Annotated in this window: 107 protein-coding genes, 1 tRNA gene and 2 CRISPR repeat arrays (2 of these 110 cut by a window edge); of the genes, 61 read left to right on the forward strand and 47 right to left on the reverse strand. The window is 57.7% G+C overall.

Translation table 11 applies throughout. The annotated features are described in order from the left end of the window. Positions 1-880, forward strand: the 3' portion of a protein-coding gene (locus P8A25_RS06895) for an efflux RND transporter periplasmic adaptor subunit (protein WP_022397971.1). The gene continues 254 nt to the left of window position 1, outside the view; only the last 880 of its 1134 coding nucleotides appear in the window; its start codon lies beyond the left edge, outside the window; the stop codon is at positions 878-880. 7 nt (positions 881-887) lie between these two features. Beyond that, entirely contained in the window at positions 888-3995 is a 3108-nt protein-coding gene (locus P8A25_RS06900; RefSeq protein WP_215442554.1) for an efflux RND transporter permease subunit, read from the forward strand. Between the two features lie 107 nt (positions 3996-4102). On the opposite strand, the gene P8A25_RS06905 is transcribed toward P8A25_RS06900, so the two are convergent. Both P8A25_RS06905 and P8A25_RS06910 read right to left on the reverse strand, forming a co-directional pair. After that, on the reverse strand, positions 4103-4573 hold the full coding sequence (locus tag P8A25_RS06905) for a dihydrofolate reductase (RefSeq protein ID WP_022397973.1): 471 nt from the start codon (positions 4571-4573) through the stop codon (positions 4103-4105). A 21-nt stretch (positions 4574-4594) separates the two neighbouring features. After that, a complete protein-coding gene (locus P8A25_RS06910; protein WP_215442553.1) occupies positions 4595-5410 on the reverse strand; it encodes a thymidylate synthase in 816 nt (271 codons plus the stop codon). A 143-nt stretch (positions 5411-5553) separates the two neighbouring features. Here P8A25_RS06910 and cls point away from each other — a divergent pair, with 143 nt between their 5' ends. Both cls and P8A25_RS06920 read left to right on the forward strand, forming a co-directional pair. Next, the gene (cls, locus tag P8A25_RS06915; RefSeq protein ID WP_215442551.1) at positions 5554-7008 is read left to right on the forward strand and encodes a cardiolipin synthase; all 1455 of its coding nucleotides are present in this window, start codon (positions 5554-5556) and stop codon (positions 7006-7008) included. 106 nt (positions 7009-7114) lie between these two features. Further along, positions 7115-8638, forward strand: coding sequence for a pyruvate carboxylase subunit B (locus P8A25_RS06920; RefSeq protein WP_215442549.1), 1524 nt, complete (start codon positions 7115-7117; stop codon positions 8636-8638). Positions 8639-8751: 113 nt separating this feature from the next. Here P8A25_RS06920 and P8A25_RS06925 read toward each other — a convergent pair whose 3' ends face one another. After that, on the reverse strand, positions 8752-9480 hold the full coding sequence (locus P8A25_RS06925; protein WP_215442547.1) for a hypothetical protein: 729 nt from the start codon (positions 9478-9480) through the stop codon (positions 8752-8754). 238 nt (positions 9481-9718) lie between these two features. Here P8A25_RS06925 and P8A25_RS06930 point away from each other — a divergent pair, with 238 nt between their 5' ends. Continuing rightward, on the forward strand, positions 9719-9925 hold the full coding sequence (locus tag P8A25_RS06930) for a hypothetical protein (protein ID WP_215442540.1): 207 nt from the start codon (positions 9719-9721) through the stop codon (positions 9923-9925). A 63-nt stretch (positions 9926-9988) separates the two neighbouring features. Here the strand turns inward: P8A25_RS06930 and P8A25_RS06935 are convergent, their stop codons facing one another. The 3 genes from P8A25_RS06935 to P8A25_RS06945 all read right to left on the reverse strand — a co-directional run bounded on the left by P8A25_RS06935 (position 9989) and on the right by P8A25_RS06945 (position 13123). Then, positions 9989-11365, reverse strand: a complete 1377-nt coding sequence (locus P8A25_RS06935; RefSeq protein ID WP_215458365.1) for an MATE family efflux transporter — start codon at positions 11363-11365, stop codon at positions 9989-9991. A gap of 141 nt (positions 11366-11506) precedes the next feature. Beyond that, positions 11507-12583, reverse strand: a complete 1077-nt coding sequence (locus P8A25_RS06940; protein ID WP_102715723.1) for a P-loop NTPase — start codon at positions 12581-12583, stop codon at positions 11507-11509. Between the two features lie 249 nt (positions 12584-12832). After that, positions 12833-13123: an RNA-binding protein gene (locus P8A25_RS06945; protein ID WP_102722352.1), complete on the reverse strand. Its 291-nt coding sequence runs from the start codon at positions 13121-13123 to the stop codon at positions 12833-12835. 232 nt (positions 13124-13355) lie between these two features. Between P8A25_RS06945 and P8A25_RS06950 the strand changes: the two genes are divergently transcribed. Further along, positions 13356-19775, forward strand: coding sequence for an RHS repeat-associated core domain-containing protein (locus P8A25_RS06950; protein WP_404838612.1), 6420 nt, complete (start codon positions 13356-13358; stop codon positions 19773-19775). 931 nt (positions 19776-20706) lie between these two features. On the opposite strand, the gene cimA is transcribed toward P8A25_RS06950, so the two are convergent. Next, on the reverse strand, positions 20707-22341 hold the full coding sequence (gene cimA, locus P8A25_RS06955) for a citramalate synthase (protein WP_215442970.1): 1635 nt from the start codon (positions 22339-22341) through the stop codon (positions 20707-20709). A 121-nt stretch (positions 22342-22462) separates the two neighbouring features. Here cimA and P8A25_RS06960 point away from each other — a divergent pair, with 121 nt between their 5' ends. The 6 genes from P8A25_RS06960 (at position 22463) to P8A25_RS06985 (ending at position 35425) form a co-directional block, all read left to right on the forward strand. After that, positions 22463-24607, forward strand: a complete 2145-nt coding sequence (locus P8A25_RS06960; protein ID WP_215442972.1) for a M3 family metallopeptidase — start codon at positions 22463-22465, stop codon at positions 24605-24607. Between the two features lie 224 nt (positions 24608-24831). Next, positions 24832-26091: an efflux RND transporter periplasmic adaptor subunit gene (locus P8A25_RS06965; protein ID WP_215442974.1), complete on the forward strand. Its 1260-nt coding sequence runs from the start codon at positions 24832-24834 to the stop codon at positions 26089-26091. 67 nt (positions 26092-26158) lie between these two features. After that, entirely contained in the window at positions 26159-29374 is a 3216-nt protein-coding gene (locus P8A25_RS06970) for an efflux RND transporter permease subunit (RefSeq protein ID WP_022397992.1), read from the forward strand. 42 nt (positions 29375-29416) lie between these two features. Next, positions 29417-30856 (forward strand): efflux transporter outer membrane subunit, encoded by a 1440-nt coding sequence (locus tag P8A25_RS06975; RefSeq protein WP_102730333.1) that lies wholly within the window; start codon positions 29417-29419, stop codon positions 30854-30856. Between the two features lie 701 nt (positions 30857-31557). After that, positions 31558-32328, forward strand: coding sequence for a PEP-CTERM sorting domain-containing protein (locus P8A25_RS06980; RefSeq protein WP_215442976.1), 771 nt, complete (start codon positions 31558-31560; stop codon positions 32326-32328). Positions 32329-32419: 91 nt separating this feature from the next. Further along, a complete protein-coding gene (locus tag P8A25_RS06985; protein WP_251827965.1) occupies positions 32420-35425 on the forward strand; it encodes a GDSL-type esterase/lipase family protein in 3006 nt (1001 codons plus the stop codon). 137 nt (positions 35426-35562) lie between these two features. Here the strand turns inward: P8A25_RS06985 and P8A25_RS06990 are convergent, their stop codons facing one another. Both P8A25_RS06990 and P8A25_RS06995 read right to left on the reverse strand, forming a co-directional pair. Beyond that, the gene (locus tag P8A25_RS06990) at positions 35563-36183 is read right to left on the reverse strand and encodes a hypothetical protein (RefSeq protein ID WP_022397996.1); all 621 of its coding nucleotides are present in this window, start codon (positions 36181-36183) and stop codon (positions 35563-35565) included. 98 nt (positions 36184-36281) lie between these two features. Next, positions 36282-36821, reverse strand: coding sequence for a YcxB family protein (locus P8A25_RS06995; RefSeq protein ID WP_022397997.1), 540 nt, complete (start codon positions 36819-36821; stop codon positions 36282-36284). 217 nt (positions 36822-37038) lie between these two features. On the opposite strand from P8A25_RS06995, the gene P8A25_RS07000 reads away from it, so the two are divergent. From P8A25_RS07000 to P8A25_RS07010, 3 genes are all read left to right on the forward strand, one after another. Further along, positions 37039-37482: a PTS sugar transporter subunit IIA gene (locus tag P8A25_RS07000; RefSeq protein WP_180971054.1), complete on the forward strand. Its 444-nt coding sequence runs from the start codon at positions 37039-37041 to the stop codon at positions 37480-37482. Then, positions 37479-39269, forward strand: a complete 1791-nt coding sequence (locus P8A25_RS07005; protein ID WP_022397999.1) for a chloride channel protein — start codon at positions 37479-37481, stop codon at positions 39267-39269. Before P8A25_RS07000 ends, P8A25_RS07005 begins: the two co-directional genes overlap by 4 nt. Positions 39270-39757: 488 nt before the next feature. Continuing rightward, positions 39758-40768: a transposase gene (locus P8A25_RS07010; RefSeq protein ID WP_102722250.1), complete on the forward strand. Its 1011-nt coding sequence runs from the start codon at positions 39758-39760 to the stop codon at positions 40766-40768. A 131-nt stretch (positions 40769-40899) separates the two neighbouring features. Here P8A25_RS07010 and P8A25_RS07015 read toward each other — a convergent pair whose 3' ends face one another. Continuing rightward, on the reverse strand, positions 40900-41625 hold the full coding sequence (locus P8A25_RS07015; RefSeq protein WP_102722249.1) for a PEP-CTERM sorting domain-containing protein: 726 nt from the start codon (positions 41623-41625) through the stop codon (positions 40900-40902). A 459-nt stretch (positions 41626-42084) separates the two neighbouring features. On the opposite strand from P8A25_RS07015, the gene gdhA reads away from it, so the two are divergent. Then, positions 42085-43440, forward strand: a complete 1356-nt coding sequence (gdhA, locus tag P8A25_RS07020; protein ID WP_404838613.1) for an NADP-specific glutamate dehydrogenase — start codon at positions 42085-42087, stop codon at positions 43438-43440. 385 nt (positions 43441-43825) lie between these two features. On the opposite strand, the gene lpxB is transcribed toward gdhA, so the two are convergent. Further along, positions 43826-44932, reverse strand: coding sequence for a lipid-A-disaccharide synthase (gene lpxB, locus P8A25_RS07025; protein ID WP_215442981.1), 1107 nt, complete (start codon positions 44930-44932; stop codon positions 43826-43828). Positions 44933-45054: 122 nt separating this feature from the next. Between lpxB and P8A25_RS07030 the strand changes: the two genes are divergently transcribed. Together P8A25_RS07030 and P8A25_RS07035 are read left to right on the forward strand one after the other, a co-directional pair. Then, a complete protein-coding gene (locus P8A25_RS07030; RefSeq protein ID WP_240454312.1) occupies positions 45055-45729 on the forward strand; it encodes a DedA family protein in 675 nt (224 codons plus the stop codon). Positions 45730-45746: 17 nt separating this feature from the next. After that, positions 45747-46223, forward strand: coding sequence for a C-GCAxxG-C-C family protein (locus P8A25_RS07035; RefSeq protein WP_102722245.1), 477 nt, complete (start codon positions 45747-45749; stop codon positions 46221-46223). Positions 46224-46279: 56 nt separating this feature from the next. Here the strand turns inward: P8A25_RS07035 and P8A25_RS07040 are convergent, their stop codons facing one another. The 3 genes from P8A25_RS07040 to P8A25_RS07050 all read right to left on the reverse strand — a co-directional run bounded on the left by P8A25_RS07040 (position 46280) and on the right by P8A25_RS07050 (position 47960). Beyond that, the gene (locus tag P8A25_RS07040; RefSeq protein ID WP_102722244.1) at positions 46280-46624 is read right to left on the reverse strand and encodes a ferritin family protein; all 345 of its coding nucleotides are present in this window, start codon (positions 46622-46624) and stop codon (positions 46280-46282) included. Positions 46625-46920: 296 nt separating this feature from the next. Continuing rightward, positions 46921-47265, reverse strand: a complete 345-nt coding sequence (locus P8A25_RS07045; protein WP_022398007.1) for a ferritin family protein — start codon at positions 47263-47265, stop codon at positions 46921-46923. 191 nt (positions 47266-47456) lie between these two features. Beyond that, the gene (locus P8A25_RS07050) at positions 47457-47960 is read right to left on the reverse strand and encodes a thioredoxin family protein (protein ID WP_022398008.1); all 504 of its coding nucleotides are present in this window, start codon (positions 47958-47960) and stop codon (positions 47457-47459) included. A 172-nt stretch (positions 47961-48132) separates the two neighbouring features. On the opposite strand from P8A25_RS07050, the gene P8A25_RS07055 reads away from it, so the two are divergent. Then, a tRNA-Val gene (locus P8A25_RS07055) sits at positions 48133-48207 on the forward strand. 415 nt (positions 48208-48622) lie between these two features. On the opposite strand, the gene P8A25_RS07060 is transcribed toward P8A25_RS07055, so the two are convergent. The 4 genes from P8A25_RS07060 to P8A25_RS07075 are packed head-to-tail and all read right to left on the reverse strand — an operon-like array spanning position 48623 to position 51624. Then, positions 48623-49504, reverse strand: coding sequence for a hypothetical protein (locus tag P8A25_RS07060; RefSeq protein WP_102727525.1), 882 nt, complete (start codon positions 49502-49504; stop codon positions 48623-48625). After that, positions 49497-49778, reverse strand: a complete 282-nt coding sequence (locus tag P8A25_RS07065) for a hypothetical protein (protein WP_102722242.1) — start codon at positions 49776-49778, stop codon at positions 49497-49499. Before P8A25_RS07065 ends, P8A25_RS07060 begins: the two co-directional genes overlap by 8 nt. After that, positions 49775-51409, reverse strand: coding sequence for a portal protein (locus P8A25_RS07070; RefSeq protein WP_102730341.1), 1635 nt, complete (start codon positions 51407-51409; stop codon positions 49775-49777). The genes P8A25_RS07065 and P8A25_RS07070 overlap by 4 nt, the downstream gene beginning before the upstream one ends. Before the next feature lie 8 nt (positions 51410-51417). Further along, positions 51418-51624, reverse strand: a complete 207-nt coding sequence (locus tag P8A25_RS07075) for a hypothetical protein (RefSeq protein WP_146018214.1) — start codon at positions 51622-51624, stop codon at positions 51418-51420. A 289-nt stretch (positions 51625-51913) separates the two neighbouring features. Between P8A25_RS07075 and P8A25_RS07080 the strand changes: the two genes are divergently transcribed. From P8A25_RS07080 to P8A25_RS07090, 3 genes are read left to right on the forward strand one after another with little or no spacing between them, the layout of a single operon-like run. Next, the gene (locus tag P8A25_RS07080; RefSeq protein WP_022398013.1) at positions 51914-52534 is read left to right on the forward strand and encodes a hypothetical protein; all 621 of its coding nucleotides are present in this window, start codon (positions 51914-51916) and stop codon (positions 52532-52534) included. A gap of 50 nt (positions 52535-52584) precedes the next feature. Then, entirely contained in the window at positions 52585-52878 is a 294-nt protein-coding gene (locus P8A25_RS07085) for a BlaI/MecI/CopY family transcriptional regulator (RefSeq protein WP_022398014.1), read from the forward strand. Next, entirely contained in the window at positions 52875-53138 is a 264-nt protein-coding gene (locus P8A25_RS07090) for a hypothetical protein (RefSeq protein WP_022398015.1), read from the forward strand. Before P8A25_RS07085 ends, P8A25_RS07090 begins: the two co-directional genes overlap by 4 nt. 102 nt (positions 53139-53240) lie before the next feature. Further along, positions 53241-53673: direct repeats of the CRISPR family, unit length 33 nt; unit sequence GTTTCAATCCACGCACTCCTTGCGGAGTGCGAC. A gap of 202 nt (positions 53674-53875) precedes the next feature. Here the strand turns inward: P8A25_RS07090 and cas2 are convergent. Genes cas2 through cas4 form a run of 3 tightly spaced genes read right to left on the reverse strand, consistent with a single transcriptional unit; the run spans position 53876 to position 55865 of the window. Then, positions 53876-54166 carry a CRISPR-associated endonuclease Cas2 gene (gene cas2, locus P8A25_RS07095; protein WP_215442982.1) on the reverse strand — a complete coding sequence of 97 codons (291 nt, stop codon included), beginning with the start codon at positions 54164-54166 and terminating at the stop codon, positions 53876-53878. Between the two features lie 14 nt (positions 54167-54180). Next, entirely contained in the window at positions 54181-55200 is a 1020-nt protein-coding gene (cas1c, locus tag P8A25_RS07100; protein ID WP_102722926.1) for a type I-C CRISPR-associated endonuclease Cas1c, read from the reverse strand. Then, positions 55197-55865 (reverse strand): CRISPR-associated protein Cas4, encoded by a 669-nt coding sequence (gene cas4 / locus P8A25_RS07105; protein ID WP_251841021.1) that lies wholly within the window; start codon positions 55863-55865, stop codon positions 55197-55199. The genes cas1c and cas4 overlap by 4 nt, the downstream gene beginning before the upstream one ends. 126 nt (positions 55866-55991) lie before the next feature. On the opposite strand from cas4, the gene cas3 reads away from it, so the two are divergent. Genes cas3 through cas7c form a run of 4 tightly spaced genes read left to right on the forward strand, consistent with a single transcriptional unit; the run spans position 55992 to position 61908 of the window. Continuing rightward, a complete protein-coding gene (cas3, locus tag P8A25_RS07110) occupies positions 55992-58454 on the forward strand; it encodes a CRISPR-associated helicase Cas3' (RefSeq protein ID WP_215442986.1) in 2463 nt (820 codons plus the stop codon). An 11-nt stretch (positions 58455-58465) separates the two neighbouring features. Further along, positions 58466-59161 (forward strand): type I-C CRISPR-associated protein Cas5c, encoded by a 696-nt coding sequence (gene cas5c, locus P8A25_RS07115; protein ID WP_215442988.1) that lies wholly within the window; start codon positions 58466-58468, stop codon positions 59159-59161. Between the two features lie 15 nt (positions 59162-59176). Continuing rightward, on the forward strand, positions 59177-61081 hold the full coding sequence (gene cas8c / locus P8A25_RS07120; protein ID WP_404838614.1) for a type I-C CRISPR-associated protein Cas8c/Csd1: 1905 nt from the start codon (positions 59177-59179) through the stop codon (positions 61079-61081). A gap of 5 nt (positions 61082-61086) precedes the next feature. Then, entirely contained in the window at positions 61087-61908 is an 822-nt protein-coding gene (cas7c, locus tag P8A25_RS07125; RefSeq protein WP_102731044.1) for a type I-C CRISPR-associated protein Cas7/Csd2, read from the forward strand. A gap of 107 nt (positions 61909-62015) precedes the next feature. Here cas7c and P8A25_RS07130 read toward each other — a convergent pair whose 3' ends face one another. From P8A25_RS07130 to P8A25_RS07205, 16 genes are all read right to left on the reverse strand, one after another. Next, positions 62016-62483, reverse strand: coding sequence for a GNAT family N-acetyltransferase (locus P8A25_RS07130; RefSeq protein WP_404838615.1), 468 nt, complete (start codon positions 62481-62483; stop codon positions 62016-62018). Positions 62484-63312: 829 nt separating this feature from the next. Further along, a complete protein-coding gene (locus tag P8A25_RS07135) occupies positions 63313-63543 on the reverse strand; it encodes a hypothetical protein (RefSeq protein WP_102749307.1) in 231 nt (76 codons plus the stop codon). Between the two features lie 283 nt (positions 63544-63826). Further along, positions 63827-64060, reverse strand: coding sequence for a hypothetical protein (locus tag P8A25_RS07140; RefSeq protein WP_146024277.1), 234 nt, complete (start codon positions 64058-64060; stop codon positions 63827-63829). Next, on the reverse strand, positions 64057-64695 hold the full coding sequence (locus tag P8A25_RS07145; RefSeq protein ID WP_102749309.1) for a hypothetical protein: 639 nt from the start codon (positions 64693-64695) through the stop codon (positions 64057-64059). Before P8A25_RS07145 ends, P8A25_RS07140 begins: the two co-directional genes overlap by 4 nt. Then, positions 64692-64865 (reverse strand): hypothetical protein, encoded by a 174-nt coding sequence (locus P8A25_RS07150; protein ID WP_180976187.1) that lies wholly within the window; start codon positions 64863-64865, stop codon positions 64692-64694. Before P8A25_RS07150 ends, P8A25_RS07145 begins: the two co-directional genes overlap by 4 nt. Then, positions 64862-65389 (reverse strand): host-nuclease inhibitor Gam family protein, encoded by a 528-nt coding sequence (locus P8A25_RS07155; RefSeq protein ID WP_102749310.1) that lies wholly within the window; start codon positions 65387-65389, stop codon positions 64862-64864. The genes P8A25_RS07150 and P8A25_RS07155 overlap by 4 nt, the downstream gene beginning before the upstream one ends. A gap of 2 nt (positions 65390-65391) precedes the next feature. Next, positions 65392-65652 (reverse strand): hypothetical protein, encoded by a 261-nt coding sequence (locus P8A25_RS07160; RefSeq protein WP_102749311.1) that lies wholly within the window; start codon positions 65650-65652, stop codon positions 65392-65394. Positions 65653-65886: 234 nt separating this feature from the next. After that, positions 65887-66198 carry a hypothetical protein gene (locus P8A25_RS07165; protein ID WP_102749313.1) on the reverse strand — a complete coding sequence of 104 codons (312 nt, stop codon included), beginning with the start codon at positions 66196-66198 and terminating at the stop codon, positions 65887-65889. After that, positions 66195-66479: a hypothetical protein gene (locus P8A25_RS07170; protein WP_102749314.1), complete on the reverse strand. Its 285-nt coding sequence runs from the start codon at positions 66477-66479 to the stop codon at positions 66195-66197. The genes P8A25_RS07165 and P8A25_RS07170 overlap by 4 nt, the downstream gene beginning before the upstream one ends. A 13-nt stretch (positions 66480-66492) precedes the next feature. After that, positions 66493-66849 (reverse strand): hypothetical protein, encoded by a 357-nt coding sequence (locus P8A25_RS07175; protein ID WP_102749315.1) that lies wholly within the window; start codon positions 66847-66849, stop codon positions 66493-66495. A gap of 12 nt (positions 66850-66861) precedes the next feature. Then, the gene (locus tag P8A25_RS07180) at positions 66862-67131 is read right to left on the reverse strand and encodes a hypothetical protein (RefSeq protein ID WP_102749316.1); all 270 of its coding nucleotides are present in this window, start codon (positions 67129-67131) and stop codon (positions 66862-66864) included. A 19-nt stretch (positions 67132-67150) separates the two neighbouring features. Continuing rightward, positions 67151-68191 (reverse strand): ATP-binding protein, encoded by a 1041-nt coding sequence (locus tag P8A25_RS07185; RefSeq protein WP_102749317.1) that lies wholly within the window; start codon positions 68189-68191, stop codon positions 67151-67153. 24 nt (positions 68192-68215) lie between these two features. After that, complete coding sequence (locus P8A25_RS07190; RefSeq protein WP_102749318.1) at positions 68216-70243, reverse strand: hypothetical protein; 2028 nt, start codon at positions 70241-70243, stop codon at positions 68216-68218. A gap of 4 nt (positions 70244-70247) precedes the next feature. After that, positions 70248-71036: a hypothetical protein gene (locus P8A25_RS07195; RefSeq protein WP_102749319.1), complete on the reverse strand. Its 789-nt coding sequence runs from the start codon at positions 71034-71036 to the stop codon at positions 70248-70250. Continuing rightward, complete coding sequence (locus tag P8A25_RS07200) at positions 71033-71305, reverse strand: hypothetical protein (RefSeq protein ID WP_146024278.1); 273 nt, start codon at positions 71303-71305, stop codon at positions 71033-71035. Before P8A25_RS07200 ends, P8A25_RS07195 begins: the two co-directional genes overlap by 4 nt. Positions 71306-71476: 171 nt before the next feature. Beyond that, positions 71477-71677: a helix-turn-helix domain-containing protein gene (locus tag P8A25_RS07205; protein WP_146024279.1), complete on the reverse strand. Its 201-nt coding sequence runs from the start codon at positions 71675-71677 to the stop codon at positions 71477-71479. Between the two features lie 94 nt (positions 71678-71771). Here P8A25_RS07205 and P8A25_RS07210 point away from each other — a divergent pair, with 94 nt between their 5' ends. The 29 genes from P8A25_RS07210 (at position 71772) to P8A25_RS07350 (ending at position 97492) form a co-directional block, all read left to right on the forward strand. Continuing rightward, entirely contained in the window at positions 71772-72092 is a 321-nt protein-coding gene (locus P8A25_RS07210; RefSeq protein WP_102749322.1) for a helix-turn-helix domain-containing protein, read from the forward strand. 58 nt (positions 72093-72150) lie between these two features. Then, positions 72151-72441, forward strand: coding sequence for a hypothetical protein (locus P8A25_RS07215; protein ID WP_146024280.1), 291 nt, complete (start codon positions 72151-72153; stop codon positions 72439-72441). Positions 72442-72561: 120 nt separating this feature from the next. After that, positions 72562-73284, forward strand: coding sequence for a site-specific DNA-methyltransferase (locus P8A25_RS07220; protein WP_102749324.1), 723 nt, complete (start codon positions 72562-72564; stop codon positions 73282-73284). A 119-nt stretch (positions 73285-73403) separates the two neighbouring features. After that, entirely contained in the window at positions 73404-73736 is a 333-nt protein-coding gene (locus P8A25_RS07225) for a hypothetical protein (RefSeq protein ID WP_102749325.1), read from the forward strand. A 96-nt stretch (positions 73737-73832) separates the two neighbouring features. Beyond that, positions 73833-74087 (forward strand): excisionase family DNA-binding protein, encoded by a 255-nt coding sequence (locus P8A25_RS07230; protein WP_102749326.1) that lies wholly within the window; start codon positions 73833-73835, stop codon positions 74085-74087. 73 nt (positions 74088-74160) lie between these two features. Further along, positions 74161-74826: a hypothetical protein gene (locus tag P8A25_RS07235; protein WP_146024281.1), complete on the forward strand. Its 666-nt coding sequence runs from the start codon at positions 74161-74163 to the stop codon at positions 74824-74826. A 39-nt stretch (positions 74827-74865) separates the two neighbouring features. Then, on the forward strand, positions 74866-75468 hold the full coding sequence (locus P8A25_RS07240) for a M15 family metallopeptidase (RefSeq protein ID WP_146024282.1): 603 nt from the start codon (positions 74866-74868) through the stop codon (positions 75466-75468). Between the two features lie 2 nt (positions 75469-75470). Beyond that, on the forward strand, positions 75471-75794 hold the full coding sequence (locus P8A25_RS07245; RefSeq protein WP_102749328.1) for a hypothetical protein: 324 nt from the start codon (positions 75471-75473) through the stop codon (positions 75792-75794). Between the two features lie 104 nt (positions 75795-75898). Further along, on the forward strand, positions 75899-76048 hold the full coding sequence (locus tag P8A25_RS07250) for a hypothetical protein (protein WP_180976188.1): 150 nt from the start codon (positions 75899-75901) through the stop codon (positions 76046-76048). A 39-nt stretch (positions 76049-76087) separates the two neighbouring features. Continuing rightward, positions 76088-76585 (forward strand): hypothetical protein, encoded by a 498-nt coding sequence (locus P8A25_RS07255; RefSeq protein WP_146024284.1) that lies wholly within the window; start codon positions 76088-76090, stop codon positions 76583-76585. A gap of 225 nt (positions 76586-76810) precedes the next feature. After that, positions 76811-78112 (forward strand): terminase large subunit domain-containing protein, encoded by a 1302-nt coding sequence (locus P8A25_RS07260; protein WP_243759975.1) that lies wholly within the window; start codon positions 76811-76813, stop codon positions 78110-78112. A gap of 1 nt (position 78113) precedes the next feature. Next, positions 78114-79868, forward strand: a complete 1755-nt coding sequence (locus P8A25_RS07265; RefSeq protein WP_404838616.1) for a hypothetical protein — start codon at positions 78114-78116, stop codon at positions 79866-79868. After that, a complete protein-coding gene (locus P8A25_RS07270; RefSeq protein ID WP_102749333.1) occupies positions 79865-81106 on the forward strand; it encodes a hypothetical protein in 1242 nt (413 codons plus the stop codon). Before P8A25_RS07265 ends, P8A25_RS07270 begins: the two co-directional genes overlap by 4 nt. Before the next feature lie 37 nt (positions 81107-81143). Further along, entirely contained in the window at positions 81144-81569 is a 426-nt protein-coding gene (locus tag P8A25_RS07275) for a hypothetical protein (protein WP_146024285.1), read from the forward strand. Positions 81570-81606: 37 nt separating this feature from the next. Next, entirely contained in the window at positions 81607-82575 is a 969-nt protein-coding gene (locus tag P8A25_RS07280) for a hypothetical protein (protein WP_102749335.1), read from the forward strand. 88 nt (positions 82576-82663) lie between these two features. Further along, a complete protein-coding gene (locus tag P8A25_RS07285; RefSeq protein ID WP_102749336.1) occupies positions 82664-83197 on the forward strand; it encodes a hypothetical protein in 534 nt (177 codons plus the stop codon). A gap of 26 nt (positions 83198-83223) precedes the next feature. Continuing rightward, positions 83224-83691 carry a phage protein Gp36 family protein gene (locus P8A25_RS07290; RefSeq protein ID WP_102749337.1) on the forward strand — a complete coding sequence of 156 codons (468 nt, stop codon included), beginning with the start codon at positions 83224-83226 and terminating at the stop codon, positions 83689-83691. A 368-nt stretch (positions 83692-84059) separates the two neighbouring features. Next, a complete protein-coding gene (locus P8A25_RS07295) occupies positions 84060-85130 on the forward strand; it encodes a hypothetical protein (protein WP_180976189.1) in 1071 nt (356 codons plus the stop codon). Between the two features lie 258 nt (positions 85131-85388). Beyond that, complete coding sequence (locus P8A25_RS07300) at positions 85389-86027, forward strand: hypothetical protein (protein ID WP_102749339.1); 639 nt, start codon at positions 85389-85391, stop codon at positions 86025-86027. Between the two features lie 12 nt (positions 86028-86039). Continuing rightward, a complete protein-coding gene (locus P8A25_RS07305) occupies positions 86040-86504 on the forward strand; it encodes a hypothetical protein (RefSeq protein ID WP_102749340.1) in 465 nt (154 codons plus the stop codon). A 33-nt stretch (positions 86505-86537) separates the two neighbouring features. After that, positions 86538-86750, forward strand: a complete 213-nt coding sequence (locus tag P8A25_RS07310; protein ID WP_102749341.1) for a hypothetical protein — start codon at positions 86538-86540, stop codon at positions 86748-86750. A gap of 33 nt (positions 86751-86783) precedes the next feature. Continuing rightward, positions 86784-87365, forward strand: a complete 582-nt coding sequence (locus P8A25_RS07315) for a hypothetical protein (RefSeq protein WP_102749342.1) — start codon at positions 86784-86786, stop codon at positions 87363-87365. A gap of 74 nt (positions 87366-87439) precedes the next feature. Beyond that, entirely contained in the window at positions 87440-90046 is a 2607-nt protein-coding gene (locus P8A25_RS07320) for a BACON domain-containing protein (protein ID WP_102749343.1), read from the forward strand. A 61-nt stretch (positions 90047-90107) separates the two neighbouring features. Next, positions 90108-90464 (forward strand): hypothetical protein, encoded by a 357-nt coding sequence (locus P8A25_RS07325; RefSeq protein WP_102749344.1) that lies wholly within the window; start codon positions 90108-90110, stop codon positions 90462-90464. A 27-nt stretch (positions 90465-90491) separates the two neighbouring features. Next, positions 90492-91001 carry a hypothetical protein gene (locus P8A25_RS07330; RefSeq protein WP_102749345.1) on the forward strand — a complete coding sequence of 170 codons (510 nt, stop codon included), beginning with the start codon at positions 90492-90494 and terminating at the stop codon, positions 90999-91001. 46 nt (positions 91002-91047) lie between these two features. Then, positions 91048-93591: a hypothetical protein gene (locus tag P8A25_RS07335; RefSeq protein ID WP_180976191.1), complete on the forward strand. Its 2544-nt coding sequence runs from the start codon at positions 91048-91050 to the stop codon at positions 93589-93591. Between the two features lie 27 nt (positions 93592-93618). Next, complete coding sequence (locus P8A25_RS07340) at positions 93619-95793, forward strand: hypothetical protein (protein ID WP_102749346.1); 2175 nt, start codon at positions 93619-93621, stop codon at positions 95791-95793. Between the two features lie 22 nt (positions 95794-95815). Continuing rightward, positions 95816-96652, forward strand: a complete 837-nt coding sequence (locus P8A25_RS07345) for a hypothetical protein (RefSeq protein WP_102749347.1) — start codon at positions 95816-95818, stop codon at positions 96650-96652. A gap of 149 nt (positions 96653-96801) precedes the next feature. Next, positions 96802-97092: direct repeats of the CRISPR family, unit length 31 nt; unit sequence GTTTCAATTCACGCACCTGTGAAGGTGCGAC. A gap of 28 nt (positions 97093-97120) precedes the next feature. Continuing rightward, positions 97121-97492 (forward strand): hypothetical protein, encoded by a 372-nt coding sequence (locus tag P8A25_RS07350; protein ID WP_146018213.1) that lies wholly within the window; start codon positions 97121-97123, stop codon positions 97490-97492. Here P8A25_RS07350 and P8A25_RS07355 read toward each other — a convergent pair. From P8A25_RS07355 to P8A25_RS07375, 5 genes are all read right to left on the reverse strand, one after another. After that, the gene (locus tag P8A25_RS07355; protein WP_215442994.1) at positions 97473-99050 is read right to left on the reverse strand and encodes a glycine--tRNA ligase; all 1578 of its coding nucleotides are present in this window, start codon (positions 99048-99050) and stop codon (positions 97473-97475) included. The genes P8A25_RS07350 and P8A25_RS07355 overlap by 20 nt on opposite strands. Positions 99051-99134: 84 nt before the next feature. Further along, entirely contained in the window at positions 99135-99797 is a 663-nt protein-coding gene (locus P8A25_RS07360) for a YdcF family protein (protein WP_404838617.1), read from the reverse strand. A gap of 43 nt (positions 99798-99840) precedes the next feature. Next, the gene (locus tag P8A25_RS07365) at positions 99841-100620 is read right to left on the reverse strand and encodes a type II CAAX prenyl endopeptidase Rce1 family protein (RefSeq protein ID WP_215442999.1); all 780 of its coding nucleotides are present in this window, start codon (positions 100618-100620) and stop codon (positions 99841-99843) included. 13 nt (positions 100621-100633) lie between these two features. After that, the gene (locus P8A25_RS07370) at positions 100634-101803 is read right to left on the reverse strand and encodes an aminotransferase class I/II-fold pyridoxal phosphate-dependent enzyme (protein WP_215443006.1); all 1170 of its coding nucleotides are present in this window, start codon (positions 101801-101803) and stop codon (positions 100634-100636) included. 27 nt (positions 101804-101830) lie between these two features. Beyond that, entirely contained in the window at positions 101831-102316 is a 486-nt protein-coding gene (locus tag P8A25_RS07375) for an Lrp/AsnC family transcriptional regulator (RefSeq protein ID WP_215443008.1), read from the reverse strand. Between the two features lie 303 nt (positions 102317-102619). On the opposite strand from P8A25_RS07375, the gene P8A25_RS07380 reads away from it, so the two are divergent. Beyond that, positions 102620-106135: a DEAD/DEAH box helicase gene (locus tag P8A25_RS07380; protein ID WP_022398057.1), complete on the forward strand. Its 3516-nt coding sequence runs from the start codon at positions 102620-102622 to the stop codon at positions 106133-106135. Between the two features lie 147 nt (positions 106136-106282). On the opposite strand, the gene P8A25_RS07385 is transcribed toward P8A25_RS07380, so the two are convergent. After that, complete coding sequence (locus P8A25_RS07385) at positions 106283-106660, reverse strand: ApaG domain (protein ID WP_102721718.1); 378 nt, start codon at positions 106658-106660, stop codon at positions 106283-106285. 18 nt (positions 106661-106678) lie between these two features. Next, positions 106679-107578: a hypothetical protein gene (locus P8A25_RS07390; RefSeq protein WP_102736636.1), complete on the reverse strand. Its 900-nt coding sequence runs from the start codon at positions 107576-107578 to the stop codon at positions 106679-106681. Between the two features lie 135 nt (positions 107579-107713). On the opposite strand from P8A25_RS07390, the gene P8A25_RS07395 reads away from it, so the two are divergent. From P8A25_RS07395 to P8A25_RS07415, 5 genes are all read left to right on the forward strand, one after another. Continuing rightward, positions 107714-109231, forward strand: coding sequence for a cellulose synthase family protein (locus P8A25_RS07395; protein ID WP_022398060.1), 1518 nt, complete (start codon positions 107714-107716; stop codon positions 109229-109231). Between the two features lie 10 nt (positions 109232-109241). Then, positions 109242-110099, forward strand: coding sequence for a L,D-transpeptidase (locus P8A25_RS07400; RefSeq protein ID WP_215443017.1), 858 nt, complete (start codon positions 109242-109244; stop codon positions 110097-110099). A gap of 112 nt (positions 110100-110211) precedes the next feature. After that, positions 110212-110769: a YqgE/AlgH family protein gene (locus tag P8A25_RS07405; protein WP_180971053.1), complete on the forward strand. Its 558-nt coding sequence runs from the start codon at positions 110212-110214 to the stop codon at positions 110767-110769. A 10-nt stretch (positions 110770-110779) separates the two neighbouring features. Further along, entirely contained in the window at positions 110780-111475 is a 696-nt protein-coding gene (locus P8A25_RS07410) for a YggS family pyridoxal phosphate-dependent enzyme (RefSeq protein WP_102731050.1), read from the forward strand. Between the two features lie 86 nt (positions 111476-111561). Further along, positions 111562-113229, forward strand: a complete 1668-nt coding sequence (locus tag P8A25_RS07415; protein WP_102727510.1) for a GTPase family protein — start codon at positions 111562-111564, stop codon at positions 113227-113229. 73 nt (positions 113230-113302) lie between these two features. Here the strand turns inward: P8A25_RS07415 and P8A25_RS07420 are convergent, their stop codons facing one another. The 3 genes in view from P8A25_RS07420 to P8A25_RS07430 are tightly spaced (at most 10 nt apart) and all read right to left on the reverse strand, a layout consistent with a single transcriptional unit that may run on beyond the window. After that, positions 113303-113863 carry a 5-formyltetrahydrofolate cyclo-ligase gene (locus P8A25_RS07420; RefSeq protein ID WP_215443019.1) on the reverse strand — a complete coding sequence of 187 codons (561 nt, stop codon included), beginning with the start codon at positions 113861-113863 and terminating at the stop codon, positions 113303-113305. Continuing rightward, complete coding sequence (locus P8A25_RS07425; protein ID WP_215443021.1) at positions 113860-114738, reverse strand: ABC transporter ATP-binding protein; 879 nt, start codon at positions 114736-114738, stop codon at positions 113860-113862. The genes P8A25_RS07420 and P8A25_RS07425 overlap by 4 nt, the downstream gene beginning before the upstream one ends. 10 nt (positions 114739-114748) lie before the next feature. Then, positions 114749-115343: the final stretch of a dipeptidase gene (locus P8A25_RS07430; protein WP_404838618.1), read on the reverse strand. The gene runs 746 nt beyond the window's last position; only the last 595 of its 1341 coding nucleotides appear in the window; its start codon lies off the right edge, out of view; its stop codon occupies positions 114749-114751.

Consider the following 115343-nt stretch of genomic DNA (forward strand, 5'->3'; position numbering starts at 1 on the left):
GGAAGGCAAGGTGGTGAAGAAGGGAGACCTCCTTTTCGAGATAGAAGACACGCGCTACAAGGCGGCCGTGGAGGAAGCGGTAGCCAAGAAGGCCCAGCTGGAAGCCAAGCTGCTTTACGCGAAGAACAGCTTTGAACGCTATAACAGGCTGCTGGCCTCCAAGTCCGTCTCCATGGATACGGTGGAAAACGCCAAGAGCACCATGCACGCCCTGGAAGCGGAGATCCAGTCCGCAGACGCCGCCATCACGGTAGCGAAGGACGACCTCAATTACACCAAACTGACGGCCCCCATCACGGGACGCACGGGACGCGTCACTTTCTCCACGGGCAATTACATCACGCCCACCTCCGGTTCCCTGGTGACCATCACGGGCATTGACGAGGTGTACGTGAAGTTCCCCATCAGCGAACGCGATTTCCTTTCCCTGTTCGGCACCCAGGAGAAGATGAAGAAGGATGCCCTCGTGTCCGTCAACCTCGCCAACGGCAAGGCATACGACCAGCCGGGCAAAATTTTCATGACGGACAATACCGTCCAGCCGACTACGGACACCCTGAACGTCTGGGCCAGGTTCCCCAATCCGGAAGACGTGCTGACGCCCGGCGGCGTGGTCACGGTGAATCTTTCCAAGAAGAACGTGGACCGCTTCCCGGCTGCCAACATTTCCTCCGTGATGCACGACGCCTACAAGAGCTACGTTTACGTGGTGAATGACCAGGGCGTGGTGGAACGCCGCGACGTCACGCTGGGCAACACGGTCAATAATGAACAGTGCTTCAGCTCCGGCGTGAAGGAAGGGGAAGTCATCATCATCGACGGCATGCACAAGGTGCGTCCCGGCGCCAAGGTGAATCCGGTGTATTCCGCTCAAAACTGATCATCCCATGATTGCGGACCTGTTTATCAAACGCCCCAAATTCGCCATCGTCATCGCCATCCTGATGATTCTGGCGGGCGGCATCTGCCTGAAGCAGCTGCCCATTGCGGAGTATCCGGAAATCGCCCCCACCAGCATCAATGTGCAGGCCACTTACACGGGCGCGAGCGCCCAGGTGGTGATGGAGACGCTGGCCTCTCCCATTGAGGAGGAATTGAACGGGCTGGAAAACCTGCTTTATTTCTCCTCCAAGTCTGACAACACCGGCGGTTATTCCCTGTCCCTGACGTTCAAGAGCGGCACGGATTCGGACATCAACATGGTGAACGTCCAGAACGCCCTGAAGCGGGTGGAGTACAAGCTGCCCAAGGAAGTGACGGACCAGGGCATCAAGATACGTAAGCGCTCCTCGGACATCCTGGGATTCTTCGCCTTCCGGTCCACCAGCATGAGTTCCCTGGAGCTGAACAACTTCGTCAAGTCCAGGGTGAAGGATGAGATCGCCCGCGTGCCGGGCATCTCCGCCGTCAACCTGATGCCGGAAAAGAATTACAGCATGCGCATCTGGCTGGACGCCCTGCGCATGTCCGCCCTGAACATCACGCCGGATGACGTCTCCAACGCCATCAAGGCGCAGAACGTGCAGGCCGCCGCCGGTTCCATCGGCTCGGAAGGGGAAAACAATTTCATCCAGTACAAGGTGAACGTCACCGGGCGGCTTCAAACCGTGGAGGAGTTCAGCAAGATTATCGTCCGCACCGGACAGGACGGCCACGTCACCCGTCTGGACGACATCGCCCGCATTGAGCTGGGCGCGGAAACCTACACGGGCAGCAGCCGCAACAACGGGGAGGATTCCGTGAACATGGCCGTGTACCGCCTGGACGACGCCAATGCCCTGGAAGCCATGAACGGCGTGAAGGATACGCTGGTCAAATTGCAGGAACGCTTTCCGGACGGCGTAAGCTACGTCGTCAGTTACGACCCCACGCAATATATTTCCGCCACCATGGCGGAAATCGTGGAAACGCTGATTATCGCCCTGATTCTGGTGGTGGGCATCACGTACGTGTTCCTTCAGGACTGGCGCGCCACCCTCATTCCGGCGCTCGCCATTCCCGTTTCCCTGATTGGCACCTTCGCCATCCTGCTGCCGCTGGGCTTTTCCATCAACGTGCTGACCATGTTCGGCCTGATTCTGGTGATCGGCTCCCTGGTGGACGACGGCATCATCGTGGTGGAGAATACCATGCGCATTCTGGAAACGGAAGACCTGACCCCGGAAGAAGCCACCAAGAAGAGCATGCACCAGATTACGGGGGCCATCATCGCCACCACGCTGGTGACGGTGGCCATTTACGTGCCCATCGCCTTTTTCGGCGGCATGGTGGGGAACATTTACATGCAGTTCTCCGTGACCATGTGCGTGGCCCTCTGCCTTTCCGCCATCAATTCCTTGACGCTCAGCCCCGCCCTGTGCGTGCTGCTGCTGAAGAAGAAGAAAAGGAAGCAGAGCAGGTTCAGCCCCTTCCGCCCCTTCAACGCCACGCTGGAATGGGCGCGCAAGAGCTATATCAAGTGCGCCGGCATCATGGTGCGCCGCGCCTGGCTCACGCTGATTCTGCTGGCCGCCGTGCTGCTCGGCAACTGGAAGCTGTTTGAAACCGTTCCCAAGTCCTTCCTTCCCCCGGAAGACAAGGGCACCGTCTTCTGCGACATCCAGCTGGCTCCGGGCGCTACGCTGGGCCGTACGGAACAGGCCATGCGCAGCGCGGAGCAGAAGCTCATGAGCATTCCCGGCGTGCGCCAGGTTTCCTCCACCTCCGGGTTCAGCTTCATGGGCGGCAACGGGGAAAACCTGGGCATGTGCATCGCCCAGCTTGACTCCTGGGACAAGCGCAAGACTCCGGAGCTTTCCCTGGATTCCATCATGCAGAAGGCTTCCATCCTGTGCGACGAGATTCCGGCGGCCAAGGCCACCGTGTTCAGCCCACCCGCCATCATGGGCCTGGGCCTGACGGGCGGCGTCTCCTTCATGCTCCAGGCCAGTGGCGAGGAAACTCCCAAGGACCTGGAACGCGTGACGAACGAACTGCTGGACAAGATCAACAAGCTGCCGGGGGCCATGTACGCCCGCAGCGCGTATGAGGCGAACACGCCCCAGCTTTTCCTGAACATCGACCGTGAAAAGGCGCAGAGCATGCACGTGCCCGTAAACCGCATTTTCACGACGCTCCAGAGCAAGCTGGCCTCCATGTACATCAATGATTTCAACCTGATCGGCTACACGTTCAAGGTGAAGATGCAGTCCGCGGCGGAAGACCGCACCAGCATCAACGACATCATGAACACCTACATCCAGAACGACCAGGGCCAGATGGTGCCGCTCAGCTCCGTAGCCACCCTGTCCTACATGGTCGGACCGCGGCAGATATCCCGCTTCAACCAGCTCATGTCCGCGGAAGTGACCGCCCAGGCCAGGCCAGGCGTCAGCAGCGGAGAGCTGATGAACCAGATTGAGGCCCTGCCGCTGCCGGAAAATTATTCCATCACATGGACGGACATGAGCTACCAGGAACGGCAGAATGACGGCAAAATCGTCCTGCTGATGGGCATGGCCCTGCTCTTCGGCTACCTGTTCCTGGTGGCGCAGTATGAGAGCTGGACGGTGCCCATTTCCGTCATCGTCTCCGTCTCCGTGGCCCTGCTGGGCGCCCTGCTGGGCCTGATCATCTGCAACACTCCCCTGAGCATTTACGCCCAGCTCGGGCTGGTGATGCTGGTGGGCCTGGCCGGGAAGAACGCCATTCTGATGGTGGAGTTCTCCAAGATGGAGCGGGAACGCGGCGTGCCTATCCAGGAGGCGGCTCTGGAAGGAGCCCGGCAGCGTTTCCGCGCCGTGATGATGACGGCCATTTCCTTCATCATCGGGGTGTTCCCCATGGTGATCGCCTCCGGCGCGGGCGCGGCAAGCCGCAAGGCCATCGGCATCTCCACCTTCTACGGCATGATTCTTGCCACCGTGGTGGGCATCCTGTTCATTCCGGCGCTGTACGCCATGTTCCAGCGCTACCGTGAATGGGTGAAGGCCCTGTTCACCGGAAAGGCGCAATAACGGGAGAAAAAATCCCTATTTGGAAGACGGGGCGGCTTTGCCGCTCCGTCTTTTTTGCGCTTCATCCCATATCCGGGGAGAATGCGGAAAAGAAGCCGTCCCTTCCCCTACTCGTACAAGTACAGGTCAAAGCCTTCAAACCGTTCCTTCAGGGATGCATGGCCAAGCTTGTCCTCAAACGGCGGGAGGAAAGTATCCGCCGGATATTCCCCCTTTACTTTGGAGACCCACATGCGGGACATGAACGGCATCATGAGTGAAAAAATTTCCGCCCCGCCGATGACCATGACTTCCGGGTTCATCAGCTCCAGCCGTTCCAGTTCCTCCACGGAATGGATCACCTGAACCCCTTCCGCCGTCCAGGCCGGATCACGGGTCAGCACGATGTTCTGCCTGCCGGGGAGCGGCCTGCCGATGCTCTCATATGTCTTACGGCCCATCAGCACGGGATGTCCCGTCGTGATGCGCTTGAAAGTCTTGAGGTCGTCCGGCAGGCGCCAGGGCAAGGCTCCCCGGTAGCCGATGCCGCGGCCGGAGGCCATGGCGACTACTCCTGTATAAGTAACGGGCTGTGACATGATGGATCAAGGGGTGGAATTCTAAACGGAAACGGGCGCCTTGATGTGCGGCAGGGGATCGTACCCCACGAGTTCAAAGTCTTCATACCGGAACCCGTCAATGGTTTTCACCTCCGGGTTGAGCTTCATGACCGGCAGAGGGCGCGGCGTGCGGGAGAGCTGTTCCCTCGCCTGGTCCAGATGGTTCCGGTACAGGTGCAGGTCTCCGAAGGTATGGATGAATTCCCGCGCCTCATACCCGCATACCTGCGCCACCATGAGCAAAAGCAATGCGTAGGAGGCTATGTTGAAGGGAACTCCCAGGAACAGGTCCGCGCTGCGCTGGTAAAGCTGGAGGGAAAGCCCGTGCTTCCCTTCCCCCGGCTGGGCGGGAATCACGCAGAACTGGAACAGGGAATGACACGGAGGAAGCGCCATGTCATCCACCAGGGCCACGTTCCACGCGCTGACGATGTGCCGGCGGGACCACGGATTGTTTTTAAGGCCGTCAATCAGTCTGGCAATCTGGTCAATGGGCTTCCCGTCGTTCCCCGGCCAGCAGCGCCACTGCGCGCCGTACACGGGCCCCAGCTCCCCGTTCTCGTCAGCCCATTCATCCCAGATACTGACTCCATTGTCTTTCAGGAACTTGACATTAGTTTCCCCTTTCAGGAACCAGAGCAGTTCGTAAATGATGGAGCGCAGATGGAGCTTTTTGGTGGTCAGGCACGGAAAACCGTCGCGCAGGTCATACCTGCTCTGCCGCCCGAACACGCCGATGGTGCCCGTTCCGGTACGGTCTTCCCTCCCCACCCCGTTGGTCAGGACATCCTCCAAAAGTGCCAAATACTGTTTCATTCCCTTAATTTACGCTTTTCTAATCCCTGGACCCGTGATAATACGAGCATGCGCCACTTTAGTACCATCTCCAGCCTCAAAAGCCAGCCTTTTCACCGCTTCCCGCCGTTTTCCCCCTCAGCATCTTTTCCGGTTTCCGTTCCATGATCATCCCTGAAGAGCCATATTTGGGATTTGCCGCCCTCTGCCACATAGCAGGCGCATTCTGCCTGATTCCGGCCCTTCTCCACACGCGCACGCCGCAGGGAACCATCGCGTGGCTCATCTCCCTGCTGGCCTTTCCGTACATTGCGGTGCCTTTTTACCTGATTCTGGGGCGGCGCAGGTTCAGCGGATATGTGGAAACGCGCCGCCGCCAGACGGATCCGGAATCCTCCTGGGGGGAACTGACGGATAAAATCACGAACTGCATGGCCCCGTATGCCGTCCAGTCCTCCGATACGGTGGGAAAGATCATGCACACGCTTTCCAACATCGTGCGCCTGCCCGTCTGCCGCGGCAATTCCTGCCGCCTGCTCATTGACGCGGACCACGCCTTCCCGCGCATTTACGACGCCATCAAGAACGCGGAGCATTACATCCTGATTGAGTTCTTCATCATCAAGAATGATTCCGTGGGCCAGAACCTGAAAGACCTGCTGATTGAACGGGCCAGGGCCGGCATCCGCATCTACATGCTTTATGATGAAATCGGCTCCCACAAGCTCCCCCCCGGCTACATCTCCGCCCTGCGGAAGGAGGGCGTGAACATTGAGCCTTTCAACGGAAAACGCCACTTCCTGAGCAACATCCTGCGGCTGAACTTCCGCAACCACCGCAAACTGGTGGTGGTGGACGGGGCCACCGCCTTCATCGGCGGCATGAACATCGGGCGGGAGTACCTGGGCAAGGGAGCCTTGGGCTACTGGCGGGACACGTTTGTGCAGTTGGAAGGCCCCTCCGTCCAGCAGACGCAGATCAGCTTCCTGGAAGACTGGAACTGGGCCATGCTGAAATCCGGCCCCTCCTCCCTGCCCTGCCTGTGCTGGGAAATTACGCCCCAGCGGGAGGATGAAACCGTGCTGATGCTTCCTTCCGGCCCGGCGGACGTCATCCCCGCCTGGAAAACCGCGATCATTGCCCTGGCGAACAGAGCCCGGGAAAGGCTCTGGATAGCCACCCCCTACTTCGTCCCGGACGAAGGGGTCATGGCCGCCCTCCAGGCCGCGGCCCTGCGTAATGTGGACGTGCGCATCCTGCGCCCGGAACGGGCGGACCACATTCTGGTGAAGCTGTCCTCCTTCACCTTCCTCCGTGACCTGGACACGTACGGCATCCAGGTCTGGGCCTATCAGAAAGGGTTCCTGCACCAGAAGGTGATCCTGATGGATGACGACATCGCCACCGTGGGCACCGCCAACCTGGACAACCGCTCCCTGGCCCTGAATTTTGAAATCACCGCCGTCATCCACTCCCCCGCCGTCTGCGCAGAGGTGAAGGAGATGCTGGAGAAGGATTTTTCCTCCTCCAAAAAGGAATCCCTGGAGGATTACAACAACAAATCCCTGGGGTTCAAGATGCTCTGCAACCTGGCCCGGCTGATGGCTCCCGTGCAGTAGTTCTTGCGGTGAATCCGCTGTTGTACGCTTGACCTGAAAGGGAGGCTGTGAGAAAATCATCCTCAAGAAGCCACCTCTTCAATTTTTAACAATAGTTAACTAAATAATGAATCCTGTTACATTCAATTGTACCGTTCTGCGCGACGGGCACCAGTCCCTGGCAGCTACCCGCATGAAGACGGAAGACATGCTGCCCATCGCCCCCATTCTGGACTCCATGGGCTTCAGCGCCCTGGAAACCTGGGGCGGCGCCACCATCGACGCCGGACTGCGCTTTTTGAAGGAGTGGCCCTTTGACCGCCTGGACGCCCTGAAGAAGGCCGCCCCCAAGACGCCGCACATGATGCTCCTGCGCGGCCAGAACATCGTGGGCTACACCAACTACGCGGACGACGTGGTGGAAGCCTTCGTTGCCATGAGCGCCAAGCACGGCATGAACATCTTCCGCATTTTCGACTGCGTGAACGATCCGCGCAACATGGAAACCTCCATCCGCGCCGCCAAGAAGGCCGGAGCCCAGGCCCACGGCACCATCTGCTACACCACCTCCCCCGTGCACACCACGCAGAGCTTCGTGGACATGGGCCGGGAACTGGCGGACATGGGGGCGGACGCCATCGTCATCAAGGACATGGCCGGCCTCATCCCCCCCTATGTGACCCATGAACTGGTCAGCGCCCTGAAAAAGGACCTGAACATCCCCGTCTGGATCCACACGCATGACACCGCGGGCCTCGGCGCCTCCACCTACCTCAGCGCCATTGACGCCGGGGTGGACGCGTGCGACGTCTCCATCTCCCCCTTCGCCAACGGCACGGGCCAGCCGGACTGCCTGCGCATGCTCGCCCTGCTGAACGGCAATCCCCGCAAGCCGGATTACGATACGGACAAACTCATTGAGGTCTCCGAAATGCTCAAGCCCGTTTACGACAGCCTGGGCAAGTTCACCTCCCACCGCAACGAAGTGGTGGACTCCGACACGCTCCGCTACCAGGTGCCCGGCGGCATGCTCTCCAACTTCCGCACCCAGCTCAAGGAACAGGGCATGGAAGACAAGTTTGAAGAAGTGTTCGCGGAAATCCCCGTGGTCCGCAAGGCCCTGGGCTGGATTCCGCTGGTGACCCCCACTTCCCAGATTGTGGGCGTGCAGTCCATGCTGAACGTGAAGTTCGGCCGCTGGAAGAACATCACTCCCCAGGCGGCGGACATCGCCCTGGGCTACTACGGCCGCACCCCGGCCCCGGTGGACCCGAAAGTGCAGAAGCTCTGCGCGGAAAAAATGGGCAAGGAACCGATCACCTGCCGTCCGGCGGACCTGATCAAGCCCGGCATGGAAGACCTGCGCAAGAAGCTCGCGGAAAAGGGACTCCCCACGGACGACGAACACTGCGTGATTTACGCCATGTTCCCGCAGCAGGTGGAGGACTTCTACAAGAAGCCGGAACCGAAGGAAGAAGCCCCCATGCAGGTGAACACCGCTCCTGCCGCAGCTCCCGCAGCCGCTGCGCCGTCCATGACCGTCATTGACAACGGCATCACCGCCCAGGTGAGCGGCCCCTCCGGTTCCCGTGACCTGACCATCGTCATCAACGGCCAGTCCCACTCCGTGAAGGTGGAACGCGTCGGCTAAAAATCTCCGGCATACCGGATAAAACCACTTGCGGGCGGTCCCCTCCATGAAAGGGACCGCCCGCTTTGCCATTTACGGATTCCTGAAAAACGACTTATATCGCACGGTTCCGGTCATTTGGCAAAGACGAGCATCTTTCCGGCCAGCTTCTGGCTGAGACGCGTTGCCGGAATCAGCTTGACGGAGCCCGGCTTGATCGGGAATTGAAGAAGATGCCCACGTTTGCAGGAAGTGTCTGCAGCCGTGCTGCACTGGACATAAGTCACTCCATCAATGGGAATGGAAAAGGTATAGGAATCGGCAGGGATTTTACCCCAGTACTGTTCTTCCACATCCTTGATGGCGTTGTTGCTATTCTTCAGAGCAGACAGGGAAAATTTTCTCACCTTGTCCCCCCAATGAAGGACGGTCGCTTCGTCGGGGTTAGTTTGATCCGGAATAGCTTGTACAACACACCAATGGGCGTGAATTCCCGAATTCTCAGTGTTGCCCCCGGCATCTACGCAGAAAGGAACCATGCAGAGACCGCCAGAGGCGAGCGCTTTCTGGATTGCTTCCACGGAACAAACTTCAGCACGGCATTTTTCTGCCTTAATCAAGGTATCGTTAATGAACTTCGCCATCTCGGCGGAAGAATCAAACAACTCGCCTATAGTGCTTCTCTTTTCACGCTTAAACACTTCTCTCAAGGAATCCGATTCCTTGTGATCCTTGGTAGCCGGCCATGATAACCCGTAAAGGTAATCAAGGACAAAGGACAGGGCATAGAGACCGCAGGTGGGCCCCCTCTGTTCTTTGAATTCAATCTTGCGGCCTCCCGGATTGGTAACTGTAATAGACATAATTCAATAATGATGACGTGGGGATTCATTTCCCGCACACCGCCATTACACTCCCGGAACGCCGCGGGCGCACCTTCCGCCATGCATCCGGGCATCTTTACTTTCCAGGACGCCGTATCAACCCGCGGAAAGGAAATGCTCCGGAAGATCACCTTTTCCCGGGAACCACCATGTTGATGTTGGGAATGTTGCGGCCCCGTGGATGGAACGCCCGCGCAGGAGGAACAGCCTTTATGCCGTGACGAACCGGAGACTGATCACCATCATCAAGCCCAACACGCTGTTCATCACGCAGACAGTCCGGACGTACCCTATCCGTAAATTGAAATACGTGCACCAGAAGCTGCACAGGGACGGCACAAGCCATCTCATTCCGGGATACGGCAGGCGCAGGCAATTCATTATTGAGAACGTACCGCACCCGGAGAGGTTGCGGACCTGCTGAAAAACAGAATCAGGAAGGGAATTTTCCCCCCCTCCTGATTGAACACTGTCTTCCTTTCCCGGGCTATTCGCCTTCCTGCCTCATCAGGGCGAACTCCCGTCTGGTGGTGCGCCTTACACGCCAGAGCAGGAGCACCGCCGCCACGGACAAGCCGATGATGAATCCCGTCCAGATGCCGCGCGCTCCCATGGCCGGGACAATCCAGTCCGTACGGGCCAGGATGTAGCACACCGGGAACCCGACGATCCAGTAGGAAAAGAAGGTGATGACGGTGATGGAAGCCGTGTCCCGGAAGCCTCTCAGCACCCCGACGGAGAGCACCTGCAGGCAGTCCGGAAGCTGGTAGGCCGCCGCCAGAATCAGCAGGACGGAAGCCGTGCTGACAATCATCTCCGAATCATTGTACAAGTGCACGATCTGCTCCCGGAACAGGGTGATGCCGCCAAAGGTGCACAGGCAGATCGTGAGCACCAGCACATAGGAGGACAGGACGGCGGATTTGGTGCCCGCCAGGTCCTTCCTGCCGTGGTGGTACGCCACGCGGATGGAGGCCGCCAGCCCTACGGAGAGCGGAAGCATGAAGACCAGGCCACCCACGTTCCCGGCAATCTGGTGGCTGGCCACCTGCGTTTCTCCCAGCGGGGCCAGCACCAGCGCGGCCGCGCAGAAGAGCATCACCTCGCACAACTGGGAAACGCCGATCGGCACGCCTAGCCGCATGAGGTGAGTGATGACGGAAGGCGTGGGGCGCCGCCAGGAAACGATGTGCCTGCGGTACGGCCTGTGCTTGGGATTGAGGTAGACCAGCAGGAACATCAGCAGGAATTCAATGTAGAAGATGACCGCCGTGGCCGCGCCGCACCCCGCTCCGCCCATGCGGGGAAAACCGTACAGGCCGAAGACGAAGATGTAGTTCAGCGGGATGTTGAGCAGCAGGCCGCACAGCCCCACGTACATGGCGGGCCGGGTCATGTTGGACCCCTCATTCAGGCTCTTGAGGGCCACGAATCCCAGGTTGGCGGGCAGGCCCCACATGATGGCGAACATGTAGGCGGAAGCCATCTGGCACATGGCGACGTCATCGGAAATCCAGCCGAACACGTTTCTCAGCACATAAATGACCGGCATGGAAACCAGGCTGAGCATCAGCGCCAGCCACAAGCCGTGGTTGGTCATGTAACCCACGCGGCTTTCATGGCTTTTCCCCCGCATATTGGCAATCACGGGGCCGATGATCATCAGCACACCGCAGGCAAACAGCGCTACAGGCAGGTATACGGAAGACCCCAGCGCCACGGCAGCCATGTCCGTCACTCCGGCGCGTCCGGCCACAATAGCGTCCACCGCTCCCATGCCCACAATGGAGAGGTTGACCACCAGCACCGGGAGGGCCAGCGGTATCAGTTTTTTCATTTCCTTCAAATTCCACGTCTTATTCATTTCTTTCTTTCCTTCCATGCATTCCTCCTTCAGGGAGCCGGAACATGCCGGCAAACAAGCCGGACCGGAGCGGCAGGCTCCAACCCGGCTTCAAGGTTAAGGGTATCAACCGGACCGGGGCCTCCTGCCCCGTCCGGACGTTCAGCGGTCAAGCACCACACGGGCGCATTGTTCGGCCACCTGGCGGAACGCGGCGGAAACCGGGTTCTGCTCAGGGTCTTCCAGGGCCACGGGGCGGCCTTCGTCCCCGCCGGAGCGGGTGGCGATGTCTAACGGAATCTTGCCGAGGAGGGGTACGCCCAGCTTGGCCGCTTCCCGTTCGCCGCCGCCTTCGCCAAAGATGTGGTAAATCTTGCCGTCGGACGGGCACTGGAAATAACTCATATTTTCAATCACGCCCAGAATGGGGGTCTTCACCCGTTCAAAGAGGCCGATGGCCTTGCGGGCGTCAATCAGCGCGACCTCCTGCGGTGTGGTGACCACCACCACACCGTCCAGTTCAGCCGTCTGCACAATGGTCAGCTGGATGTCCCCCGTGCCGGGAGGCAGGTCCAGAATCAGGAAATCCACGTCCCCCCACGCCACGTTGCGCAGGAACTGCTGCACGTAGCGGGTAGCCAGGGGGCCGCGCACGGCCACGGGGTCAGCCTCATTGATCAGCAGCCCCATGGAAAGCAGCTTTACGCCATGGGCCGTGACAGGCAGAAATTCGTCATTCTCATTGGCTCCGGGCCGTTCCTTGGTGCCGAACATCAGGGACATGGAGGGTCCGTAAATGTCCAGGTCCACCAGGCCCACGGAATAGCCCAGCTTGCTCAGGGCCACCGCCAGGTTGGCGGAAACGGTGGATTTGCCCACCCCGCCCTTGCCGGAGGCAACGGCGATCACGTGCCTGGCGCCGGGGACGGAGGATTTCCAGGTGGAGGGGTCGTCATTGACTCCCTTCCTGGCTTCCGGAGCCTTGTGTTCAATATTGACGTCACAATGCTTTACGCCGGGAAGATGCTTCATCACGCCATGGACGCCTTCAAAAATGTAACGGGGAATATCCGCATTCTTGCTCTCAATCACCAAATCAATCGTGACGTTGTTTTCAGCGTCAATGTCGATCTTCTTCACCAGCCCGAAGGATACGATGTCACGGCTGAAACCCGGGAATTTAACCGTGGTCAGCGCGGCCCGTATCAGCTCCGGAGTCAATTCCTGTTGTGTCGTCATGTGTCTGAAATACTAGTGGTTGCCATAAACATTCCGCCCCCGCGCCTCCGGAACGCAGCATGCGCCGGAATACAGAGATAGGGGACGGCAAAACCGGGAAGCAAAAATACTCCCTTTTTTATTTTTGACAACGCCTAATTCAGACAAAGCAACTTTTTGCCTGCCGGATATCCACCCATCCGGATACCCGGAAAAAGCGGGACAACCACAGCCCCGCCAGCGTTAAAAAGAAGAAAAAGAGAGGGGGACTTATTCCCCCTGCTGCTTCAGCGTTTCCCGGATATCCTGGAGAGCGGCGATGAAATCATCCAGAATTTCCGCGGGAACCATGATCCGGTCCCGGTTGGAACTCACCTTTTCCGTAATACGCACCACTTTGCCGCGCGCATTCTGTTTGAGATCAAGAAAGAACGTCTTGCGTTCCGCAATGATTTTTTCTGTACAAATAATATCGTCCTCCACGGCTGTAATCTTCCTCCGGTTGAATGAGGCTTTCAGGATAGAGTTTCCCTCCCGGTGGGTCAATGTTTTATTTGCCATGGAATCCCCGGGTTCTCTCTTTCAACAAATTTTTATATCCCTCTTTCATTCGCCATGTTTCCTCATTTATACCTCTTTTCAGATATCCAAATTTCGATCGAAAGTGATTGAAAAGGAGTCAAATTTTCCCTCATAAACTTTAATATTTAGAGGTAACGTTCCCGACGTGTTTACGTTGTTAGTTTTTGATTCATGGTAGTCGCAACCATTGAACAAACATCATTTCATTACCATGAACAACACTTTCAACATCGGCGCCATGGACACCGTCTACCCCTTCATTCCCATGTACCCCAACGGCCAGCCCCAGGGCGATTTCCTGGTCAACGGCCTCTCCGCTCCCGTCCTTATCCCCAAACGAATTGCTTCCAACAACACCCGCCACGAATGGTTCGGATACCTCAAGGTCATGGCTCCCTCCACCTGTTTTCTCCACCTCCACGCCCACTCTTCCATCTCCCTTTCCATTCCCGCCAAGGATCTGGAACTCTCCACGGAGCCGGGTTCTTCCACCCCTCTCCGCCGCCAGATCCAATTCGACCAGGGATACTACTGGTGCCACATTGTTCACCAGCACCAGCCAGCCCCGGACTCCCAGCAGGAGTTCTGCATTGCCCTGATATGCGACAAGGAAGGAGAGCCCGACCTGGATTATTACCTGCTGGCGGAAAACACGCCTGCCGGCAAGGAAGGAGAAACCGTCCTGACTCTGGTCAACCTGTACCAGGAGGTGGAAGAAGGAGATTCGTCGAGCAGTTCGGCAGGGGGAGGAGATTCGTTTGAGTTTGACCCCAAGTCCAGCAGCAGTTCGAGCTCTTCCTCCTCGAGCAGTTCGTCTTCCAGCTCCTGGCAGAGTTCTTCGGCTCCCGAGCCTCCGGATTCTTCCAGCAGCACTCCATCGTCTTCCAGTTCGTCGTCTTCCAGCAGTTCGAGTTCTTCCTCGTCCAGTTCCTCGAGCAGCTGGTCGTCTTCCAGCTTCCACAGCAGTTCCTTGGTGCCCGAGACTCCAACTTCCTCCAGCAGCGCTCCGTCTTCCAGCTCTTCCTCGAGCAGTTCCAGCAGTTCTTCTTCCAGTTCGTCGTCCTCCAGCAGTTCGAGTTCTTCTTCGTCGAGTTCTTCAAGCAGCTTCTCCTCGTCAATCAGTTCTTCCTGCTCCTCGTCAAGTTCATCGAGTTCTTCGAGCTCCAGTTCCTCTTCCAGCAGCAGTTCCAGTTCTCTTTCCTCCTCTTCCAGTGCCCCGGAAGAGGAGGGATGTCCATGCCCCTGTTCCTGTGAATGTGACGAAGAAACTGATCAAACCAGTTGCGACAAGAATGGAGGAGCAAATTCCGCCGGTAGCCATCCCTTCGGCGGCAATCCTGATGAAGCCGACGATTGCCAGGGCATCCTCGAGGTGGACGGGGAAGGTTCGGGAGGCGGCAACACCAACTTTTTTGCCTCCTTCAGCTTCCGCTCCCTATCTAAGGGTTCTATTGGGCTTCGCTACAAGCATCCCCTGGAGTGGACCTGTGACTGGAATTCTCAAACACGCCAGTTAAGCGTCAGGCGTCCCACTGGGAGTTCCATCTCCTTCCAGGCGGTTGAAGGCAGTGCAGAGGCTCCCGTTTCCGGAAATTCCCGCAAGCTTAATTACAGAGTCCGGCTGCTTAACGAAGACAAATCCCCCTGTACCGAGGGGGAACCTACCTATCTGGACATGGTCCAGAGCAACGGACGCATCCTGCGTTTCTCGACCGTCACCGGAAAGGTCGTCTCTTTAATCTCTTCTTGCGGCGTAGAAACCACGGCGGAGGACTATGCTCAAAAACTCCAGGTCAACCGCCATCCAGCCACCGGAGCCGTGCAAAGCATCTGGTCCCAGTACGAGGGTCTTCTTCAAGCCGTGCCGGAAGACGGCAGACTTATCCTTCAATGGTATACTCCAGATCAGGTACAGAAGATATCCGGTAGCTTTATTGAAACTGGAACTCCTTATAAAACGGTCAGGTATCAGACGAGTGTGGAAAATGGAGTCAACGTGATGCACATCGCCGAGCAGAGGGAAGGCATGCCTATCTTCCATACGGAGCGGAGAGTAGAGGGCAGCCATGTAACCATCATTCAAGGCGAGGGTGACGAGCAACTCATACATACGATAGAAAGAAACTTACTGCCTGACGGGAAGTGGGAAATGATTGAGAATAAACGCAGGATCAATGAGAAAACTCCTTCTTCCTGTACCCGGACGGTCAAGAAGAATACCGAGGGAGGCTGGCTGACCTTGAGCCGGACGGAAGGCTACAATACCCCCAGCCAACAAACAACGCTTTACACCTACAACGACCAGTTCCGGGTGTCTCTGGAACTCAAGCCCGACGGCGGTTATACGCGCTATGAGTATGACGAGCAAGGGCGGGTGACTCTGGAAGCTACTCCTTGGGCGGGAGGAGGTGAAAAGGGAATTCGCACGACATATGCCGACCTGCGCTTTAACGACTTCAGACCCGCCACGGAAACCGAAGTGGTCATTGCCGAAAACGGGGAAGAAACAGAGCTTCTTAAGCGCACCTACACGTATGAAGATACACCGCAAGTCAACCGCACTACGGTGAGAGAAATCGCTTTGGGCTCCGACCAGGTCCATACGCGCGTGGAGGAGACTTATGGGGAAGAAGCCGAATACCCCTATGCCCGGGGGAGAAAGAAACTTCTTCAGGGTATCGCTGGCGTGCAGACCGTCTACAGTTATGAAGCCACTACGGACTACTGGGCCATCCACAAATTAACAACTACCATTCAGGCCAATGGAAGCATCATTCCGGGACAAAGTACTAGAAATGTGCAATACATCGCTGAAAACGGTACGGCCACCAGAAACGAGCAGTATGTTCATACCGGGAAAGAATGGTCTCTGGTCTCATCGGAAGACTACGAATATGATGCAGAACTCAACTTGATCAAGGCCACCAAAGGCAACGGCAGAAGCAGCACGACGGAATGGATGTGCTGCGGGCCGTTGAGGGAAACCGACGAAGACGGCATCACAACCAGCTACGGCTACAACTCAGCCAAGCAGCTGGTGGAAACCATCCGCTCAGCTACTGAGACCACTCCAGAAACAATTACTTCCTACAGCTATGATGCGGCGGGAAGGACGATTGCCACGCGCCGCGACGTGGGGCCCATGACTACAGTGGAAAGGACAGAGTATGACGATCTTGGAACGGTCGTTTCTTCTACAGACATACTGGGACGTGTGACACGGACCCATTATAGTGAGGATCGGCTCACTACTACTGTGATTACTCCTTCCGGAGCCACTTTGATTACTAGAAAGTACTACGATGGCACTATTCTCTGGCAAGGAGGAACCGGCCAGCGCGAAACGGAGACCCGACTGGAACTAACCGGGGAAGGTATCCTGACCACCACCCTATCCAAAGGGGTAATTCTCTCCCGCTCTTTAAGTAATGGTTTCAACCAACCTATACGGAAAGAACAACCAAATAGTCTTGGGAAATTCATCGCTACTAAGAATACTTATAATGACAAAAGACAGCTTACACGTATCCAAATAGATAATATGGCGCCCACCGTCATTACTTACAGTGAGCTTGGAATCCCTTTGAAGCAGGCCACTCTTCTAGACGAGCTTTATCCAGATGATCCTACTAAAAATCAAATCTCGAAAAGTATCACATACTATCGAGCTGGCGAAGACGGTATTTATCAAATAGAGACATCTACTAATCACAATGAACAAGGACTACCCCTTATTCAACACATAGAAAATATGGTTTCGCAGCTAAGTCCCATTTTGGAAGAGAAAACGATCGCGACGGATATCTACGGACAACGGAGCATCCACTGGACGGAATACACTGCTGCTACCCAACGCACACAATTTAGCAGCATACCCACTTCCAGTGTAGTAGCCGAAACTCGCATCATTGACGGATTCACTGTTAGTCAAACCAGCCACGCAGGCATCCATTCTTCACAGAACCGATCCTACACTTCCGCGGGCATGATTCTAAAACAGACTGACTCCAGAGGCAATATCACGACGATTGAAACCGACCTTGCCGGACGTCCCGTCAAGAGTACGGACGCAGCCGGCAATCTGACGGCCACCAGATACCAGCCTTGCTGCGATGCTGTGGCCCGCATCACCGATGCCCGGGGAGGTACTGCCTGCTATTCCTACGACGTACGCGGCAGAAAAACTGCCGCGTACGGCACTGCCATCCAGCCGGCCTGTTTCACTTACGACGAAGCCGATCATATGGTAACGTTGACTACCTTCCGAGCAGACAAAGGCGACATTACCACCGATCCTTCCGGCCGTACCGACGGGGATACCACCACCTGGCTCTATGACGAAGCTACGGGGTTGGAATTGAACAAGACCTATGCCGACGGGTCCTGTATCTCCAAAACCTACGACGGCCTCAACCGTCTAGAGACGCTGACCAAGGCGAGAGGGGTCGTTACCACCTACGCCTATGCTCCTCTCACCGGGGAACTCGTCTCCGTCTATCATAATGATGCTACTGCTGGATGGGAGTTTACTTATAACCACCTGGGACAAATAACCTCCATCCGGGATGCCTCTGGATTAAAGGAACTTTCTTATAACAATTACGGCCGCATGACCCAAGAGACTTCCTTTGGGACAGTAGAGAGCTGCCTCCAGGAAGAATACGATGCCATGGGACGTTCGGAAGGCTATCGTCTGATGCTCGGAACCCAAACCATCCAGTACTCCCATCTTGACTATGACTCCAAAGGTGCCATCATCGGGATGAATCTGGAAGGCCTGGAGTCTCCTTTCACGTGGCAGTATGATCCAACCAGCGGCTTTCTTAACCATCTTACTTACCCCAACGGCATGGTCCGCCAAAACACCTATCATCCCGAACTAAATCTCGTGACCACCATCGGTTACAAGAAGGGAGCGGATGGTGAATTAGCGGCCTTCCATGAGTACAACTATGATGGTCTGATGCGCCCTACCCAACGACAGGACTCTTGGGATAAAGACTTACTGGCAACAATCCGAGATTTTACCTACAATGACCGCAGCGAGCTGGTCAAAGACCGTACCAGCAGAGGAGGAAGCTTTATATACTCCTACGACAACATCGGCAACCGTAAAACTGCCCGTGAACTGCAAAAAGAAATCTCCTACAGAGTCAATCCTCTTAATCAATACACAAACATCATTAACTCCCCTCTCAACTCTTCCTCCTCCACTCCGGAACAACAATTTTTTGACCCCGTCTATGATGCCGACGGCAATCAGATCACGATCAAAACTTCAACGGGAATCTGGAATGTTTCTTACGACGCCCATGATCGTCCTGTCCGGTTTACCAGTAAAGATGGACGTACCATTATTGCCTGCGGTTATGACTATATGGGACGTCGTTTCAACAAAAAAGTGACTATCAACGGAAGTACCGTCAGCCACCTTTATTACCTATACCGTGACTACCTGCAAATAGCCCACCTGGATTTAATGCACTCCCAGCCCATGTTGGAAAAGAGCTATCTGTGGGATCCCACCGAACCAACAGCCACGCGCATATTGATGACACAATGGAAGAATGCAGCAAAACAAGACGAGCATCTCTACTTCATGCATGATGTGCTCAAGAATGTCACTTCTATCTTTGGAGATGATGCAGAGAGAAGAGGCCGCTATGAGTACGCACCCTTTGGAGACACTCTGACAGCTCATGGGAAAATAGCTCAAAATAATAAATTCCGTTTCTCCTGTGAGTATATGGACGAAGAAATGGGTCTAATTTATTATAATTACCGCCATCTCAACCCACTCGATGGAAGATGGATTAGCCGTGATCCACTTACAGAAGAAGCAGGTGCAAATTTGTTTGTTTTTGTTAAAAATAATGGAATTAAAAACCAAGATTATCTTGGTCGTGATTTACAGTGGTGGATAGATGGGACCAAACACAATGCCAATTTAGTATGGCAGGGAACTAAGCGTACAGCAACACTGACTTTTGAAAAAATTAAAAAAATAGACAGAGAATACAAGGTTGTCAATAGAGCAACAGGGGTATTACAAGTAGTTGGAGGAGGATTTGAAGCAACTGCAGGAGCAATTGGCATTTTTACCCCCGAACCTGTAACAACAGCTGGAGGAGTAGTTCTGTTTGTCCATGGGAGTGATGTGGCAAGTACAGGTATTCGTGTGATTATTACCGGCGAATTTGATTCGACAATGACTTATAAAGCCATAGTTCAAGGCGCTGAATCTGTAGGAGTTCCAACGGAAGCGGCAAATAGCATTGCTGCTGGCGCAGAAGTAGCTTTAGGAGCTAAGGCTTTTACTACGCCAGCGACAAAATGTTGCCCAAAAGTATTAGTTGAATCTACTGAGATTGAAGTGACAACAGTCTCACGATGGGGATCGGATCTAACCCCAAATTCATGGGTAATGGAAGGCACTCCAACCGTATGGAATTATATGTGGTCCGGAAAATGGCAGCCAGGTTTGAAAAATCTATTTGCACCTGTATGGAACGTAAGAAGCTATGTGGTTCCTAAAAGTTCTCTTTCGTGTCCTACTGGTAAAGGACTTGATGGATTCTTCAAACGGCTTCTTCCTGCTAAACAAAGAATTTACACCCCTCCAAAAAAATAATGTTAACTATGATTTACAATATAATATATCAATCATTATTTTGGTTTCTAATTCTCATAGGGACTTTAGTTATCATTTATAATTGGATTATTTTTATCAAAAGATATATCTTAAGAAAGACTAATGCATCATGGATTCCTCTGGTAGGAGGTGTGAGCATCTGCATAGCATTTTCCCTGCCGACTTATAAAAGTCTTAATGACATCGCAGGAATTCCTTTACTTTTGGACTATGGATGCTCATGGGGATTTATTCATACATTGATTTTTTATATTTACCTGGCTGTAAAGGGCGTATTTAAAATGTTGATGAAAAAACTACGTTAAAATAGTTTTATGGCGAATAAGAATATATCTAAGCAGATAAAGAACCTTAAAATGAACGACAGGTTAGTAAACCTTATATATGTTTATCTAGTTTCAAGAGCTGTTCAATATGACAGTATTCTTTTGCAAGTATGGAGCATCCACTCCAGAAGGTTTGGTTAGCTTAGAGGGATGTTGTTTGAGGATGTCTTATGAATGGGGGGCAGGTCTTTCCAACTCTTAATGGCATTCATAGAACTGGATGAATGAATCCTCAATTCCCTGCATCCTCGACTGATGTTGGTGAAGTATTCGGCCGGTTGGGTGCCTCAACGCGCCAGTGCAGGAGGCTGTTCATCGCTTTCATTTGATTCTTTCTATAATATTTATTGGATAAGAAGATGTAACTATATGTCTAGAAATAACATATTATCTTCCACAACGGAAACAGTAGAAAACAATGTAATTACTTCTTTCTAATAACCTTTTCACTCTTTTCCATGGGAGAAATTCTTACCTCGTTTATGGAAAAGAGACAGCCTCCTTAATACGGAAAATCTTTCAAAGAATTTATCCAAGCACCAATATCAAAACGGCTTTCAGCTCCCTGGAGAACGCTCCATCCATCAGCATTCCGCGCGCCATCTGGCCTGCTCCGTCTTGTAGAGCTTATACGTGACGGCGTCCGCCAGGGCTTCCAGGCTGGCCTCAATGATGTTGTAGGAGACGCCCACCGTGGTCCAGGTGGCAACGCCGTCCGAGGATTCAATGAGCACGCGCACATTGGAGCCGGTGCCGTTTTCCTCCGCCGCGTCCGGAATGTTCGTCCGGGTGGGGGAGAGCACGCGCACCTTGTAGTCAATCAGGTGCATTTGTTCCAGTTCCGGGTACCAGCGCGTCAGGGCGCGGCGCAGGGCGCGGTCCAGCGCATGCACGGGGCCGAAGCCGCCGGCGGCGGTGTGCTCCACGTTGCCGTGGACGTCCAGCTTGAGGGAGGCTTCCACCATCATGTCCGGATCCATTTCATGGCGGGAGGTAAGCACCACGGTGCGCAGTATGTTGAAGTACGGCTTCAGCGCGCTGTCCGGCATGTGCCTCAGGAAGAGCAGTTCCGCGCTGGCCGGGGCGGCCACGTAGTCATACCCCAGCGCAGCGTTTTTTTTCACGGCGGCGGAGAGCACGTCCAGAAGCGGGTCCCCTTTTTCCAGTTCAAAGCCCAGGGTACGGGACAGGGAAAGGATGTTGCTTTTGCCCCCCTGCTCCGTCATCAGCACGCGCTGGACGTTCCCCACCAGGGAGGGGTCAATGTGCTCGTACAGGGCGGAGTCCTTCATGATGGCGCTCACATGCACGCCCCCCTTGTGGGCGAAGGCGGCGTTCCCCACAAAGGGCTGCCGCCGGAAGGGGGCCAAGTTGGACACTTCCGAAACGAAGGCGGCGGTGGATTTGAGGCGTGTCAGGGAGGCGTCACTGAGGCAGGAAAAGCCCTCCATCTTCAACTGAAGGTTGGGAATGACGGAGCACAAGTTGGCGTTTCCGCAGCGTTCCCCAATGCCGTTCACGGTGCCCTGCACCTGGACGGCCCCGCTGTTCACGGCGGCCAGGCTGTTGGCGACGGCCAGCTCGCAGTCATTGTGGGCGTGGATGCCCAAGGCGGCATGCGGAAGGCGTTCCCTGACCGTCCGGATGATGGAACTGATTTCCTCCGGCATGGTGCCTCCGTTGGTATCGCACAGGACCAGGCAGTCCGCGCCGTGCTCGTGGGCGGCGCGGAGCACGGCCAGGGCGTATTCCGGGTCCCGCTTGAAGCCGTCAAAAAAGTGTTCCGCGTCAAAAAAAGCTTCTTCCAGATTCTTTTTAAGGAAGGAGATGGAGTTGCCGATGATTTCCAGATTGCGTTCCCGGGAGATGCCCAGCGCCACTTCCACATGGCGGGGGCAGGATTTCCCGAAGATGGCGGCCACCCGCGCGCCGCTGGAAACCAGGGCGTTCAGCGTGGGGTCCGTCTCCGGCGTGCTGGAAGGATGGTGCGTGCTGCCGAAGGCGGCCAGCTTCGCATTCCTGAGCTCCACGTCCTTCATGGCCTTGAAAAATTCCGTCTCCACCGGGTTGGCGCCGGGCCAGCCGCCCTCAATGTAGTCCATGCCCAGATAATCCAGCTGCCGGGCGATGCGGACCTTGTCCGTCGCACTCAAGTTGACGTCTTCACTCTGCGCTCCATCGCGCAGCGTGGTATCATAGAGGAAAATTTTGGTGGACATCGCCTTTGTTCATACATGCAAACGCGGTTCCGTTCAAGACCGGGGCCCGGTTTTTCCCCGGATGCAGACACGAAAAGCACAAGGCTTGAAGGGGGAGAGGGCTTCCGGTAGGATAGCCGCCATGCGGTTACCCAGGCAGTTTTTCCATCTCCTTCTCCTTTTTCTTTCCGCGGCCCTTCCCTCTCCGGCGGATTCTTCCACCCACCCTTTTCTGGACAAGAGCCGCCCCATTTGCTGGAACCGCCTGACCCCGGACAGGCTGGAACCGGACATCCGGGAAGCGATGCGCCTCACCCGGTCCGCCGTGGAAGAGATCAGCCGTCTCCAACCGGAGGAAATGACGTATGAAAACACGTTCGGCGCCCTGGAACGCAGCAATGACCTCCTCATGGAAAGCATGCGCAAGGCCTATGTCCTCAAAAGCCTGTGCGACAGCGCGGAACTGCGCAAGGCCATGGATTCGGTTGCTCCCCGCGTGTCCGCCTTCCTTTCCTCCGTCACGAAGGACCAGGCCCTGTGGAACGTCCTTAAAACCGCTGAGGAACGCCTGCGGCAGACCAATCCGGGCCCGGAACAGAAACGGTACATGGAGCTGACCATGCAGAGCTTCCGGGACAACGGGGCGGACCTGCCGCCGGACAAGCGCGCGCGGCTTGAGGCAATTGACAAGGAATTGACTCTCGCCTCACAGCGTTTCAACAATCTGTACATGGACGCGCGGAAGTCCTGGACCTGGACGGTGCGGGACGCTGCCTTTCTGGAAGGGATAGACAATAACGCTCTTCAACAGGCGCGGGAGGAGTTCCAGTCACGCAGCCCAGGCCATTCCGGCCCGGGCTGGACGTTTACGCTGGATTCCGCGGCTTCCGCCCGGGTGATGGAGAAGGCACACCGCGAAGAATGCCGGAAGGATTTATGGGAACATCTCCAGACCGTCGCCACGGGAGCATGCGATACGGAACCCGTCATCCGGGAGATTCTTTCCCTGCGCCGTGAAAAGGCGCATTTGTGCGGGTATGGAACGTATCCGGATTACGCCCTGCGGGAGAGCATGGCGGGAAACGGGGAAAACGCCATGAAGTTCGTGAATGAGCTGCTGGACAAGGTAAAAGCCCCCTTTTTCCGTGAAATGGAAGCGCTGCGCCGACTCAAGGCCCGTCTCACGAGACAGGAAAACGCCCGTCTGAATCCCTGGGACGTGGCGTATTACACCAGCCTCCAGGCAAAGGAACAGTTCCGGCTGGACCAGGAGGAACTGCGCCGTTACTTCCCCCTTCCCCGCGTGCTGGACGGCCTGTTTTCCCTGGCGGAGCAGTTATACGGCATCCGCGTGGCGGAGGTTCCGGCAGGGGAAGGCGCAGGAGCCGTGGGGACCTGGCATCCGGACGTGCGCTTTTTCACCATTGAGGACGTCAGGGGCAACCGCCTGGGATCCTTTTACCTGGACCTCTTTTCCCGCAAAAGCAAAAGGGCCGGAGCATGGATGAACGCGCTGGACACGGGGAGCCCGGCCACGCGGGAAAACCCGGGCAAGCCCCGCCTGGGCATGGTCTGCCTGAACCTTCATCCCTCCGCAGAAGGAGCTGCGGTGCTTCTTTCACATCAGGAGACCAGGATTCTGTTCCATGAATTCGGCCATTTGCTGCACCTGATGTTTACCCGGGTTTCCATCCCCTCCCTGGCGGGGACCAGCGTGCCGCGGGATTTTGTGGAGGTTCCCTCCCAGTTCATGGAGAACTGGTGCTGGCATCCGGACGTGCTGAAAAGCTTCGCGCGCCATGAAAAAACGGGGCTCCCCATTCCGGAGGAAATGCTGCGCTCCCTGGACGCTTCCCGCGGCAATACGCCCGCCCTCGCCCTGGCCGGGCAGCTCCTGTACGCAAAAATGGACCTGGCCGTGCACACGGACCCGGAACGCTTCGCCGCCGGCCCCCTGGACGAGGTGGACGCCGCCGTAGCCGGAGACATGGATTATTTCAAGGATTTCAAACGAACCGGCAAGCTGCGCACGGCGCGCCATTTGTTTTCCTCCCCGGCGGGTTATGCCTCCTTTTACTTCGCCTACCGCTGGGCGGAAGTTCTGGACAAGGACATTTTCGAAGCTTTTGAGCGGGCCGGAGGACCGGACAGGGAAACCGCCCGGAAATTCCGTAAGGCCATTCTGGAAAAGGGATATACGGTCCCGCCCATGCAGCAGTTCATGGATTTCATGGGCAGAAAACCACGCATGGACGCCATGCTCCGCAAGAGGCGGCTGGCCTCCTGAACGAAGGCGCGGATAGGATCGCCGTTCCGCCTCCGCAGAGGAGCATGGAGGAGTCAACATATTATACATTTGTTTAATTAAATTATCCCTTCAATATGCAAAGGTTACGGATATTTCACAAGAATCAGAACACATCTTTGCGTTGACTTTATGAGAAAAAGAAGCAAAATTTGCTCGCTCTGCCGCATCTTCCGGCACCAGCTTGCAACCAACCGCATCCATTTATGTACAACAAGCCTTTGACGATTGCCGCCACAACTCTGCTCCTGTGCTCTCCGGTGATGATTTTAACTTCCTGTGAAGGGAAAAAGGATTCAGCAGGCCAGATGCCGGCGCTCGTTCCCGAAGTGCAGGTGACCAAGCTGGTAACCAGGGACGTTCCCATCAGGCAGGAGTGGGTGGGCACCCTGCGCGGTACGGAAGATGCTGAAATCCGCTCCCAGGTGACGGGATACCTTCTTTCCAAGGATTACAAGGACGGCGCCTACGTGAAGAAAGGCCAGGTGCTTTTCCAGATTGATCCCCGCCCGTTCCAGGCAACGCTGGACCAGGCCCAGGGGCGCCTGGAACAGTATGAAGCCACGCTGAAGAAGTACAAGCTGGACGTGGAACGCTACACGCCGCTGGTAAAGACCGGCTCCGTCAGCCGCAAGCAGCTGGATGACGCCCTGCAGCAGGTCCAGGAAACGGAGGCCGCCATCGCCACGGCAAAGGCCCAGGTGGACGAAGCGAAAATCAATCTTAAATTCACCACCATCACGGCCCCCATTTCCGGTCTGGCGGGCCTGGCAACTCCTTCCATCGGCAACCTGCTGACGCCCTCCAGCCCCAATCCGCTGACCACCATTTCCGCCATTGACCCCATCCGCGTGGACTTCTCCGTGAGTGAACAGGACTTCCTGAACTCCATGGACAGCAACCTGACCAAGGAGAAGCACCTCAAGTTTGACGTCATTCTGGCCAACGGCACGGAATTCCCCATGCAGGGCGAGCCCGTAGCCATTGACAGAAACGTGGACGCCCAGACCGGCACGATCAACATCGTGGGCCATATTCCCAATCCGAACCTGACGCTCCGTCCCGGCATGTTCGTCCGCGTCCGCGCTACGGTGAAGACTTTGGAAAACGCCACGCTGGTTCCCCCGCGCGCCATCCTCTCCGCCCAGAGCGCCAAATTCATCATTTACCTGGATGACAAGAACGTTCCCCACATGCAGGTGGTGAACCTCGGTCCCGTGGTGGACGGCATGCAGGTGATCAACATCGTTCCCATGCCGCACTCCTCCTTCACGAAGGACAGCCCCATCGTGGTGGAAGGAATCATGCAGGCGGCCAAGCTCCAGGGACAGGCCCCCGTGAAGCCCCTGCCCTACAAGCCTGTCGTTTCCCAGCCCGTCATGCCTTCCGTAGGAGCGCAGTCCTTTGAAAAGGCCAAGACGCCCGAAGGCATGAAGCACGACGAAGCCCAGCCCGCCGCCAAATAATCCCCCCTCTCCTGGGAAGCCCCTCTCCCCTCCCCGCCTTTCCCGCGCACTCTCATGATTTAATACCATGTCCAGCTTCTTCATCAAACACCCGACCATCGCCATCGTCATCTCGATCGTGATGATCCTGCTCGGCGGACTGTCCCTGATGGGGCTCCCCATTGAGCAGTACCCGAACATCGTCCCGCCCACCATCAAGATGCAGGCGACCTATCCGGGCGCCAATGCGGAGACGGTGGCCAACTCCGTGGCCTCCCCCATTGAGCAATCCATTTCCGGCGTCGTGGGTATGGACTACATGACTTCCACCAACGCCAACAACGGCATCTGCTCCCTGAGCATCGTCTTTGAAGTGGGCACGGACCCCAACATGGACCAGACGCTGGCCTACATGCGCTACGGGCAGGCCACCGCCCAGATCCCTGCGGAAGTCTCCCAGATGGGCATCACCATCACCCAGTCCACGGGCAGCCCGCTGGCCGTGATCAACCTGTATTCCCCGGACGACAGCCTGAACGCCATCTTCCTGAGCAACTATGCGTACGTGAGCCTGGTGGACCCCGTGAAGCGCGTTCCCGGCGTGGGCGACGTGCAGGTGTTCGGCGCAGGACGCTACGCCATGCGCATCTGGCTGGACACCACCAAGATGGCCGCCCAGAACATCTCCGTGGGAGAAGTCCAGTCCGCCATCCGGGCGCAGAATACCGTGATTCCCGGCGGCCAGATCGGCGCGGAACCGGCCCCTCCCGGAACGGAATTCACGTACAGCATCCAGACCAAGGGCCGCCTCCAGACTGCGGAGGAATTCGGCAACATCATCATCCGTGCGGACGGGAACAAGCTCCTTTACCTGAAAGATATCGCCAAGGTGGAACTGGGTTCCCAGACCTACAACGTATCCAGTAAATACAACGGCAGGGATTCAGGCGCCATCGCCGTGTACGCGGCCCCCGGCTCCAACGCCATCAATACGGTGGACGCCCTGGTGAAGCTTTTTGAAGACCGCGCCCGCAGCTTCCCCGCCGGGATGGAGTACAACGTGACGCTGGACACCACGCTGGCCGTGCGCGCCTCCATTGAGGAAATCGAGCACACGCTGGTGGAAGCCCTCCTGCTGGTGGTGCTGGTGGTGTTCGTCTTCCTCCAGGGCTGGCGCGCCACGCTGATTCCGGCCATTGCCGTGCCGGTCTCCATCATCGCCACCTTCGCGCTGTTCCCGCTCCTGGGCTTCACCCTGAATACCATCTGTTTGATGGGCATGGTGCTGGCCATCGGCCTGGTGGTGGATGACGCCATCGTGGTGGTGGAAGCCGTTGAATCCCACATGGAACGCGGGCTGACTCCGCGCCAGGCGGCCTTCGCCGCCATGGAGGAAGTGTCCGGCCCCGTCATCGCCATCGCCCTGGTGCTGGCGGCGGTGTTCCTTCCCTCCCTGCTGCTGCCGGGCATTACGGGCACGCTGTTCCAGCAGTTTGCCGTGACCATCGCCATTTCCATGCTGATTTCCGCGTTCAACGCGCTAACGCTGTCCCCGGCCCTCTCCGCCATCCTGCTCAAGCCCAAGGACCCGAACAAGGGCGGCCCGCTGAAATTCTTCTACCGCATTTTCAACCGCGGTTATGACGCTACGGCCAGCGGCTACACCAAGGTGTGCCACTTCCTGACCCGCAAGCTCATCATCTCCATTCCCCTGCTGGCCCTGATCGCGTACGCCATCCTGCCCGTAGCCAAGCAGATTCCCAACGGCTTCCTGCCGGACGAAGACCAGGGTTACCTGTTCTCCGCCCTGATCATGCCGGAAGCCCGCTCCCTCCAGCTGACAACGGCCGCCGCGGACAAGGTTTCAGACCTCATCCGCCAGAACCCGAACGTGAAGGACGTGATCGCCATTTCCGGCTTCAGCCTGCTGACCGGGGTGCAGAGCACGAACAACGCCTTCTTCTTCGTCATGCTGAAGCCCTGGGAGGAACGCCCCAATCCGGACCAGAGCGCCAAGGCGGTCACCGCCCAGCTCAACGCCCTGCTGAGCACCAAGGTTCCGGAAGGCATCCCCATGTGCTTCCAGCCCCCGGCCATTGCAGGGGTGGGCTCCGCCAACGGCGTCACCTTCATGCTGGAAGACCGCGACGGCAAGGGCACGGAATACCTGGCGGAACAAACGGACATCTTTGTCAAGGAAGCAAGCAAGCTCCCGATATTCGACCCGCAGAAGAACGGCGGCGTGCGCAGCGTGATGTCCTTTGCCGTGGAGCAGAAGGACGTGCGGCTGGATGAAGAAAAGTGCGCCACGCTGGGCGTCAGCATCAGTGAGGCCAACAGCCTGCTCCAGGCCTACATGGGCTCCCTGTTCATCAACTACATCACCCTGTACGGCCAGCAATGGCAGGTGTACATCCAGGCGCAGGGCAGCGACCGCACCGGAACGGACATGCTCAAGAACTTCTATGTGAAGAACGACTCGGGCAGCTCCGTCCCCCTCTCCACCCTCGTGAAGATCACGGACATCAAGGGTCCGGAATTCCTGCTGCGCCAGAACCTGTACAACTCCTCCAAGCTAATGGTCACCCCGGCCCAGGGCTACTCCAACTCCCAGGCCATGGAAGCGCTGGAACAGACCTTTGAGGCCAGCATGCCCACGGACATGGGCTACAGCTACGCAGACATGAGCTATCAGGAACAAAAGATCCAGAACGGCATCGGCATCGTGCAGATCTTCCTGCTCTCCTCCGTCTTCGTCTTCCTGATCCTGGCGGCCCTGTATGAACGGTGGTCCCTGCCGCTCAGCATCTTCATGACGGTGCCCATCGCGGCCCTGGGCGCTTTCCTGGGCCTGTACTGGTTCGGGTATGAACTGAACCTGTACGCGCAGATCGGCCTGGTGATGCTCATCGGCCTGGCGGCCAAGAACGCCATCCTGATCGTGGAATTCGCCGTCATTGAAATGGAACGCGGCAAGACGCTGATGGAAGCCACGCTCTCCGCGGCCAGAATCCGTCTGCGCCCCATCCTGATGACCTCCTTCGCCTTCATCCTGGGCTGCGTTCCGCTGGCCCTGGCCTCCGGTTCCGGCGCCTACTCCCGCAACATCATCGGTATTGTGGTGATTGCCGGGATGACGATGGCGACGGTAGTGGGCGTCTTCCTGATCCCGTGCTCCTTCTACTTCATCATGAAGCTTTTCCGCGTCCGCATCGCCCGGAAGACGGTGGAAACGGAGGATCCGGATGAAATCATCGCCCGGAAGCACCTCTTCCATGAAGCCCATGAATCACTGAAAGGGTAAAAACCGCCCTTGAAACCATTTAAAAACAGACAAAACGCCATTATGCGACCGAACCAATACATCACACGCGCCATCCTGCTGGGCACGGCCATCACGGCTTCCTCCTGCATGATGGGTCCCGACTTCAAGCCGGTGGACATGCCCATGCCCACGGCGTTCAGAGGAGCCTCCGCGGCCACGGAGTCCATTGCGGACCTGCCCTGGTGGAAAGTTTTCAAGAACAAGGATCTCCAGGACCTCCTGACGGATACCTACCAAAACAACCGTGACCTGAAGGCCACCATGGCGCGCGTGGAAAAGGCCCGCCAGTACATCACCATCACGGAAGCCCCGCTCTTCCCGTGGGCGGATTATTCCGGCTCCCTCAGCAAGGGCTCCAACTACACCAGCGGCAACGTGGTCCAAACCTCCGCCGTTGGCAATACCTTGACGCCCGGATCCATTGACGCCGGCATCTCCTGGGAGCTGGACATCTGGGGCAAGACGCGCCGGATGACGGAAGCGGCCCGCGCAGACTACCTCGCTTCCGAAGAAGGCCAGCGCGCGCTCATGCTCTCCCTGCTCCGCCAGGTGGCTGACTCCTACCTCCAGCTCCTCCAGCTGGACGAACAGCTTGCCATTGTGCAGAAATCCGTGGAATCCTATTCCGAAAGCCTCCGCCTGTTCGACGAACAGCTTGAAGGCCAGGTGGGCGACAGGCTCCAGGTAGCCTCCGCCAAGGCCGCCCTGGCTTCCTCCCAGGCACAGATTCCCGCCATCCAGGTGCAGATCGCCAATCTGGAAAACGCGGTCTCCGTCCTGGCCGGACGCGCTCCCGGCCGCATCCGCCGTTCCGGCAGCACCCGTGACATCGCCTACAACGTGAAGGTTCCCGCCGGCATTCCGGCCTACATCCTTTCCAGAAGGCCCGACGTCCGCCAGAGCGAATACCAGTTGCGCGCGGCCAACGCGGAAGTGGGCGTAGCCATTGCCAACTATTTCCCGACCATCTCCCTGACGGCGGCCGGCGGCCTGGCCTCCGCGGACCTGCGTCACGTGCAGGGCCGCCGCGGCGGCTGGGGCTTTGGAACCAACCTGACCGGCCCCCTCTTCCAGGCGGGCAAGCTGACGGCTTCCGAAAAGGCTGCCAAGGCCGAATTCCTGGCAGCCAGCAACGACTATGAACAGACGGTGCTGAACGCCCTGGCGGAAGTCTCCAGCACGCTCATCCAGCGGGCCAAGCTGCGCAATATCACCTCCATCCAGTCAGAGGCCGTGGAAGCCTACCAAACAGCGGTGAAGCTCTCCTTTGAGCGTTACCGCACGGGCCTTTCCAACTACATTGAAGTGCTGTACGCCCAGCAGAACCTGTACCCTGCGCAGATTCAGCTTTCCCAGTACTACTATCAGCACGCCAGCACGCTGGTTTCCCTGTACACGGCCCTGGGCGGCGGCTGGAACATGAGTCACAAGGCTATCATGGATGGCCCGTCCAAGCGATAAAAAACGCTCCTCCCTTAAAATCGGGAGTTTCCTTGACTGTTTTTTTCATTCCCCGGCAAGTACAAGCTTGCCGGGGAATTTGCTCTCCGGCGGAGCGGAAAACAGGCGCGCCGCCTTCCCAGTTCCTGGCGGGCCGGGCATCCGCGGTCTTCCCGCTTCCGGCAGAAGGGATTGATGAGTCCGGAGCGGGACGGTCAATGGATTATCCACTGTTTGCGCCGCTTCACGGATTGCCGGTCATCGCATCTCCTGCCCTCCTCCTTTTTCCCTTTCCCCGGCTCGGTTTCCGCGGGGGACGGAAACAGTTTTGGAATTGATTTGGAACCAATTCATTTACAATCAAGATGGCGTAAAAGAATTGCATCGTGTTTTTCAGGAATTAATTATCCACGATTTTTCTATTCCATAATTACGGGCAACTCCATACTGCTCCTGCTCTTACAACTGATTTCAAGCGCCTGGGCGGATTCCTAATCCGTCAACAATTAAAAATATTAACGGTAAATGTATTGTTTATCATAAAATATTGATATTCATCATAATTTAAAAGATCTGGTCTTTTCAGGACAATTCCTTTTCCCATGATTCTCTAGCCTTTATCCATGCTTGCATTGGATGGGTCCACAAGCGGATTAGGAATCCGATAAAAAACGGACGTTCTCTTGCGCGGGAACATTTCTCCAATCCGTACAGCAATCAATATGAAGACCACATACCTGACCCTCCTGGCCGCCGTTCTGGGAGGCAGTCTATCCTTCGCCGCTTCCATAAATGGAATGGATTCCTCTTATTCAAAGGGTTACACCATTTATAACGGAAGCAACGGAGACACCCTGAATGTTTCCTCTCCCTCCGTGCCCGTGCATACCGGCTCCGGAGCCACTCCATGGACCATGGCCCTGACCATTTCCGACCTGGGCACCACCTCGGGGACGGATGTAGGCCTGCTGTTTACCTATAATACCACCTCCAATTACAAGAACCTGGAGGGGATGGGCTACCGGCTGACGGAGTCGGGAGACCTCACTCTGTGCGCAGGCGGCTTTAACTACAACGGAGGCACGGCAGGCACCTCCCCCTGGAAAACGCAAACGCTTTCCGGCTATTCCGCAGGACAGGCCCTCACCCTGTTTTACACATACAATGACGGGAATGTCACTATTTCCGCCATGCTGGGGGACGATACGTCCACCCTGACCACTCTGGCCTCCCTGAACGGCTCCGGGGTCAAATTCGGCAGCGTCACCATGAACCAGCTCAATTTTTCCGCCAAGGACGGTTCCGGAAACACCTGGACTCCTCCGGACGGCGTCACCGGGGAATATACCCTGAACAATTTTGACCTGTACCTGGGAGCACTGACAGAAGACCAGATGAAGGAATACGCCTTGAGCGCCGTTCCGGAGCCGGCCGCGGCCTCCCTCGGCCTGCTGGGCCTGGGCATCCTGCTGGTACGCCGCCGGAGAGCCTAGCCTTTTCCAGCCACGGCCATCCCTGTCCATTCAGGGATGGCCGTTTTATTCACTTTTTTCAAACATCCGTTTCATTCCCCTGCTCCCCTTGATGAAAACCAGGCTCCCTCTCTCCCTCCTGGCCGCCCTGCTGGCGGCTTTCCCCTCCGCCATCGCCGCCCCTGCGGGCACGGACCTGGGCAACGTCATGTACGTAGGCGATTCCATCACCCACGGCATGAACAGCGGCACTTACCGCTGGGCCCTCCATAAAATATTTGCGGACAACGGCATTTCCTACCATGCGGAAGGCGTGAAAACCGGCAACTATTCCGGAGGCGTCACCGCGGGAACCTCCTACGGCGGCCAGGTTTTCAACAACGAACATTCCTCCCAGGCAAGCGCAAGGGCCTGGGAAATATCCGGCAGGAAAACCGGAAGCAGGTTTGACGGCTCCAACATCTCCAACTGGCTGGGGCTTTCCGATGCCAAAGCAAACGGAGCAGCCTACCAGGGCCCGACCTTCACGGGAACGGACACACCGAATACCTTTTTCGTGATGATCGGCACCAACGACCTTCTCTCCGACGGCGACAATTCCACCCTGGACAGCCGTCTTGATTCAGTCACCCGGGATCTTCTGGCGGACATGGACGCCATCGTAGACACCATGCACGCCGCCAACGGCAGCGCGAACGTCATCGTTCTAACCATTCCCTGCTGGAGCCAGCATTCCAACGGCAATTCGGACGCCACCCACCAGGCGGTGGAAACCTATAACGCCTCCCTGAATTCCTGGGGGCAGTCCAGGCAGGGCGTCACGGTCATCGACGTCAACAGAGGGATCATTGACGTGGCTTCCTCCAAGCCGTTTTACGGGGTGCGGTCCATGTTCAACAATCCCGCGGCGGACGGACTCCACCCCAACGCCCAGGGAGACCTGCTCATGGCTGGCAACATCGCCAAAGCCATGGGCTATGCGGGCCGCTCTGCCGGACAACTGCGCCGGGACGCCGGGGAAATGGCCGTCAACTTCCACCAGGGCGCAGGAGAGCCCGCATGGACCGGAGTGCAGAACCTGGCGGATGCGGGCTTTTCCGTATCCAACATTGGCGTGAACGCGGAAGGAATCAGCCTGGGACAGGCGGGGACAAGTTCCATTTCCCGGACATGGACGGAGGGAACGGCCCTGAAAAACGGCTTTACCTTTGATTTCAACCTGGTCCTGGGAGACGGGGCGGCAAACGGCTGGAATCTCTCGGACCAGTTCAGCGTCAGCCTGGGGAACGGCTCTTTTTACGGCACGCTCAACATTAACGAGGCCTATATCAAATGGGGGGATACCATCCTGTATTCCCTGGACATGTCCGCCAATACGGAAAACCTGCGCATGGCGTACGTCACGGGCAATGAGCAGGAAGGGCTGAAAGGCGGCTATTACGTCTGGCTGGGGGACATGCTGATCGGGGAAGCGCTTTCCGTCACCTCCGGTTCCGGCAGCAACGGCGTCATCATCCAGTATGACGGCAACGGAAACGCCATCCTGAAAGACCTGTCCATGGATGGCACAGGATCGTATGCCCCACCCACTTCCGGGCTGGTCAATGAAGAGAACGCCTTTATTTCCGCCGGAGCGGACTCCGGGGGCTCGTCAGGCACTCCGGAGGGCAACATCGCGTGGCCGGAAACTGGCTTCACGCATTCCGCCGCCAACCAGAATTGCTCCGGCGTCTTCGATGCCCGCGCCCAGGCGGACGCCTCCTCCGGGAGGCTGGGAAACTCCGTGAACGTCACCATCACTTCCGGAAACGCCACACATGTGTATGCCAGCACCGGCAATTATACGGGGGACGTCTGGCTGACCATCGCCAAGGAAGGGCAGGCCTCCGCCTGGTACGGGGCCCATGGAAATTCCGGAACACTGAACGGGAATGCCGCCCTGCGCTTTACGGACGCCGCCACGGGCGGAAGCACCGTCTTCGGCGCCGTGAACGCCTCCGGCGTGACCGGAAACGTTTATCTGGAATTCTCCGCGGAAAACGCCTCCTTCGGCACCTTCACCAGCAATAACGCCTCCTCCGTGGTCGGATCCTATGCTGCGGATATCAAGGGGAACGTGGACATCGTGATTAACTCCGGCTCCTTTTCCAGCCAAATCATGGGAGGCATTTACGCGAATGCCAAGAACGGCACAACCACCATCGGGGGAGCCACGCACGTTTACGTCAACGGAGGCTCCATTAACGGAGACGTGATGGGGGGAGGCCTGACAGGCTCCATTTCCGGCGGTTCCAACGCCACCGTCACGGGCGGAGTCATCGCCGGCTCCGTTTACGGCGCAGGCAAGGGAGGCTCCATCCGGGAGGGAAGCGCGGTACGCGTTACAGGGGGCACCATCAAGGGAGATGTGTATGCGGGAGGCTCCGGCGGCACCGTTCAGGGAAATACGTCCGTCACCGTGGCCGGAAACTCCGCCACGCTTCACAACGGGAAGTCCTGGAGCAGTATCTCCGGGGGCGGTTTCGGCGGCGCCGTCAACGGCAGCTCCATCGTGCGCATCCAGGATCTTTCCTCCGGGACGGCGGCCTACGGTTTTGACAAGTATGCCGGAACCATCAGCGGCGGCACGAATGTGAGCGGCGGCAGAAGCCTGGTGCTGGACCATGTGACCGTGGAGCATTTCCAGGCTTCCCTGAGCGACTTCACCCATGTTTCCGCCGTCAACCAGACCCGCACCACGCTGAACTCCCTGGGAGGAGCGCTCACCGTAACCATTGAAGCCGGAAGCGGACTCGTCCTGAACGGAGTTTCAGACATGACCACGCTCATTCTTGGGGAACACGCCTCCCTGACTCTTCAGGGACTTACCGCGGACAAAGTCATCGTGGACATTACGGGCACCAGCAACTACACGCTTTCACTGACGGAGATTCCCGCCAATCTGGACAACATCAAATTCCTGAACGGCGGCATTCTGTATGATGCGGCCATGTCCACGGACCCCCAGGCCAATTCCGCCATGGTCTTCGCCCAGGCGCCGGAGCCGGGGAGCGCTTCCCTGGGTCTGGCCGGACTGGCCACCCTGCTGTGGCGCAGGCGCAGAAAAATCTTCCATTAACGGCCCTTTGTTTTCTTCAGGCCCTGATGGACGAAAGAAGCCCCCGCAGGCGTATGCCGCGGGGGCTTCCCATGGAAGGAAACGAAAGAGGAGGCGTATTGCTACGCCCGCCGGGCGCTTCATGGAAGCGCAAGGCTTCAGGCTCCCCTGTTTTTAAACAGCTCCAGCGCAAGCTGGGACCAGGTTTCCAGCTTCTCAAACATCTCCCCGGACAGTTCCTCCGGGGCCACGAAACGGAGATTGGCCAGCGCGGCTTCATTCGCGCGCACCCGGTCCGTATCCAGCTCAAACAGATGGACGATGCCCAGATGCACGGCTCCCACGTCATTGGAATCGTCATTGATCACGCCTAGCACCCGCTGGGTGCAGCTCCCGTCAATAACCAGTTCCTCGCGGATTTCACGCTCCACCCCGGCCAGATAGGTGGAAACATCGTCATGGCCGGACTGGCGGTCCACCGGATTGATATGGCCTCCGATGCCGATGGAGCCCTTGTCATGCAGCCGGGCCTCACCGCCGGAGCCGCCGCGCGTGTAATGCAAGATGCGGCCCTGGTGGCAGAAAATGGCATAGGCGATGATCTGCTTGTGGGAGGGGTCGTTTTCCGCCGCCTCCCGGTCCATGAAGGAGGAGACCCCCGGCTTCATGAACGCATTCAGATAATGATCCCCGCCTTCCCGGTGTCCCTGGAAATAACCCGCTTCTTCAAACGTGGCGCGGGGAACCACCAGAACCTGTTCTCCATTGTAACGTGACATGGAGACACCCTACCCGTTTTGACCCCGCGCTCAACAAAAAAGGCGCGGAAACGGCAAATTTGAGCCCCTTCCGGAACGGCCGAGAACGGCTTTCCGCCTCAGGAAATATCCCGGACTTCCACGCCATGGTTCCGGAACCGGCGCATGATGCTTTCCAATTGATCCGTGCTCATGAGCTTGAGCGGCAGCCACAGCACCAGCTTCTTGCCGAAGAGGAACAGCAGGGCGTGGCGCGTCTTGCACAGGGTAGTGAAGCGGTCGTAGGGGATATTCATGGGCTCGACGTCCTTGCTGGAGAAAGTCATGTAATCCTCATGGAAGACGTAATCCTTTTCCTGATGGTACATGGGCACCTTCTTGTTCGCGGCCAGGGCGGCCTTCGCCAGAAAGGGAACGTAGAACCAGGACAGGATGATCGCCATCAGCGCCCCGGCCAGGGACAGCCACGCGAATATGGGCAGCGGGCGCAGGGAGAAGGAGTACAGCGTCATCAGCACAAAAAAGGCGGTGATGGCCAGATCCAGCGGTTTCTTCCACTTGGGGCGCACCGTATTGTACCACATCACCAGCACCTGGGTCGCCAGGCGGTCGGAAGGCACGGGCTTGACGAGTTTGATGACCTCTGAATCCTGCATCATGGCGGCAGGGTAGCTTCATTCCCGCGGAAGAGAAAGCCTAAAAACAGGCCGTTCCGCCGCGTTTGTGTCAAAAAAGCCGCGCCGGAAAGGCGCGGAGGTCCTTTTTGTCCGCCCCAATTCACAGGGAAAGCCTCCTTCCCCGTACGCAGGCCAGAATTTCCTTGATAATCATGGTTCCCTTCATAGAATTAAAAGCCAAAAGCCTTTAGCAGACCCGGTGGCAGACAATCTTCAAATTCACGTACGCACGTTCCAGCCCGCAACCACTCAGGAACAGGCTCTGGAAACCTTGACGGATTCCATGGCGGAAGTCCTTGACGAACGTCAGCTAAGGCACATCAAGAATGCGGTCCTTCTGCGCGAGGAAACGCAAACCACCTATCTGGACCACGGCCTGGCCGTCCCCCACGGGCGCACCAGCGCGCTGGACTCCATGCAAGTCACCGTAGGCATCAGTCCGGAAGGCGTCCTCTGGCCGGATGACGCACGCAATGCCCACCTCATCGTGATGCTGGGCGTTCCCACCGCCATGGTGACCGGCTACCTGACCACCATGCAGAAGCTGCTGCGGTGGCATAAAAACGCTCCCCTGGGCCCCAATGGGGAATGGACGGGAGACGAAGCCAGCCTGCTGGCGTCCCTTCAACACGCCCTGCAATGACGGACAAGAAGAACCAGCCTGCGGCGAAGACGCGCATTTCATGGTCATGGCTGCGCATGGCGCTGAGCCTGCGTGAAAAGGTCAAGCTGGGTGACAAGCAAGTCATCTTCATCTGGGCGGTCGTCGTCGGCGCGCTGGGCGCCCTGACGGCCCTTGTTTTTGAAATGGGGGTGGAACTGGTGCAGGACGTCCTGACGGGACGCACCAGCTACAAGCAAATCCAGGTCTTTCAGGAAATGGCCAGCCAGGACTGGGCCTGGTGCATCTTCGTTCCGGCGGCGGGCGGCCTGCTGGCCGGCCTCACCCTTCTCTTCACCCACCGCTTTGTCCCGGCCAAGGCCACGGAATACATGGAAGCCGTGGCGCTGGGCAACGGCTATGTGCCGCCCAAGCCCAGCCTGCTGCGCTCCCTGTCCGCCGTTTTCTCCGTAGGTTCCGGCGCCTCCATCGGCCGTGAAGGCCCGCTGGTGCAGGCCGCCGCCGTGGTGGGGTCCGCCTTGGGCCGCTTCTTCCATCTCTCCGCCCCGCGCCTGCGCCTGGTGGTTGCCTGCGCCGCCGCCTCCGGCATGTCCTCCGCCTTCCATACGCCCCTGGCCGGCGGCCTGTTCGTGAGTGAAATCGTGCTGGGCGCGCTGACCATTGACTTTCTCGCCCCCCTGCTGGTGGCGAGCTGCGCCGGATACTTCACCATGGGCCTGTTCCATGAACCGGCCCCCATCTACCAGCTCCAGCAGGAAGTATCCCTGACGGGCAACCAGCATGTGCTCTGGTGCGTTCTGCTGGGCGCGCTGGCCTCCCTGGTCGCCAGCTTCTGGCTCCTGATCCTCAAAAAATCGCGCCAGTACCTGAACGGGAAGCGCCAGTGGCTTCCCGTGCGCCTGATGGCCGCAGGGATGCTGGTGGGCGTCATCGCCATCTTTTACCCGGAAATCGTGGGGAACGGCAAAAACATCATCACCTCCCTCATTCATTATGAATTTGACGCCACGAGGGCCGGCATCCTGCTATTCCTGAAAATCTTCACCGTCGCCATCGTCTTCGGCGTGGGTACGGTGGGGGGCGCCCTGACGCCCAGCCTGACCATCGGGAGCGTCTGCGGCTTCCTGTTCAGCGCGGCGCTCACCCAGCTCGGAGTTCCGGGGGACCATGCCATCGCCTATTCCCTGGTGGGCATGGCCGCCTTCTTCACCACAGCGGCCAACGCCCCCATCACCTCCTTGGTGCTGGTAGTGGAATTCACCATGGCCGGGCACATGATGTTTCCCCTGATCATCGGCGTTCTGGTCTCCTACGGCATGGCGAGGCTCACCAAGGCCCAGTCCATGTACCATGATTCCCTGGCCTTCGGACCCAGAAGCACCTTTGACAAGCCCCTGGCCCAGGTGCAGCTCCAGGACGTGGCGCGCAAGGACCCGCCCGTGGTCCACCCGCTGGATAAATTCGGCACGATTGCCTCCATGCTCATCAAGAACCCGGCGCAGCCCATCTTCGTCACCTCCCCGGCGGGCAAATACCTGGGCAGCGTGGTAGCGGAAGATGTGGCGGCCTTCGCCCGCAACAAGGAACTGGCCCAGGCCGTCCTGGCCATGGACGTGCTGCGCAGCGACATGCCCACGCTTCCCGCGGACATGCACCTTCCGGAAGCTCTGGGCATCTTCTCGCGCCCCCACTGCTCGGAATCCCTGGCGCTGGTGAACCCGAACAACGATCTGCTGCTGGGAGTGGTCAACAAGACGGACCTTTACCTGGTGCTCTCCGAAATCATGCGGCGGGAAAAGCTGCAATAGGAGAGGCGTTTTCCGGGCCGCGCCCTGGTTCCGGGAAGACCCGCGGGAAGCGCACCAGGCCCCAGGGGCTCTTAAAAAATACACGGACAAAGGCAACCCTCTCCGTTAATTCAAAGGAAGCCTTCTCTTTTCTCTTCGTCCGCTGGCTCCCTTTTTCTTTTCCGTCGCCGCATTGGCATGCGGCGCTCCCGACGGAATTCAGGGAATAAAACACCGCGGCCTTCTCCGGCGCCTCATTCCTCCGCAAACCTTTCATGAAAAAAGACGGGGAAACGCCGGCATGGCTGCGCCGCTGCCATCCGGGCAAAGGGCTTCCCGGTCTTTCCCGGCAGCATCCTGTCCGGCGTTCACCGGAGGCGGGCTCCCCCTTTCCGGAAACACGGACCCGCTTAAAAACGCATTTTTTCCACCCTCTTTTTTCGCAATAGGGGTCAGGTTAAAAATAACAACAAACTTGCATTTTTGACCTCATCCGGTACGCTTCCGGCATGAGCCGTACCCTGAGAATAGAATACCCTGGAGCGGTCTATCACGTGCAGAGCGAGGGCAACCGCGGAGACGCCATTTACCTGGATGACGAAGACAGGGAGACCTTTCTGCGCACTTTCCAGGAGGCGGCCCGCAGAAGCGGCTGGACCGTGTACGCCTATGCCCTGATGGCCAACCACTACCACATTCTCTTCCAGACCGCGCGCGCGAACCTGGTGGACGGCATGAAATGGCTCCAGACTGCCTACACCCAGCGTTTCAACGCGCGCCACCGCATGCGGGGCCACCTGTTTGCGGGCAGGTACCACGCCATGGTGGTGGAAGCGGAAAACGCCCACTATTTTTCCACCATCATCGACTATATCCATCTGAATCCGGCGCGGTCCGGCCTGGCACGCCGCCACACGTTCCTTTCCGGCTGCAAATGGACCAGCCTGCCCGCATGGCTGGACGCGCCCGCCAAAAGGCCCAAGTGGATTCATCCGGAGCGCGGCCTCGTCTGCTTTGGCTGCGACGACACGGACGACGGCCGCCAGAAGTACCTTAACCACCTGATGGGCCGCTTTGAAGCGGAACGCATGGACGAACGCTCCCTGCTCCCCGCCGGCCATGTGGGCCCCGGCACCGTCCAGCGGGGCTGGTGCTACGGCTCCAGCGCCTTTCGCGCCAGGCTGGTGGGCGAACTTCCCCGGCTGGCGCGCAGAAAGCCCGTCACGACGGGCATGCGCGCCTCGGAAATAGGGGAATACCAGGCGGAGATCATTGTGAAAAACGGCCTGAAAGCGTTCGGGCTCTCGGAGGAGGACTTGCTCGTCACGCCCTACAGCCATCCGTCCAAGCTCATCATTGCCCTGGCCGTCCGGCAAAGCACGCTGGTTCCGTACGCCTGGATCAGCAACCGCCTGCACATGGGCATTCCCAAATCCATGGGCACCCTGCTCCACCGGGCCAAGAAGATGGCGGAAACGGACTTGAAGACGCGGGCATGGATCGAACGCCTGACCGCCTGATTTTTCCCTGCGGGAGCGTCCAAAAGAAGCTTCTCCCGGCCCGTCACATGGAAAAATCCGGAGGGAGGGAACCATGCCGTCCCTCCGGACATCACCCCGTGACAGGATAAAGAACGCCGGAGCGAACGATGTTATGCCCTGCGCCGGCGCACCAGCATAGCGGCCAGCCCAAGCAATCCCATGGATGCCGAAGCCGGTTCCGGAACAACTGAAAACGCCATGGCCGCAACCCCGGCTTTCTGCCCTCCGATACGGAAATCAAGAGTATCCGCCGTCGCCTCCCCTGTCCATTTGACCAGGGTCAGCTTGCCGTTGGCGAAGGAAGGCGTGGACGAAAAACCGGTCCCGTCCGTTGCCGCGTATTCAAAGGTGCCGGTTCCCCCGGTCACGGTAGTGGCCCCCGGAGCGGCCACGATACTGGAAATGAACATGTAAAATGTCACCGTGTCTCCCACCGTCAGCCCCCCCAATTGAATGGAGGATGTGGTGGAGCCTCCGGCGCCGGGAGCCATGTAGGAGGACAGCGCACCGTAATCAAAAGAACCGAGGGTATTGACCAGATCCGTCATCGCCGCCTTGTTCTGGTAATAGGCGTAATAGGCAGGGTCACCCTCCCCGGGAGTTACGGCGGAAAGCTCCGTGTTAAAGAAATTCCCGGCGCTTTTAACGATTTTAAGCGTGTAGGGAGTATCGCTTCCGGAAGCGTCCGCCAAGGGGAGAACAGCCGCAGCATTGGAAGTGTACTGGTTCATGCCGTCTCTGCCTGGGCCATCCCTGTACACGTCCACAAAAACGGAAGCCGCCTGGGCGATGGAAAAAGCCCCTCCGGAAATAAGCAGGAATAATGTTTTCTTCATGGTTTTTGACTATTCTGACAATGGAGGCCAGTTTAAGGATTTTGAATCCGGACAATCACGCAAGACGCAGAAAACCGCCTGTTTATAAAAAATGTCCCGTCCATTCATCACAGGCGAATTCCGTCTGTGGCACAGCGGCGTTTCCTGATAACTTTTTCTTTTTCATTCATTCCTTATTGACACCGGATTCAAAATCCGCCTCCGGGGAAAAAGAAGCCGGATTACCAGGTATGTCCTCCGGTTTCCACCCCCCGGAATATGCCGTATGAACGAATATCCATCGTCCATAGGGGTCAGTTTACAAATTACAACATGAAAAGATATTTTCTATTTTCCTGCTGACCCTTTACACTTTCCGGGGAAAAAAATGATTGCCAGTCCGCGCCGCGGAATGATAAACGAAAAGCGCGTGCGAAAAACCGCGCGTGAAGCGTCAACCCAAATACAACAACAGAGAAGATGGCACAGACATATTCCCAGCGCGTGCTCGACTTGGTGAAAACCAGGAACAGCCACGAAAAAGAATTCATCCAGGCCGTTCAGGAAGTGCTCAACACGATTGAGCCGGTTCTGGCCGCAGAATCCAAGTATGAAGACCACGCGATTCTGGAACGGATCGTGGAACCGGAAAGAACCATCCTGTTCCGCGTGCCGTGGATCGACGACCGGGGCAAGGTTCAGGTGAACCGCGGGTACCGTGTGGAATTCAACAGCGCCATTGGGCCGTACAAGGGCGGCCTCCGCTTCCACCCCAGCGTGAACCTCGGCATTCTGAAGTTCCTGGGCTTTGAACAGGTTTTCAAGAACTCCCTCACCACCCTGCCCATGGGCGGCGGCAAGGGAGGCTCCGACTTCGACCCCAAGGGCAAGAGCGATAATGAAGTGATGCGCTTCTGCCAGAGCTTCATGACGGAACTCCAGCGCCACATCGGCGCGGATACGGACGTTCCCGCCGGGGACATCGGCGTGGGCGGCCGCGAGATCGGCTATCTCTTCGGCCAGTACAAGAGAATCCGCAATGAATTCACCGGCGTTCTCACCGGCAAGAGCCTGAACTGGGGCGGTTCCCTCATCCGTCCGGAAGCCACCGGCTACGGCTGCGTGTACTTCGCCCAGAACATGCTCGCCACCCGCAACGACGATTTGCAGGGCAAGGTTTGCCTGGTGTCCGGCTCCGGCAACGTGGCCCAGTACACGGTGGAAAAACTCAACGAACTGGGCGCGAAGCCCGTCACGATGTCCGATTCCAACGGCTACATTTACGATCCGGACGGCATTTCCCCGGAAAAACTGGCCTGGGTCATGGAACTCAAGAACAATCGCCGCGGCCGCATTGCGGAATACGTGAAGCAGTTCCCGAAGGCGCAGTACTTTGAAGGCCAGCGTCCCTGGAGCGTCCCGTGCGACTGCGCCTTCCCCTCCGCCACGCAGAACGAAATCAACGGAGAAGACGCCCGCACCCTCATCAAGAACGGCTGTACCCTGGTGGCGGAAGGCGCCAACATGCCCACGGACCTGGAAGGCATTGAAACCTACCTGGCCGCCAAAATCCTGTACGGCCCGGCCAAGGCCGCCAACGCCGGCGGCGTGGCCACCTCCGGTCTGGAAATGTCCCAGAACAGCCAGCGCCTCTCCTGGACGCGGGAGGAAGTGGACCACAAGCTGAAGAGCATCATGGCCAACATCCACGCGAACGCCCTGGCCCACGCCCAGGAATACTCTTCCGACAAATCCTTCACCAACTACGTCACCGGCGCCAACATTGCCGGCTTCGTGAAGGTGGCGGATTCCATGATCGACCAGGGAGTGGTTTGAGTCCCGGTTGTGACACACTTGCTGCCAACGTAAAACACAACAGAAGCGCCGGGTTCGCCCGGCGCTTTTCTTTTATTCCTTTCAAGGGGCCTCTCCGGCCCGGAAATAGCTTTAAATGCTGCGCCCGGCAGAACGAGCAGGAACATTCCACAGAAGGATTTCTCTGCCTGAAAAACTACTCCCGATTCCAAAAGGAACGTTCACCGGGAATTCACGGCAACAAATCCCCTGGTCCGGACCGGGAGACAGAATGGAAAAACGGAACCGGCATTTCACCGGACAACGGCCACGGATGTATTTTCCCCATTCCGGTTGCGAACCCGTTTCCATCAATAAAACGGCCGGCGCAATTCTTCCCGGTTCAAATCGTCAAAAAACCGGAGCATTACTCCTTCAGCAGACGGCAGACGGCCTGGGCCGCGTGTTCCGCCGCTCCGCCCTGCCCCAGCTTGTCGGAGGCCTGCTTCATGTCCGCCAGCAGGGCATCCCTGTTTTCCGGAACCAGCAGGCGTTCTATTTCCTCAATCACCTTGTCCGGCGTAAAATCAAACTGGATCAGCTCCTTGACTACGGATTTCTGCGCCAGAATGTTCACCATGCCGATGAAGCGTATTTTAATAAGCATGCGCGCCATCCAGTACGTGAGCAGGGGAACCTTGTACACCAGCATGTACGGAAGCCGGTGCAAGGCGGCCTCCATCGTGGCGGTGCCGGAAGCCACCACCCCCATGGTGGCGCGGTCCATCAGTTCATGATATCCCCCCACCGTAATGTGGAACAGCTCCGGCGGCATGCCGGCCTTCTGCGCCATGCCGCGCATTCTTTCTGCAAGCGCCTCCGTGGAAGCTGCGGTTTCAAAAGACAGCTCCGGCCGTTCCCCGGAAAGGCGGCGGACCACCTCTATAAACACCGGGAAATGCCTGTCAATCTCACGGTTCCGGCTGCCGGGAAAGAGACCGACCAGGGACGCCTCCCGGACGTCATCCTTCCGGATGGAAGCAATCTCGTCCACCAGGGGGTGCCCTACGAACTCCGTTTTCAGCCCGGCTTCCTGGAACAAGGAAGCCTCAAAGGGGAAGATGCACATCATCAGGTCCAGCATGCGCACCATCTTGGGAATGCGGCCGCGGTGCCATGCCCATACCTGCGGGGAAATAAAATAAATGATTTTGGTATGCGGGCAGCACTTGCGCACCTTTTCCGCCAGACGCAGGTTGAATCCCGGGTAGTCGATCAGAATGAGGCAGTCCGGCTGGTCCTGCCGTATCTGCTCCAGAATGGAGAGAAAACGCTTCCGGAACCACCCGTATTTCTTGAGCACCTCCACCACGCCGATGACGGCGGCTTCATCCGCCCAATCCTCCACGCCGGGGCATAACGCATGCATGCCGTGGCCGCCCAGTCCCCTGACCTCCATGCCGGGCATCAGGCGCAGCAGATTCTTCAACAGCAGGGCTCCGTGAATGTCCCCGCTCTTCTCGCCTGCTATCATGTAAAGCTTCATCACTCTCTGCAACGGCGCGCGCCGTATGCCTTCCAACCTTACCAGCCTCTTTTCCAAGGTGCAATAAAAGACTTTTCTTTCAAGGATTTTAATGCAAGATACGCGCCGTTATGCATGAGTTGATCTCACTTTGGATGTCCTGGGTGCAGGACTGGGGATATGCGGGCGTCATCGTCCTGATGGCCATGGAAAGCTCCATTTTCCCCGTCCCCAGTGAGGTAGTCATCCCGCCTGCGGCCATTCTGTCCGCCCAGGATGGAGCATCCATGAGCTTCTGGGGGGTGGTGGTTGCCGGAACGTTCGGCTCCTGGCTGGGATCCGCCATTACCTACGCCGTAGCCCGTATTGTGGGGCGCCCGGTCATCATGCGCTGGGGCAAATTCTTTTTCATGCCGCCCAACAAGGTGGAGAAGGCGGAAGTCTTCCTCCAGCGGTATGAGGTGTCAGGCGTTTTCTTCGCCCGCCTTCTGCCCGTCATCCGGCACCTGATCTCCATTCCCGCAGGCATTGTCCGCATGGGCTTCGGCGTCTTTTCCCTGGTCACCGTGCTCGGCGCGTTTGTCTGGTGCACGGTGCTCGCCTGGTACGGCCACCGCATCGGGGAACGGCATCCGGAACTGCTCAAGTCCCCGGAGGAGCTGATTTCCACCGTCAAGAGCGAAAGCCTTCCCCTTATTCTGGCCGTGCTGGTGCTGGCCGTCTGCTACATCCTCATGCTGCGCCTGACGGACCGCAAAAAACCGGAAGACGCCGCAGCGGACGCTCCCGCTGAAAAGGAGCAGTAAAAGAAAACCTTTTTCCCATGAACGGTTCCAAGGAAGACCGGGCAGTCCGGGCGCTGGATTACTTCCACCAGGGATACAACTGTTCCCAGTCCGTCTTTGCGGCTTTTGCAGACGTCTGCGGCCTGACGGAGGAAACGGCCCTGAAGCTCTCCTCCCCCCTGGGAGCGGGCATCGGACGCATGCGGGAAGTATGCGGCGCTTTTTGCGGACTGAGCATGCTGGCGGGGAGCCTGTATGGAAACAGCTCTCCGGAAACCGGAGAAAAGGAAAAAATCTTTTCCCTGGTCCAATCACTGGCCGCCTCCTTCAAGCAGGAATTCGGCACGCTTTACTGCAGGGAACTGCTGGGATTGTCTCCGGAACGCCTGGCTGCGGAGACGGCGCGCCCCGGAGAAAGAACCGCCGCCTACTACGCCTCCCGCCCCTGTGAACGCTGCATTGCCTTCTGCGCCCGCCACGGGGCCGAGCTGGAAGCAAAAGCCCGGCATCATTAAAATGCCCGGTCCCCCATGGAGGGAAACCGGGCATTTTAATCAGACGGAAGATTCCGTCAATGAGCGGCCTGGGAACTGCATTTGCCGTCCGGGCAGGACGCCTTCAATTTGTCAATTTTTTCATTGGTTTCACCCATCCCTTCATCGTAGAAGCCCTGTTCATCCGGGGCCAGCACTTGAAGGAGGCGGAGGAATTCGCCCGCGTGTTCCTTTTCTTCATTGGAAATGTCCAAAAGGACTTCCTGCGCAAGCTTGTTATCGATGGATTCCGCAAGCTGGGTATAAAGCTGGATGGCCTCATATTCCGCAGCAATCATGAACCGGATGGCCCTTACCAATTCGTCATGGGTAAGCATCCGGTCTTCTTTTTGTCCACTAAATGCATTTGTAAATTCAGGCATGCAGGTATGACTCAAATCACCACTAATGTATTCAAAATGTTTTTGTCATATATTTTTCGCGACATTCTTTGAACTTTTTCCATTGAAAACGGTCTAAGGGATCCAGCATCGCATTCCGGCTTTTTTCCATAGGAGGAAACGGCAGTTTTTCCCTCCTCAATTTTCCCGCTGCGGGACTTTCCCCACTGTCGGCATGAAATGAAAGAGGCGAGCCGGGACACATGCGCGGCATGAGAAAACGCCCGGATTCTTCGTGAAAAAAACCGGGCGTCTTGCAGTGGCGGCTGGAAAGCCCTTTAATGGGCGGCTTGGGAACTGCATTTGCCGTCCGGGCAGGACGCCTTCAATTTGTCGATCTTTTCATTGGTTTCACCCATCCCTTCATCGTAGAAACCCTGTTCGTCCGGGGCCAGCACTTGAAGGAGGCGGAGGAATTCGCCCGCGTGTTCCTTTTCTTCATTGGAAATATCCCAAAGAACTTCCTGGGCCAATTTGTGGTCAATGGATGCGGCAAGCTGGGTATAAATCTGAATAGATTCATATTCCGCAGCAATCATGAACCGGATGGCCCTTACCAATTCGTCATGGGTAAGCATCCGGCCTTCCTTTAATCCGCTAAATGCATTTGTAAATTCAGGCATGCAGGTAGGACCGGATGGGCAAATCCTTCATTCAATATGCGTTTGTCATAATTTTATGGAGCTTCTTTTGAACTTGAGCCATCAAAAACAGTGTAGGGAAAATTTCCCATCTTTCTTCCCAAAAAACGGCAGGAGCGACGATTGTTCTGCCGCCGCTCCCGCTGAAAACGTTCCGATCCGGAACAAATACGTTACTTGGCCTCCGCAGTCTTGGGCGCGTACTTCTTGAAAAATTCAACGTACTGGACAGGAGTCTGGCCGGGAATATAACCCGTGCGGCCCAGTTCCTTGCCCTCCGCGTCCACCACGACCATGGCCGGAACGCCGGTGATTCTATACGTCTTGGCTTCCTTGGACTTGCTGAAATCCGAACTGCCGAACTCGAACTTGACGCCGATAGCCACGCCGTCCATGCCCTGTTTGAACTCCTTCTTGGAAAGGATTTCCTTCTCCAGCTTAATGCAGTAGCCGCACCAGGACGTTCCCGTGAAAAGAAGGACGATGGGAAGGCCGGTTTCCTCCGCCTGCTTCTGGGCGCTCTTCAGGCTCTTGCCCCAGCGGAATTTCACCTTCGCCGCCTTGGCGGCCTTGGCGGCGGCTTCCTTGTCCGCGGGAGTGCTCTGGGCCATGGAAACGCCGGAAACGCTGAATCCCAAAACGGCGCACAACGCAAAAATAAAATGTCTGTTCATCATACTTGTGAAATGTTCTTCCCAAATTAGCAAAAATACACCGCATAGGAAGAGAAATCAGCGTCTTTCTCCCGGCAGGAATGCTTCCGCCCCCTTTCACAAAATGGACCGCTTTCAAAAAAAGTATTGCTCTTTCCGCCTTAATCGGGTAATAATCCGCCCGCACTTCCAAAACGCGCGGTTAGCTCAGTGGTAGAGCAACACCTTGACATGGTGGAGGTCGTAGGTTCAAATCCTATACCGCGTACCATCTTCCTAAAATCCCGTCCCTTTCCGGACGGGATTTTTTATTGCCCCTCTCTGATGAATGGGATGATGCGGTCTGGCGCCTGTTGAAAAATGCCAGCATCAACGGACGGTTTGTGTAAAAATTGATGGAAGCTGCCTGAATAAGAATAAGTGTGGAAATACTATCCATACCTACTTACGGTAAAAGGTATAAGTCATATCTTCCTCCCTCCTCCATCCATACGGAAAAAAATATTTTTCCAACTTTTTTTGAACGCAAGCCCTGTTTCGGGACGCTAAAGGTATGAAGGCAGATGAAGGCCCCAGCCCTTGACCCTCCTTCCCTGATGAAATAATGACCATTAAAAGCCCGGCGGAAGAATTCTCCCGCCGGGCTTGCTTTTCAACCAATTCCGTTGCTGAAACGGCCCGGACGGCTACCGGGAAGTCAAACGGTCGTATAACTCATTGGCGTATCTGTGATTGGGATGGTTCACATTCATATACGCCTCATAAAGCGGATGGGAGGGATCCGACTCCATGCGCATGGCTTCCTCTGCCGGGGAGGGCGTTGCGGCCCCCGAATGATGAAGAGGAGCTTCATCAAGCAGGCGTGAGGCCTGGTACAGCAGGCGGATGACGTCCGGATTGGACCCTAGACCCGGATTGTCAAGCAGGGCATCCGCATCCACTCCCGTCTCGGACGCAAGCCGCTGGAGTGCGGCGGTAGCCCTGCCCATGTTGCGCTCATAATTGGCGCCCCATTCCTGCTGCAGGGACTGTTCCGCCTGCGTTTCCATCTCCATCCGGGAATCCGCCATCTGTTCCCGGGCCTCCTCATATGCCTGGGCCATCGTCTCCTGAAGAGCGTTCATGGCTTCCGGAGGTACACCGTAACGGTAGGCCGTGCGGGCCATGCGTTCTGCGAGCCCTGCATTCCACTCGCTTTCCGGCGTGGACTCCGGACGTTCCAGGCGGTAATCTTCCTCCGATTCCGGCAGGCCGGCCATCCGGCGGAACCGAGCCATCTGCTCCTCATTCTCCACGCCGGGATAATGCCGCAGGCGCTCCAGCTCCGCATAACTCTTCGCCAGCGCTTCCGGCGTCTTGAACTTGGAAAGGGACTTCTCCATCCCCTTCAACTCATCAAACCGGGCATACCAATCCGGAACAAAACCGCCGTCCTCCCCCAGAAGGGAAGGAAGAGGCACGGCTTGAGCCGCGGCTTCTGTCAACGCTTCCGCCTCCGGGGAAACTGCCCCGGAAAAATCCGCCTCCCCGGAGGGAGCGGCCATATTATTATCAATGGAATCAATCATTCTTTTCTTCTGCTGTGGATTCTTTAATGGCTAACTGAACTTGACGGCGGATGTACAGGAAAACCTCCCTGTAGGCATCGCGCCTCATGGCGTCCAGGGGGTCATAACTCCCCGGGCTGCCTTGAAAAACGGGCAAATCAGTCTGGAAGCGGGCTTCCAGAAAGGTCAGCGCCTCCCGCCCGTCCGGAGTGTCAAACACCCGGAAAAGCTGGCGCCTTCTGAGACGGGCCTCCCGGACGGAGGCCTCCTGCTGCAATGTCGTATCCTGGTTCATTCCTGAATCGTGGTTAACTGGTCAAGCAAGGGATTGAGGGAAGCGTACGGATCCTCTTCCGCCGGAGCCTGTGCGGCCCCCTGCTGGCGGTCCGCCCGTTCCTTCCGCATGGCCTGGACATCGGCCCAGGGCCTCAGCATGCTCTCCGGAGCGCCGTCCACACGGGTGGACAGGCGGAAGCAATGGTCCCAGTCCACATGATCCGCCAAATCCGGAGCGGCCTGCATCATCATATTCAGGCGCTGAAGGCTGCGGTCCATCCCCTCGCTCTGCAAGCGCCTGAGCACCAGCGCAATCTTTGACTGGTACACCACCCGGGGCTCTCCGACGGCAATGGAGCCGTCTCTCCCCTCCCGCAGAACGGCGCGGGGAGGCCTGGGAAACTTGCCCATGCGGAACAGCAGGGAGAAAATGCGCGTCATGGTGGAATACAGATCACTCACAAACAGCGTGAAGGACGGGGAAAACATCAGCACGCGCTCGTTCTCCCGGGCCATCACCTCCGTGGCGGTCATGCTGCCGCGGTGGCCGCTCCAAAGCTCCAGCATGGGCAGGTAATAGGCGCGCCGGATGGCGTCCTGCTTCTGCGCCAGACGGTCCATCCCGACGTCATACCTGCCCTGCGTGGCCCACTCCCGCGGAAGGTGGAGGGAGGCGGCCTCCGGGGTAATGACGGTTCTGCCGCCGGCACGCAGGTCCACCTCCCCAATCTGGTTGGCGAGCTCCAGAATGCGTGGGAAGGCGGCCACCTCCCCCAGCGTGTCCAGAATGCGGTTCAGGAACTGAACCTGCTGGATGGCGGGAAACACCAGCCTGCCGGGCGCGAGGCCGTACGGACCGCTGCCCCACTTCAAAAAGCGGGTTACCAGGTAGGGAAACTCCATATATCCTCCCTCCTCCACGATCACCTGGTCGTCCAGGGACAGATACACGCTTTCAAACGGCATGTGGGCGGCCTGCTCCCTGCGGCGGCTCCGGCGGGTGCGCGGACGCACCACATGCAGGAACCGCAGGGACGTGGCGTACGGATTGCCGCCGCGTTCCAGCACCTCCCGCGCCCTGGGCCCCAGGGCCTTCATACCGAACATGGAACGCGCCTGGTGGGCGGTATAGGTAAACTCCCTGACGTAGGTATCCACCCGGCCTTCCGCATTCTCCGCACAGGCGAACTGACCGCACGGAATATTAGTGAACAGCAGCCTTCCGTCCGAGGAAGTTCCCGTAAACAAACTGCCGGTCCCCAAAGCCACGCGGTCCAGAAAACACTCATGGATCTCCGTATAGAAATTGGAAACGGACAGCTCCTTCAGGGCAATCTCCGAACACTGATTGTACCAGGCCTCCGCCTCGTCCCCTCCCCGGTCGTCCGGAGCCGACCACTTGAACCACACGTCATGGCTGGGCGTAATGTAGGACATATGGCCGCTGGCCAGCTTCTGGCACGCCTCCACGGCAGTGGTATCCGTCATGCGGTCCATGGCGTCCCTGTTGGGGAGGGAAACCTCCCCTTCCCGGTTCAGGCGGCGGGGCAGCACGTAATCCCTCAGGCGGTCCCACCACGTCTCCCACGGCGCGCGCTGGGCGGCCAGGGACTTGTACACGGAATTCAGCTCCGCAACTCTCTCTTCCATGGCGGTGCCTATCCCAGGGTTTTCCTAAGCAGGGTCCGGGGATTGACCTCCCCCTGCCCGGCGGAAGAATTGCGGCGCGCCAGAATGGTGGAAATCATCCCCTGCCTCTGCCGCTCCCGGGCCTGATAATCTTCTCCCACTTCCTCTCCCACGCTCTCCGCCTTGACCGGGATGGTCTGCTCCGGAGCTGGAGTGGAAGGAGTGGACGGTTTCATGAATCCCATAATCTCTTTTACTTTCTATGCATGGTTTATACTGATGGCCCCTTCCGTCTGCCGCACGGACGATCCATGCGGCGGGAGCGTTCGCTCCCCGCGGAGGAAAAGGGCGGTCTCCTCACCTGCCCGGAATTGCCCGGGAAGGTGCATGCATTTATCAAATAGATGAATTGGAGGAAAATGCATCCGGGGAAAAACCGGGTGCATACGTGCCACCGGTGGCATCAAAGAGGGTGTTCCCAAACGTGATGCATTCCGCATCCGTTTCCGCCAAACATGTGGCGTTATGATCAATGAATCCTTACTTCAGCCGGACACTCCCTCCGCGCTGGACATCTGCAACGCGGCGCTCTCCAAAATAGGGGAGGCTCCGCTGGACGCGCTGATTGCCAATGAATCCACGGCATCCCGTCTCTGCGTTCTTCATTACCACCCGGCACGGAGGGAAACCCTCTGCATGGCGCGCTGGACCTTCGCCACCACGCAAACCACGCTGGACTCCGTCTCCGCCCAGGCGCCCAACTCCCTGACACCCTATCAATTCACCCTGCCTGCGGACTGCCTGCGCGTGCTGGATGTGGAATGCACGGAATGGAAAATGCAGGGAAGGCGCATCCACGCCTCCCGCGCGCCGCTGCCCATGAGCTACATAGCCGACATTGAAGACGCCGAACAATTCGATCCCCTCTTCATGGACGCGCTGGCTACCCGCCTGGCAGAAAAGCTGGCCATGCCCCTGACGGGCAACCAGAGCCTTCGCCAGAATCTTCACCAGGAATTCCATAAAATCATTCTCCCGCAGGCGGCAACCGTCAATGCAGTGCAGAGCTTCTCCAACGACTCCCACCCCCTGCTGGACCTGCTGAGGAAAATCAAGTCGCCCGCCTGCCCGGAGGAATGTGAATAACAGGAGAATAACAAGGCAGCAACATAACAACAACTTGTGAATACAAGCTCATGAAAGCCCTGGACTTCATACAGATATTCGCCTCCAACGTCCGCAGGCTGGACTTCCGCCTCAGCAGCGCCCAGGTCATCCTGGCCGTCATTGCCGGATACAGGCGCCACAGTACCATTACGGAAGCCACGCGCTTGCATCCCAATACCGTTACCAACATCCTGCAGGACCTCATTGCACAGGGATACATCAACCGCTTCGGGGACAGCCGCCCTTACGTCTACCGCCCCACCGCGGATGGGGAACAGCTTGCAGGAAACCTGCTGGATAAAAACACCCTCCCCAGCCCATGAAAGAGCCCCTGCTCAGCACGGAAGAAAAACGCCGCTGGCTGGCCCGCGTCTTCCGGGATACGGATGGAGAATACTCCCAGGCGGACAAATTCAAGGCGCTGGTGGAAGATACCAAACTGGCGGCCCTCCAGCAGGAAGAGGAGGAATTCAAACGCCAGCGGGAAGCGGGCGCCGCACCGCAGGACCCCATTCTGACCCTGCTCCAGTCCCTCCCTCCCGCAGAACTCGATCTGAACCGGCAGCCCCCGGCTGAAAAATAAACAACGAAACCCGAAAAAAAGCTCTCCAGACCAAACAAGCCTGGAGAGCTTTTCATTTTTAGGAAGAGTTACGCAAATCCGGACATAGCAAGCCTTTCCGATGTTTCAATCCACGCATTCCTTGCGGAGTGCGACTGATGACGGCGGCTTGTGCGTAGTGGTGGCCCGCGTTTCAATCCACGCACTCCTTGCGGAGTGCGACACAGACTCCAGGACTTTTTTTGCCACATCAGGAGTTTCAATCCACGCACTCCTTGCGGAGTGCGACTTATTTGCTTCATAATGGGGGCGGTGATCCTGTTGTTTCAATCCACGCACTCCTTGCGGAGTGCGACAATCGGATGGCATGGGCGGGTCAGCGTACTCGTGGTTTCAATCCACGCACTCCTTGCGGAGTGCGACCGACCGCAATACCACCTTTGCCTACACCGACCCGTTTCAATCCACGCACTCCTTGCGGAGTGCGACTCTATGTTGGTGCGAATTGCAGACGGTAGACTTGGTTTCAATCCACGCACTCCTTGCGGAGTGCGACTGCGCCTGACCATATACATTGTTATTCAACAGCGCAAACGATACTTTGCGCCAACCTCCCGAAGAAGGCCATCATCACCTAGCCTTCTCTTCTAAGTATTCATCTGTCAATCTTCCATTCCCAATGTATTACGCCAATCGCCGATCTCCCGGGAAATTGGTGTGAGCTTGGGGTTGGCGCAAAGGCCGTGCTCAGACAGCTTTTAAATGATCAAAGGGCCGGAAATGTCGAAACTCTTCTCCTTGCCCAATTGCTCTATTTTATGATGCCAATTGGACCCCATGTGATAAATTCTCAGGCTGTCGCTCTCGTTATCAATAATCTTAAGCAGCTTGTTCCTGATGTCAACCAATTGGGCCGGAGCCAGCTCACATTCAAACACGGAATTCTGCACTCTCTGACCGATATTTTCACAGGCGCGGGTAACTTGACGCAACCGCCGCTGCCCGACCTTGTCATCCGTAGCTACATCATAAGTAATGAGAATATACATGGCTAAGGAGCGTTTTACTTGCCAATAAACGGAGGATAGCAGTCCAGGTCTCCGCGCAAATGACGTGCTAGCAAAAGGGCCTGGATGTGAATCAGCAATCCCTGTGTCGTCTTTTCCTGAAGGAAGGGGTGCACCAAAACGGTCTTCTTGCGCTCCTGCCAGGCATTCAATACTTTCTTACGGGAATCTTCCTTCAAAAAGACGGCGCCGGATTCCTCCTTGTCGAAATCATCTGCGGAAATTTGCTTGCGGTTGATTAGCGTAAGAGCCAGGCGATCAGCCAGCGGCGCCCGGAATTCTTCCATCAGGTCCAAGGCCATTCCGGGACGCCCCGGACGGTCGCGATGCAGAAAACCGGCGGCCGCATCAATGCCGGCGCTTTCAAGAGCGGACCTGGCATCATGGCACAACAGACTATATAGAAAAGATAGAAGGGCGTTAAAACAATCCTTGGGAGGACGCCTGTTGCGGCCTTCAAACACTAACTCCGGCTCTTCCGTCCTCTGGCAATGGGACACGCAGGAAAAATATGTTTCCGCAGCGGAACCTTCAATGCCCCGCAGCATATCGCCGGAACTGCACCCGCGGGCCATGCGGCAAAAAGCAGCCAGACGGTCCACCGCTTCCGACAAATCTTTCCCGTAAGTTCTCTGCGCTCTTAAAAGCAAACTGCGGCAATTGGCAATTTTGGCTCCTATCATTTCCCGGGCAACGCCAACCCATCTTGCCTCATCATCAGCCCAGCGGTATTGCTCCCGGCGCAGCAGGATATTTCCCTTCATGAAGCCCTGGACGCCAGCCAGGAATTTACCGTAAGGATTGCAGAAGGAAAGCGTGATGCCGCGCTCCGCACAGGCCCCCATCAAATAAGGGGAAACTCCTATGTCCCATCCCAGCGTCACAATACCCTCCAAATTATGGAGGGGAACCCGCAGCAAACATGTTCCTTCCGAATTGACTTTCACGGTATCGCCATCCTTGGACAGCCAGCATCCCTCCAGCGTCACAAACAAGGTATTTAAATGTTTCTTCATAAATCATCAGCTTCACTTGCACCAAGACTATCTTCAAACACACTATCCACCCGGGCTTTCATGGTCTGCCTGTGCTCTCGGCAAACGTCAGGAAGACAATCATTGACCAGGGAACAGGACTTGCAGGCTTTGGAATACATGGGCAACGGCGTAACGATGCCCGTCAACACCTCTCTGGCATTCTGGATAACCAAGGCTGTCAAGGAACGCAGCTCCTTGTCAAACGGCACCTCAAACCTTCTCTGGGTTTTTCCATAAAACAGAAAACCGGCAGGGACTTCTATGGCAAACATCTCCTCCAGGCATAATGCCTGGGCACACACTTGAACCTCATCCGCACGATGCGGCTTCGGCTTGCCAACCTTATATTCCACAGGCGTCATGGCAACCACCTCCCCTCCCTTTTTGGAATAAACAGCTTCCACGACATCCGCAATACCGTGAATACCCCACTGTCCGGAAGAAACGTGCAGAGAGCGCAGCACTTTTTTCAATCCGCGGGTTTCCGTCATCCCGGAATCGGCCCGTTCATGAAACACGTTCCCCTCTGCCGTGAACTGGTTCTCCTCCCATGCGCATTCCAGATGAATCAGAGCACACTGCCTGGGACAGTACAGGTAATGCTGCAATGCCGCCAGGGGTACGGAGAAGAGAGATGAAAACATCTTGGAAATTCTGTTCAGGATGAAACCCTAAATAAAATACTAAATTAATCAATTCATATCTTGTAAATCTCACGTAAAAGACTATTTTGGTTCTTCGGTACTGGAACTGGGAAGGAAGAATAAAACATGTTAGCACGGCCTGGGCAGACAATTGAACAGCACACGCATGAGTGTATTGTGGGAGCTTCTCTCAACGCGGCAAAAATAGGATTGGCAAGAACGGCGGCGCTCATCGGGGCGCTTCATGACTTTGGGAAATGGAGTGATGCCTTTTATGAATATATGGAGGCTATTGCCTCCGGAAAAGACCCTGGGCCTCGAGGCTCCATCGATCACTCCACGGCAGGAGCACAACATCTGTGGCGTTATTTCATGGATGCTCCCCGCCCAATGGAACCATTTGAAAAATATTGGGTTCAAATAATAGCCCTTTGCTGTCTTTCCCATCATGAAGGATGCCTGATTGATAATATAAAAACGGACGGTACCAATTCCTTCAAAGCCCGCATTACTAAAGACATCGAGAAATCCCACTATGAAGAAGCCTGGAAAAACCTGCCTGAAGGGGAAAAAGCCCGGATACAGGCAATGCTTTCAGACCCGGCCTTAAGAGAAGAATGGCGTTCCTTTGATGCCCTCCTCAGGAATGGTGAGAAAAAACTGTCTGGCAAGGAAATAAAATACCGATATGGTCTCTTGTGCCGGTTTTTGTTGAGTTCCCTTGTGGACGCCGACCATTCCAGTGCGGGCGGAGAGCCGGTTGAAGCCGTACCCACACCTCCATGGGACAAGATGCTGGCGAATCTGGACAGTTATCTGGCAGGCTTTACCTCACATGAAACGATTGATGATTTGCGTACAGAAATCTCTCAACGCAGTTTCAACGCTGCAAACCGTCCTCAAGGCAAGTTTTTAATGACCCTCCCCACAGGAGCCGGGAAAACTCTGGCCAGTCTGCGGTTTGCGTTGGCCCACGCACAGAAGCATCATCTGGACCGGTTGATCTATGTTATTCCCTACACCTCTATCATTGACCAGAATGCGGCTATCATCCGTGACGCATTGGGGGAGGAATTTGGCGATCTCATCCTGGTCCATCATTCCAATGTCCTCGTTGATCCCAAAAACGAATTATCCGGAAGCGAACTCTATCAGGAGGAGGAAAAGCGCCACCAAGCCGAATGCTCCTGGAATCCTCCCGTTATTCTGACAACAGCGGTACAGTTTTTGCAGACGCTGTTCTCCAAAGGGAGCCACTACGTGCGCCGCATGAACAGCTTGGCCCGTTCAGTAATTATTTTCGACGAAGTTCAGGCTCTCCCTTTAAAATCCACCTACTTGCTGACATCCGCATTAAATTTCATGGATGAAGTCATGGGATGCAGTCTTGTTTTATGCACGGCTACGCAGCCCATATGGAGCCGATTGGAGGATAAGGTTTGGAATTTAAGGCTGAATCCGGATCCTCATATCATTCCCGACTATCAGAAATATTTTGAACTGTTTCATTCCAACCGCCGGATTACTCTGAATATGATTGAAGAATCCAAACAATGGAAACTTCAGGAGTTTACTGATTTTGCATTAAAACAAGCGCGGATGGGGAAAAATACCTTAATGATAGTTAATACGAAATCCTTTGCCCGCAATCTGTATGAGGCCTGCGGCGATGTGGAGGATGTACAAACCTGCCATTTAAGCACAAACATGATCCCGGAGGATCGCTCAGACATCATCCAACATAAAATAGACACACTCTCTCTTGAAACAGCTAAAAAGACAGGAAGACCTATCTTGTGCTTCAGTACGCAATTAATTGAAGCTGGCGTAGATGTGGACTTTGATGTGGTCATTCGCAGTGCAGCAGGCCTGGACTCTCTTGTCCAGGCCGGTGGCCGCTGCAACAGAAATGCCCGGCTGGACGAGGGAAACATCTTCGTCGTCTTTCCTTCCCAAAAATTGGAGCATACAGACAAATTGGAAGAAATCAGCATTGGCAAATCACTTCTACACCAAATTTTCAGCGATGTGCACGGAAATGCCCATTTACTGATGGAAGAAAACGCCTTGGATTCTTTTTACCGACATTATTATTCTGAGCAAGGGAACAAGTTGGCTTACCCGTTGGAGGCCGACAGTTACACCATGATGGACCTGCTTTCTACGAATGAAGCCATAAAAATGGAGGCGCGGCGGATCCAGTCTGACAACTCCGGCATGCTCCTGTATCAGTCATTCCAAAAAGCGGCAGAAGCTTATAGAGTCATCGAAGGCTTATCCACTCCAGTCATTGTGAATAAGGGTGAGGGAGCTCAGATTATAGAAAAATTGACAGAGCTGACGCACCCTCATTCGCAAGAAGAATGGAGAGACGTCCGAAAATTACTCAGGGACGCCATGAAGTACACACTCTCATTAAACTGTTCCGATCAGGAAGTTCATTCCATGCTTGCAGACGGAGTACTTGTATTACTACCCACCGATTATCCTGTCTATATGCTTTCAGAAATTCATTATGATGAAAAAACTGGATTTTCATGGTCCGGAAAAGAACCCTATGCTAAAAATTCAGGCGCTCTTATCTCTTAACTTATCTTATCATGGGAAATAACATAGAATACATGGTATCAGGAAAATTGGCCCTATTCACTGATCCCCTCACCCGTATGGGCGGTGAAAAATGCTCTTACCACATCCCTACTTATGAAGCTTTAAAGGGAGTAACCAAATCTATTTATTGGAAGCCCACCATTAATTGGGTCATTGATGAAGTGCGTATCATGAATCCCATTCGGACGTTCGCAAAAAACATGAAACTGATCAAGTATCATGAAAGCGGTGCCGAACTGTCGGTATACACTTATTTGACAAATGTTGCTTATCAGGTACGAGCTCATTTCGAATGGAATTTGCTTCGCGAGGATATGAAGGCGGACCGCATTGAAGGAAAACATGCTGCCATCATCCGCCGCACGCTGGAAAAGGGAGGCAGACGCGACATCTGCCTGGGCGCACGTGAATGCCAGGCTTATGTGGAACCGTGCCGGTTTGGAGACACTCCCGGAGCCTATGATGACACTCCGGAACTCGCCTTCGGCATTATGTTCCATGGATTTGATTATCCGGATGAGACGGGAAGAGACGAATTGGGGGTTCGCTTCTGGAAACCCGTCATGAAGAATGGGATTGTAAAATTCATCCGTCCAGAAGAGTGTAATATAACGAGGGCTGTCCGCAAGATGAAGGCTAATCCCCCACGCTCATGCGGAACAAAAGACTCCTCTTTGGAAGAATAGAAAGCGAGGTAAACAATGAACTGGATGGAAGCTTTATATAGGACGTACGAAGATAACGCGCAACAGGCGGGAAAGAACTCTTTGGAAGAGAGAGATTTAAAAAAACGGACGATCACACCGTTATTCCCGCTTTATCATGGCAGTCAGAATGCCCAGATAACAGTCGTACTGGATGGTTCCGGCAATTTCAGACGAGCGGAAGTCGTCCCCTCGGGGAGCCAGCAAACAATCATTCCCGTTACTGAAAAATCCGGAGGGAGGACCAGCGGATTATGTCCCCACCCCCTTTGCGACAAACTGCAATATGTGGCGGGAGATTTCACCATATGGACGAACAACGGCAAAAGCGGGTACAAAGAATATCTGAGCCAATTGGAACGTTGGAAAGAATTCGATCCTTCCAATGCCACACTTTCTGTCATCTTTGCGTATGTATCAAAAGGCACCCTCCTGAAAGATCTTGTTGAATCAAAGATTCTGCCCGTAAACGAAGACTACGTGTTAATGAAAAAATGGACGGGAGAAAAAAATGATGCACCGAAAATTTATGCAGCCCTCGGAGTGGTCAGCATAGACGCCATCCTGGTAAGATGGCGAGTGGAAATTCCCAGAAATCTTGTTCCAGATGTATGGAAAGACAAAGAAATGTGGGATTCCTGGATCAGATTTCAGGAATCACAGAACCAAAATACAGGCCTTTGTTATGTAACAGGCAAGATAACTAATTTGGCTAAACAACATCCGGCATCTATCAGAAAGTCCGGAGATGGTGCTAAAATTATTTCCTCTAATGATACTGATGGATATACTTTCAGAGGAAAATTTGATGATCCGGCTGAGGTTTGCGGCGTAGGGCGCGAAGTCTCCCAGAAAGCCCACAGTGCCTTGAGATGGCTCATTTCCAACCAAGGATGGAGAGATGATTCCCAAGCAATCGTAGCCTGGTCATCCAAAAGTTTTTTCGTACCCAATCCATTGATTGGCACCGAGGAGCTACTGGATATTGACCCTGATGAAGAACCTGAGGTTGTTCAATATACGGCTGAAAAAGTTGGAAGGAAACTTAGAACGAAAATTTCAGGCTACAAAGAAAAAGTGGTCAATATCAGCAAAGTCTTTATCATAGGTCTGGATTCGGCTTCCAAGGATAAGGGACGTCTGTCCATCACTTTCTTCAATGAAATGGATTCCGTTGAATACTGGAATAACATTGAGCATTGGCATACTGAATGTGTGTGGTGGCTGTGGGATAACAGAAACAAATTATGGTACGTTGGAGCCCCTTCCCCTAAAACTATTGTGGAAGTGGCTTATGGAAAATCCGTGGATGAAAAATTGCGCAAGAAAACAGTAGCTCGTTTGCTCCCCTGTATTATTGAAAGACGGCCTCTCCCTCCTGATTTAGTGGAAGCTTGTATTCATCGGGCCTGTAACCGAAATGGTTTGGAATCCTGGGATTGGACTCTTGCCATCAATACAGCATGTGCCTTATTTAGATATCAATTTAACTCAATAAAACAACAACATTATAACATGAGTCTGGATACAAAAACTACAGAACGGGGATATTTGTTCGGAAGACTACTCGCCATGGCGGAATTATTGGAAAAAACCGCTCAGCAAGCTTCCTCCGATACGGAACGCCCCACCAATGCGGAGAAACTGATGCAGCGTTTCAGTTCCCATCCACATTCAACGTGGCAAATTTTGAATACAGCACTGGCACCATACCGCCGAACACTTACTAAGAATGACCCTGAAAAGAGAGACTCCTACGAAAAGGAAATAGAAACCATTCACAACCTCTTCGATCGAAATGATTTTATCAACGACACTAAGGTTTCAGGTGAATTTCTCCTAGGATACTACTGTCAAAAATCTTTCATAAGAGAAGAAAAACAATCTCAACCTAAAAAATAAAAAACATGTCACTACAACATAAGATAGACTTTGCGGTGATTTTTACCGTGAAAAATGCGAATCCCAATGGAGATCCACTAGATGGTAATCGCCCACGTACCACAATTAATGGCATGGGAGAACTTTCTGACGTCTGCTTGAAACGTAAAATCCGCAACAGGATCCTTGACTCGGGAATTCCTATATTTGTCCAATCGGATGACCACAAGGTAGATACATGCAAGACATTGAAAGACAGAGCTTCTATTCTTCTGGAAGGAAAGAAGACCAAGGAAGAACAAACAAATTTGGCTTGCCAGACATGGTTTGATGTTCGCGCCTTTGGTCAACTGTTTGCTTATAAAGGGAAAGGTGAAAAAAAGAACGATGGCGTTTCTATCGGTATTCGCGGCCCTGTCACCGTACAGGCAGCTTTCAGCGTAGAACCTGTTGAAATCACCAGTACTCAAATTACCAAAAGTGTCAGCGGAGAAGGCGATGGCACTAAAAAAGCGTCCGATACCATGGGCATGAAACACCGTGTGGATCATGGAGTCTATGTTTTCTATGGAGCCATTTCTCCGCAGCTTGCTTCTCTTACAGGATTCAGTGACGAAGATGCAGAAATCTTAAAAAATGCCCTCCCGTTCATGTTTGAAGGGGATGCTTCTTCCGCCCGTCCTGAAGGTAGCATGGAAGTAAAGAAGGTAATCTGGTGGCAACATTCCTGCCCCGCAGGCCAATATTCTTCTGCCAAGGTACACCGAAGCCTTATTGTTCATGCTGATGGCACCTATAAGATGGAAAATCTTCCAGGATTGATTCCGGAAGAAATTGATGGTTTTTAACGCCTTGTCCAGGCCCATCTTCATAAGGAGATGGGCCTGGACTTTATTTGTTCTTATAGTAAGCAAAAGAACAAACTGGAACGTGCAGAATTTAAGTGACTCTTTATTTACTCTCGGCAATATTTTCCATCTGCAAGTACCACGGATGTTTCAATCTGTCTTTCCGGAACCGTCCAATACTTCTTTAACAGCAGCTTCCGTTCTTTAGCCCCTACCAGATGAAACCCGTTTTTCTGGTAGAAGTCGATCGCCCATATCGCATCCGCCCACGTGCCTATTAAAACAGGTTTCTCCTGATCTTTTCGTAAATAGTTAAGAAGCTGGACTCCGATTCCTCCCCGACGGGCGCACGTCCTGACATAGGCGTGACGTATGAGCTTAACGTCATCCCGGTCCTGAATCCCCATGACGCCAAGAAGGCATCCCTTATCTTCAAAACAATAGAACACCACGCCATCTCTGATCTGCTCCTTTAATTCATCCACGGGCATGTAAGGTTCCTTCCATCTGTCGGTAGGAATCCTGTCTTTATAAACCACGGCTGAATCATTGATAATTTCATAAATTGTTTCCAATTCCGACTCCAAACACTTTCTAATCATTTCGTCTAACCCTCTCTTGATGCAAAATGCAACGGAAACCTAACATTCTATTGCCATACTTCAACAACAAATTCTTCTTGAAGAGAAGGTTTATTTATATCACAAACTACCTTTTTAAAGATGCAAGCTTCACTATTATTTTTCTTTATTACTCCAAGAAAGTCGGCTCCAAGTCCATTCTCCCTCAGCAACCTATACTTAATGAAATGCCATTTAGTAAGGCTGGTGTTTGATGTTCACATCTACATTTCCATGCAAGTGTGACAACTGAGGGATGACAGGATAGTTGATATAAGTTGATTTAGGGTTGAAATCCGTTGGAATCTTAGAAAACACGGGAGTTGGAGCGCTCCTGGCCAGACAGGAGATATCTTATAAAAGTCGAAGCCAAAATGCGGAGAAATGACAGGTATCTGATATAAGTGCACTGGCTATGCAGAGGGGCTGCACAAGGGGTGAAAGCATGAGAAAAAAGCACATGCAATCGCATTGCAGAAAAGGTGAAAGCTGATTGAAATAGCGACCATGTCTGAATCAAATACACCTCTTGTTATAACGCCGATCCCAGTGTACGGATCAGTCACTGTCATCTCGCCGCAGGACCAAGACAAAGAACACCCCCAGACCTATCATCTGCGAGAGTCGGCCATCGTGCTGATCTGGGCCACTCGTCAAGGGCATAAGGTAACAGCGTGGGTGCGTGACGTACTCGACAACGTGTGGATCATCGTCCATGAAGACGATTGACCCAAGAAACAAAAAGGCCGCCAGGTTGTCCCTGGCGGCCTGAATGGTATCTGGGCTAGTCATCGCATAAAGCGCGGACAAATGGAGTCATCTCCTTGCCCGGATGATCCTCTATCAGCTTACCCGTCCGCTCATCGACGATACCCAGAATAGTAGAATAGAGGCCGTCAGCATACAGGGATTGCTTGGTGGCAACAACAAGTATCTGGATGGCTAGATTGGACTGTTGGCCATTGCGATCAATAACGTAGCAATTAAGCTTATCGCCTGGAGTTAAGGTTTTCATGATGTTTTTTCTGTTTCAATCCACGCCCCTGTGAGGGCGAAAAGTTAGTTGTTATCCGACGGAACACTGGGCTGCTCCATGTCGATGAGGATGGGATTAAACTCATCGACGACTACACGGCCGGAGTATCCTCTCACTACATTACTCGCGGGGGGGCAAGACTGAACCAACCTAATGCCTCGGCGAGGTCTCCGGCACCACTCCAGTGTCGCGTCGGCAGGTATATCCGTCTCCAGCATGGTGCGCTGATATGGCAGCAGGCGCAGGATCGTGTCCAGTATCCTCATGGTTGCTCCTCCTGTGGGACGATACGCCATCCAGATCGGACCTCGTTACTGCCGATGTCAATAACCCAGTCCTGCCAAATATGATCGACTAGCACCCCCTTGGATGGGCTGAATACTGCCATAATGCGGTATCCATCCAATTGAGATAAGCAGGCAGACTCAATCATGGCTCCCTCCTTGGCAGCTCTAAGAGCCTCCGGCCAGGTGAGCGGATAGTCAGGATCACTCATGACTGCACCTCCTGGTCTGGCATCCATATATTACTGCGGAATCCCCGCGCGGTGGGCTTATGCGGCCCAGGAGTGGTGACAATGCGTACAGCCCCCACATGATCAGCCAGCTTGCCGGGCGGCATCGTGCGCGGATCAGCATGCGGCTCGTAGGTATCCTGGCCAGTCTCGGAGGCTAGTTTGCGGGCATCCTCCCGACCCCGGTTGATGATAGTATACATCAGGTGCTGGACATGCTCCACGGCAGCGTAATGCCGCAATGCCTGGTACACATCCCGACCCGTGCAAGGCAGGTGCAACTGGTCCCGCACGATCTCGGCCAGATAGTCTGGGCTGGTCTCGTAGCGCATCATAGCCTCGCGCAGGTTGTGGAGGGCCGTGTCCATCTCCGACCAAGTCCGGTCCTTGATGGAGGACGTGCCCAGGTAGGTAGCCAGTCTATTATAGATAGGCACGTAGTGCTCCTGGGTTGCCTTGGTAAGTGACTCGGTGACTCCTGTGGCAGCCCAAACCTCGTCATGCCGCCAATCCACCAGGGACGGCAGGGGGCACCCCTGGGACTGGATGCACTTGTAGGCCTTGCCGGCCATGATGGACAGTACGGTGATCTGTCGCTTGGTAAGTGGTTTGCTCATATATCGATGTTGGGCTTGAAGGGTGTAGGGTTAATCAGAGCATTGATCAGTTGCTTGTGCTGCGTCGGCGTTAGATAGATTAATGTTGCGGTACTGGCCCCACGGATTGCTCCTGTGGTAATGGACAGGATGATGTGGTGCCCCATGTCCTTGACCTCAATCTCAGTCATGCGCTTATCCTCCCTGCTGTGTCAGTCTTAGGCTCTACCCAATATGCCTCCGTCTGCTCAATGCGTAGTCCCAGGGCGGCCAGCCGCTCGTCATCCAGCTCGGCCTTGAGCTTGTCCTTGTCCGGCTTGGGATCGGACACCTTGAGGTAGGCGGTGAGTCCCATCTCCTTAATCTTGTTGCAAACGGCTCCCCAAGTGAATTTGCGGGAGAGTAGCACCAGTGTGGGATTGCCCAGTCTCCAACCCCATCGGGCCTTGCCGGTCTCTCCGGACTTGGCGTCCCCTTGCAGGAGCGCCTCCCGGTTGCGGATGGCATACTGCTCGGCCTGGGCCAGCTTGGCGGTGATCAGGTTGTTGAGGCCATCAACTACTCCGCCGTGCTCCTCGCGGGCGGCCAGAATGGCCTTGTCCAGTCGGGCCTGAGCCTTGTCTCGCTTGACGGTCAGCTCGGCGATCTGGTCCAGGCATTGCTCGTACTCGGCCAGGGTGGCCAGTCCGGTGTTGCGTGTTGTTAATTTAGTCATTGTTATGTGTGTTGCTTGTTGATTTGTTTACTTTTGCGGGCCACCATGGATACGACGTCCTGCCAGGTGAGACCGGGCGTCTGTAGCCATGCGTAGAATTTAGCTCCATCCACCGGGACGTAGCGCTCTCCCAGCTGCTCCAGACGGATGGCAATCATGCCCGGCCAGCGTGGGTCGTAGATAGTCCAGTAGTTGCCGGAGCTGGCAAATCTGGACAGCTGCATGCTGATCAGCGTGCACAGGGTCTCTGGATCGTAGGTCATGGCTGGTCAATGTACATGTAGATGGGAGGGATGGGATTAACCGGCTCGGCACCGTCTATCAGCTTGTGGATCAGGTCGTCGGATGCAGCATATCCTCCGTGATGGGATATATAGATATCTCCCCTGAGCCTATCAGCCAGGACGGCTCGACACTCCGGGCAAACCGCATAAGTCTGTCCATGGCGCTGGATGATCTCCAGGCGTGCGTGCCGGTGGTAATAGCAGTAGATGGGATTAGTCATGACGGCTGGACCTCCTCTCCATATCGGTAAAACGGGGGAGAAAACACCTCTCCAGCTTGCCCGTGTCATGATTAAGATGCGCATTGATGCCCGTGACATCGTGCATGAGATTGAAGTTATCAGCCTGCTCCATGTCAGCAAGCCGCAGAGGGCAGCCGTTGCAGTGACACGCCTCCAGGTCCATCTGGATATCCAGCTCATCGACGTCTGTATTGCCGTACTTGTGGTATAGGGCGCAGGCCCGCTTGGCGATGCGCTCAATGATCTCACGCTCCGCAGGTGTGGCGGTAAACAGGTCTTTCATTGCTCGCCCTCCCGGTTATGGTGAATAGTATCAATTATCACCTCACCAATGGTGTCGGGATTACTGGCGATGAACTCATTGATCAGCGTGGCGACACGGGCGGCAGGGGTCTCATGGTCGGCCTTTTGGATGGTCTCGCTATAGATGGCGAGTCCGGACCGTCCGCTGTCCGTGATGACGTCCTCGATGTGGAGGACAAAGTTGCCTCCCTTAGGGTCCAGCGTGAAGTTGGGGGCTTGCCGCCGCCCGTCCTGTTGTTGATTGGTGTTGGTGCTGTACATGATAGTAATGGTGTTATTGGTTGGTGGTTGAGGTGGGTTGATCGGCCTCGGATGGACCGACGGTGATGCTGGCCAGGCGCATCTTGCCCAGTAGGGTGTGCAAATGAGATATGGCCAGATTGAGCGAGTCGTAGTCAGTCTTGGACAGGAGGGCCGCCTTGCAGTGGCTGACCCGCTCAATGTGGATATGCTGGGTGATGTAGAGCAGTTGCCGGTGCTGCTCCCACTGCTCCTCGCTTAATACCGGGATGAGCTCCAGGGACAGGCTGTGATGCGTGGTGATGAGGGCGTCGAGGTCGGCTAGGCGGAGGACCACATATCGGGTGCCGTCCAGGTCAACGATGGTGTACTTGATGGTCTTCTTGCGCATGGTATCGGAGTGTTAATGGGTGTCCTGTGCAAGCATGGCGTCGCGCAGCAGGGTCAGGTCCTGCAGGAGATCGGGCAGCTGATCAGCAGCATCGGTGAGGACCTGGTGGATATCGCCCAGGTCGACCGGATCGGTCGTACCAATGGCTCCCCATGTTGTCAGCGCCGTGCCGACGAGGTCAACCAGCTGCGGTATGCCTTCGGCAATCCTGATAGCGGCCAGGGTTTCTGGCGGCACCGTAATGGTGAGCGTGTTTTTCTCGGTGTTGGGTTGTTGTTTCATGTTTGCTTATTGTTTGTGGTTATACGTGTTCCGGCATCTTGCCGGCTTCCATTTCTTCAAGTTTTCTAACCGCGGCCAGGTAGTAGTCCCAGGTGAGGTCCACCCCTGCATTGTTGGCTGCCTCCAGACCCTTGCGCAGGCGCTTGGTAGTCTTGCCAAATCCGTACAGGTTGGCCTGCTGCTTGAGGGTGGCCAGCATGGCCCGGCTGGGAGTCGGATAGCCGTAGTAGGTCCAGAGCGTCTCCAGGTCACGGGTCTCAATGTAATCCGGGAGGCGGTAGATATTGGCCGCTCCGCGCTTGGAGGTCTGCTCCAGGATGCCCTGCCACTTGTCATTATGCTCCACGTACTCAGCCAATACAGGTGTGCCCACCAGGAGCATGCCGCACTGGGTCTCATCGTATATCTCCCGCAGCTGCTCAATGCCCTTGCGTCCGGTCTTGTCGCTGTCCAGCGCGTGGTGGATCTCGTCGACAATGAGCAGGTGCTCCGGAGTCAGGCGGTTGACAATCTTGGCAATCTGGAACTCGGTGTTGCCTTTGACCGACAGGCCTAATTGAGCGGCAATGCGGTAGAGCAGCCGTCCCGGACTGGTGACTACCGGGCAGCGCACCAGGATGACCGTGCCGGGGTGGCGGCGGGCATACTCCTTGAGCGCCCAGGTCTTGCCCCACTGCGTCTTGCCCACCAGCATGGAGGCGTATTGATTAACGTGGGTCAGCTCGGCAATCTGCATCACGTAGCGCGCCAGAGCCGTCTCAATAAACGGGCCGTCCGAGGTTGACTGCTGGCGTAGGGAAAGGACGCCGCACAGGTCGTCCAGCTTGGCCAGATGGGGGCCGGCAGGCGCTTGGTAGGTACCGTTGAGCAGACGGTGCATGACCGTCGTGCTCACCGGCAGCTTGTCGGCCAGAGTACGCAGGGTCCACTGATGCTCGACGGCGTAGTTGATCAGGTCCGTAAGCATCTTCTTGTGGCCTTGCTTGTAGGGCGTGGCCGGGATGCGTGCCAGATATCTGCTCAGGTCGGCGTCGTTGTTGATTTTGGTGATGTCGTCCATATTGTTATTATTGTGTTTATTATGTTATAAAAATCTTACATCGGGCAGGTCGTGGGGCAGCTCGTCGTCATCGTTGCCGCTGGCGGGGATGAGGCTGATGTCCGGCATGGACTCGGCCGCCGCCGTGGCTGCCCTAGTCACGGCCCGCTTATCGGCAGGCGTGGGGGTGAGGGAGTATGCCTGGGCATACTCGGCTGCCGTGACCGGCTTGCCCTCCATCAACCGCCTGTTGTGCTCGCGCTTGCGGACAATATCCGCCTCGTCCTTGGCTCCGATGATGCGGGCATACTCCAGCTGATGCTCCCGGCGCCCGGCCGCCTTGCCCATGGCCTGCTCCACGGCGTGCGTATCCGCCGTGCAGACCCTCTGCACGAGGCCTGCAGTGCCGATGATGCGGCCGTCCTGACCGCACACAAATAGCTGGTTGGCATCGTAGGGATTGACGTAGCCCTGGTACTTGCCGTGGGCCAGCTCCCGGATGGCTCCGTCAGGAGTAACCACGCGGGCCTCGTAGATCAGCTCCTCGTCCTGGATAGCCTTGTCGCGCATCCGGATGTAGGCGCTGGCCACCTTGATGGGGCGGGCCAGGTCCATGCCCAGTATCTGACAGATGCACCAGGCGGGCAGCTTGATAAGCCTGTTGCCCGGCTTGGCCTCCTCGTAATCCCATGCCTCGGTGGGGCTCATCCGGCGGCGGTGCACCAGGTCGGCTCCGGTCTCGCAGGCGGTGCGGATGATCTGGGCGGCCATGGACGGCTCCACCTCGCAGGACGGAGTCCAGGGCGCGGAGGGTGACAGGCGCAGCTCCTCAACCATGTAACCGCAGCGCTCCCAGCCCTCCAGCTTGTGGGTGGTGCGGGCATTGATGTCGCTGACAATCTTAGTGAGCTCGTGACTCAACTCGTCCATGGTCAGCATGTAGTGCTTGAGTTGACCGGCTCTATCCGCGGGCAGCTTGTCCATCGCCTTGATGAGCTGGTCCTCGGCACGCGCCAGGCCGTGCAGGGTTTCCGGCGGCGTGCGGTCGTGGCCGGTGGCCCCAGGCAGATGGCTGATGCGGTTGTGCTGCAGGTTGTGGTAACTCTCCAGGGGGGCCTTGTGGCGCGGGTTGCCCACCCCACGGCCGCCATGGCCCTGCTTGAGCGTCTGGCGCACGCCTCCGATGCCGGAGCGGTCCACCTTGATCAGACCGCCGCTGGCATGGTAGAGCAGCTCCTCCATCTCCTTGTCAATGGCGGCCGTCCCATTCTCGACCACGAGGGTGGTTCCTCGTGGGGAGTATCCGATTGTAGCTCCCCACAGGGCCAGGATGCTGCGCATGTCCCGCTTGTTAAGATGGATCATCTTGCCCGTCTCCTCGTCGCGGCGGCGGATTTTTTGGCCCCACGCTACACGCTTGCCCGTAAGGTACTCCAGCACCCCAAGCTGCAGGGGCTGCCCCTTGTCGCGGCCGGATAAGACCTGGAGGTCCAACCACACGTCGTCAAACAAGAAATGACTGCCCAGCCAGAGTCCCTCGCGGGTGGCCAGTACCTGGGCCAGTTGGGGCGCTGCCGTGCGGATGCCCTGCTTGAGCGCCACCGTCTCCAGGGTCTGGGGGGCAAGCCGCTGCAGGTTGCGCAGGCTCCAGCCGGAGGGGATGCGCGGCCAGCCCGGCCAGTCCTCATAGCCGGGGATGGTGTCGCGCCTCTCCGTCCAGGTCTTGATAAGCTGCAGCCTGGCGGTGGGTATGCCCCCATTGCGCTGGCACTGGGTGCAGAGACCGTGCCAATAGGCCAAGAATTTGCTGAGGGTAACACGGCTACGGGCCTGTATCTTGCGGTAGCGGCGGTCCACCAGGGAGAGGGGATTGTCTCCGCTGTTGCGCCAGATATCATACCAGCGGCGCATGGTGACGGAGGATATGCCACAGAGGGCTGCAGCATCCCGGATAGCTCCCTGCTGCGCTCCATAGCAGGCGCTGGCCTCCTTGATGCGCTTGCAGGCCGCATAGATGGCCAGCACTCTGTCCCGCTCCACCAGCGGTAAATCGTCCATGGTGATATTGTCCATTGTGTTATAATGTAGTTGTGCCGTTGACCAACCCATCCATCGTGGCCTTGACTCGCTGCTCGTCGACGTTGGATATCTTGCGGGCGTAGGCGGCCAAGGACTCAGCGAAAAGCTCGCGCTCCTGGAGACGCAATAAGTGGATGTAGCCTTGGTCCACAAAGGTCCCCAGCTGCTTGAGCAGGCAGGCCGCATCCTGCTCGGCCTGGTGCCGGCGACGCTCCAGCTCATCCGGGGGGAGATTGAGGGCGGCCAGGTCATTGGCCAGCTTGTCCATAGGGGTGAGGGCCAGCGCTCCGTCAGGGTTGCCGGCTCCAGTAAATCCCAGGGGCTTAACCCGGTCATGCGTTGTCCGCTTGCGGGTAGAGATAACTCCCAGGTTGATCTCCATCTGTCGAGGTGTCTCGGCTCCGTCGGTTACTTTATCCACTAGGGTGGGCAGTTCGGAGACAGGTTCACCGCTCAGTCCGGCGTCCAGGAGATACCTCTCCGTATTGGCCAATCGACCGGCTGCTGTCTTGTAGCAGCGCATGTAGCGGTTGGACATCTGCTGGGTAAATTGAAACCGTGGTTTCAATTTATCGTCTTTGGCGAAGAATTCACCCCACTCTCCATGGGGAGTCGCGGCCTTAAGCTCGGTCAGCAGCTTGCCCAGCTTGAGTCCTGCCGTCACGGCATTGCGGCCGGCGCATGCCGCCATCTCGGCCTGCGCCTGGGCATACCGATGCAGGCGGTTGGCTTCGCTGACGCCCAGCGTCACCCGCGTTTCAGCGGTTATCATTAGCTCGTGTTTCATTGGTCAAAATGTTGTTGACGATTGATCTCTTGCTGTAGGATGTAGCGGTTGAGGGCCACCCTCAGCTTGACCAGGGCCTTGTCTTGCAGCTCCCAGATAGCCTTGTCGGACAGGCCCAGGTAATGAGCCAGGTTCGAGCAGGTAAGCGGTCCGTCGTGATGTACCTGGTAATGGCGGCGCACCTCCGGGATGTTCCACAGGGCTCCCCAGATGGCCCACTCATCAGCAGTCATGGGGGCGTCCATATCAACGGGGGTGTCGTCCATCATCGTGTGGCCTTTCTATAACTGGCAGGCTGGCCGTGCGCGGGTCCTTGATGCCGTCGCGCACTTGCCGCTCCTCCGTATCCAGATACCAGCCTCCTGCCTTGACCATCCCAAAAAATGCCAGGGCCATGACTGCTATGGCGGCAATGAGATTGGCGGCGTTCCTCAGCATTGTTACCTGCTCCTCCTTAATGATGTCAGTTTTTTACGCGGCAACCTCCTGATGCGAGCTTTCAGGGCATTGCCTCGGTCTGGGGCCCCTTTGAGTACTCTGCGTACGTGACTAGGTGATACCCCTAATGCTTCGGCAGCCTCAACAGGCGTATACCCCCTGCTCAAGAGCCACTGGAGTGAGATGTCTTCTTGTGTTCTCATAAGAGATTTGTTAGGTTCTTCCTATGGCCGCCCTTATGGGGCGGCCTTATGAAGAAACTAATACCAGTAACGTAATATTTGGCAAGCACAAAATATGAAGAAACTTCTATTTCAAGATAATTTGAGAGAGCTGATGAAGCAAAAAGGGTTCTCTCAGGTCATGCTTGCCGAATCTACTGGTATATCACAAAGTGCTATATCTCTTTATCTTAGAGGTAAGGCGACTCCTAAAGCGGGGGAGTTGCAAAGAATGGCGGATGCTTTGTCAGTATCGATGGACTATCTATGGCGACGTACTGGAGCCGAAAGTCTACAAGAATCTTCATACTATGAACATAAATGGAGAGAGTCAGAACGAGAGCTCGCAAAATTGCGTGAGGCCTTAAAATTATTAGTTAACAATGTAAGTAAATAATGACCAATTAGATATGAAACCATGGCAGTTTTACACTCTCACCGTAATAGGCATCTGCTTGATCGCTCTTACTGGGGCAATCTCATACAGCTTGTACAACCTTTCTACCCAAATAGCTGATGTGACAAGGCTACCTCAAACAGGTAGCCAAGAAAAAATCAGCAAGCGTCCAATCAAATACGAATACCGATTCCGCGCATTATACAAAAAGGATTTTTACGACGGAAAAGAAGAACCTTTGATCTCCCCCAATAGCCAAAAAGACCTTGATTTTTTTGGATGGGATTATGCTGGCACTTTGTTTGACGACGGCCGCTGGATTTTTGTCCTTATGAAGCGCAATATCTGATGTATGACACAGCGCAACATTCTGATCATAAATTTTATACATCTAACAAGCATAACAAATTCATAATAAATTTGTTGTGACGTTAGAGAGAGGTGCTTGCGTGAGCTATGCTCGCGTCCGATGACCAACACACATACCATGTTGCATGGGGACTGCATGTCCCTGATGATGACGATGCCGGAGGCATCCTATGATGCCGTGATCACCGATCCTCCCTACGCCAGCGGCGGCCTCTCTACCGCTGCCAGAGCACAAGACCCACGCGTCAAGTACCAGCAATCCGGCACCCGTAAATACTACCCGACGTTTAGCAATGACACCCGCGACCAGCGTACCCACCTGATGTGGTCCGTGCGGTGGATGGAGCAGGCCCTCCGCCTGACGCGCCCCGGCGGCTGGCTGATGGTATTTAGCGATTGGCGTCAACTCCCGCTCACCTCCGACGCCTTGCAGATTGCCGGCTGGACGTGGAGGGGCATCATCCCCTGGGACAAGACGGAAAGCTGCCGCCCCCAGATGGGACTGTACCGCAACCAGGCCGAGTACGTCCTGACCGCCACGCATGGAGGATATAACAAGTCCGTCAAGCTATGCCCTCCGGGAGTGGTCCGCGAGCCAATCCGCCCCAAGGATAAGCTCCACTTGACGGGCAAGCCGGTCCCCCTGATGGAGCACCTCATGACCATCTTGCCTGCCAAGTCCCGCATCTTGGACCCGTTTGCCGGCAGCGGAACCACCCTGGTGGCTGCGCGCAACAAGGGACATACGGCCGTGGGCATTGAGCTGTCACCGGACTACCACCGCATCGCCTCCGACCGACTCGGCCTCGTGCTCACTGCCTAATCTCCGTCGATACCCAGTACGGCAAGACCGCCAGGAAAATTCCCGGCGGTCTTTTTATTAATGTTAATGACATAAGTACAAATTTTGTATTTTCATACTTCTGTATATTCTATTCCTATATGCACAAAATATTACTTAATTCAACGTCAAATAACGAAATTGAATCCATTACTATTGACGGAAATAATGCCTTGAAATGGAATTTTATGCATGCATTGCTCAACAATATTTTTGAAACGGATAGACACAATGAAGTAGAAGCCCTAGAAGACATAAAATTGTGGGCGAACCTATCAGATGATGAAGTGAACCAAATCCTACCATTCTCTCCATGTGAGAGAAAAGGTGACACGATGCATTTGAAAAGCCCTGCTGCCGAAACTGCGCCTGATGAATTGTTAATCCGTATTTATGAGGCAATAAAAGAAAAAGCTCCCCACGTTTTAGGTTAACAACATCCAACCATTGCACGCCCCCTGCAGCATCCCTGCAGGGGGCTTTTTTTGGCCGTCATTAGAGATGGCAAAAAATTGTGGTAAGGTTGAGGCATGGACGACAAGACGCTCAAGCACTGGGCCTCCGGGCCCCTCTGTACCATTACCCAGGCAGCGGCCCTGCTGGGAGTGTCCTCACAGACGGTCAGGCGCATGGTGATGCACGGCAGCCTGATCGCTTGGCGTCCCAACCCGGCCGGAAGAAAGTGGCTGCTCTACCGTCGCCAGGTGGAGGCTATGGCCGTCACTCTCCAGAGACGGGCCATCCGTCACGCCCGCCTGCTGCAGAGCACATTCGACTTTTTTTGACGCCAAATGCGCCAAATGCAACAAACGCGCCAAATGCAACAGAGGGTCGCCGGGAATGGGCTAAAGTGCCCCCATGAGCTACACTCCCTCTCCTGTTGATAATACTACTGGTGCACATGATACAATCCCGGCTCCGGGTGGAGCCGGGAACACCACCACCAACAAGACGCCATTTTACCTGTCCAAATACTTTTGGACCAACTTGGCCGCCTTACTGGCTCTGATCATCCCCGACGTACGGGCCTGGCTGGACAGCAACCCCATTGAATTCTTTAGCGCCCTTGGCGCGGTCAACATCCTGCTGCAGTTTATAAGCGGCGGGAAATACCAGCTTGCCGGAGAGGATGGCCAGAGTGGCCAGTCCGCCAATCCGGCCGGCGTCCTCCCTCTCCCCGTCGCTTCCATGGGGGAGGACGTCGCTCCCCCTGTGGAGGACCGGAGCCAGTATCCTGATCAGGATACGTCGTCCATGCCCAATGGCTCCGGGTCCTCCTCACCTTTGTCCGGGACGACCCGCCTGATGATCGTCCTGGGCGCGTTGATGATCCTGCTTGGCAACTCCTGCAGCAAGGATGCCGACCCGGTAGCCACCAGCGTGGCTCTTACCGACGGGCAGGTGGTGGTCATCCGTGGTGGCTCATCCCTGGTGGTGGACCGTGACTCCCACAGCGTTGCCTGGTCCCAATCAACTCCGGACGTTGTCGTAGTACCGCCAGTCGTCCAGGCCACGTCCAAGTAACCTCCACTCTCAACTCTTAACCCTCCACTCTCCACAGCAATGACCTACGCAGAGTTACAATCCAACACACTGGCGTGGCAGCGCGCCCTCAAATTTGCCGGATTTTACCGGGGCCAGCTTGACGGCATCACCGGTCCGCTGACCCGTGAGGCGGCGGCCCAGTGGCGCGAGAGCCATCAACAGCTCCAGACCCGCTACGGCCGGCTGGACAAGCGCACGGAGGACAACCTGCTTACCCTCCAGCCTCTGGCCGCGCTCAAGGTGCGCCAGATGATGACGGCCCTGCGCGGTCTTGCCGACTGGCGGCTCATCTGCGGACTCCGCACCTACGACGAGCAAGACAAGCTCTACGCCAAGCGCCCCAAGGTGACCAACGCCAGGGGAGGGCAGTCCATGCACAATTTTGGCATTGCGGCCGACGTCTGCCTGTTTAGGGACGGCCGTGATATCTGGGCACCCAGCGAGGGACCGGACTCCATCTATAAGCCCGTGGCGGCCCTGGCCCATAAGCTGGGTCTGGTGTGGGGTGGAGACTGGCGCTCGCCCTACGATCCCGGCCATGTCCAGCTGGGCTCCCTCCCCACGGCCACCCTCCACCGCGCTTACACCACCGGGGCCAGCACGCTGGCCCAACTGCTCTGATCATGATCCTTGCACTAATAGCAGACGCCGCTGCAGGCATCTCGCCGGAGGCAGTGGGCACCATCCTCGGCGTTGCTCTCGGCTCGTCCGGGACATGGTGGATGGTCAAGGGCCGCAAGGCTCCCCAGCAATCCGACGATCCCCAGCGCTTCTTGATGGAGGACAAGTACGCCACCCGTGAGGAGGTGGCGGAACTCAAGGCCCTCCAAGCCAAGACCACCGACGACATGCACAAGAGGCTCAACGGCATCACCGTCAAGCTTAATGAGATGTCCGGCACCCTCACCCTGATGATCGACATCCTCAAGACCCGTAAATCCTTATGACCACTCGCGCCAACATCAAGATCACCGTCCTGCAGGTCCTCGACCGGCTGCCCGCTGCCTATACCCAGCGCGTGTCTGCCCTCCGGGCCGAGGTATCCCTGGACATGTCTCCGAGTCCAGGTACTGCCGATATCGACCTAGCTATCCAGGAGCTGGAGGCCCTGCGCCTGATCACGTCCACCACCTGCATGATCACTGGCGAGCGCAAGTACGCCATCACCGACGCCGGCCGCGTCCAGCTTACCCAGATATGAGGTAACAGTGAACAGGTAATAGTTAACAGTATTAACGCTATGCTCCGCAAGCCCAGACCAGACAGTGTGATCGGCTCCCAGTTGCCCCCCATCATCAAGGACGACGTAGACACCATGCTGCTCTCCGGCGAGTCCTACCGCAAGGTGCAGCAGCGCCTGGAGGAGGACGGCATCAAGCTGAGCCAGGAGGCCATCCGGCGCTACTACCACTCCCAAATCCTGCCGGCGCGTCTGGCCCGGCAGAACAAGACGGCCGAGGAGCTCAACAAGATATCCGTGGAGGGGGTGGACGAGGCCACCATGCGGGCCATCCGCTCCGCCGCCCTGGACCTGGCCGCCTCCCCGTCCTGCGACCCTAAGGCCCTTAACATCCTGGTGGGACTCATCCTCAAGGCCGAGCAGCTGGCCCAAGACAAGCGCCGCCTCAAGATACTGGAGGCCAAGGCTGCCCAGGCCGACGCCGCCAAACAGGTCACCCAGTCCACCCTCACTCCAGAGGAGCGCGACCGCAAGCTGCGCAATATCTTTGGATGCTAACGCATCCGGTTAATAGGTAACAGTTAATAGTTAACACCAAATCAACTCTCATCTCTCCACTCTCAACCCTCCATCATGTCCTCCTCCCTGATCACAACGCCACTGGATCTGCTGCTGCCTTACCAGGCGCAGTGGGTGGCGGACGAGAGCCGGTTTAAGGCCGGCATCTGGTCCCGTCAGTCCGGTAAGGATTTTAGCACGGCCGCCGAGGCGGTGAGGGATGCGATGATCAGGCCCAAGACCACCTGGATGATCGCAGCCCCCTCCGAGCGCCAGGCGATGGAGTCGCTGTCCAAGTGCAAGGAGTGGGCGGAGGCATTTAGCGTCGCACTGGCTGCCGAGGAGATTGAGCGCCAGGACGGCCCCAACACCCTGCTCAAGTCCGGCTCCATCACGTTTGACAACGGCAGCCGCATCCTGGCTGTCCCCGGCCGGCCGGATACCGTGCGAGGCTTTAGCGCCAACCTGGTGCTGACGGAATTCGCATTTTTCGAGGACCCCGATGCGACGTGGCGTGCAGTGCTCCCATCCATCACCAATCCCCTCCGGGGCGGTGAGAAAAAGGTCCGCCTCATTACTACCCCCAACGGCAAGACGGGTCGTGGCGCCAGGACGTACAAGATCATCAACGACAACCTGCTTAACCCCAGGGAGGGCCGCAAGCAGCACTGGTCCTGCCATGTGGTGACCATCGCCAAGGCAGTGGAGGATGGCCTCCCGATCGACATCGACGAGCTCCGCGAATCCTTGGACGACCCCATTGGTTGGGCTCAAGAGTACATGTGCGAATTCCTGGACAGCAGCAACGTGCTGCTGCCCTACGACCTGATCGCCACGGCTGAGTCGGCAAGTGCCACGGTGTCCTGCGACCCGGCCATCTACCTGGGCAACAAGCTGGACCTGCGCCTGGGCATCGACTTTGGACGCACCAACGACCCGACGGTCTGCTGGACATTGGAGCGGGTGGGGGACGTGCTCGTCACCCGCGAGGTACTGGTGCTGCGCAACATGTCCGTGCCCGACCAGATGGAGGTACTGCGCCACCGCATCAAGGCGGCCAGACGCGTCTGCTACGACTACACGGGTGTGGGCATCGGCATGGGCGATGTCCTGGTCAAGGAGTTTAAGCGCTGGCATCCGGAGGGCCATGAGTATGGCAGGATCGAGCTCTGCACGTTTACGCCTGCGTTTAAGCGCCTCATCTTCCCGCGCCTCCGCCAGGCCTTTGAGGCTCCGACCCGCGTCCGCATCCCCATCGACGTGGAGGTGCGCGAGGACCTGCACGCCATGCAGCAGATATTTAGAGGTACGGACTACAGCTACGAGGCCCCGCACACCAGGGAGGGACACTCCGACCGGTGCACGGCCCTGGCTCTGGCCCTGCGCGCCGCCGACGGCCACGTGCAGCACCATCTCCCGGCCCCAGGCACCGGCCGCATCATCACGGGAGCGGGCCTGTTTGGCGGCCGCTCCCACGGCTCGCTCTTTGGCGGCCGTCCCATCCTACATCAACTCCTGGCAGCATAGTATGATCAGACGACTCTACAACTACATCCTCCACCGCAGGCCCCATGCAGAGGGCGTGCAGCGGGCGCTTACCGCGCCGGACAAGGCATCCCAGGACAGCAAGCCGGCCATGTTTGCCGCACTCGCCCTGGCCGAGCTGGACAAGGTACGCCGCCGCCAGATTGAGCGCGTGTGCCCGCTGGACTACCTGAGCGTGGATACCATACGGCGCTGCCTGCAGGACTGCCAGCTGGGCGCCTATGCCGAGCAGCAGTGGATCTGGGAACAGATGGAGCGCTACGACGCCATGCTGATGACCTGTATTACCAAGCGGGACGACGCTCTGAGCAAGTACGACTGGTCTATCACGGTCAAGCCGGACCTGGACGACCGCGACAGCCTGCTGGCCGAGAGCCAGCAGCGCACCATTACCGACCTGTGCAACGCCATCGTTAACATGGACGAGGCCATCACCTCCCTGTCCCAGGCGTCCCGCCGGCACTACAAATTCTTGCAGCCCTACGCCGACAGCGATGGCCTGCATCTGTTGCCCATTGACAACTGGCTGATGTGCCGGGACGGCTACCGGGGTCCCTGGGGGTACAATCCCAACGCCCAGTTTGGCCGCTACCGGGGAGAGGCCTTGCCGGTCCCGCTGGACGACCTCATCCTGCGCCTGCATCCCCGGCCCATCGACATGCCCGCCCAGATGCTGGTGCTTAACCGTAGCACGACGCTGGCCCAATGGGACGTGTTCTTGGAGAGGCTGGGTACGCCGCCGGCATTTTTTGTGCTTCCTCCTGACTGCTCCGAGGAGCTGCGTCAGGAGTACATCAAGATGTCGGCCATGTGCTACTCGGCGGCCACCGGCGTCATCGACCACGACTCCGATATCAAGTCCATCCCGATATCCCAGACGAGCGTCGACTTGTTTGACCGCCGTTACAAGGTGGCCACCGAGGAGATCGCCATGCTGACCACGGCCGGCAAGCTCACGGTCATGACCGAGTCGGGCTCCGGTACCTTGGCCGGGGGAGCACAGGCCGACGGATTTGCCGACTGGGCCGGCGGCGAGGCATCCTCCATCGCCTCTGTACTGACAGTCCAGCTGGTCAACCGGGTGCTGGATGAGTACCACCCCGGCCAGCCGCACCTGGTGGATTTTACGCTCTCCTGCGTGGACAAGACCACGCCGGACAAGGAGATTGCCAACGCCGCCGCCCTGCGTGCCGCCGGCTACGACATCGACGACGCCGAGGTCAGCGAGCGCACCGGCTGGCAGGTGACCGCCGGGGTCTCCTCCTCCCAGCTCTACGCCATCAAGGCCGCCGGCTACGTGCCCCAGCAGCAGGCCATGGAGGGTGTCGTCAAGATGCCCCTGCAGCCCGCCCCCCAGGAGACGCCCTACACGCTTAACTCCCGCCGCCGAGACGCCCTCACTACCCTGGCTCTGCACCGCAGCACCACACTCTGGGAGCCAGCCCGCCTCCGTCTGGAGGAGGTGGTCGCCCACCGCCTGCAAGACATCGACAAACGCCTGGAGCGGGTCACGCTGGAGATGCTGCCCCTCTCCCCGGCGGAGCAGGCCCAGCTGGCCCTGATGCTGCAGGTCCCCGGAGAGGAGGAGATCGTCTCCACCGCACTCCAGATTGCCCGACGCCTCCAGGAGGCCCGCAACGAGGGGAGACGCCGCGCGGCGGCCATTGACCCGTCTCTCACATTATCCACCCCTGCACGACCCCTGCACGGCGCAAATTCAGCCCAATCCAACGCATGAGCAACTACCGAGACAGATACATCGCCCGCGGCATCCCGGATTTTGACCCGGCTGCCTGCGCTCCGTACCCCGTCGGCCAGGTCCCGCAATCAGGCTGGTACCTGATTGAGCCGGCCGGCACCTACACCATCCCGGTGCCCGACACCTCCATCGCCCCAGGCAAGCGCTGGGACGTGGACGAGGTCATCGACGAGGCAGCACTGCAGGCCATCTGCGAGTCCTACGATCCTGCCATCAACGGCGGCAACGGCATCCAGGTCAACAACGACCACCTGCATCTGCGCACCACCGGCGATAACCCGGCCCTGGGCTGGTGCAAGGCGCTGGACTACGGCCGGGTCGACGGCAGCCTCTACCAGGCTGCCTACATCGCCTGGGTCAAGGACACCCACCATGACCTCAACCAAGGCAAGTACTGGGCATTTAGCACCGAGTACAAGCTGGCCGACTATAAGCGCGTCTACGACAACGGCTACAGCCCGACGCGCCTGTCCGGTCTGGCCGTCACCAACAACCCGGACCACGAGGCCCAGCCGGGCATCATCCGCCAATCCGCTGCAGGCGATGTGGTCGTCCACAGCCGCAGTGCCACCATCTCCCAAACCACAACCATGAGCAAGAAAGCAACACAGCAACGGGTCCTGCACTCCGACGATGCCGCCGGAGATGAGGAAAAGAAGAAGCAAGAAACCAACACCAACAATGACAATCCTTCGCCCGCTACCACGGAGGAGGAAAAGAAAAAGGAAGACGAAACCAATACCAACAACGACGACCAAAACAAAGACGAAACCAACTGCAACTCGGACGACGAGGGCTGGCTGGGGATCTGTAACGAGATCGCCAAGGCACTCAACCTGTCCGAGACCGCGACCGGGGACGACATCCTCAAGGCCGTGACGGATCTCAAGACGGATTTTGATTTGCTCAAGCAGCAGGTCGATGAGTCCAACGGAGGCTCCGTTGCCCACAACAGGGCACCCCTGCCGCGACAGCTGCATAACAAGGGCAACCAGCAGCGCATGGACCCCAAGGTCACTCCTGCGGGTGTGATCACCCACCGCACGCCGGAGGGCAAGGCCGTCAAGGTGCCGCAGAGCGACGTCGATCTGGTGGCCCATTGCCGCAAGGCCGTGGACGCCGAGGTCACCAAGCACGGCCGCGCTCTGACTCCGGGCGAGTACAACCGCACCTGGACCAGGGCTGCGGAGGAATTCACGTCCTCACGCAGCAAATAGCTCCACTCCCAACTCTCAACACTCAACTCTAAACAAGATGATTATTAAGCAAACTCCCGTGGTGCGCCGCGACTGGCCGGCCGGCACCACCGGCACCGACAAGAGCGAGGGCAAATTCGCCAAGCTCTCCGCTGACGGACAGACGATGTCCCTGGTGACGTCCGCCACCACCGTCCCTGACGGCGTCGTCAGCAACCCCGACGGACGCGACGGCGCCGACGGCAACGGCGGCGACCTGATCCTGATGCCTCATCCGGGCATCGTCCAGGTCCGTCTCAACGACACTCCCGGCATGATCGAGACCGGCACCTATCTGGTGCTGTGCGCTGATGCCACCGTCAAGGCAGCCACCGGCACGGCCGGTGAGCTCATCGTGGCTCAGTCCATGGCCCCCAACACCAGCGGACAGGGCAGCTGCCTCCACGAGGCCCTGCTCGTCGCCTGGGCAACGCCCACCGCCTAATACGCTATTAACTGTTAACTAATCACTATTAACTCATATGAGCACATCTGCAACTTACGCCGTCAACCTGCCGCTGACCAACTACATCGTCGGCTGGTACGGCACTCAACTCCACGACCCGGCACGCTTTCTTGCTCCGGGTGTCAAGGCCCCCGGCTTGCTGACCTCCTACAAGCGCTACCTGCGCCAGGACGCATTTGCGGTCTCCGATACCCGGCGCGGCATGTACGAGGCACCTCGCACCATCGACATCCAGGGAGAGGACCTCCCGGTCATGTTGGAGGAGCACACCCTCAAGATCGGCATCGACGACCGCGAGCTGCTCGGTGCCATCGACCAGGAGGTCTACCGTAACAGCCTGCGCCAGGCCAAGACCCGGGGACTGGCCCGCCGCATGTTGATTAGCCACAACAAGGAGGTGTTTGATTACGCCAACTCCATCATCCCCAGCATCACCAAGGTGGGCGACACCAACGAGGCCAACAAGTGGACCAACCTGGACCTGCCCTTGGCGGATATCCTGAAAAAGATGGCTAAACAATTTGCTCGGAACAATGGAGTCTATCCCAACCGCATCCTGACTACGGGCGATATCTGGGACCTTGTTGAGGCCAACAAGCAAATCCAGTACAAGATGGGTGAGGGGTCTCCCAAGGTACTCACCCAGGACAAGTTCCTGGATTTTATCGGTCTAAAAGGAGACGACATCCCGCCGGTCAAGATCATGCGCTCCATCGCCTCCTACAATCCCGGAGGCGTGGCGGGAGCAGAGGTGGACAACGTCAGCATCGTGGGCAGCAATTTCTACTTGTTTTACGCTGACGACGATCCGAGCCCATTTGACATCACGGCGCTCAAGACGCTCAACATCGCCGGAGACGACATGTACAGCACGGTGGAGACCTACCGTGACGACGACATCTCCACAGAGTGGCTGCGCATCAAGGGCCACCACAAGGTGGTCTTCTCGGCTCCCTCCTGCATGATGCGCATGCAGATCGCTTAATACAGGGTGGAGTGTGGAGAGTTAAGAGTTGAGATGCTCTTGCCTCCACGCTCCCTCTCTTAATACTTACCATCAATACACAATCAAGATGACCGCTAAATCAACCAAGACCAACAAGGCTACCAATCACGACGCTCCTCAGGCTCCCGCTCAGGATATAGCACCTGCCAATACCGACCAGGAGCAGATCACGCCGCCCGCAGAGGACACCGCTGCCGAGGCATCCACACCGGAGCCTGTAGCCAATCCCGCCAATCAACCTGCCGTAGACTCCCCCACGCCCGCCGACAAGGGTGACGGCACCAACCAGGAGGCAGGGAACGATCACGGACCCAACATGACCGAGGACGAGTACGAGGCCCTATATGGCCCCGCCAAGACCCTGGAGCCATACGTCGCCTCCTTGCGTCCCATCCAGGCCGGCTTGACTCCCAGACAGGAGATCACAGCCATCATCGCCGGCGGTATCATCGGCGGCTTGCTGGCCCGTACCAAGCCCTACGAGACCCTCGACCTGCATAAGGCGGCCGAGACCCTGGGCATGTGTGACACGATAGTCGATATGATCCTGCACCTCGACGATCCCGCCCCGGAGTCCCCGGACGAGCAACCCAACTCTTAACTCTCCACCCTCTACTCTCAACAACAATGTCAAGCTGGATCACATTGACGGCGGACATGCTCACGGAGGCCATCGACCGAGCGGAGCTGGAGGCCATCACGGCCGCCGACACGGATGGCACCGTCATCCCCGGCATCATCCAGGACGTGACGGCAGCCGTGCGCGAGGCCATTGCTGCCAACGCCGCCAATGTGATGGACCTGCAGAGCGACACCACCATCCCGCGCACGCTCAAGCCGGAGGCCCTGGACATGATCGCCTGGCGTCTGCTCAAGCGGTTTGCGGTGATGGTCTCCGAGGACCGGGATAAGGCCAACACAGCCGCCCGCGAGCGGCTGGAGGCCGTCCGGGCCGGCACCCACCGGGTGATCGGTCCGGATGGCCGCATGCCCGTGCCTCCCGGTAAGCGCCCCTACGTCCAGGGACCGCGCCCTGCCTACGGCTCCGGAGCTCCGGGGTTGTTCCCGTCCCCCGGACGGGGAGTTAACAGGTAACAGCAGCTCAACTCTCCACTCTCAACCCTCCTCACTCAACAGCAATGCCCTCTCCCTCGGATATCATGCGTGCCAAGGTCACGGTGCCTGCTGCCGGCATGTCGTCGGCGGACTGGGACGGCGTGGACCCGGATATCCGCGAGCGCTCCTACTGGACGGCCAGGCAGGGGCACTATGCGCGTGTGCAGGGATTTAGGGATCGCTCCCAGGGCATTGTGGACGGCAACCTGTCCGAGGCCGACGCCCTGCGCGAGGTCCGCGCGATGCTCAAGGCCACCGGCTACCAGCCGGAGCCCGGCACAGAGGGCACCATCCAGGACCTCAACTCCGACGCCCGCCAGCGCCTGATCCTGGAGACCAACGTGGCCATGGTCCAAGAGCGAGCCTACCGGGACTCCATGATGGGGTCGCTGGCCTATCCGGCCCAGCGTCTGGTGCGTATCCGCTACAGCCGCCAGCCCAGGGACTGGGCCGCCCGCTGGAGGGAGGCGGCGGCGGCCGTCAACTACGAGGGCGTGGCCACCGACGGCTCCCACATCGCGCTGCTTACCTCGCCCATCTGGCGCAAGCTCAGCCGATTTGACCTGGACTATCCTCCGTTTGATTTTAACTCCGGCATGGGGGTTGACCCGGTTGACTACGAGGAGGCTCAGCGCCACGGCCTGGTTATCCCGGAGGCGACGGTGGATGACATGGACGGCGAGTCACTCAACGCCAGCCTGGAGGCGTCCATCGCCAAGATGGACGGCGACCTGCAGCAGGCATTTGTCGAGGCTCTGGAGGATTGCGTGGAGGTGGAGGGAGACCGCGTCTACTACACCGACCCCAACGGCACACGCCCGGTGCACTGGAGCGAGGCCGGGCGTGTGATCTGCGGGCAGCGCCCTCCCGTCATCCCGGACACCCAGGCCAGGGCCATGGTCAAATTCGTGGAGGACCAGCGCAAATTTGACAGGAGCCAGCGCGGAGTCCAGGACTACGCCACCCAGGAGGAGTGGGACGCCCTCTACGATGCCGTCAACCGCATCACGCCCACCGACGTCCGGGAGAGCGGCACGCTCTACCGGGGCATGTCCATCGACCCCAACAACGCCGACCAATTCCTGGTTGCCATCAAGCGCGACGGCTACCAGGCGCTCCCCACCAAGATGGTGGACAGCTGGTCACGCACGGAGGAGACGGCGCAGCGGTTTGCCGGCAGCGGCAAACCGGGCAACGAGAGGATCATCCTTGTCAACGAGGACTACCGCTCCGGCCACCGCATCGACACCATCGTCCGCACTCTCCAAGATCAGAGGCGTCTTGTCAACAAGTCCGACCAGCATCCCCATACCAACGAGAGCGAGGTCCTGTTCATGCAGCAGGTCCGCCACGGAGTCAACAAGATCGTCCGGGGGAGGGACGGTACGCCCACCTACGTCTATGTCAGCGAGCAGTAATAACAGATCAACCCTTACGCCGGAGATGGCGGTTCTGGCGGCCGTTGTTATGGCGGCCGCTTACAAACGGTCTGGCCGGCTGCCAGCCCTGGGCGCGGGCTCGGCTTTCCCAGTCGGACGGCTCCGGTCGGATGCCGGACGCAGCATCGCGCGGTCTGGCCAGCTCCTTGAGCCACCAGCGCAGGTCGCGGTTACTGATCTTGCCGTCCATCCCACTCATGTCCCCCTTATGCCTCAACCCTTAACTGATGTCAACTCATGATCAGGTTGCACGTAGATGTGATTGGGCTTAACCGGCTCCCCCTGGCTCCCGCCATCCGCACGGAGATGGTGGCTGACGTGGCCAGGGCTGCCCGCCAGGCAGTAAGGGATAGTTTCCAGGACATGCTCGACCGCACCCAGTCCCAGAGATTCTGGGGCGCGGCCAAGCGATCAGTCAACCCTCCCGTCATCCGGGACAACAAGGCCACCATCGACATCACCCACATCGGCGTGCGCCTGCAGTGGCTGGGCGGCACCGTCAAGCCCTCCGGCCGCAAGTCGGAGGTGACCGGTCGCCGCATCAAGAGCCTGCTCATCCCGTTTAAGGATTCCCCCCTGCGCCGGCGCTCCCTGGCATCCCTCAATATCCCGGAGGAGGAGGTCATGGTCCTGGGCGACGTCGATACCGGCAGCGCCATCCTGGCCCGCGTCAAGCAGCGTAAGCGCCGCAACAAGGACGGCCACTACCAGGATGTCACACCACTGGGTGCCCTGGTCAAGTCCGCCACCATCCCGGCCCATCCGGAGGTGATGCCCTCCCGCGAGCAGATGCGCAAGAATGCCGTGTACGCCGCCACCCTGGTCCTCAACCGCCTCCTGGCCCAGGCCGACGACAACTCAACACTCAACTCTTAACTCTCCACTCTCATGGACAAGGATTACAAGCTCGCCGAGCATCTCATCAAGCACCTGCAGCAGGACGACGTCCTGGCTCCGATGGTGTGCCCAACCGTGTGGGACGACCAGGACCAGGTGGACGCCATCAACCGCGTGGCCATTGGCAAGCCCGGCAGCGTCGCCGTCACTCCTGCAGGATACGTCCCCCTGCTGGACATGGGCGTTGATGCTCCGATGGTGCGCATGCACGCCGTGCTGGCCGTGAGCTGCTTTGCCAGGACAGCCGGGATGCCCGGAGGCATGCCGCCTCTGCGCTGTCTGTCCGGCATGGTCGGGCAGGCGCTGCACGCGGTCCGCACCTGGGACCCGGTCGTCGACCGCGTCTGCTACGACATGCCTTCCGTGGCATCCGTCGAGGATTACGATATGAGTAAGTCCAAGCTCACCGGCTTCCGGGGACGGGCCATCATCCTCTACGCTCCCGTCAACTTTTAATTTTTCCCTCATCCTCACCCACAACACACAACCATGGCTAAGACCAACACAACCAACAACACAGATACGACCGGCACGACTCCGCAGGCTCCCGCCCAGGAGGATACGCTGGTGTTAGTCCGCGTGACCAAGACGGGCACGCTCATCAACGGCGCTTACGGGCGCGCAGGTGCGACCGCCAAAGTGACAGCCTCCCAGGCCAAGGCCCTGGAGGCGGCCAAGCTGGCCGTCATCATCGGCGTGTAACTACCAACCATTAACCAACCACTAATCACTGATATGTCTAGATTTATCATCCCCGGCCTGATCATCGGCTCCAAGGTCAGCATCGCCAAATTCGGAGCCTCCATCGGCAGCGGCGACCAGGCCAAGACCGTGTCTGCAGACTGGCTGCCCGTCCCTCCGAGCGACGAGGACCCCGGCCCCTGGCTCTACATGGGCAAGGTCCGCACCAGCAACCCTCAGATTGAGCCCAAGACCGCAGAGATTGAGGGCACCAGCGTCGGCGGCACCTACGAGACCGAGGAGATGCAGCTGGTCACCAAGCGTAAATTCCTGTTTGCCTCCAACTACATCACCCCTGAATTCCTGCAGCTCTCTTTTGGGCTGCGCGAGGACTGGGGCACGGAGCAGGTTGTGTTTGCCGCCGGCTCCACGCAGATCGACGTCTACGTCTACACGGAGTGGACCGACGCCTACCGCGACGGCGCCAGGATCATGAGCGCCTGCATGCAGGGCCGCCTGCGTCTGGTCAACCCGGCCAAGGCGGCGTCTGATCCGTCCCTGGCCGAATTTGAGCTCAGCGTTGTTTACAACCCGCTTTGCAAGCTGACGCCTGACGCGGACTATCCGGCGGCCTAAGCACGCCACTTCCTCCCGGCGATCCGCCGGGAGGAACCTTTCTCAACTCTCCACTCTCCTCCCCCCACACTGATATGATACTCCTGATTGACTTGGCCACCATGGCCGTCATGCACCCCGGCGGCATACCGGTCACCGACCTGTCCCTGGTGCGCGGCGATAAGCTGCCCCTGCGCATCACTCTGCTGGATGAGGGCACTCCGGTGACTCCCTCCGGCACAAGGCCGGCGCTGGCCGTCAAGACCGCCCTGGGTGACGATACCCTGGTCCTGGCCGCCACCAACCTGGAGCCGGTCGACGACGCTCTGGGGCTGGCTTATGTTGGCAGCTTGTCGGTCAACACGACTCAGTTGATCGCAGCCATGGGCAGCGCCGATCGCATCGACCTGGTCGCGGAGGTGGTCATTATTGACGGAGACGGCTCCCAGCGCACCTCATCCCTGATCAAGGTAAGAGTGCGCCAGGATATCATGCCGGCAGACGTCGTCCCTCCAGATGACGTCATCGTCAACTGGGAGGAGATGGTGGCCGCATCCCTGGCCAACCAGCTGCCAGACGCCTTGCACAACGCCGGCATGTATGTCACTCCGGCCAGCGGCACGGCATCCATGTCGCCTCCCGGCTATGACCAGGACCAGACCGTGGCATGGTCATGGGCTCGGTTTATATTTGGCGATGACCTCTTGACCGGTTATGTCGGATCGATCTGCAAGGTGCGTGACGTGTACATGTGGGCAGTCCTCGGCACGACGGACACCACACCGCGCTGGCTGGACATCTGGCGACGTGCTCCGGGCGGGGACTGGGTATTGGCGGCACGATCCAGTCAGGCCGTAGCATCCAGCACTGACGTGGACCTGTACATGTGGGGGATGATTGCCGATACGGATATTGTAATCGGGGACGAGGTGGCGCTGCACGTCTATGGTGGCACGCCCGAGGCGCCAGTGGAGATCCCCCTGTCCATCGCCCGGCAGATGGTGACGGCAGCCGACGGGCGCGGGATTGCGTCTGCGCTGGACGGACCGATTACCGATGCCACCGTCATGCCCGCAATGATGTTGTCCTGTACTTATCAGGACGGCGTCAGCGTGGGAGGGGTTAATCTGGCCACCCGCGCCGAGGTGCAGCGGTTGACGGATTATGCTGCCGCTACCAGCAAGCAGACATACCAGGATGCCCGCGCATCCGAGGCGGCCAGGGACGCAGCTCAGGAGATTGCCGAGGGTCTGGCCATCACTGTTGGCACGGTCACGACGGGCGAGCCAGGCAGCCAGGCAACCGCCTCCCTGACACCCGGCAGCACGCCGGGATCGTGGCAACTGGACATGACTATACCGCGCGGGGACGTGGGCGCTGTGGACACCTCCAAATCCTACACATGGACACAGCCACAGGTATTTGATGCCACCGTCACGGCATCCAGGGGCGTTCGCGTGCCGCTGCCTGCCACGGCCCAGGAGGCTATCTCTTACGAGGCGCTGATAGAGCAGCGGGCCGCAGATGATTGGCGGCGGGCGAACTACTACATGGAGACGCTGATCCCGTCTTGGGTGACAACACTGGTGCGGCAGATGCAGATGTCCGACGCTTATAATGTAGTCACGGCCAACGCATCCTCTAAGGAGGCGGTGTATACCAACGATCTGCACGATTTTTTGATTACCATGATGCCCTCCGCCGGTGTGTCTTTGATTGGCCGATCTACAGGCGCGTGGAAATTTGCCAATTACATGGGAGATCATAACAATAGTGCTTATGCCGCCGCCGTTGTATGGCGGATTATCGGCTCTGACAAGGCGTCTATCCTGCTGGGGAGCACATCCCAAGGGTACTCATCGACAACTAATCCGGCAGCGCCCTGTTATGCTCACCCCATCCATTGGGCTGACTACAATCTGGACGCAGCGGATTACAGGTATCCGTTGCTCAACGCAGTCAATAATTACACCAGCCGGGACATGGCACCCGCATGGCAGGTGACGATTTATCCCACAAGCTACCTGGGGAGTACGACGTCTTGCCTGATCCGAGGCACGGATTATGGGCGCGCCGTTGGCGACCAGCTATATATGTGGGCGCTTGTGCCCAAGATCACTTACGTTGCCGTGGCAATGGCACCCCGCGCAGCCGCCGATCATCAAAACACGATGAACAGATGGGAACTGTTTGTCGACGGCAATTATGTTATGCCGATGACATCCTTGTTTTGTGGCAGCGGCCACACGGCCTGCGTCACAGTTAAGGCCAAGGCTCACGAGGCAAGCAGTACCTTGCAAGTGGGGCTGCGTATGGGAGGCATGAGGATTGACGCAGCCCCCGCGCTGGGGGTCAACGATGTACGATCCATTATGGGGCGCGTGGTGATGGACGGAGTAACGGCCAAGCCTATGCCGGCGGTGACGGCTTCCGCGCTGGATGTACCTGCGGAGGGCGGTGAGGTAACGCTGACGGTATCGTCCACGCTGTCCGAGGCGGTTTATATACTCAACGATACCATGTGCGGGCATGACCCCGCCGCCGTATGGTGCATGCAGTCCTCTGAGCAGACACCAGCCGGAGGCGGCCAGATCACCCTGACGCTGGCTCCCAACACGACTGGCCAGCCCCGGCAGGTGTGGGCGTTTGTCGGCCATCACTACGCCCAAGCCTCCGTCGTCAAGATTAACCAATTAGCTTAACAACAACATGCAAGAGATACATTTACATTTTCCGCGCCCAGGTAAGTGGGACAAGTACACCATGACAGCCGTGTACCAGGACGCGGACGGCTACACTCACACTGACCATTATACCCAGGATGACATACCCGCCGATCAGGCCCCGGTCCTGGAGGCAACAGTCACCGCAATCGCGAGCATGGGTGAGGACTGGCAAGCCTCCCAGGTGTGGGCACAACTGGGAGACGACTCCGTGATCAATAACCCCGCTGCCCGCGAGGGGGCCGTCGAGGTGCACGAGGCCGTACTACTGACGGTTGAGGCTGTCAATAGTGCCGGCGGCCGGCGCATTTGCACACCCTCCGAGTACATGCAGTTTGTACTCGCGGACCCCAGCGCGGTGGCGTTTTTCCGGTATTTCACGGCTCTCAACTCTTAAGTCTCACCTCTCCACTCTCATCACACCATGCACTACCTCTCTCTCGACACGGTCATCTACCGTCCGGACGGACTCCGGGATATCGTGCTGTGCCAATACGACGACGTGATGGAGGAGCTGGTGACCGTCAAGCCATCCGTCCAGATCCAGCGCGAGGCCGTCATCGGTAGTCCCTGGATGCACCAGGCAGCCCGTGGCAACGCCTCCCTGCAGATGTCTTTTACCCTCGTGCGGGCGTTTACGACTTTCGCCCGCGCCCATGCCTGGGGACTCGACCTGCAGGAGGCGCTCACCCTGCACCCGGAGGGTGTGGTTACCTGGTTGTCCTGCTACTACCAGGGCCGGCCGGGCCGGACCAGGACCTACCACGCTACGGTTGACCTTGCCCAGCCTCTGCCGCTCACGAGCGATCATGACCTCGGTCCGGATGGGCCGCGCCTCGGCCGCCGTCCGGAGGATATCCGGCTGCCGGATGCCGAGGGCAAGGTCTGGGCTGCCCTGCAGGTATCCCTCACCCTCACGGGAGACATCTCTTAACCACTCTATTAACTTTTAACTATTAACTAATAACTATCATATCACCATGGCAGACAAGGATTACAAGGTACAGGTAGGTGTGGAGGCCAAGGCCGACACGCGAGGACTGGATCAAGTCAACAAGGGACTCGACAAGGTCCGCAAGACGGCACACCAGGTCAACGAGGAGCTGGGCGACAAGGAGGTCGCCACCAACCTGGAGGAGGTGACCGATGCCGCTGAGGAGACTGCCGATGCCCTGGACAAGACCAGTGACGCTGCAGAGGGTGTGCAGGAGGCCGTCAGTCAGGTTGGCCAGGAGGCCAAGACCACCGGCAATGAGATGGACAAGGCCGGCAGCAAGGGAGAAGAGGCCGGGCGCAAAATGGAGAGGGGAGCTAGGAGAGCGGCGTCCGGATTGGGTAACCTCAAGAGCAAGGTACAGGCGACGTTTAACATCCCTACCGAGCTGGAGGCTGCCTACAACCGGGGGGTGGCGTGGGGCAAAGCCATCCTGGATGCCTGGGATAAATACATTGAGGGCGTGGACAAGGCCGCTGTCAAGCGGGCGCGGGAGCTTAAGGACCGGCTGGCCACCGAGGCCGCCACCCGCGAGCAGGCTTATACCGATGCGCTGACCAACGCCAAGCGAGAGCGCATCTATGACGAGGAGCAGCGCAGGATCACGGCCATCAATGACCTCTACACCCAGCGCCTCCAGCTCATCGGCCAGCTGGCCGTCAACCGCACGGCGGAGGTGGATCATGTCGAGGCCCTCCGTCAAAAGGAGCTGGAGCTGCAGCGTACCATCGTCAAGACCCGCGAGATCAGGGGGGAAATCAGTAAAGAAACGGCCGCCGCCCTGATGGCCGACCTGGACGCCTCCGAGGCCAAGTCCGCTGCCAAGTCTCGTGAGGATCGTCAGCAGATCATGCTGGATGCAGCCATCCAGGCACGCGATGAAACGGCCAAACAGGTGGCCCAGATCAAGGCTGAGCAGGAGCAGGCGGCCAAGTCGCCTTATGCGGGTGTGACTCCGGATGGATATCGCACACTCAAGCGACGGGAGGAGGTGCTTGACAAGGCGCATCAGGAGGCCAAGGACCTCCTGCCGCAGAAACAGAAATTAGAACAGGAAAAACAACGCCTCGAAAAAAGTATTAGCCTACTCGAAAAGACGCAGGAACTTAACAAGCAGCAACGGATGAATCCGTTGCTGGGGGCGGAAAATGCCATCTATGAGACGGAGCGCAGATTACAGGCAGACCGTGCCCGATTGGAGCGCATCAATAAAGAGTTGGGCACAGCCAACATTGCTATTGCCAAAGACAAATCCCAGCAAGCAGAGCGTCAGCTTGTTGAAGATAAAATAGATGCCATTGAGGACTATTACCGCACTAGCAATCCTCTCAAGTCGTACTCGGCTAACAACGATGGTGCAGAGAAGATGAAGAATGATATCGCCGCAGATATTGCAGCTCAGGAAGCCAAACAAAAAGATATCAAGGACCGTCTCAAGGAAAAAGAAAACCAGCTCAAGCTGGACGAGGCCAACGTCACTACTCAGCAGCAGATACTGCAGTACCAGCGTGAGATCAACTCCAAGGAGGCTACCATCGCCGCCGCCAAGGCGGATCAGGCCAGCGCCGTGGCTGCCGACGAGCGTCGGCAAAAGGACCTCGCCGAACTGGCCAGCCAGCGCAAGGGCGTCCAGGAGCGCTGGCGCGAGCACTACGACAAGCTCACTGCCAGCCAGGATTACAAGGAGCGTGAGACTCCCAGGCTCAAGCGGCTGCTGACCCAGGGGCAGCACATGGCCGATGCCGGCTACATGTCCGAGCAGGACGCCGTGCGCCTGGGACAGATGCGCGACGAGGCCCTCAAGGGGTTGCCCAGGGAGCTGCGGGCCAAGGTCAAGTGGATGGTGGACGACATGATCAAGGGATACTCCAGAGCCGCGTCCGGAGAGAGAGAGTTGTTGACTCCCCTGGAGCGCAAGGACCTGGAGGCGAGTCGCTACAAGGCCAAGCTGGACGGCCTCTCCGACATTACGCCCAGCCTGCCCAAGGATGGGGCCGCCAGCAAGATTGTGGCGATCCTCAAGGATGTGGCCAAGTACGGCATCCTCAATGAGGCCACCGTCAAGCGGCTCCAGTCCCTGTCCATGCGTATCAACGGAGACGATGCCGCCGGGCAGCGTGTCGTCTCCCTGGTCAAGGAGCTGGTCCAGGGCGAGCTGGGCCGGATATTGATGACCATGTCCAGGCCTCAGCCGGTCAAGCCCCGCCGCGTTACTCCGGAGGGCCGCGACCTGGACGCGGAGGATGCGGTGCGCACGCGTATCCGGGCCGGAGCCCAGGCGCCACAACCTCCTCCGCATCCTGCTCCCCAGCCTGCAGCAGGCCAGGACTACAGCTCCATGATCGGCGAGTTTACCCGGCAGATGTTTGGTCAGAGCGACACCTCTGGCCGTATCCTGGATGTCATGCAGCAGTTTGTCACCATCGCCAAGCAGGCGGCCGATAACTCCTCCCGGCACAACGACCGTTTGAGCACGATTGAGCGGGAGGTGGCAGCCCTCAAATCCCGTGAGCAGTACGGTCGCCATTAACCCCTATCCATCACCGATTGATCCTCCATGCACGTCATTGAGCTAACAGGCAGCGCCATCAAAGGAGCCAAGTATGACTGGCGCAATTTTACGGCCGCCAAGGTATCTTGGCTGCAGCTGGCCCGCGACCAGGACGAGCCGGCTCCCTATGCCTACCTGGATGATGTGCGCGTAGTCTGGGACGGCGTCATCGTGCTACAGGGCACGATCCGCAAGTGCGCTCTGGAGCAGTCCGGCAATGCCTGGCGCTGGTCCATGGAGGCATGCGATATCCTCCAACCCCTGGAGGCGGCCTTGTGTTTCAATCCTGGCGGTAAACTGAGCGGCGGCTTGTCTCCCTATGTCTCCGGAGGCGGGGGTGATGGCGTGGACGTGCCGCGCAAGATCAAGATCGCCAGCACGGTGCAGTGGCTGCTGGAGGATGCCCGCAAGTACGGACTGCTACCGGCAGACGTCGGCATTGAGGTGGCCGTATCTCCCACGGCCTGGATGTGGGACACTGCGTTGGGCTGTGACATGTATGCCGGGGTGTTGCGCAAGCTTCTGGGCGGCCGTCCTGGCATGGTGTGCTGGGTTGATTACTCCGGGGCCTCTCCCGTGATCAAGGTGGCTGACGGAGAGGAGTTGCCGGTGGCGACGCTGGACCGTGTGCGCGATCGGTTGTCCGGTATCAACCTGTCTCCCCGCCCGGACCTGGTGCCTCCGGCCGTGGGCGTCGTACTGACGGCCGGACGGCAGGCTTACCAGTCCCAAGTCTGGCCCAAGGGAGCTGACCTGCACCAGGAGGGATGTGTCACCATCCAGGTGGCGCTGTCCGGTGGCGCCACCTCCACCGGGGACGAGCCTCCGGTCAGCAGTGAGGACCCCGTCTGGGATTTTACCAAGCCGATTGTCGAGGTCAGGGGCGACAGGCTGCCCACGGGTACGGGGGCGGCCGACCTCAAGTGGTGGCAGTCCCAGGTGCCGGAGCTGGCCAAGGCGACTGGAGTAGGATTGGGGATCATCAAGCGGTCTCTGATAGCGGATGTAGAGGGCAGCGACCTGTCCAATTACTCCACCGATGATACGGCCCAGCGATATCGCCACGCGTCCGGTCAACTGTCCACCATCTGCAAGACCATTAAGTGGAGTTACATAGAGCTGCGCCAGGTCGTATACACCGACACCAAGCCTCCCAAGGGCACCGAGATGATCTTCACCAAGACCCGCAACTTTGGAGGCCGCGTCCGCTATTGGGGATGGCTCAAGTGGCGCGGGCGCACCATCAACAAGCAGCGCATGCGTTACCGGGCCAGCAAGTCCGGGGATGCCGGGGGGGATGACGGCAGCGATCCGCCCATCAGCGGCGGAGGCACACCGCCGTCATCCACGATGGAGTGGCCGGATTATACGTCCATCCTGCGGCAGTATTACGAGATCACCCGTCCGCTGCCCTGGGAGGGTGCGGTTACGTCCCTGCGCGCCCTCTGTCCGGCCGGGTTGGTGGGCCGCCGGCTCGCCCTGGAGGGCGCTCGCCGTGCGTACCGGGACATGGCTACCGTCGTCCAGGGAGTCTCAGTGGATTTAGCCGGCGAGACTACATCACTCACGACGGGCGTACCCTCTCACCTGTCCCTGCAGGACATGGTAGACCGCATCCAGCAGATGGCTGCCGACCAGCAGGAGCTGGACCAGGAGCAGCAGCAGGACAACCCGGTCCAGACATTGCAATATGACGACGAGGCCTACAAGTCACCGGATGCCCCGACCATCGGCCCGGAGGGCGGCATGGTATGGAGCGAGGCGCCGGAGCAGCCTCCCGCCTACGGCTATCAGGTCACCCTGGAGCGCGCCGAGGGCAGCGACGACATAACCGGCTGCCGAATTCGTCCGGGCAAGCTGATGCTCTCCGGCCGGTACATCGGTACGGTTCCCACGCCCAATAGCGGGGAGTGGTTTGCGTCCTCGTGCACGGCAGGCGAGATATGGCTGGACGTCAAATTCAGTGGTATGGGCAAGCTGACCGGCACCTCCATAGCTTACGAGCAGGGGGCGGTCAACCCCCTCCGCCTTCAGATGGAGGAGGGCGACCCCTCGGAGGTGTTTTCCTATTCCTTCCACTTGGCCACCATCCGGGACAAGGAGGTCATCCAGCACATGCTGGGCACCATCCAGGTGCCGGTCTACGGAGGCACTTTCTATCCATACGGCCCCGCCATCTAAATTTTACCCTATATATAATAGTATGATCAGGATTTTTATTTTTTCGTACTCCGGAGACGCCGACGAGGCAGCAGCTTGCGTGCGGTGCGCCCGGATGGCCGTACCCTATGCGAGCGTGACGGTGGTAGATGATGCAGCCAGTCCGGTACAGGAGGATATCGCAGATGCTCTCCGGTCCATGGGGGCGGACTACGTACAATCCACCTGGGAGCGCAACGGCAACCTGCGTGGCCCGGATTGTATCCGCGGCATGCTTTCCGAGATGTGCCGGGAGGCCGAGGATGACGATATCCTGGTCAAGATTGACTGTGACACGGCTCTCCTGGATGACGGCTGGCTGCGGTGGATGGAGTCCCGGCCATGGTGCCCGATGTATGCCTCTGGGGATTTTATCGACGGCTCCTGGAGGATTTACGGCTGTCTGTACGCCTTGCGCGGCTGGATGGCCAGACGTCTCTACCGGGAGATGGACTGGACGCTCCTGGACGATTCAGCGCCGGAGGACGTGACGATCGGCCGCGAGGTACTGGCCAGAGTGCCGGTGACATTGTGCCGGGTTGAGGAGCCGTGGCGACAACGATCTCCTTGGAGCGAGTGGACGGCCTGGTGCTGGCCTAGCAGGACGGTGAGAGCCGAGAGCTATGCGGCCAGGTTTGCGATGGTGACCACCGGTTCCCCTCGCATGGATGACCGGCCATCCAGCGAGCGGGCCAGAGTGATGCACCTGCTGGCCGACGCCAGGGAGCGGATGCTCCGGGAGGGAGTGGACAGGGAGGACGATGAGGCGGTGGATTGGGGTGAGCTTCTGGCCGCGTGTAAGGGTGAGGCAGAGTCTATGCAGACACCCTGCGCGGAGTAGGCAGACAGGCAAGTTATATCAGATACCTGTCATAGTTCTATCAGATGCCTTGGCGCGTTACACAACCTTCCAAAACGTGTCCCTTGGCACATCCACGCACCCGTGAGGGTGCGACTGAGCCAGCGGGGGAGCAATGATCAGCATCCGTTGTTTCAATTCACGCACCTGTGAAGGTGCGACGGCATATTATTTTTGGGTCTGATGTTCAAGGTTGGTTTCAATTCACGCACCTGTGAAGGTGCGACCGAAAGCGTCCAGACAGGCAACATGCTCGACCTGGTTTCAATTCACGCACCTGTGAAGGTGCGACATCCAACACGATGAAGAGCTTATTGCAGTGCTCGGTTTCAATTCACGCACCTGTGAAGGTGCGACCCGGGTTTGGTATGGCGGCGGTTCCGGCAATAACGTTTCAATTCACGCACCTGTGAAGGTGCGACGGCGGAAGGGGATATGCGTTGAAAGTTAGTGGTACAAATCGCTTTTTGCGCCAACCTCTTTCAGGATGCATATTCCTTACGCCTTATATTTTATTGGAGGGAATGTCAATCTGCTGATTTCAAGGACTTACAGGAATCGCCGATCTACCGGGGAATTCCTGTGAGCTTGGGGTTGGCGCAAACAGATCAGCGGTTCAGCATTCATTTTGGAATTGCTGATTCCCATCTGGTTCACCAACCTGTTTTTAATGCTAGATGGTCAGCGGCCTATCGTCCAGCAACTTTTTCCTTCTCTGCCATTCCGAAAACAAAAAGCCGCTCCATTCAATATGGAGCGGCCTTGAAGTGTTTTGCGGCATCAGCAGCCGCCAAAGGCGCCGTTAACGCACACGGGCAATGAGCCAGTGCAGCAAGTCCTTGATGGCGACGCGTTCCTGTTCCATGGAGTCGCGGTGGCGAATAGTTACCGTGTCCTTGAGGGAGGCATCGTTTTCTCCGAGGGTTTCAAAGTCCACCGTGATGCAGAAGGGGGTGCCCACTTCATCCTGGCGGCGGTAGCGGCGGCCAACAGCTCCCGTTTCATCATAGAATACGGGCATCCACGGCTGGAGCGTTTTTTCAATTTCTCGGGCGATGCGCACCTGTTCCTCGTTTTTCTTGAGCAGCGGGAAAATGGCGGCCTTGATGGGAGCCATCCGGGGCACAAAGCGGAGCACGGTACGGACGTCTTTCTTGCCCTTGTCATCCACCAATTCTTCTTCATCAAAGGCTTCACAGATGATGGCCAGAATGGTGCGGTCACACCCGGCGGAGGGTTCTACCACATGGGGAATGAATTTTTCCCGAGTTTCTTCGTCAAAGTATTCCAGCGGACGGCCGGAGCCTTTCTGGTGGCAGCTCAGGTCATAGTCCGTGCGGTAGGCAATGCCTTCCAGTTCCTGAATGCCGAACGGGAATTCATATTCCAGGTCGTAGGTTTTCTTGGAGTAGAAGGCGCGCTCACCGTCCGGAACATCCAGCAGATGAATGTGTTCACGCGGCACGCCTACTTCATCATAGAAGCTGAGGCGGTGTTCCAGCCATTCATCCACCAGGCGCAGGCCGTCTTCCGGACGGCAGAAGTATTCGATTTCCATTTGTTCGAATTCGCGGGAACGGAAGGTGAAGTTGCGCGGGTTGATTTCGTTGCGGAAGGATTTGCCTATTTGTGCAATCCCGAAGGGGAGCTTCACGCGGGAGCTGTCCAGAATGTTCTTGTACTGGCAGAAGATGGACTGGGCCGTTTCCGGGCGCAGCCAGCCGGTAGCATTGGGATCATTTTCATCGGAGGTGGCCCCGATGGTCGTTTTGAACATGAGGTTGAATTCGCGGGCTTCCGTCACCAGGGAACCGTTGGCGGGGTTGTACATGGTGGAGTCCGTAATGGGTTCCATGCGTTCTCCTTTAAGTTCCATTTCCTTGTGGGAGACGTCCTTGCCAGCCAGCTGGGCATAGTACTGGGCCGCAGTCTTGCGGGCCCTGTCCGCCTGTTTTTCAGAGTCCACCAGCACGGAGTATTCCTTTTCCACGCTCCAGGAGCCATCTTTTCTGGAGGCTCCGGTGTAGAAGAAGCCCGTGCCGCTCTGTGCCGGGATCTGGTCCGCGCGCAGGCGTTCCTTGGTCAGCAGGCAGTCGCACATCGGGTCGGAGAAGCTGCCCACGTGGCCGGAGGCGACCAGCACGGAGTTATGCGTCAGAATGGAGCCGTCCATCCCCACCATGTCGTCGCGTTCCTGCACGTTTTTACGCCACCAGTATTCCTTGAGGTTGCGCTTGAGTTCCACGCCCATGGGACCGTAGTCCCAGCAACCATTCAGCCCGCCATAGATTTCAGCTGCCTGGAAGATGAAGCCCCGCCTTTTGCAGAGGCTCACGATTTTCTCCATTCGGGCGGGATCTGTATTGGTTCTGTCTGCCATGATAAGATATATAGATTGGGTTGGCTATGCGGGTTGTATTGATGACCGCAATCAGCGGCCAGTGAAAGCAAAAAGCGTGTCTTCTCAAGAATCCCAGGGGAGGGGAACCCCCTTGAGCAGCTGGGAGTCATATCCGGCTTCCACCAGCGTGCGGAAGGCTTGCATCGCCTCCGGAGTTACGGGCTGTTCCGTGGAAAATCCCTGCCGGGGGTATTCCAGTATCCGTTGAAAGTCCCCCACCATGGCGGAGACAACCAGCTCCCGAGGCAGTTCCGGGGTCAAGTATTCCCGGAAGCTTACGGGAGGGGAACTGACTGCCACCCCGGGTTCCGGCCACTGGGCCTGGAGCGTAGCCAGGGTACGCCGCTCCATGTACGGTTTTTGCAGGGCAATGAGGGTGGCGGGCTCCGGAATGCCGGCCTTTTTCAGAATTTCCCGGGAAAAACGGACATTTTCCCCGGTGTTGGTGGATTTATTTTCAATGAGTATCCTGTCTTCCGGCACTCCCGCCTTCATGGCTGCCGCCGCAAAGAGTTCCGCCTCCGTCACGGCCCATTTCCCGGTGAACCGCCCCATCCCGCCGGAAAACAGGAGAAGAGGGGCCAGCTTCCGCTCATAGAGTTCCGCCGCATATTCCGCCACCCGGACGTCATTGCTGCCAAGGATAAAGATGAGGTCCGCCGGGCGCAGCTCCTGCTTCACATGGTGGTAGTCCCATAAAATTTCTATCGCTTCCTCCGGAGTCATCGGTCTTATGTACTCAAGAAGCCCTTCCCTGTAAACGCCGGATTCACCACAGGCCGTATTTGCCCCATTCCAGGGCGGCCCATCCCAGTAGCGCATTCGCCACCGCGTGCATGATGATGACGGCACACAGGTTTTTCTGCCACACGGCAAGGAGGTACGCCAGAGATCCGTAGATGAAGGCGCTGCAGTAGTCCACAGGCTGGTGCACGGCCATGAAGCAGAGGGTGGTCACCCAGTACGCTTTCCAGGTGTTGGTGCCGAAGGGCACTTTCCACGGATGGTCCAGGTTTACCATCAGGCGCATCAGGTACCCGCGCCAGAAGAGTTCCTCCACCAGCGCCACTACCACCACGGCCCGGAAGAAGCGCAGGGCCAGCGCCGCCAGCCAGCTCCAGGAGTCCGGGGAAAAGACAACGCCGGGATTAAATCCTTCCGGGCGCGCGTCAATTCCCAGCAGGTACCGGTACCATGGCCAGGAGGGATGGCCGAACCATGCGTCCGGACCGCCCGACAGGCGGTCCGCCGCCATCGTGGGGGCCAGCCAGCACAGGATACCCAGCACGCCAAAGAGGATGCCCCACGCAGCGGGTTTCCATTTCCAGTCCCAGTCAATGGCCTTTCTCCACCAGATGACCAGAGCAAAGCAGACGATGGCCTGCACGGGGTACAGCCATTGTTCCGGCGCCCTTCTCCACCAGGCGGCGGCTGGGTGGTCCCATTCCAGGAACGGGGCGCCAAACTGCCACAGAAGGGTAAAGCCCATGAACACCGCAAACGGCGCTACGTACGCCCTTGTTTTCAGGGCCTCCGGGACGGAGTTCATGGACGCGGAGGGGTCAGGAGAGAGTTTTCACGAAACGCTCCATGCGGTTGCAGGCTTCCTTGATCTGGTCAAAGGCGGTCGCATAGCAGCAACGCAGGAAGCCTTCCCCGCTTGCACCGAAAGCGGTACCGGGCACGGCGGCCACCTGCTCTTCCATCAGCAGGCGCGTGGCGAATTCCTTGCTGGAAAGGCCGAATTTGGAGATGTCCGGGAAGGCGTAGAATGCGCCGCCGGGCAAATGGCAGTCCAAGCCTATTTCGTTGAAGCGCTTCACCAGGAAGTCGCGCCGCTGGCGGTAGCTTTCCCTCATTTTCATCATGGCGGAGGTTCCGTTTTGCAATGCTTCAATGGCCGCTTCCTGGGAGGTGATAGGAGCGCAGAGCATGGAGTACTGGTGAATTTTCATCATGGCGGAGATGAGCGGCTCCGGTCCGCAGGCATAGCCCAGGCGGAAGCCCGTCATGGCAAACGCCTTGGAAAAGCCGTGCAGCAGCAGGGTGCGTTCCCTCATCCCAGGCAGTGAGGCTATCGAAACGTGCGGCTTGCCGTCGTAGCGCAGCTCGCTGTAGATTTCATCCGTCAGCACGATGAGATCGTGCTTGATGCAGATGCGGGCAATTTCCTGAAGGGTTTCCACAGGGGCCACGGCCCCGGTCGGATTGGTGGGGAAATTGAGCATCAGCACCTTGGTCCGGGGCGTAATGGAGGCTTCCAGCACGGCCGGATTCAGGGCAAACATATCCTGCTTGCTCGTAGGCACGGCGGTAGCCACGCCATAGGCCATGTTCACGCTGGGAGCGTAGGAGACGTAGCAGGGTTCGTGGTAAAGCACCTCGTCCCCAGGATTCAGCACGGCGCGCAGAGCCAGGTCAATGGCTTCGCTGACGCCCACCGTCACCAGCACTTCATGCAGAGGGTCGTATTTTACATGGAAGAAGCCTTCCACATATTTGACGATGGAACGGCGCAGGGATTCCAGCCCGTAGTTGGAGGTGTAGGAAGTGTGCCCTTTTTCCAGGGAGTAAATGGCCGCCTCGCGGATGTTCCACGGCGTGACGAAGTCCGGTTCCCCCACGCCCAGCGAGATGATATCCGTCCGGCCTGTGACCAGGTCAAAGAATTCCCGGATGCCGGAACGGGGAATGGAGCCTACCTGCTCCGCTATTTTGTTCTGCCAGTTCATTAATGGTTCCTTTCCGACGGCAGGGGATTACGGAGCAACAACCAGGCGTTCGGCCTGCACGGGGGCCTCGAACACACAGCCGTTTTTCTTGTAGGTTTTCAGGTGGAAGTGCGTGGAGGTGGACAGAACCCCTTCCAGCGTGGACAGTTTTTCCGCCACAAACCGGGCGATGTCCCGCATGCTTTTTCCTTCCACCAGCACCAGCAGGTCAAAGCCGCCGCTCGCCAGATAGCAGGAGGAGACTTCGTCAAAACGGGAGATGCGCATCGCCAGGCGGTCAAAGCCGCCATCGCGTTCGGGCGTCATTTTTACTTCAATGAAGGCCGCTACCCTGCTGTCGTGTTCGTATTCCTCATTTACTACCGCCTGGTAGCCCAGAATCACGCCTTCCTTTTCCCACTGCTCCCGCTGGGCTCGAACGGCTTCTTCAGTCATGTCAAGACGTTCGGCCAATTCGCCATCGCTCAAGCGGGCTTGAGTCGCCAGTAACTGTAGAAGTGATGCAGTGGACATAAAATTTCAGGCATAAAAGACCCTTTTATAGCGAACGTGTCAAGAACACATATTACGCAAGGCTGACATCCGTTCTTTCCAACATAATAAAATACGTTCTTTTTCTTCAAAAAACAGCCGCCGTTCCGAGAATATAATGCTATTGCCTTCAATAAGATAACCATTATTTCAAACATCCGTTGGAATTATTTTCAGAGAATAGTTGCTCTAATCCGCCTTTTGTGCCATAGTAAAGTGCATAGACCTGTAGCGTCCCTTTACAAGGAACGCTTGTTTCCAATTTTTATATGACAGTCTGATATTATGAGCATGGCACTTAACCCGGATAGGGCTACCCTGAACTTTCTCAATGCCTTTCCGGAAGAAATCCGTCTGCGCGGCGAGAAGCTCCAGAAAGACGGAGCGGTTACGCAAATCTTTGGCAATCATTTGTATATTCAGGGCCGTGTGGAAGATGCGCACGGCGTACACCGCGTGAACCTCCGCCTCCAGGGCAACAGGTGGTTCGGGGCTTGCTCCACGGAAGACGAGGATCTGGCCGGAGCGGCCATGTACGCCGCCATGCTGGAACGCATGTACCGCGGCCAGGATCTTCCGGAGTCCCCGAACGAACTTAACGACGTTCCCCTGCTGGATATTCTGGAAGAGAAGCTGGGCCGCGAACTGGATGACAAGGAAGCGGATTACGTCAGCAAGCTGGAGAAGCGCTACCGCCGTTTCGCCATTGAGCAGGAAATCCATGACCATGACATGGTGCGCCTGAATCCCCGCTGGGAAATCGTCAGCTATGACCCGCTGGAACTGTGGCCCGTGCCTCCCACGAACATCCTTGAATTCTGGAATTACATCGCCTACGCCTTCAACAAGAGGCGCCTGCCCTACCCGGAATTCATGGAATCCATCACGGACCTGGAAAAAGTTCAGCGCAAGATTCACGAATGGGAGCGTTCCCGTGAAGTAGGCACTTGGTATGACCGCATCCAGTCCGTGAATGAACGGCCCCCGCAGCCGCCCCGCGGAGAGCTGTTCATGAGGCTCGTTTCCACCATCAACGAGGGCCATTTCGAATACCGCCATTCCCTGAAGCAGGACTGGATTCCCGTCCGGGAAAAGCAGGATTTGGAACATCTGGAAAACCTGCATGAACGCGCTGCCGTGCGCATGGATGCCCAGACGGAAATCCTCCTTGTATCCCTGTCCGATTACGCCCGTGCGGAAGACGCCCTGACGCTGGACCTGGACCAGGAAGCCGCGTGCGCCCTGATGAACAAGCTTTTCCACCAGCCCGCCCTGAAAGGCTACCTGGTGAACCTGGATGAAAATTATTTCAAGGTGGTGGACGAACCGCTCAAGTGGATTTGCCAGGACGACCCCATTGAGCCGGACTGCTACGCCCTCCAGCTCGCCACGTCCACCGGCATCAACGTCTCCCACTCCGTCCGCCAGCTTCCCGGCCAGCAGGAGCTGTACCAGTCTGACGAAACCGTGTTCCCGGGTCCCCCCCGCTGGCTGGAGAGCACGGAAGTGGAACCCCGCTATTCCATTCCCAAGCAGGTCATCGACAGCCTTGAAGGGGTGGAGTTCCTCCGTAAGATCGGCGCTTCCCTTCCCCCCAGCATGGAGGACCGCGTGGTGGACATCGACCTGCGCGGCACCTTTGACATGAAGATCGTCCGCGGCCTCACCTCCGCGGAAACGGAACACGTGCTTTGTGAAGTAAGCGCCAGGGACGCTTCCGGCTACCGCACGGAAAAACTCGGAAAGGACGGCTGGGACGTCGCTCACCAGGAGCCCATGAAAAACAAGGCCCTGCTGCGCTTCATCCGGGAGCACCTCTATCCCATTCCCGGCCTGCTGGAAGAAATGGGCTTCTCCTATGATCCCCAGGTGGGCGCTTTCAAGGCCCGCGTTACCCGGCAGTTCCCTGAAAAATTTGCGGAGTGGGCCAAGCAGCTCCCGGAAGAGCTGACCGTCAATATGGATGACAAGCTCAAGACACTGCTGGCGGACCCGGTGGCCGCCGCCGTGCGGTTTGAAGTAGTTAACCAGGAGATTGACTGGTTTGACCTCCGCATCGTCATTGACGTGGAAGGCGTCCAGCTTTCCAAGGAACAAATCCGCGCCCTGGTCGCCGCCAGAGGCGGCTACGTCCGCATGGACGACGGAGGCTGGATGCGCCTGGAAATCAAGCTGGACAACGACCAGCGCGACGCCGTCACCCGCCTGGGCCTGGACCCCTTCGACCTCTCCGGGGAAACCCACCGCATGCACGCCATGCAGCTAGCGGACCCGAAGGCCGCGGAAGTGTTCGACCCGAAGGCCTGGAAACGCATCAAGGACCGCACCGCGGAAATCAAGATCGATGTCAAGCCGGACGTCCCCTCCCAGCTCCAGGCCACCCTGCGCCCGTACCAGGTGGACGGCTTCCACTTCCTGGCCTATCTGGCCACGAACGGCTTCGGCGGCATTCTGGCGGACGACATGGGTTTGGGCAAAACCATCCAATCCATCACTTACGTGCTCTGGCTGCGTGAGGAATTCGCGCGCAAAAACAAATCCAAGAAGAAAATCGCCGTTCCTCCGGTACTCATCGTCTGCCCCAAGTCCGTGCTGGATGTCTGGGCTGGGGAAACGGAGAAATTCGCTCCCGGCGTGCGCGTACTCGTCATCCGCAGCAAGGATCAGGCCAATTTGGACGACATCCGGAAGAATTACGATATGGTCGTGGTCAACTACGCCCAGCTCCGCGTCTGCGGAGAAACCCTGAACCAGATCAAGTGGCTCACGGTCATCCTGGACGAAGGCCAGCAGATCAAGAACCCGGATTCCAAGGCCGCCAAGGCCGCCCGTGAAATCGTCTCCTACAACCGCCTGGTCCTTTCCGGCACGCCCATTGAAAACCGCCTGCTGGACATGTGGTCCCTCATGGCCTTCTCCATGCCCGGCGTTCTCGGTTCCCGTTCCTACTTCAAGAAGCGCTTTGACAAGCGCAAGGACCCGCAGAGCCAGAACCGCCTGGCCGCGCGCCTGAAACCCTTCCTGCTGCGCCGCACCAAATCACAGGTGGCGAAGGACCTGCCCCCCAGGACGGAAGAAGAAGTGTACGCCAAGATGGAAGGCATCCAGAGCCAGCTGTACAAGGCGGAACTCCGCCGTATCCAGCAGGCCCTGCTCGGCCTGGATTCGGACGAATCCGTCAAGAAAAACAGCTTCGCCATTCTGCAGGGCCTCATGCGCCTGCGCCAGATCTGCTGCCACCCCGGCCTGGTGGACCCCAAGTACGCCAAGGAAGACAGCGCCAAGATGACCGCCCTGTTCTACCTGCTGGACCAGCTCCGGGAGGAAGGGCACAAGGTGCTCGTCTTCTCCCAATTCGTCTCCATGCTGGAAATTATCAAGAACCGGCTGGAAGCGGAAAACAGGCCGCTTAACTACCTTACCGGCCAGACCAAGGACCGCCGCGGGGAAATTGAAAAATTCCAGACTACCAAGGACCCGTCCGTCTTCCTGCTCTCCCTGAAAGCGGGGGGCGCCGGCCTCAACCTTACTTCCGCCTCCTACGTGGTCCTGTATGACCCGTGGTGGAACCCGGCCGTGGAAAGCCAGGCTATTGACCGTACGCACCGCATCGGCCAGAAGAACAAGGTGATCGCCTACCGCCTGCTGACGAAGGACTCCGTGGAAGAAAAAATCCGCATCCTCCAGCATCAGAAGAACCAGCTCGTCGCCAACGTGCTGGGTGACGAGGGCTTCACCTCCAGCCTGGGCATTGACGACCTGAACTTCATCCTCAACCACGGGGATGACGAAGAAGGCTAAGCCGATGGCAGTGAGTAGAGAGTAGTGAATAGAGATTAATTATTTCAACTTCCGGACATTGGTCCGCTCATTCTTTCCCTACTCTCTGATCTCTCATCATTAATCGCTATAAAAAAACCCTGCAATTTCATGCAGGGCTTTTTTATTTCACCATTTAAGGCTGACAGGGTCCGTATGATAAAGAATCCCGGCCTCGTCACGCACAAGAAGAGTTAACTGGATGCGCGCAGGAAGACGCAGCATCTGGAGGCCGTTGAACGCAAATATCTGCCCCTGGCACAACAGAGGGCGGGAACCGAACAATTCATCCCCTTCAATCACCTGCGTGCCGTCTTCATGGGAACGGACGGTCCACTTTTTACCGATGATGCGCACGGCGCCTTCCCCCGTATTGCGGATGCTCACATTGTAGGGCACGGGAATGCGCCCGTCGTCACGGACCATCCGCTCCAGCTTTTCATCCCGTGAATACAGGCTGCGCGGCGTGAGCCGCACTTCCAGGCTGGTCAGGAGGGGGAGAACCATACGGGAGCCGGGGAGGAATTATGATTCCACGGGAGCCAGGGCCGCCTTCATCAGCTCCAGCGTCGTCTTGCGGATGGCTTCCACGCCCGCCTTGGTGGGCTTGGCGTCCGGAGCCAGCGTCATCTGCTCCTGCAAGGTCGTCAGAAGGTTCATGATTTTTGCAATGTCCCGGCGTTCCTTCATTTCCGGCTCCACCCCGTCCAGGATATAATGGAAGTATTCCGGCACGTCCGGCTGGAAGATGACCTTCGCCTTGTCCTCCGCAAACTTGTTATCCAGCGCCGCGGTAGCGGCATCCAGGGCGCGTATCCATCCTCCCAGGCCAATCAGGTTCGCCATGTCGGAATCCCGCAGGGAGGCAAGCTCCTGTTCCACGTCGGACTGAATCAGGGCCAGATTATTCTTGAAACTGCTCAAATCCCCGTCTTCCGCATTTTTCAGCAGGCTGGCGGCATGGCGGTTCACCCGTTCCCCGGCTCCGATGGCCTTCGCGTAGCTGGAGAGGTCCAGCGCAATGGGCTTCACCTCGTTCATCTTGCCGCACTGCACGATCACAAAGCCGTCCGCCATCATGCCGCCAAGCTGGAGAGCCAGGGAGCAGCGGTCCATGGGGGGGCGTTCGGGACGCGCGCGCAGCGCCACGTTCTCCGGAATTTCCGGCAACCCTTCCAGGTCTTCAAAAATCTTGCGGATGGACGGCGCGGTAAATTCGTTGATGCCCAGCTCCTCATTCATGTGGGAGTCGTCCAGCAGGCGTTCCGGAATGGCCGGCTGACCCTGCCTGTCCTGCTTGCCGGGCGGCGGCGTCTGCACATCCAGTACGGCTTCCTCCTTCTCCGGGGCGTTTTCCTTCGGGGCGGCAAACGCCATTCCCCCCGTGACGGATACAGCCGCTGCCAGCACATACAATCTCTTCATAACAACACTCAAAAAGGTTAAGCAAAACGGAATATGTCTTGACTCTCGCCCTATGGTGTCTTATATGGGCGTCACGTCAAGGAAATCCCCCCCGCCTGACGCAAAAAGATACCAAACACCCTTTGCAAGCCCCGCATGTCTTTAAATTACAATTTTATCTGGCTCCTGTGCTATCTTCTGGTTCTCGTCGGCCTGGCCGGATACGGCTTTCACCGCCTGAGCATCGTTTACCTGTACTGGAAGAACCGCAACAACAAGCCCCAGCCCAAGTCCCGCTTCCAGGAACTGCCCGTCGTTACGGTTCAGCTCCCCATGTTCAATGAGAAGTTCGTCGTGGACCGCCTTCTGGAATCCGTAGCCGCTCTGGATTATCCTCAGGACAAGCTGGAAATCCAGATTCTGGACGATTCCACGGACGACACCACGGAACAGTGCTACCGCAAGGTGGAGGAACTGAAGGCCCGCGGCTTTGACGCCGTCTGCATCCACCGCACGGACCGCACGGGCTTCAAGGCCGGCGCGCTGGAAGCGGCCACCAAGGTGGCCAAGGGCGAATTCCTGCTGATTCTGGACGCCGATTTCGTTCCGGAACCGGACCTTCTGCAAAAAACCATCCATTTCTTCACGGATGAAGGCGTGGGCCTCGTCCAGACCCGCTGGGGCCACATCAACCGGGAATACAACCTTCTCACCCGCGTGCAGGGCATGTACCTGGACGGCCACTTCGCCATGGAGCAGACGGCGCGCAACCGCTCCGGGCGTTTCTTCACCTTCAACGGCACCGCCGGCATGTGGCGCAAGTGCGTGATCGGGGATGCGGGCGGCTGGTCCCATGACACCCTGACGGAAGACATGGACCTTTCCTACCGCGTCCAGCTCAAGGGCTGGCGCTTCATTTACCTGAACGATGTCGTTACCCCGGCGGAACTCCCCGTGGACATGGACGGGTTCAAGTCCCAGCAGCACCGCTGGACCAAGGGCTCCATCCAGGTCTGCCAGAAAATCCTGCTGGACATCTGGCGCTCCAAGGCTCCCCTCAAGGCCAAGGTGGAGGCCACCACGCACCTTACCTGCAATTATTCCTACCTGCTCCTGGCCCTGCTCTGCTTCCTGGTGTACCCCATCTGCACCCAGCGCATTCCGGAAAATGAAACGGTCTTCATGTGGTTCGTGAACGTGGCCCTGTTCTTCATGACCAGCGTGGCCGTCTGCATCTTCTACATGAGCGCCCAGATCGTGGTGCGCCCCAAATCCTGGTGGAAGGAGCTGCCCTACCTGCCGCTTCTCCTCACGCTGAGCGTGGGCATGGCGGTCAACAACGCCAAGGCCGTTCTGGAAGCCATCTTCGGCCATCAGTCCGCCTTCGTCCGCACGCCCAAGTACGGGGTGGACCAGAAGGAAAACAGGCAGCATGTCTCCCAGCTCAAGCGCAACGGGTACAGGGCCATCAAGTCCGTCGTCATCCCCGTCCTGGAAATCGCCTGCGGCACCTTCTTCCTGAACCTGATCATCATCATGATCCGCCAGGGCCATTACCTTTCCCCCATCCTGATGATTCCCTTCCTGGGATTCTACTACACGGGGTTCTGCTCCCTGGGCCGCATGATCTCCAACCTGCTGCCCGCCAAGCAAACTGCCAAAGCCAAGAACTGACACCTTTCCCATGCCTGCGCCTCTCTCGCAAGCAGTACGCCTGATTCAACTCGCCGGCGCCGCCTTCGCGGTGTTCGGCGCCTTGGTATCCTGCTCCCGTCCGGACTACCAGCCCACCGCCATCGTCAAGGATGGCGTCGTCGTTAGCGTCAGGGACCAGAAAATGGCCGTCATGCGCAACGGACACGTCGTAAAAACCTACCCCATCAGCACTTCCAAATTCGGTCTGGGCGACAGGAAGGGGAGCTGCCGCACTCCGCTGGGCGCCCACCGCATCGCCTCCAAGATCGGCACCGGACAGCCCAAGGGCATGGTGTTTAAAAGCCGCAAGCCCACCGGGGAATGCGTGGCCCCCAATTCTCCGGGCCGCGACCCCATTGTCACCCGCATCATGTGGCTGGAAGGGCTGGAAGGCCGCAACCGGAATGCCCACTCCCGCCTGATTTACATCCACGGAACGGCGGAAGAACGCACCATCGGCACGCCCGCTTCCTACGGCTGCGTGCGAATGAAAAGCAATGACGTGTACGAAGCCTTCAACCTGCTCCGGACCGGGGATCCCGTCGTGATCGAACGCTGCTCCATAGACGCTTCCCTGAAAGCTCTGGCCCAGGCGGAAAAAACGCAGGATTCCTCCCTGCTGGTCATGGCTTCCGCACCGTCTCTCATGGAGAATGCCAACACGGCTTCCATCATTTCCCACCGCCGCCGGGCATCCCGTCCTCCCGCCGTAGCCCTTTCCCGCAAGCAGACCGCGGCCGCCGGGAAGAAAGCCTCTCCCCACAAGCGGACGGCAGTCCGCAAGACAGTGAAGAGCTCCAAAGCCGCCGCCCGTTCCGCCAGGGGGACCCGTTACACCCTCGGCTGAACCGACCTTCCCCGCCATTCTTCCGGCATTCCCGTTCCTCCGCCTCCTGACATGGCTGTTTGAACGCATGGTTGCCTGCGTCCGTCACATTTGTTAACGTAGACTTATGGCCATGATGGAACATGAAGATATCAGCAATGAAAACCTGGCGGGCCACCTTCTGGTTTCCGCCCCCTATCTGGACGGCGGCGGCTTTTACCACTCCGTGATTTTTCTGAGCCGGGTGGAGGAGGAATTCGTCATAGGCCACATCCTGAACCATCCGGCCGGCATGAACGTGGGAGAAGTGGCGCGCCATACGGACATTCCGGAATCCCTTTACCCCGTTCCCATCTTCAAGGGTGGCCCCGTGGAGCGCAACCAGCTCATTTTCGCCGCCTTCGTCCGGACGGAGGACAAATTGCGCGTCCAGTTCCATCTACAGGAGGAACAGGCCCTGGAATACATTGAGGATCCCCACGCCATCCTGCGCGCCTACGTGGGCCACAGCGCCTGGACGCCCTCCCAGTTGCGCCGGGAGCTGAACGACCGCGCCTGGTACGTCTCCCCCACCGTGCCGGACATCTGCCTGGAGCCGGACTCCTCCAAGGTATGGGCCATGGCCATGCGGCGCCTCTCCCCCCTGCACCACATCATGAGCCACGCGCCCGCACAGCCTTCCCTGAATTGAACCATCCATCATGAGCATCCAACAGAATCTGGAACACATTCTCTCCCGCATCCGCTCCGCGGAACTCCGTGCCGGGCGTCCGGCGGGGTGCGCCCGCCTCGTCGCCGTCAGCAAAACCTTTCCTGCGGATGACGTGAAGGCGTGCTACGATGCGGGCCAGCGCATTTTCGGAGAAAACAGGGTTCAGGAGGCCCTGGGAAAAATCCCCGCTCTTCCTCCGGATACGGAATGGCACCTCATCGGCCCCCTGCAGCGCAACAAGGTGCGCAAGGCCCTGGAACATTTCACGCTGATCCACGCCGTGGACTCCCTGCGCCTGGCGCAGTTCATGGACGCCGTAGCGCAGGAGACGGGCAAACGCCCCCGCATCCTGCTGGAAGTGAACGTAGGGGATGAAGACAGCAAATTCGGCTTTTCCCCGGAGAGTCTGGAACGGGAATGGCCGGAACTGGCCGCGCTGGACCACCTTGAAATAGCCGGCCTCATGTGCATCCCTCCCCCGGTGGAAAATCCGGACGAAGCGCGTCCTTATTTCCGCCGCCTCCGGGAGCTGAAGGAAACCCTGGCCGGCAAGGGGGGAGCCCCGCTGACGGAGCTTTCCATGGGCATGAGCCATGACTTTGAAACGGCTGTGGAGGAGGGCGCCACCCTCGTCCGCGTGGGCACCGCCATTTTCGGCGGCCGCTCCTATGCTCCGGCCCCGTGATTTTAGTTGGACAGAAGGAAAAGCGGCGTGTACGTTTGTTCCGGAATAACGGAACGGCCCGGACGGAGCCTTGATTTCAACACCCCATGCTGACAGGAGGAAAAAACGTGATTCCGCATGCGGTGCGGGACGTAGCGGATGCCGCCGCGGCATTTTCCGCCCGCATTGGCCCGGACCGTCATTTTGACTCCCAGGAAAACGTGGAGGAAGCCCTGGCGGAATGCTGCTCTCCGCAGAACGTCACCGTGATCGGCATGACGGGTTCCGGTAAGTCTTCCACGCTGGATGCCCTGGCCGGAGAACGGTTCTGTTCCCGCGTTTCCAGCGAAGCCACACTGGTCCGCTGGCAGTACACGCCCCACCCCGCGCCCCACACCCATGAATGGGTGCTGGACCTTTTTTACCCGTCGGACGCCCTGCTGAACCTTGAGTTCTGGGACACCATCGGCCTGGAACAGGAGGACGCCCCCCGGAAGCTGAAGCACATCGTCCCCAAATCGGACGCCATTCTTGTGGTCATTTCCGCCAGGGACGGCAACCAGCTCCCTTTATGGGACTACCTCCGGACACTGGAGGAACGGCTTCATTCCCGCATGGTGCTCGTCATCACCCACGCGGAGCTGCTATCCTTTGACCAGCTCCAGTCCCTGAAAGAGGAATTGCGCTCCACCTCCCGCGAACGCCTGGGCGTGCAGCTTCCCCTGTACCCCGTCACGACCGCCGGGGAGCAGGCTGGGGAAGGCGTGGAAGCGCTGAGAACATGCGTGCAGGAGGTGCTGAAACGCAGCCCGCTGACGGACAAGCGCGTGGAACGCCTGCTGCTGGCTACGGACCGCCTGCTGGAAGAACAGGGAAAGGTGCTCAATGAACTGCACCGCCTTTCCAAGATGGATTCCGGCTTCCTGACTTCCATTGACCGGGAGATAGACCGCATCCAGCTCCAGATGGAGGATGAAATGCCCGCACGGCTCAAGGCATACGCCCAGTACGTGCAGGACTGCGTGCCGCGGCTGGGGAAAAAATCGGCCCGGCAGATGGGGCGCTTCCTTTCCATCCGGCGCACGATGATCCTGCACAAGCTTCCTCCCGTCATTGACGAATGGTTTTATGAGCTGGTCAAGTCCGGCATTGAGGAACGGCACGCATATTACAACAAGGAATTCCTGAACATCTGCCAGACGCACTGGAACCATGTGCGCCCCCGCGTGAAGGAACAGTGGGACTGCGACATAGGCGATTTTCCCGCCGCGCGGCTCCAGGCGGACCTGGAGGTGTACAAGGAGCGCCTGGGCCGTTCCATTTACATGCCCCTGAAGGATTTCGGCATCAAGCCGTGCCTCAGCAAGCTGTTTCTGGACCAGGAGGACGTGATGAGAACGGAAATCAAGCTGATGCTCATCCTGGTGATTCTGGGAGCCCTGCTGGGGTGCTTCGGAGAACATGCGGCGGGGTTTGCCTGCGTAGCCGCGGCCCTGGCCGTCTGGGTGGGCGGCAACCTGGGGCTGGCCTGGATGCAGTTCCGGCTGTCGCGCCAGATTGTAGCCGCGGCGGCGGAAATGCACATTGCCGTAGAATGCGGCCTGCGGACGCCCCTGTATGAAGCCATGGTCAGCGGCCTTTCCGATTACCGCAAACTGTACGCGGACATCCGCGGCCAGGTGGCCGGCGGCGTGGAACATCTCCAGCCCCTGCTGAATGCCCGCTACGACCTGTTCTATAAACTGACCGTGCAGAAACACCGGTTCCGCATCTAGCCCCTTTCCTTTTCGTCCGGAGACGCGGCTTCCTGTTCCCTACCGCAGAAACGCACCCGCTTTCCATCAAGCATCACTCCGCGTCCGGCGTAATCACCATGTCCACATGCCTGTCATGGGCTTCCATGGGCACGTCGTCCAGAAGCTGGCAGGGGAAGCAGACTCCCGCCAGGGAAACTCCCGCAGCCGGACCGGCCAGCAGGGTATCATAAAATCCGCCGCCGTACCCCAGCCGCTTGCCGTCCCGCGTAAACGCGGCTCCCGGCAGAACAATCAAATCCATTTCTCCCGCATGCAGTTCCGGACAACCCGGGCCGGGTTCGCGAATGTCCCAGCAGCCCGTCACAAACTCCCCGTGATGGCATACTCGGTGGAAGCTCAGCGTCCTTCCCTCATGCACCAGCGGGAAGTACCATTCCCGGTCCTGCAGCATGTCCAGCAGAGGCAGCAAATCCACTTCCCCCGGCCTGGCGGCAAAAACAGCCACGCGCCGGAAATTCTTTTCCCGTACCAGCGCCGCCACACGGCAGCAGATGGAACGGGACATGGCTTCCCGGGAGGCGGCGTCCAATCCGCCTATCCTTTCACGTATCATGCGGCGCACTTCCCGCTTGGAAGCCGCAGGACCGCTCACGGTTCCGGATTGGGGTGCTTTTCCTTCCATTCCAACAGGCTCTTTAAAAATACGCTTTCCAATGAGTTGCGCGGGTGTCCGTCTTCCAGCCATGCGGCGCGGCCGTCTTCCCGCACCAGCTCCTTCAACTGTTCCAGCAGCTCCGGGGAGGCATGCTCCAGCAGGATTTCCTGCTTGTCGGAATCCCGTGTCAGCTCGTTCACGGAACCCTCCGCAATGAGCAGCCCTTTAAAGATGACGCCCACCCGGTCGCAAACCTCCTGAACCTGTTCCAGCAGGTGGGAGCACAGGAAAACGGTTAGGCCGCGCGTCTTCAGGTTCTCAATAATGTTCCGGATGTCGCGGGAACCGAGGGGGTCTACGCCGGCGGTCGGTTCGTCCAGCACCAGCAGGCGGGGGGACTGAACCAGAGCCTGAGCCATGCCGACGCGCTGGAGCATTCCCTTGGAATAACCGCCCAGCCGCCTGTCCGCCGCGTCGGCCAGCCCCACCAGGTCCAGCAGTTCACGGACTTTCTCTTTCAGGGATTTGCCGCTCAGGCCGCACAGCTTGCCGTAAAAGGAGACGGTTTCCGCCCCCGTCAGGAATTTGTAGAAGTAGGGGTTTTCCGGCAGGAAGCCCACCTCCTCCTTGCTGTCCGGGGACAGGCTGGATTTGCCGAAGATGGCGCACGAACCCTCCGTGGGCCTCACCAGCCCCAGCAGGGCCTTCATCAGGGTGGACTTGCCGGAGCCGTTCGGGCCAATGAGGCCGTATACCTCTCCCTGCCGGATGCTCATGTCTATCCCCCGCACGGCATGCACCACGGGCTTGCCAAGACCTGTCTTGAAGGTCTTGTGCAGGTTGACGATTTCAGCGGCGGCAGGCTGGTCCATAAGAACTCGGTCAATGCTTGATCTGCCCCAGGCGGCGCAGAAGAATCTGGCTCATGTCGATTCCCTTGGAGAACAGGTCCACCGGGAAGTTTTCATTGGGGGAGTGGATGCGCGCATCCGGCAGGCACATGCCCAGCATCAGGGCGTCCGCTCCCAGCACGCGCTTCATTTCCTCAATGATCGGGATGCTGCCGCCCTCCCTCACCAGCACGGGCTTGCGGCCAAAGGCCTCTTCCAGCGCCTGCTGGGCAGCCAGGCCGAACTCGGAATTCGGGTCGCACACGTAGGCGTTTCCGCCGTGGCCCCGCTTGAATCCCACCGTGACGCCCCTGGGGGCATGGCTCTTCACATGTTCTTCCAGCAGCGTTTCAATCTTTTCCGGCTGCTGGCCGGGAACCAGGCGGCAGGAAATCTTGGCAAAGGCATGGCTGGGAATGATCGTCTTGCTTCCCTCTCCCTGGTAGCCGCCTCCGATGCCGTTGATTTCCAGCGTAGGACGGGCGAAAATGCATTCCGCCCCGGTGAAGCCCGATTCCGTCACCACGGTTTCCACGCCCGTCAGCTTCGCCAGCTCTTCATTGCTCATGCCGGGCACGGTGGCCCAC

The organism is Akkermansia sp. BCRC 18949, assembly GCF_045011645.1.
Classification (GTDB): Bacteria; Verrucomicrobiota; Verrucomicrobiia; order Verrucomicrobiales; family Akkermansiaceae; genus Akkermansia; species Akkermansia massiliensis.

Bases quoted from the DNA above. Each gene is read 5' to 3' on its own strand.
- P8A25_RS07345 (WP_102749347.1), top strand. From the start codon at position 95,816: ATGATCAGGATTTTTATTTTTTCGTACTCCGGAGACGCCGACGAGGCA.
- P8A25_RS07400 (WP_215443017.1), top strand. From the start codon at position 109,242: ATGCCTGCGCCTCTCTCGCAAGCAGTACGCCTGATTCAACTCGCCGGC.
- P8A25_RS07090 (WP_022398015.1), top strand. From the start codon at position 52,875: ATGAAAGAGCCCCTGCTCAGCACGGAAGAAAAACGCCGCTGGCTGGCC.
- P8A25_RS07240 (WP_146024282.1), top strand. From the start codon at position 74,866: ATGACCTACGCAGAGTTACAATCCAACACACTGGCGTGGCAGCGCGCC.
- P8A25_RS07285 (WP_102749336.1), top strand. From the start codon at position 82,664: ATGACCGCTAAATCAACCAAGACCAACAAGGCTACCAATCACGACGCT.
- P8A25_RS06990 (WP_022397996.1), bottom strand. From the start codon at position 36,183: ATGTCACGTTACAATGGAGAACAGGTTCTGGTGGTTCCCCGCGCCACG.
- P8A25_RS07080 (WP_022398013.1), top strand. From the start codon at position 51,914: ATGATCAATGAATCCTTACTTCAGCCGGACACTCCCTCCGCGCTGGAC.
- P8A25_RS07170 (WP_102749314.1), bottom strand. From the start codon at position 66,479: ATGTACAGCACCAACACCAATCAACAACAGGACGGGCGGCGGCAAGCC.
- cas2 (WP_215442982.1), bottom strand. From the start codon at position 54,166: ATGTATATTCTCATTACTTATGATGTAGCTACGGATGACAAGGTCGGG.
- P8A25_RS07200 (WP_146024278.1), bottom strand. From the start codon at position 71,305: ATGATGGACGACACCCCCGTTGATATGGACGCCCCCATGACTGCTGAT.
- cas3 (WP_215442986.1), top strand. From the start codon at position 55,992: ATGTTAGCACGGCCTGGGCAGACAATTGAACAGCACACGCATGAGTGT.
- P8A25_RS07360 (WP_404838617.1), bottom strand. From the start codon at position 99,797: ATGACTCCGGAGGAAGCGATAGAAATTTTATGGGACTACCACCATGTG.
- P8A25_RS07370 (WP_215443006.1), bottom strand. From the start codon at position 101,803: ATGAACTGGCAGAACAAAATAGCGGAGCAGGTAGGCTCCATTCCCCGT.
- P8A25_RS06910 (WP_215442553.1), bottom strand. From the start codon at position 5,410: ATGAAACAGTATTTGGCACTTTTGGAGGATGTCCTGACCAACGGGGTG.
- P8A25_RS06985 (WP_251827965.1), top strand. From the start codon at position 32,420: ATGAAAACCAGGCTCCCTCTCTCCCTCCTGGCCGCCCTGCTGGCGGCT.
- lpxB (WP_215442981.1), bottom strand. From the start codon at position 44,932: ATGATAGCAGGCGAGAAGAGCGGGGACATTCACGGAGCCCTGCTGTTG.
- P8A25_RS06935 (WP_215458365.1), bottom strand. From the start codon at position 11,365: ATGAATAAGACGTGGAATTTGAAGGAAATGAAAAAACTGATACCGCTG.
- P8A25_RS07310 (WP_102749341.1), top strand. From the start codon at position 86,538: ATGGCTAAGACCAACACAACCAACAACACAGATACGACCGGCACGACT.
- P8A25_RS06995 (WP_022397997.1), bottom strand. From the start codon at position 36,821: ATGATGCAGGATTCAGAGGTCATCAAACTCGTCAAGCCCGTGCCTTCC.
- P8A25_RS07340 (WP_102749346.1), top strand. From the start codon at position 93,619: ATGCACGTCATTGAGCTAACAGGCAGCGCCATCAAAGGAGCCAAGTAT.
- P8A25_RS06965 (WP_215442974.1), top strand. From the start codon at position 24,832: ATGTACAACAAGCCTTTGACGATTGCCGCCACAACTCTGCTCCTGTGC.
- P8A25_RS07155 (WP_102749310.1), bottom strand. From the start codon at position 65,389: ATGACTAAATTAACAACACGCAACACCGGACTGGCCACCCTGGCCGAG.
- P8A25_RS07070 (WP_102730341.1), bottom strand. From the start codon at position 51,409: ATGGAAGAGAGAGTTGCGGAGCTGAATTCCGTGTACAAGTCCCTGGCC.
- cimA (WP_215442970.1), bottom strand. From the start codon at position 22,341: ATGTCCACCAAAATTTTCCTCTATGATACCACGCTGCGCGATGGAGCG.
- P8A25_RS06920 (WP_215442549.1), top strand. From the start codon at position 7,115: ATGAATCCTGTTACATTCAATTGTACCGTTCTGCGCGACGGGCACCAG.
- P8A25_RS07035 (WP_102722245.1), top strand. From the start codon at position 45,747: ATGAACGGTTCCAAGGAAGACCGGGCAGTCCGGGCGCTGGATTACTTC.
- P8A25_RS07165 (WP_102749313.1), bottom strand. From the start codon at position 66,198: ATGAAAGACCTGTTTACCGCCACACCTGCGGAGCGTGAGATCATTGAG.
- P8A25_RS07190 (WP_102749318.1), bottom strand. From the start codon at position 70,243: ATGGACAATATCACCATGGACGATTTACCGCTGGTGGAGCGGGACAGA.
- P8A25_RS07205 (WP_146024279.1), bottom strand. From the start codon at position 71,677: ATGAGAACACAAGAAGACATCTCACTCCAGTGGCTCTTGAGCAGGGGG.
- P8A25_RS07185 (WP_102749317.1), bottom strand. From the start codon at position 68,191: ATGGACGACATCACCAAAATCAACAACGACGCCGACCTGAGCAGATAT.
- P8A25_RS06905 (WP_022397973.1), bottom strand. From the start codon at position 4,573: ATGTCACAGCCCGTTACTTATACAGGAGTAGTCGCCATGGCCTCCGGC.
- P8A25_RS07305 (WP_102749340.1), top strand. From the start codon at position 86,040: ATGGACAAGGATTACAAGCTCGCCGAGCATCTCATCAAGCACCTGCAG.
- P8A25_RS07320 (WP_102749343.1), top strand. From the start codon at position 87,440: ATGATACTCCTGATTGACTTGGCCACCATGGCCGTCATGCACCCCGGC.
- P8A25_RS07395 (WP_022398060.1), top strand. From the start codon at position 107,714: ATGTCTTTAAATTACAATTTTATCTGGCTCCTGTGCTATCTTCTGGTT.
- P8A25_RS06970 (WP_022397992.1), top strand. From the start codon at position 26,159: ATGTCCAGCTTCTTCATCAAACACCCGACCATCGCCATCGTCATCTCG.
- P8A25_RS07265 (WP_404838616.1), top strand. From the start codon at position 78,114: ATGATCAGACGACTCTACAACTACATCCTCCACCGCAGGCCCCATGCA.
- P8A25_RS07220 (WP_102749324.1), top strand. From the start codon at position 72,562: ATGACCAACACACATACCATGTTGCATGGGGACTGCATGTCCCTGATG.
- P8A25_RS07225 (WP_102749325.1), top strand. From the start codon at position 73,404: ATGCACAAAATATTACTTAATTCAACGTCAAATAACGAAATTGAATCC.
- cas4 (WP_251841021.1), bottom strand. From the start codon at position 55,865: ATGTTTTCATCTCTCTTCTCCGTACCCCTGGCGGCATTGCAGCATTAC.
- P8A25_RS07230 (WP_102749326.1), top strand. From the start codon at position 73,833: ATGGACGACAAGACGCTCAAGCACTGGGCCTCCGGGCCCCTCTGTACC.
- P8A25_RS07255 (WP_146024284.1), top strand. From the start codon at position 76,088: ATGCTCCGCAAGCCCAGACCAGACAGTGTGATCGGCTCCCAGTTGCCC.
- P8A25_RS07175 (WP_102749315.1), bottom strand. From the start codon at position 66,849: ATGCGCAAGAAGACCATCAAGTACACCATCGTTGACCTGGACGGCACC.
- P8A25_RS07375 (WP_215443008.1), bottom strand. From the start codon at position 102,316: ATGTCCACTGCATCACTTCTACAGTTACTGGCGACTCAAGCCCGCTTG.
- P8A25_RS07145 (WP_102749309.1), bottom strand. From the start codon at position 64,695: ATGAGCAAACCACTTACCAAGCGACAGATCACCGTACTGTCCATCATG.
- P8A25_RS07385 (WP_102721718.1), bottom strand. From the start codon at position 106,660: ATGGTTCTCCCCCTCCTGACCAGCCTGGAAGTGCGGCTCACGCCGCGC.
- P8A25_RS07050 (WP_022398008.1), bottom strand. From the start codon at position 47,960: ATGATGAACAGACATTTTATTTTTGCGTTGTGCGCCGTTTTGGGATTC.
- P8A25_RS07005 (WP_022397999.1), top strand. From the start codon at position 37,479: ATGACGGACAAGAAGAACCAGCCTGCGGCGAAGACGCGCATTTCATGG.
- P8A25_RS06900 (WP_215442554.1), top strand. From the start codon at position 888: ATGATTGCGGACCTGTTTATCAAACGCCCCAAATTCGCCATCGTCATC.
- P8A25_RS07180 (WP_102749316.1), bottom strand. From the start codon at position 67,131: ATGAAACAACAACCCAACACCGAGAAAAACACGCTCACCATTACGGTG.
- P8A25_RS07390 (WP_102736636.1), bottom strand. From the start codon at position 107,578: ATGAAGAGATTGTATGTGCTGGCAGCGGCTGTATCCGTCACGGGGGGA.
- P8A25_RS07415 (WP_102727510.1), top strand. From the start codon at position 111,562: ATGCTGACAGGAGGAAAAAACGTGATTCCGCATGCGGTGCGGGACGTA.
- P8A25_RS07315 (WP_102749342.1), top strand. From the start codon at position 86,784: ATGTCTAGATTTATCATCCCCGGCCTGATCATCGGCTCCAAGGTCAGC.
- cas7c (WP_102731044.1), top strand. From the start codon at position 61,087: ATGTCACTACAACATAAGATAGACTTTGCGGTGATTTTTACCGTGAAA.
- P8A25_RS07425 (WP_215443021.1), bottom strand. From the start codon at position 114,738: ATGGACCAGCCTGCCGCCGCTGAAATCGTCAACCTGCACAAGACCTTC.
- P8A25_RS07065 (WP_102722242.1), bottom strand. From the start codon at position 49,778: ATGAACCAGGATACGACATTGCAGCAGGAGGCCTCCGTCCGGGAGGCC.
- P8A25_RS07030 (WP_240454312.1), top strand. From the start codon at position 45,055: ATGCATGAGTTGATCTCACTTTGGATGTCCTGGGTGCAGGACTGGGGA.
- cas1c (WP_102722926.1), bottom strand. From the start codon at position 55,200: ATGAAGAAACATTTAAATACCTTGTTTGTGACGCTGGAGGGATGCTGG.
- P8A25_RS07295 (WP_180976189.1), top strand. From the start codon at position 84,060: ATGGTCCAAGAGCGAGCCTACCGGGACTCCATGATGGGGTCGCTGGCC.
- P8A25_RS07140 (WP_146024277.1), bottom strand. From the start codon at position 64,060: ATGAGTGATCCTGACTATCCGCTCACCTGGCCGGAGGCTCTTAGAGCT.
- gdhA (WP_404838613.1), top strand. From the start codon at position 42,085: ATGGCACAGACATATTCCCAGCGCGTGCTCGACTTGGTGAAAACCAGG.
- P8A25_RS06940 (WP_102715723.1), bottom strand. From the start codon at position 12,583: ATGACGACACAACAGGAATTGACTCCGGAGCTGATACGGGCCGCGCTG.
- P8A25_RS07410 (WP_102731050.1), top strand. From the start codon at position 110,780: ATGAGCATCCAACAGAATCTGGAACACATTCTCTCCCGCATCCGCTCC.
- P8A25_RS06975 (WP_102730333.1), top strand. From the start codon at position 29,417: ATGCGACCGAACCAATACATCACACGCGCCATCCTGCTGGGCACGGCC.
- P8A25_RS07280 (WP_102749335.1), top strand. From the start codon at position 81,607: ATGAGCACATCTGCAACTTACGCCGTCAACCTGCCGCTGACCAACTAC.
- P8A25_RS07150 (WP_180976187.1), bottom strand. From the start codon at position 64,865: ATGACTGAGATTGAGGTCAAGGACATGGGGCACCACATCATCCTGTCC.
- P8A25_RS06925 (WP_215442547.1), bottom strand. From the start codon at position 9,480: ATGTCTATTACAGTTACCAATCCGGGAGGCCGCAAGATTGAATTCAAA.
- cas8c (WP_404838614.1), top strand. From the start codon at position 59,177: ATGAACTGGATGGAAGCTTTATATAGGACGTACGAAGATAACGCGCAA.
- P8A25_RS07060 (WP_102727525.1), bottom strand. From the start codon at position 49,504: ATGATTGATTCCATTGATAATAATATGGCCGCTCCCTCCGGGGAGGCG.
- P8A25_RS07015 (WP_102722249.1), bottom strand. From the start codon at position 41,625: ATGAAGAAAACATTATTCCTGCTTATTTCCGGAGGGGCTTTTTCCATC.
- P8A25_RS07160 (WP_102749311.1), bottom strand. From the start codon at position 65,652: ATGACCTACGATCCAGAGACCCTGTGCACGCTGATCAGCATGCAGCTG.
- P8A25_RS07325 (WP_102749344.1), top strand. From the start codon at position 90,108: ATGACAGCCGTGTACCAGGACGCGGACGGCTACACTCACACTGACCAT.
- P8A25_RS07270 (WP_102749333.1), top strand. From the start codon at position 79,865: ATGAGCAACTACCGAGACAGATACATCGCCCGCGGCATCCCGGATTTT.
- P8A25_RS07290 (WP_102749337.1), top strand. From the start codon at position 83,224: ATGTCAAGCTGGATCACATTGACGGCGGACATGCTCACGGAGGCCATC.
- P8A25_RS07010 (WP_102722250.1), top strand. From the start codon at position 39,758: ATGAGCCGTACCCTGAGAATAGAATACCCTGGAGCGGTCTATCACGTG.
- P8A25_RS07335 (WP_180976191.1), top strand. From the start codon at position 91,048: ATGGCAGACAAGGATTACAAGGTACAGGTAGGTGTGGAGGCCAAGGCC.
- P8A25_RS07355 (WP_215442994.1), bottom strand. From the start codon at position 99,050: ATGGCAGACAGAACCAATACAGATCCCGCCCGAATGGAGAAAATCGTG.
- P8A25_RS07260 (WP_243759975.1), top strand. From the start codon at position 76,811: ATGATCAGGCCCAAGACCACCTGGATGATCGCAGCCCCCTCCGAGCGC.
- P8A25_RS07195 (WP_102749319.1), bottom strand. From the start codon at position 71,036: ATGAAACACGAGCTAATGATAACCGCTGAAACGCGGGTGACGCTGGGC.
- P8A25_RS07040 (WP_102722244.1), bottom strand. From the start codon at position 46,624: ATGCCTGAATTTACAAATGCATTTAGTGGACAAAAAGAAGACCGGATG.
- P8A25_RS06960 (WP_215442972.1), top strand. From the start codon at position 22,463: ATGCGGTTACCCAGGCAGTTTTTCCATCTCCTTCTCCTTTTTCTTTCC.
- P8A25_RS07275 (WP_146024285.1), top strand. From the start codon at position 81,144: ATGATTATTAAGCAAACTCCCGTGGTGCGCCGCGACTGGCCGGCCGGC.
- cas5c (WP_215442988.1), top strand. From the start codon at position 58,466: ATGGGAAATAACATAGAATACATGGTATCAGGAAAATTGGCCCTATTC.
- P8A25_RS07045 (WP_022398007.1), bottom strand. From the start codon at position 47,265: ATGCCTGAATTTACAAATGCATTTAGCGGATTAAAGGAAGGCCGGATG.
- cls (WP_215442551.1), top strand. From the start codon at position 5,554: ATGATCATCCCTGAAGAGCCATATTTGGGATTTGCCGCCCTCTGCCAC.
- P8A25_RS07380 (WP_022398057.1), top strand. From the start codon at position 102,620: ATGAGCATGGCACTTAACCCGGATAGGGCTACCCTGAACTTTCTCAAT.
- P8A25_RS07330 (WP_102749345.1), top strand. From the start codon at position 90,492: ATGCACTACCTCTCTCTCGACACGGTCATCTACCGTCCGGACGGACTC.
- P8A25_RS07075 (WP_146018214.1), bottom strand. From the start codon at position 51,624: ATGAAACCGTCCACTCCTTCCACTCCAGCTCCGGAGCAGACCATCCCG.
- P8A25_RS06950 (WP_404838612.1), top strand. From the start codon at position 13,356: ATGAACAACACTTTCAACATCGGCGCCATGGACACCGTCTACCCCTTC.
- P8A25_RS07245 (WP_102749328.1), top strand. From the start codon at position 75,471: ATGATCCTTGCACTAATAGCAGACGCCGCTGCAGGCATCTCGCCGGAG.
- P8A25_RS07135 (WP_102749307.1), bottom strand. From the start codon at position 63,543: ATGAAAACCTTAACTCCAGGCGATAAGCTTAATTGCTACGTTATTGAT.
- P8A25_RS07365 (WP_215442999.1), bottom strand. From the start codon at position 100,620: ATGAACTCCGTCCCGGAGGCCCTGAAAACAAGGGCGTACGTAGCGCCG.
- P8A25_RS07250 (WP_180976188.1), top strand. From the start codon at position 75,899: ATGTCTCCGAGTCCAGGTACTGCCGATATCGACCTAGCTATCCAGGAG.
- P8A25_RS07235 (WP_146024281.1), top strand. From the start codon at position 74,161: ATGAGCTACACTCCCTCTCCTGTTGATAATACTACTGGTGCACATGAT.
- P8A25_RS07300 (WP_102749339.1), top strand. From the start codon at position 85,389: ATGATCAGGTTGCACGTAGATGTGATTGGGCTTAACCGGCTCCCCCTG.
- P8A25_RS06945 (WP_102722352.1), bottom strand. From the start codon at position 13,123: ATGGCAAATAAAACATTGACCCACCGGGAGGGAAACTCTATCCTGAAA.
- P8A25_RS07210 (WP_102749322.1), top strand. From the start codon at position 71,772: ATGAAGAAACTTCTATTTCAAGATAATTTGAGAGAGCTGATGAAGCAA.
- P8A25_RS07405 (WP_180971053.1), top strand. From the start codon at position 110,212: ATGATGGAACATGAAGATATCAGCAATGAAAACCTGGCGGGCCACCTT.
- P8A25_RS07085 (WP_022398014.1), top strand. From the start codon at position 52,585: ATGAAAGCCCTGGACTTCATACAGATATTCGCCTCCAACGTCCGCAGG.
- P8A25_RS06980 (WP_215442976.1), top strand. From the start codon at position 31,558: ATGAAGACCACATACCTGACCCTCCTGGCCGCCGTTCTGGGAGGCAGT.